We start from the raw sequence: 115,343 nt of genomic DNA, 5'->3' as shown, positions 1-115,343 counted from the left end.
TAAGCGCTACATCCGTAAGCTTACCTTGGCTGCCCCCGTATTTGCTTTTGCTAAGATTGAGAAGGGCGAGACCAAGACCATCCAGTGGCGCATCAGTGAAACCGAGGCTAAGGACTTTGGCGAGCACGTTACAATGATGTGGCAGCGTTGCTTCGACAACCTGAAGCCACAGGCATTGAAGCCACTTTTTACGCCTGAGGAGATGAAGAAGGGACTGACCAACTATTTCCGTCAGTCGTATGTAAGCAACTATCCCTTGAAGTACAACTCGGGGCACACCCTGCTTACCAGCGATTGTAAGCCATTCCCCGAGGCACAGGTTGGTTTCTGTGGTCGTGTACTGCTGAATGCCTTCAATGCTATCGAGTACGGCGAACAGCATGGCGAGCAGGATCTCGTAACCATGGGTGATGAGATTTTGGAGAGCTATCTGCAGCATGGTTTTACCAGTGCCGGCTACTTTTATGATAACGTGAACTTTACCCGCGGCTTCCCAAGCGATGATAAGGTAGTACACTCTATCCGTCAGCAGTCAGAGGGTGTTTATGCCATTCTGCTGTATCTTAAGTACGAGAAAGCACATGGTCGTCGTCATCCCCAGTGGGAGGCACGTATAAAGGGTATCCTGGATGGTTTCCTGAAACTGCAGAAGGCCGATGGCAGCTTTGCCCGTAAGTATCACGACAATGGTATCGACGTGGATGGTACAGGTGGTAGCACACCATCATCTACCTCAGCTTTGGTGATGGGTTATCGCTACTTCGGTAAGAAACAATATCTGGAGGCAGCCCGTCGTACTGTTGATTATCTGGAGCAGAATATCATCTCAAAGAGCGATTACTTCTCATCAACCCTCGATGCTAACTGCGAGGATAAAGAGGCTGCCATTGCTGCCGTTACCGCTACCTATTACCTGGCAGCTGTAACCAAGGGTAAGGAGCGCCAGCGTTATATCGACTTGTGCGAAAAGGCTGCTTACTTTGCCTTGTCGTGGTATTACATGTGGGATGTACCCTTTGCACAGGGTCAGATGCTGGGCGACTTAGGTCTGAAGACCCGTGGCTGGAGTAACGTATCGGTCGAGAACAACCATATCGATGCGTTTGTATTCGAGTTGCCACACATTGTAAAGTGGTTGGGTCAGCAGAAGGGAAACCAGCGTTTCCTGCAGATGCACGATGTGATTTTTAACTCACTCTCACAGCTGATGCCTACACCCGAGCGCCTCTGTGGTATTTCAGTACCCGGATTCTATCCAGAGGTGGTGCAGCACACCACTTGGGATTATGGTATGAATGGTAAGGGATTCTATAATAACCTCTTTGCACCAGGATGGACAATCGCCTCGCTTTGGGAGATGTATTCACCAACACGAACAGATGATTTTCTGAAGAAATAAACAAAAACAATTAAACCTAAACATCAAGAAATGGAAAAAAGATTAATTACCTCGTTGGTAGGCGCAGCTATGCTGATGGCAGCTTCGCCAGCTTTAGCCGAACGAAATCTGGCCTTATCGGTTCATTCCAGTACTGTAGCAGCCACTCAGCAGCAACGTACTGTTACCGGTACGGTGGTAGATGCACAGGGCGAACCCCTGATTGGCGTTACCGTTAAGGAGCAGGGCACGCAGAATGCCGCTGTGACCGATATGGACGGACGTTTTAAACTGCAGCTCAGTAAGAGCGATGCGCAAGTGGTGTTTACCTATATCGGTTACGTAGATGTGACTGCTCGTGCAACCGATAACATGGTAGTAACCATGAAGGAAGACCGCAACGAACTGAACGAGATAGTAGTAGTGGGTTACGGTACCCAGAAAAAGGTGAACCTCACAGGTTCGGTGGTATCGGTAAACCTTGAGAAGGAAGCCAACTCGCGTCCTGTTACCACTGTGGCTCAGGCATTGCAGGGCATGGCTGCCGGTCTTGATATTCTGCAGGGTTCAGGTAAGCCCGGTGCCGAGAACTTCTCGGTAAACATCCGTGGTGTGGGAACCATGAACGATGCCAGTCCGCTGGTATTGGTAGATGGTATGGAGATGAGTCTCTCAGATGTGAATCCTATGGATATCGAGAGCATCTCAATCCTGAAGGATGCTGCATCGTGTGCCATCTATGGTAACCGTGGTGCTAATGGTGTTATCCTGGTTACAACCAAGAGTGGTACCGAGGGTAAGGTGAATGTAACCTATACCGGCAGGTTGTCGATCAACAAACCATCAAAGCTGGTTCGCTTTATGTCGAACTATGCTGATTATATGGAGATGGTGAACGAGGCCAGCGAGAATATCGGTACAGCAGGGAAGTATCCACAAAGTGTGATTGACCAATGGCGCCAGGCTGAGGCTAATCCCAATGGCATTGCCGAGTCGGGCTATCCCAACTACGTGGCTTATCCTAATACCGACTGGTATGATGAGATTTACCAGACCAAGGTGATGCAGGAGCATGCCATCTCTCTGTCGGGTAAGGATACCCGCACACGTTATAACCTTGGATTAACCTACCTTGATAACCCTGGTATGATTGTTCGTTCGGGTGAGCAGAAGTACTCTATCAACCTGAAGTTGATTTCGGATGTAACTAACTGGTTACAGTTAGGTGCTCAGGTATGGGGTACACACAGCGATCGCGACCGTAATAACGTGGATGCCCTGTCGAGCTGGGAGTTCCTGAAGACTGTGCCTGGTATCTATCCCTATTACGATGGTAAGTTTGGTGGAATCGAGACATCGGTTGAGGATGGCGCTGCCCACAACCCCATGCAACTGCTGAATGGCGATGGTGACAGCTACTATAAGACGACCCACGCTTACAGCACTGCCTATGCGCAGGTGAAGTTCCTGAAGGACTTTACCTTCAAGTCAACCTTTGGTTACGACTACTACAATGCCCGTCATAAGTACACCGACGGACAGAACGAGAGCTATAGCTTCAGTCGTAACGAGGTGGTGGCATCGCCTGCTGCGCTCGAGGCCCTCTCAAGCTATATGTACTATCACCACTACTATAACTGGAAGATTACCAACACCCTGAATTGGGCCCACACCTTTGCCCAGAAGCACGATGTAGGTGCACTGGTAGGTTTCGAGGAAGGTAAGAACAGTGATGGTAATACCGACGTGAAGAAGATGGGTATGATTGATGCCACACTGACCGACCTGAATACTCTGACATCTGAGGAGTACACACGTGGTAACTTTACCGGTTATACCTATCGTTCTTGGTTCGGTCGTTTGAACTATGCCTATGATTCACGCTACCTGTTGGAGGCTAACTTCCGTTATGATGGCTCGTCGCGTTTCTCACCCGATAACCGTTGGGGCTTCTTCCCATCTGCATCGGCAGGTTGGCGTATCAGCGAGGAGGCTTTTGCCAAGAACTCATTCCTCAGCGTATTCGATAACCTGAAGTTGCGTGCCTCTTATGGTAAGCTGGGTAACTCATCGGTTGATAACTATGCTTATCAGTCGTGGTACGAAACAGGTTACACCACCATGGGTGGCAAGAAGGTACCTCGTTTCTACCTGAAGAACCTGCCTAACATGAATGTAACTTGGGAGACTACCAAGACTTTCAATGTAGGTCTCGACTTCAGTACCCTCGGTGGTCGTCTGTCGGGTGTTATCGACTACTACGACAAGCAGACCTCTGGTATCCTCTACCGCCCATCAATCGGACTGATCTTTGGTGATAAGGTGGCGCCTCTGCAGAACCTGGCTGGTGTAAGCAACCGCGGTTTGGAGATGACCTTCCGCTGGGAGGATAAGATTGGCGACGTAACCTATGGTGTGGCTGTTAATGGTTCGTTCAATAAGAACAAGGTAACCGACTATAAGGGTGGCATCATCCAGGGATGGGGTGCCGATCCTAACAATCCCGATCCTAACGTATACTACTCTAACCTTGGCGAGGTTTCGTCGGGTGGTACTCAGCGCCTGGTAGAGGGACACATGATGAACGAGTTCTATGTATATCCTATCTATAGCGGTAACGGAACTTATTACGATGCCAACGGTGTGGTTAACCCCAATGGTGGTCCACGCGATGGTATGATCCGCACTCCCGAGGACCTGAAGTGGGTACAGGACATGATTGCTGCCGGCTACTCGTTCGAGCCACAGCACGCTGTTACCCAGAATGCTATCTGGTATGGTGAGTATATCTATGCCGATACCAATGGCGATAAGGTTTATGGTGGCAGTCACGACCAGCAGTTCATGGGCGAGTCGAACGTGCCTAAGTTTACTTTCGGTATGCAGATGCACGCAGAGTGGAAGGGTATCGACCTCTCGATGAACTGGGGTGGAGCCACAGGCTTCTCAACCTACTGGCGTGAGATTGGTCAGAACTCATCAAATGTGGTATCTGGTTTGAGCATCCCACAGTGGATTGCCGACGATCACTACTTCTATGATCCCAATAACCCCAACGATCCTCGTACCAACATCACTTCGAAGAATCCACGTATGTCGCTCGAGAATCCAAGTATGAGTGATGCCCTCGACAATACATTCCATCTCTATAGCTGCGATTACCTGAAGCTGCGTAACCTGACCATCGGTTACACATTGCCAAAGAACATCAGCAGAAAGATCTATGCCGAGAACCTGCGTGTTTACTTCTCGGGTGAGAACCTGTGGACTATCACCAGCTTCCCCGGACTTGATCCCGAGATGCGCTCTGGTGAGGGTTATGCTACTATGCGCCAGCTCTCATTCGGACTGAATGTAACATTTTAACCATCAACAATGAATAACCAATATGGAAAAGAAAATTATTAATAATATGTGTCGCAGTCTTATTCTGGCTGCATCGAGTATCGCTTTCACGGCTTGTAATGCCGACTTCCTGGATACTCAACCTTCCGACCGTGTAGGTACCGACTTGGTATGGAGTACCTATAATATGGCTGATGCTGTGGTGAATGGTGCCTACGAACGTTTCTACTGGGAGCAGCAGGGCGAATGCCCCGACTGGCAGAACTTTGATGCTGCCACCGATGTTTGCGACCTGGATGCTAACTGGGGTGGTTACGATTGGGCACGTGGCCGTTGTAATGCCGGTTACTGGGGATTCAACGACTGGTGGAAGCGCTTGTATGAGGAAATCTATCGTACCAGCAACGTGATTAATAACCTCGACAGGTGCGAGGCTATGTCGGCCAGCGAGCGTGCCCGCGACATTGCCGAATGTAAGTTCCTGCGTGCCTGGGCTTACTATCGCGCTAACGTGCTGTGGCGTGGTGTGCCCATCTACACCGAACCCGTTGAGTATGGCGAAGACACCAGGCCTCGTAATACCGCCGATGAGGTATGGCAGCAGATTATCAAAGATTGCTCTGAGGCTATCAACGAGCCTAGTCTGCCTAACAAGTACGCTACCTCTGATAAGAACTACGGTCGTGTGACTAAGGCTTGTGCCTATTATCTGCGTGGTCAGGTTTACATGTGGCTGAAGGACTGGGATAAGGCTGCTGCCGATTTTACAGCCATCACCACCATGGGCTTCCAGCTGTTCCCCGACTATAAGAATATGTTCAAGGCTGCTAATGAGCGCAACGATGAGTATATCTTCCAGTATCAATACACCGATGAGGAGGGTATGGGTTCGCTGTTAGGTCGAACACACGGTAACCGTAATACTTATACCGCCGATGGTTTTGGTTGCTGGAACAACCTGATTCCTAATCCTTACTTTGTCGACTCATACGAGTATGCAGATGGTAAGCCATTTAATATGGACGAGGTGTTCCCAGGCTACTCAAAGATGGATCCTAAGGCCCGTTCGGTTTACTTCCTGCGCGATGGTCTCGATCCAAATGCTACCAACGACAAACTGAAGGCTGGCTACCAGCAGATGGTAACCTACGGTGCCGATATGAGTCAGTACGACAAGGATGGTAACGAGGCCCGCATCCTGGCTATCTATCAGAATCGCGACCCACGTATGCTGATGAACTTCATTACTCCGTACTCTACTTATAAAGGTGGATCAACTGCCGACTGCTGGGATTATACCCTGCGTTGGCCTTACATTGGATCGGATAATGCTGCTCCTTACGACCTGCGTACCGATACCAACGACCGCTTCTACTACCTGTGGCGTAAGTTTGTGCCCGAGGGTCGTGAAACTAAGAACGGCTTGAACAGTGATATCGATACACCTATCTTCCGTTATGCAGGTGCACTCATCTCTCTGGCTGAGGCTCTGAACGAGCAGGGTAAGACCGATGAGGCCGTGAAATACATCAATATGGTTCGTGCCCGTATTCCAGGATTGGCTCTGCTTAATAGCAACGAGTACACCAAGGTAACTGGTCAGGACAACATGCGTGAGCGTATCCGTAACGAGTATGGCTGGGAGCTTTGTGGCGAGGGCCAGCTCTACTGGAAGCAGCTGCGTTGGGATACATGGCTCGATCGTAAGTTGGGCACCAACCGCGCACTGGTTAGCGATCCTTCACAGCTGAATGGTGCTAATGGTATGACCGAAATCTGGGGTACCAAGCGCTACACCAATAACTATATTGGCGAGCACGTAAAACTGTTTGCTGTGCCACAGGGCGAACTGGAGCGTAATCCTAATCTCACACAAAATCCTGGTTGGTAATATGTTAGTAATGAATAAAAGAAGTTACATGTTTTCTATAGTTAGTATAATTGTTGGTTTTATGCCTATTCTGGGTTGCTCATCGTCGGACGACGGTGGGCACACTCAGGATATCAAACCTATTCCTGTTGTTCAGAAGTATCGTAATCCTATCATTGCAACCTCGTTGCCCGATCCCTCTATAGTAAAGTCGCCCGATGGCGTGTTCTATCTCTTTGCTACCGAGGATATCCGCAACCTGCCCATCTATCGTTCTACCGATTTGCTGAAGTGGCAGTATGTGGGTACGGCTTTTACTGATGCTAGTCGCCCCAAGTGGAATCCTGGTGGTGGTATCTGGGCCCCCGATATCAATTATGTTGATGGTAAATATATGCTCTATTATTCTAAGTCGACTTGGGGTGGTGAGTGGACTTGCGGTTTAGGTGTTGCTTCGGCTACCCAACCGCAAGGGCCTTACACCGATCATGGAGCGCTGTTTATCAGCGAGGATATCGGCATACAGAATTGTATCGATCCCTTCTATATCGAGGATGGTGGTAAAAAGTATCTGTTCTGGGGCTCGTTCCATGGTATCTATGGTGTAGAGCTGAGTGCCGACGGACTCACGCTTAAGCCCGGTGCCAAGCCTGTTCAGATAGCTGGTAACCAGATGGAGGCTACCTACATCCATCATCGTGATGGTTATTACTATCTGTTTGGCTCAAACGGCTCGTGCTGCGAAGGTAACAACAGTACCTATCAGGTTATCTACGGACGCTCTGAGAATCTGTTCGGACCGTATATTACTAAGGATGGTAAGCGTATGTTAGATGGGGCTTTCGATGTGCTTTTGCATGGCAGTAACAACGTGGCAGGCCCTGGCCATAATGCCGAGTTTGTTACCGATGATGCCGGTCAGGACTGGATGATATATCATGGTTACATGAGGAGCGATCCTGATGCTGGCCGACAGGTGTTGATGGATCGTGTTGAATGGGTTAATGGCTGGCCTTTGATAGCAGGCAGCCAGTCGTCGGTAGAAAGTAGTTATCCGACGTTTGATAGTAAGTAATTGGTTGGATGGGAGACTTTAATCGGTCTCCCATTTTTCATGTATATTTGTGCAAAAATTATAAAAAACCTCAAAATAATACCATACACCCAATAAAAATGCTTATCTTTGCCCGAAATATAACGCAAACAATTATACGATAAAGCATCATGATTAACAACGACAAGCTGATGTTGAATGCCAACCCTATTGTAGAGGCACTTCAGAAACCCGCGGCTGAGTTTACTAAAGCCGACATTATTGATTACATTGTGAACAACGATATCCGCATGGTTAACTTTATGTATCCAGGCGGCGATGGCAGATTGAAAACCCTTAACTTTGTAATTAACGATCTGGCTTATCTTGATACCATACTTACTTGTGGCGAGCGTGTGGATGGCAGTAGCTTGTTCTCGTTTATTCAGGCTGGCAGCAGCGATCTGTATGTGTTGCCACGCTACCGTACGGCTTTTGTCGATCCGTTTGCCGAGATTCCAACCGTATCATTGCTCTGCTCGTTCTTCGATAAGGATGGCAATCCGTTGGAGTCATCGCCTGAGCACACACTCCACAAGGCTGCTGAGGCTTTCCGTCAGGTAACAGGTATGGAGTTCCAAGCCATGGGCGAGTTAGAGTATTATGTGATTAGTAACGACGAGGGTATGTTTCCTGCTCAGGACCAGCGCGGCTATCACGAGTCGGCACCTTATGCCAAAGCTAATGAGTTCCGCACCCGTTGTATGAAGTATATTGCCCAGGCTGGTGGTCAGATTAAGTATGGACACTCTGAGGTTGGTAACTTCAGCTTGGATGGTAAGAACTACGAGCAGAACGAGATTGAGTTCCTGCCTGTGGCTGTTGAGCAGGCTGCCGACCAACTGATGATTGCCAAGTGGGTCATCCGCAATCTGGCTTATGAGTTGGGCTATGATGTAACCTTTGCTCCTAAGATTACCACAGGTAAAGCTGGCTCTGGTTTGCATATCCACATGCGTATGCTGAAGGACGGCAAGAACCAGATGCTGGAGAATGGTGTACTGAGCGAGGCTGCCCGTAAGATGATTGCTGGTATGATGGTGCTGGCACCTTCGATTACCGCTTTTGGAAATAAGAATCCTACCAGCTATTTCCGTCTGGTTCCCCATCAGGAGGCGCCCACCAATGTTTGTTGGGGCGACAGAAACCGCAGCGTATTGGTACGTGTGCCATTAGGCTGGGCTGCAGATGTGGATATGTGTCATGCTGCGAATCCGTTGGAGCCACAAACTCACTATGATACCAGCATTAAGCAGACCGTTGAGATGCGTTCACCCGATGGCTCTGCCGATCTCTATCAGTTGTTGGCTGGTTTGTGTGTAGCCTGCCGTTATGGCTTTGAGCTGGATGGCGCGCTTAAACTGGCCGAGAAAACATACGTGAATGTAAATATCCACGATGCTGAGAATGCCGACCGACTTGCTAATCTGGCTCAGCTGCCCGACTCATGTGTAGCTTCTGCCGATTGTCTGAACCGTCAGCGTAGGGCCTACGAGGAGTATGGTGTGTTCTCGCCAGCCATGATAGATGGTATCATCGAACAGCTTCGTGCCTTCGACGATAAGAACCTCCGTCATACGATAGAGAATTATCCAGAGGAAATCCAGAAGTTAGTTACCAAGTACTTCCATTGTGGCTGATGCTATGCCACGGGTATCTCGAAGATAAACCGGCTACCCTCATGGTAGGTGGTGTCGAGTATCAGGTTTCCACCCAATGTTTCTGCATGACGTTTAGTAAGGGGCAGGCCCAGGCCTAAGCCCTCGCTAAAGTCGTCTACCTTGGTAAAGAACTTAAAAATGTGCTCACGGTCGGCCTCGGCAATACCCTTACCCGTATCCTGTACTACGAAACGTACAAACTCCTTGTTACGTGTTACGTGCAGCGAGATGTGCTGCTGGTCGGAATAGCGTACGGCATTGCTGAGTAACTCTTCCAGACTGTATTCCAGGTAACGGTAGTTGGTATGGATGCAGAAGTCGTCGGCCAACTCGGTCTTGAACTCAACAGGTACTTCGGGATTGTACTTGGTTGTGAATTTCAGTGCAACCCGGCACACATCGTTGCATGCCACCATCTCGCGTTTATCGCAATTGGCAGTCTCGGCCTTGCCGTTATCAGAGCTGTCGAACAGCATCATCACCATACGTATAAGCAGTCGGCTGTTGTGCGTCATGGTGCTGGCAATACTCTTAATCTCATCCTGTCCTAACTCTTCGCTCAGCGATGTGTCGTCGGTAGGGCAATTCAGTATCTGTGCAAAGCCCATAATGATATTAAGCGGTGTGCGTATCTGGTGCGTAACGTTCTGGATGAAAACAGTTTTCTGGCGTTGGGCCTCTACTGCCAGTTGGGTGGTATGCTCCAACTCACGGTTGTAACGCTTGGTCTGATCGGTAGCGGTACGCACGCTGTTGATATAATAGTTGAGCGACTCCAACATGGTGGCAAAGCTGTTCTGTAATCCGCCTATCACATCTGTTCGCTTGGTATGGGCTATATCCACATCTAAATGGCCGTTGCTAACAGCTTTGGTTTTTTCAAGCAGTTGCTGTAGCGGACTGAGTGAAACGGTTACCGCCTTGTGACAGTTGATAAAGATAAGCAGCAAACCAACAATCAGTAGTGCCACTACAATATAGGTAAGACGGTAGAATCCTCTCAAGATATCGCTATGCGGACAAACAATAGCCAGGCTCCATGGAGTGCCTTCAACGGGCATATAGCATACCAGCGATTTTTTGCCATTGATTTTTACCGACATGCTACCTTTATTACCCTTTGTCATCTCGTAACCTAAGGCTATCAGGTCGGCCTGATGTTGTGGGTCGGCCACGCTGAAGATCGTTTGGTTGAATAGACGGGTAGAATCGGGATGCCCCACATAGCGCCCTTTCTCGTCAATCATCACATAGTACGAGTGCGGATAGGGTCGTACCTCGGCCATAATATTGGAGATGTGCTGCAATGAGAGCCAGATTGAAATAACGCCAACAAACTTACCTTTCTTGTTGAACAAGGGGTGCGTATAGGCGGCTATCGTAGCATCTTCGTCGGTTTCCTGTTTTCTGTTCTTGTCGTTAAAAACCACCCAGGTTGGTTTGCGCTGTGTACGAGGAATACTGTACCAACGTTCCTGGAAGTAGCTGTGGTCGGGCTCAATAAAGGTATTGATGCTGTCTTTGGTATTGAACGAAACCGACATGAATCCGTCGGGATACTGTGGCAATACACCTGGCTCGGTACTGATGGCACAACCATCGGTATAGGGATTGGTGGTTGCTATGCGGTTGGTTATGGCCTGTATCGAGTCGGGGTATAGTGATTGCTCAACTATCCAGGCATTAGTATGACTTGCCGTCTTGGTCGTTATCAGATAACGGTTAATACGGTGCATGGCACAAGCCAGTACATTGCTGGCTTTATCAACAGCTTCGGCACGTATCAGTTTGTGCGACTGCCAGAACAGTACACCTACCGATGCCAGGAAAACTGGTACAGCTAACAGCAGAACCCACATGATGACCTTAGCCGAGAATGAACGACGAATACTTATCATAGCTTACCTCCTTTCTCCTCCAGGTCTTCTTCTTTTTCCGAGAGGTTGATAAGGTTATTCAGTATCTGCGTGATGGTGTCGCCGTTTTGCTGGATGTCCTCCACTAACTGGCTCACCGTCTGGGTGCTTGTTTCTTTATCAAAATGACTTAATGCCGACACATCCTCGTCGATGGCAAACGATGGGGCCAACATCTGGTCGGTCATGTTATGCAGGAAAGCCGTCTTCATTCGGTCGGCCTTCTGGGCTTGCTCGTACGCAATATGCAACTCTTTACTACGTTCCTGTATGGTTTGGGTTAGTTCGTGCAGCTCGTTGATGTTGGCTGCTACCGAGCGTTGCATCTGCTGGAAGTGGCCTTGTAGCATACCTATCTCGTCCTTGTTCCGATGGCGTGAGGGTAGGGGCTCGTTATATTGTCCGTGGGCAATGCGATCCGTCAGCTCAGTAAGCATCCTGAGTGGCTTTAAGCGGTGACGGATAATCAGACGGGTGTGCAGATACATCAGTACCATGCCCACGATGGCAATGATGATTACAAAGTTGAATAGTGCATTGTACTCGCCAAAGATGTCGTTTTCTGAGAATGCTACGCCGATACTCCAGCCAGGATTTGTTATCAAGGTGCGATAGGGCACTTCGGCCATCCTGAATGGTTGGTAGAACAGATAGAACTTACGTCCGTCGATATCGAATGGCAGGTAACCTTTATTACCCGACATCATCGTTTTTACAGCCTCCTGAACCGAGATGCCTGGCAGGTTGAAAGCCTTGATTTTTGAGAGATAGCCTGCTGTGGGATCAACAATAAACGACCCGTCGTTATCTACCAGCGCGCAATAGGAGTTGGGCGAAGGCTTGGCGGCTGAGATAACGCTTGAAAGCAGTTGTAGTGGCACATGTACGCTGATAACACCTATCGGACTATGATTAGCGTCGAGTATAGGCGCACAGAACGAGGTGAGTGGCTCTATGTCCGACTTCATGCCGAGTAGCGGGTTCATCCACATGGCTCTGTTCTTACCTATCGGACGATTAAACCAAATCTGTTCGGTATAGGGCTTGGTGCCGAAACTGTTGCTGTGAACAATGTTGGCTGTGGAGTGATCCTGGTGTGTACTATCGGTACTGTGTGCATATACCATAAACAGGTCGTGCCCCTTAAAGTATCCGGGCTTAAAGGCGATGACACAGCCCGAGATGTATGGATTGGTTTCTACAATCTTATGGGCATAGGTGTACATCCGTTCCGGATCATCAAACTTCATGTTGAAGTATATATTGCCAGCCGTTTCCTCTACGCTCAGCAGGATATTATCGATGTTGTTGGTGGCGCGATCGAGTGTATAGGTGGCTCGATTCAGCGCATCATCTTTCATCGAATTGCGCGAATAATGAAGCATGACAAGCAGCGTTACAGTTAACAGCAGTGCCATGGCAAGCACTATCATCAGACTGATGCGTAATGACAAATCACTTTTAATCTTTGCAGTTAGTTTCGACATACATGCGGTATTGTTAATAGATTGGTATTGCACTCTGTGCAAAGGTATGAAAAATATTATTTCAAACCAAGTTTCCTGTTTATTTTTTTGTTTATTTAGTAAAAAGCCCTGCCGCAATATCGTAATTGCAGCAGGGCCTGTATCTCATCGCAGTACTACGCCTGTTTGTTTCTTACCATCCATCATGATTCTCAGTGGATGGTCGAAGCGCACGTGACGTACGAACTGGGTCTCTTCAACAGCGGGCATCTGGTCGAGCAGTTCCTTTTGGAATACCCCGTCGCCCGTATAGGTGTTGATGGTGAAGTAACCCACACCGAACGAGGTGAGGTTCTGGAAGAAGTGCGTGCCCTGCGAGGGGTCAACACGGTAGTTCTTCAATCCTACCTCAACAATCACCCTTGCTGCTGATATGTGAGGCCATTTTACGGGAATGCCCAGCCAGTAGTCGCTCGATCCCCAGCGGCCCGGACCAATCAGCACGTAGTTCTTGTCAGCCTGTAGGAACTTGCGGTTTATCTCCTCAATCTCGCAGGCGATGGTAGGATTGTTTACGGCGGTAAAGTCGTCGTCGGTCTTTACATAAACCACATCCACCACGTCCTCGGAAATACCATGACCCAATGAGTTGTACGAGCGCAGCAAGCAGTCGCTGTCAGGTATCTGTTGCAGGTCTTCATCCAGCACCTGCTTGGCATCTACGATAGGACGAATCTGCAGCAGGTAGAACTCGCCAGTGCGGTCGTCGTTCAGGTTGCAGGCAAACTCAATCTCTACAGGGCGCTTCATCTCGTCGGCACCTAACTTCTGCGACATCTGTAGCAGCTCGGGCAATGGGAATACATCGTGCTGTAGCACACCGCAGAACGAGATGACCTTTCGTCCGCCCTCGTAGATACCATCGCGGATGATGTTATCCGTCGGGTCGTAGGTCGAAGCCAGATAGGTGAGGGCTCCGTCTTCGGCAGCCTGCTTTACACGTACCTTCTTGATATTAAAGCCGTCGTCAACCTTAAAGTCATCGCCTACATGAGCCATGTCCAAGGCGTAGAATCGGGTTTGGGTCTCGCTCAGGGCTGTCTCCATCTCCGAAGTCTGCAGTACCTGCTTGGGGTGATAGGGTGATACGCGTAGGGTTTGACCGCCATCTACGATATATTTTCCTAATCCTACTGCCAGCGATGCAATACCCTCTTCGGCAGTCTCGTCGCCGATGGGGTAGTAGTTCAACGAACGCAGCACACCGCTGAAGTTGGGGTAGTATAGGTCGCCATACTGCTTACCCACTACTTCCTGCAGAATCACAGCCATCTTCTCCTGGTCGATCACGTTCTGCGTGGCCAGCATATAGGCCTTCGAGTCCTTATAGTAAACCGAGGCATACACACCCTTGATGGCACAGGCCAGCATGCGTAGCATCTCGTATTTATCATCCAGATAAGGAATCATATAGGTAGAGTAGATACCTGCAAAGGGCTGGTAGTGCGAATCCTCGAGCAACGAACTTGAACGGATGGCGATAGGACTCTTCACCGCATCAAAGAAGGTAAAGAAGTCGGCTATCAGCGAGTCGGGCAACTGGGCACGCATAAAGTGCTGCAGTATCTCCTCGTCGCTGGCATCGCTCAAGGCTATTGTCCACAGGTTGTTCTTCTCCATGAACTCGTCGAAGAAGTCGGTACACAATACCACTGTTTTAGGTATCGATACCTTGGCCTGTTCAAACTGGTTCAGCTCTGGGTGGCGCTTGATGATGTTATCAAGGAATGCCAGACCACGACCTTTACCTCCTAACGAACCTTCACCGATACGGGCAAAGTGGGCATAGCGGTCGAACTTCAGTCGGTCGAACACGGCTACCACACCAATATTCTTCATCCGGCGGTACTGCACAATGGCATCGAAGATAATCTGTCGGTGGGCATCCACATCCTGCAGCTTATGCCAGGTAACATGTTTCAAGAAGGCCGAAACGGGGAAGATGGCACGTGCTGTAAGCCAGCGACTCATGTGGTTACGACTTACGTGGTAGAGCATCGAGTCGTAAGGAATCTTGAAGATGTTGTCCTGCAGTTCCTTCAGCGACGATACACGGAACACCTCTTCCTTGGTTTTCGGATCGCGGAATATAAAGTCGCCAAAACCCATGTGTTCCTCCATCAGGTGGTGCAGGTCCACATTCATCTTGGTAGAGTTCTTATCAATAAAGTGGAAACCCTCGGCCTCGGCTTTTGCTTTGTTGCCAATCTCCGAAGAGTCGAGAATCAGGGGCACATATTCATCGCGGCGACGAATCTCCCTCAGCAGTTTCAAACCTGCCTCAGGATCGCCTTCCTCTACGTGGCTCAACCGGCCCTCGTGTACTTGCATGGGGAATCGGGTGTCACTAATCACGCCTAAGGTGTTCTCGTGATACTTCTCGTACAGCTGCATGGCTTCCTCGTAGGTGGTAGCCAGTACCACTTTGGGGCGTCCGCGTTTACGCTGGGCTGCAGCATGCGGGTTCAGCGCCTCGGTCGAGAAACGTTTACTCTGAGCCAGAATATAGTTATAGAGGTTTGGTAGCACGCTCGAGTAGAAGCGGATGTTATCCTCAACCAGCATAATCATCTGTACGCCGGCCTCCTTGATGTCGTGCTCGATGTTCATCTTGTCCTCAATCAGCTTGATGATGCTCATAATGAGGTTGGTGTTACCCAACCAGCAGAACACGTAGTCGAACACCGACATATCCTCATCCTGAATACGTTTGGTGATACCATGCGAGAAGGGTGTAAGCACCACGCAAGGAATGTTTGGATGCTCGGCCTTGATTTCTCGTGCCACGGTAAAGGCATCGTTGTCCGCATTACCAGGCATACAGATTACCAGGTCGATATCCGTGTTGTGTAGCACTTCGTGTGCCTCCTCGGTGGTCGATACCTGTCGGAACGTGGGTGGGTATCGCATACCCAGCTCCATATACTCGTCGAAGATCTTCTCATCTACACGACCGTCGTCTTCGAGCATAAACGCATCGTAGGGATTGGCCACAATCAGCACATTAAAGATGCGTCGTGTCATCAGGTTCACGAACGACACATCCTTCAAGTAGAATTTATTCCACTCAGATGGTATCTTGCTTACTTCTTCCATATTCGGCGACAAAGATATAAAATTTTCCCCAAAGTTCCCACGTTGGGAAAAAATATTTCCCTAACTGGGGAATAAATTTTCCCTAACTGGGAATATCCTCGAGCTAATAAGTGGCAATCTTACGTACGTCGTCTTCGAAAGTCTCTTTGTTGAGGGCTTTGGCTTTGAGTTTAGAACGGTAGGTGTAGATGGTGGTGATGCTGGAACGGAGAATATCGGCAATCTCTTGATTGTCGGTAATGTCAAGGCGGATAAGAGCCAGAATGCGTAACTCGGTTGTTAAACGCTTGGCTGTAGCCCCGTCGTTGTCGGTAATGAACTGATTCTCAGGTGTAAGTAACTTGTTGACCTCGCTGATAAAGTGGGGGTAGATGTTAAGGAAGGCGGTGTCGAATTGACTATGGAAAGTGCGGATACCTGTGTTTACTGGTTCCATCGTTTTGAGTTCGGCATATAGTTCCTCCAGTTTTCGTTCTCTAGCTAATCGGTTTAACTGTTTCATGCGTTGCTCGGTGTTTGAAAGCAACATACTGCTGAGTTCCAGAAAACGTCCAATGTATTCCTCTTTAATGCGATTGGCTTCTTTCATCTGCGTGTTAACAGTCTCAATCTCTTCGGTATGCTTAGCCAGAATCTTGTTCATCTCGATAATCTGCAAACCAGCTGCGTGTTTTTTGCGATACAGACGTAGGGTATAGACGATGATACCTGCAAGTACCAGCGAGATAAAGGATATGATGGCCAGCAGTAGGTTGGTGCGCTGCTGGGTCTGAGTGCGCTCGGCATCGTATAGTTGCAGAATCTGCGGCGCCATGCGTCCTACTTGCATCATGCGGATGCGACTACCATAGAAACGGGCCTCGCTGATGGCTTGTAACAGATAACGGTAGGCATCGTCGTTATTACCGCGGTTCATTAGTATCTCTGAAAGTATGCGTAGCGAGTTGTTCTCACGGATGGCGCATCGCTCATCGCTGATGGCGCTGAGCAGAAGATAACGTTCCTGCTGTTGGTGCATCTCCTTGGTTTGGTAGAAGAAAGCCAGCGTGCTGGTAACAATACTGTAAGCACGCGTACCCTCTTCAAGCTTCAGCAGGTAGTCTTCAAGCATCTGTATGGCTTTGTTGGTGTCGCCAGCCTCGCAAATGTAGGTAGCCTGATTAAAGATATAATCGTAACTGTCTTTGGGCGCAATCTGTATCACCAGCTGTCGATAGTATTGTGCTCGTTGTATATAGTCGTAGAAGTATTCGGTGTTCTGAGCCATTTCCGAACGGTACAGGTTCAGCTCACTTTGTTGGTTGTAAAAGGCTATCTTCTGTTGGTCGTTAATCGAGTCAACTGCTACTTCATCCAGCAGTCGGCGGGCACGATCAAAGAGTCCTGTAACAGCCAGAATATGTGCCATACGTACGGCGCTGGCTGCAAAACGATTGTGGTTGCCCGATTTGCGCAAGGCTTTCACATTCTTATCTATATAATAGAAAGCAGAGTCGAACTTATAGGCAACATATTCGTCGTAGAGTCGTTGGTTCAGGTCGTATTGCTGCTCAGCAGTTAAAGTAATACCTTTAACTCCCTCCTTGATGGCTGCCACGCGGCGTTCTTTATCGGCTGTTAACTGGTCGTAGTGTTCTATCAAGCTGTCGAGCGTTTGATAGAGCTGTCGGTTACTTGCTTGTTGAGCCCGACTCTCTGTGGTCAGAACCATCAGAATCAAAATGATGCATTGTCGTATCATAAGTTAGAGTTGTTTGTGTTATGTTGTTGGGCACAAAGATACGATATCTTTCTGAAATAACCAAATAATATAAGCCTATTTATGCCAAATTGCGATTGATTTTCTTTAGATTTTTGTGATGAGTCTAAATTATAACCAGTTTATTTCCAGATGTTTGCGATTTTGAGAGTTTAGATATTTGTTTGTGGCGCTTGGAGGCGTAGAATGATATCTCTATCTTTGCCGAAAAATTTCAAAATTATGCGATTACTGAGGTATGTTAGATTTGTTATATTGGTTAGTTTGGTAATGAATGGTGTTACTAAAAGTAATGCCGGAAACGTTAAGGTAACTTCGCCCGACGGTGCCGTGACGGTTACCGTCGGCGTGAAGAATCAACAACCATTTTATATGGTAAACTATGAGGAAAAAGCTGTTGTGGCCCCCTCGCATTTAGGATACCTATTAAATAATGGTGAGTTGGGTGCTAAGACAAAGATGGGCAAGGTAGCTCGCTCGCAGAAGGACGAGATTTGGAATCAGCCTTGGGGCGAAAATGATATCACTCATAATCATTACAATGAACTGATGGTAAATTTCCGCGAACAGTCTGGACAGCCTATGCAAGTGGTGTTCCGTGTGTATAATGATGGCTTCGGTTTCCGTTATATCCTGCCAGATTATAATAAAGGAAAGGAATTTCAGATTATGGACGAGTTGACCGAGATGACTTTGGCACACGATGCCAAAGCCTGGTCGATACCCACTAACCATACCGAGTATTTCGAAGGAATCTACAAGGCTGGAATGCTGAGCCAGAAGGATACTGTATGCACACCACTTACAATAGAGTATGAGAAGGATTTGTATCTGGCCATCCACGAGGCTGCACTCGAGGATTATGCCAGCATCAATCTCACCCCCCGGAGTGCGGATGGTGGCGCTGTTAGATTACTTACCGCCCTTACACCTTGGCGTAGTGGGGTAAAGGTGTATGCCAAGGGGCAGCTTAAGAGTCCCTGGCGTACGATGATTATCAGCAAAACAGCAGGTGGATTGCTCACCTCGAACCTGATGCTGAATCTGAATGAACCATCACAAATTAAAGATACATCGTGGATTGAGCCAGGCCGTTATATCGGCATCTGGTGGAGCATCCACAAAAAACAGAACACTTGGGAGATGGGGCCTGCCCATGGTGCTACTACCGAGAACGTGAAACGCTATATGGACTTTGCTGCCCGTCATGGCTTCAGCGGTGTGTTGGCCGAGGGCTGGAATCCTGGTTGGGGACAGGGCGAGAAGATTAGCTATCTGGAGTCGTACCCCGATTTTGATATGCACGAAGTAACCCGGTATGGCTTGCAAAAAGGTGTACGATTTATCGGTCATACCGAAACCTGGGGTAATGCCTCTCTCCTGGAGAGTCAGATGGAACAGGCTTTCAACTGGTTCGAACGATTGGGCATTCGTGCCGTAAAGACGGGATACGTTGGACATTACTTTGATGGTAAGGAGTTAGCTAAGTCGCAGTATGGTATCCGTCATTATCGTAAGGTGATAGAGTGTGCTGCCAAGCATCATATCATGATAGATAATCACGAGCCAGCTATGCCTACTGGCATACAGCGCACTTGGCCAAACCTGATGACTCAGGAAGGTGTGCGTGGCCAGGAATATAATGCCTGGGATCGTCGTGGTGGTAATCCACCATCTCACACCGTTACGCTGCCGTTTACCCGTGGTTTAGCTGGTCCTACCGATTTTACGCCTGCCATCTTTAATTTCTCGGAGATTGTGCCAGGCACCCATCCGCACTCTACATTGGCCAAGCAGCTGGGTGAGTTTGTCGTTATCTACAGTCCGTTACAGATGGCAGCCGATGCCATCGAGAATTACGAAGGACAGCCTGCACTCAGCTTTATTGAGAGTTGTCCTACCACATGGAGTCGTACTTTAGTGCCCAACGGTGAGATTGGTAAGTATATCACCATCGCCCGTAAGGAGCGTGGCGGCGACAGCTGGTTTATCGGCAGTATTACTAACGAGGAGGCTCGTAGTCTGGAAGTGTCACTCGATTTCCTTGACGAAGGTGCCACTTATCGTGCTATTATTTACGAGGATGGACCTGAAGCCGACTTTGAGCGTAATCCATACGAGATGACGATACGCCAGATTGCTGTTACTAAAGCCGACACCCTGCACCTGCGTCTGGCTCGTAGTGGTGGCGCTGCCGTCAGGATTGAGAAAGCTAAGCAATAAAAGGCAAGATATTTTCAACTAAAACTTTTTTTATAACTCTAATTTTAACAAAAACCAATGAAGATGAAAAGATCAAAGAATCTTTGTTATCGCCTGCTGATAATGTTGGCGGTGATGTTTTTCGCTTTGGATGTTTCGGCACAGACCACGATTAATGGTCGTGTGAAGGACGAATCGGGCATAGCCGTTATTGGCGCCTCGATCATTGTCAAAGGAACATCGAATGGTACAGTGACTGACTTCGACGGAAACTTCAAGCTGTCATGTAAGCCTGGAGCTACGTTGGTGTTCTCTTACATCGGCTACAATCCACAGGAACTGAAAGCCAAGGACGGCATGGAGGTTGTGCTGAAAGAGGATGTGGCACAGCTGAACGAAGTGGTTGTGGTTGGTTATGGCTCGATGGCTAAGAAAGAAATATCGAGCTCAGTGGTTCAGATTAACAAGGACCAGTTTAACCAAGGTGCAGCCAGCGACCCTATGGCGCTGATTGCTGGTAAGGTGGCTGGTCTGAATGTGGCTGCTACTGCCGATGCCAATCCTAATGCCATGACCGATATCCAGGTGCGTGGTGCTGGTTCGTTGACAGCCAGCAACGGCCCGCTGGTTGTTATCGATGGTATAGCCGGTGGCGATCTGCGTAACATTGCTACCCAGGATGTTGAGTCGATTACCGTACTGAAGGATGCCGGCTCGGCTGCCATCTATGGTACCCGTGGTGCTAATGGTGTTATCCTGGTTACAACTAAGAAAGGCTCGGGCTCGGCTGGTGTTACTAACGTAACCTACGACAGCTATATCGCACTCAATATTCAGAAGCCCCGTGTAGATATTCTCTCTACCGACGAGTTCCGTCGTTCACGTCGCGGTCAGGACTACGGTGCCGATACCGATTGGTGGGGCGAGATTACCCGTCCGGTAAGCTATAGTCTCAACCAGTATATCTCTGTTGATTCATCAACTAAGAATGGTTATTTCGGACTCTCTGTTAATTATAAGAAAGGTAATGGTTTGGATATCGTATCGGGTCGTGAGGAATACGGTGGTCGCTTTGTAGGCGAGCAGCGTGTGCTCAACAACCGTTTGCAGTTCAACTCTTCACTCTCTGCCCGTAAGGTACACGAGAAGTGGGGTAACGACGGCTTGTTTGATACTGCCCTCACCATGAACCCAACCATCCCTGTGAAAAATGCTGATGGCACTTATTATCAGCCCAATTCACCTACAGATATCCACAACCCAGTGAACGATCTGAAAGAGAACGTGAGTCAGGGCGATCGCATCTATTTGTTGGGTAATGCAGATGTGAAACTCAATATCCTGCAGTTAGAGCAGCACAACCTGAATACCTCATTGAGCTATGCCTTGCAGTACAACGACCTGAAGGATAACTTCTATACACCATCAACCTCGAGCGAATCGTTCTGGAATGGTTATGATGGTCGTGCTCGCATCAACTATCAGAAGTGGTGGACCAACCGCTTGGAGTACCTCATCAACTACACCATGACGCTGAAGCAGCACCAGCTTAAGGCTGTGCTTGGCTATTCATGGGAGCGTAGCATGTGGGAGCAGAGTGGTAACGAGAATATGGGCTTTGTTTACGATGCCCTTTCGTATCATGGCATTGGCAACGGTAGCTATCTGCGCGATGGCAAAGCCAACATTTGGGCAGGCTCATCAGAATCTACATTGATAGGTTTCTTCGGTCGATTGAATTACAATTTCAATGATATCATCTACGCTTCGGCCTCTATGCGTCGTGAGGGTAGCACTAAGTTTGGTGCTAACAAAAAGTGGGGTAACTTCCCATCTGCTTCGTTGGCATGGGAAATCATTAATACGCCATTTGCTCAGAGCTTGCAACGTACTTTCCAGAGCCTGAAACCTCGCGTAAGCTATGGTGTAACAGGTCGTTCCGACTTTAATGCTTATCAGAGTATAGCCACTTATAGCACGCGTGGTGCTTATCTTATCGATAACCAGTGGATTAATGGTTATGCACCATCATTGAATGCTAACCCTGATTTGGCTTGGGAAAAGTCGACTGCTTTCAACGTAGGTCTGGATTTTGTTGCATTCAAGAGTCGTTTGCGTGGTAGCGTTGAGTATTTCGACCGTCGTTCGCAGGATCTGCTTTACAACTACACAGCTCCCCAGCCACCATTCATCTACAACACCATTCTGGTGAATGTGGGAACCACCAAGAATACTGGTATCGAGGTCTCGTTGGATTATGACGTGATTGCCAAGAAAGGCTTGAAGTGGACCACCGGTATCAACTGGAGTATGGGCGATACCAAGCTTACAAAACTCTCTAGCGATGCTTACCAGATGGCTTATCTGGATCTGTATCAGAAACCAGGTCCTGGCACCAGCGAGTACTTCTTCCGTGTTGAGGAGGGTGGAAAGATAGGTCAGTTCTATGGCTATGAGCATGCTGGTATCGACGAGAATGGACTGTTGCTCATCTACGATAACGATGGCAATAAGGTGCCTGCAGCTCAGGCTGATCCTTCTTACAAGCGCACCATCGGTAATGGCGCACCTAAGCACTTCCTGTCGTGGAGCAACTCTATCAGCTACAAGAATTGGGATCTGAGCATGCTCTTCCGTAGTGCCCTGGGCTACGAGATCTTCAACATGCGTAAGTATGGCATGGGCCTTAAGGGATCAGGTACTGATAACGTACTGCGTAGTGCTTATACTGATTATAGTAATGTGGAGTCGAGTGGTGGTATCATCTCAAGTTATTTTCTTGAGAAAGGCGACTATGTAAAACTCGACAACGTGACTTTGGGGTATACCTATACTCCAAAGAACCGTCAATTGGTTGAGAGTCTGCGTGTTTATCTCACAGCCAAGAATGTGTTTACACTCACAGGTTATGAAGGCAACGATCCTTCAATTGTTACCTCAACAGGTATCACTCCTGGTATCGACTCTAATAGCGCCTATCCACAGGCCACTCAGGTAAGTCTGGGTGTGACTCTGCGCTTTCACTAATTATGATTTAAGAATATAGAATTAAGAGATATGAAAACAATCAAATATAGCATCATTGCGATGGCACTGGGTTTAGGGCTTACGGCATGTACTGATCTCGATGAGAAAGTGTACGATCGTATCGACGCCGGTGTATATTATCAGAATGAAGCCAGTGTGAAAGGTGCTGTGGCTGCCATCTACGGCCAGACATCACAAACCTTGGCTGGTGAGAATTTCTTCCACCTTTCAGAATATCCCTCCGACCAGATTACATGGCGTGTGTGGAATGGTGGACTTTGGGGATGGGACGAGGCTATGAAGACCGTGCTCTCTTGGCACAACTGGACTTCAGAATCTACCATCATTAATAATGCCTGGAACGGCGCTTGGACAGCTATCGGACTCTCGAACCTGTTGCTGAGCGATCTCGAGGGGCTGAGTGCTGCCAGTCTTGGTATGACCGATGCTCAGTTGGCACAGTATGTAGCCGAGGTTCGCACCATACGTGCCTGGAACTATTACTGTATCTTCGAACTTTGGGGTGGCGCGCTGCCATTGAATACCTCGGCTAGTAGTGAGGTGCCTGGTTCGGCCGATCCTGACTGGGATACATCGTGCAAGAAGATATACGATTTTATTGCTACCGAACTCGACGAGACGGTTGGCGCATTGGCAAAGGACGACGACAACCACTCGATGGTGAACCGTGCCAACCAGGCCATGAACCGTTTGCTCAAGGCTCGTTTGTTGCTCAATGCCGAGGCGTTTATCGGCGAGAACCACTACGATGAGTGTGAACAGCTTTCGAAAGATATCATTGGTGGTACTTATGGTAATTATGCGATTGATAGCAACTACCGTAACCTGTACTCGATGGATAATGTAAAGAGTCCCGAGGTAATCTTCGCCCTTGCTGCCGAGGATGGTCAGGGTGCTGCTAACGCCATCTCTAACGTACGTACCATGGTCGGTATGTGGTATGGTTATGCCGATTACTTCGGACAGAGCTACGATGGTATCGGTGCCTGGAACTGCGTATGCTTGGTTCCTTCGTTCGATAACTCGGGTACCGTTCAGCCAACAGGTGGTTCAATCGGTGCCAAGAGTTTCTTGGATTATGGCGATAAATTGGGCGCGCCCTATGAGCGCTTCGACGACCGCGATATCCGTAAGCAGAACTATACCTACGATGCAGCCACCAAGACCCATGGCCCGGGTATGTTCCTGAAAGGTTTGGTACGTGCCAATTTTGGTACCGGCGACGTGCTGAAGGCCGATGCCGACCGCGATGGTCAGGATCTGGTATTTGTCGATCAGTTGGGCACCTTCCTGAATCAGGGTCGCGACCTTGAAACGGTGATGAGTCCTCGTTGGGGCGAAACCAACTCGGGCGTTCGTCTGGTTAAGTATCCTCTCTATCCAAACGATGAGAATGGCGGTTTCAAGAGCATCGATGATGTACAGTTCCGTCTGGCCGAGGCTTATTATAATGTAGCTGAGTGCGAGATGCGTAAGGGTAACAGTGCCGAGGCAAAGAAGTATGTTGATGCTGTGCGCCAGCGTTACTTCAAGGCATCCGATCGTACTGCCGCTCTGAATGTGCCAGGTCCTGGTTTCGATAATTTTGATATGGACTGGATGCTCTCTGAGTGGGGTAAGGAATACCTGGGTGAGGGTAACCGCCGTCGTACCGACCTGCGTCGTTTTGATAAGTTCACTCAGGGACAGTGGTGGTTCTGGGGACGTGCTACCGAGGATGGTATCAGCCTGCCCGCTAAGCGCGACCGCAAGTACGAGTGGTATCCATTGCCACAAACAGCCATCTCTGTAAATCCCGGCTTGGTTCAGAATCCCAACTATTAAACATAAAACATTAAAGAATATGAGCAAGAAAATATATAGTGCGTTTCTGGTCATGATGGCTTTTGTGAGCTTGATGAGCAGCTGCACAAAAAACGAGGATATCGTGTTTGATCACGAGCGCCAGCAGTTCGATACACGTACCGATCGCATCCTGTTGGAGTTTATTGCTCCCTTTGGCACTACTGCCGACGAGGAGATTTATATCACTGGTGCTTTTAATGGCGACGATGAGGCGATAGGTGATCCACAGTATTTGTTGACCAAAGCGCCAAACAGTAATGTAAAGTGGGGCATCTATCTCGATCCCAACAGCTTTGTAGCAGGTAAGTCGCTGGCCGATGGCTTCAGCTTCTACTCAAAGAATCAGGGTAAGGAGTTTACTACTGCTGGCGAGGCCGCTATGCATACCGACAATCCTGGTGTTGGCACCTTTACAAATGTATGGGGACAGCGTTGGGAAAGCTACTACTGGAGTGGCGGCGAGGCACCTGAACCAGAGCACGACGGATTCTGTGTGTATGTCGACGACCAGACTGGTTGGGATGTGCTCACCCTTTATATGTGGGGCGACATCAACAATATGAATGGCGACTGGCCAGGTATGCAGGTTACTGGTACTTGGAATCACGATGGTATCACCTGGAAATACTTTGATATGGGTGCTGCTAACACCGGATTGGTTGAGAACCTGATATTTAATAATGGTGGAAACGGAACACAGTTGGCCGACTTCAACTTTACCATCGATCGTAACATCTATCTGCGTATCACGCCTGATGGTATAGAAGAGATTGGTGCCGAAGCAAAAGTTGAACACGATGGCTTTGCCCTGTTTGTGCTGAACGAGTCGAGTCAGACCGATCTGGCCTTGTATGCCTGGGGCGATGCCGAAGCCTTTGGCGGTTGGCCTGGAATACCCGTTACAGGCACCCAGACCATCGGTGGGGTAGAGTATACCTATTTTGATATGGGTGCAGCCAATACCGGTTTGAATCTTAATCTCATCCCCAATAATAACAATGGTGGTGTGCAGTGGGAAGGTGGCGATCTGAACTTTACGATTGATCACGACATCTATATCCGCATTTTCGATGGTGGTTATGAAGTACTGCAGTAATCTTATCCTCGCCACAGCGCTGATGCTCTCAGCCTGTGGCGGGGCTACCAAAAGTCTTGTTGTTGATAATACCCAGCCTGTAAGCGATGCCAACCGTGTCATCTATCAGATGAACGTGGGCGCCTTTACTGCCGAGGGTACATTCCAGGCTGCAGCACAGCAGTTAGGCAGGCTCGATACATTGGGCATTGATATTATCTGGTTGATGCCCATCTATCCGCGTGGCGCTACTGTGAATAGTCCCTATGCCGCAATGGATTACAAGGCTGTGAACCCCAAATACGGAACGGTTGATGATGTTAAGGCTTTTGTGGCTCGTGCTCATCAGCTGGGCATGAAGGTATGGCTCGACTGGGTCCCTAACCATGTGGCTCAGGAAAATCCTTGGGTACAGTCGCACCCTGATTACTTTACCCGCGACGACAAGGGCCAGATGATTCATCCACATGGCTGGGGCGATGTGTTAGAGTTGAACTATCAGAATCCCGCATTGGTAAACGAGGTAAACTCGGCTTTGAAGTTCTGGATCAACGAGTGCGATGTTGATGGCTATCGTTGCGATTATGTGTCGAGTCCCACCATTCCCGTATCTTACTGGCAGGATATCATTGCCCAGCTCAAAACATTAAAACCTGGTAAGAAAATCGAGATGATGAGCGAGACCGACATTACCGACCGTCATAACCAGCGTATCGATTCGTGCGGTTTCGATTACGATTATGCTTGGAGTTTTCAGGGGGCAATGGCGCGTTTGTGCCGTCGTGGCTTTAATACTGATACGCTGAAGCAGATTTGTCAGCGATTCCTCGATAAGTCGGCTAAAGTAAAGAATCGTCGTATGGTTTATCTCACCAATCACGATCAGAACTACAACGATGGTGGTAACACGTTGCGCAAGTTCTATGGCGAACATCGTTATGGCCTTTCCGTTCTTGAGTTTACCCTGCAGGGCATGCCGCTCATCTATAATGGTCAGGAGATTGGCGATCCCGATACACTGAATTATTTTACCGATGCCAAAGTAAAGTGGCAGCGTGTAGATCATAAGATGCTGAACACCATCCGTACCCTCATCGCCTTGCATCACCAGCAACCCTCATTGGCCGAGACTGCTCCAGTGGAGTTTCTCGATACCAACGATAGTAACGTGTTAGCTTGGAAACGTAACAACGTGGTAGTGATGGTAAACTTTGGTGGCTATGATGTTGAGGTTGTAATCCCAGCGCTTGCAGCAGGCAACTATCAGCAGTGGCTTAACAGTCGGACAATCTTAAACGGTCCCAGTATTTCTGATTGCACTCTCTCTGGATCATCGCCTCTCAAGTTAGAGGCCAACGGTTATGCAGTATACGTTAAACAGTAATCACCTGCTTCATCATAAAACTAAAGGTATTACTGAATTTGAGTACTCATAGGGGCAGGCTGCTCTGTGAAGAACGGTCGCCCCACTTTTTAATTTTGGTTGGTTATGAATAAAATTTTAATTGCACTTCTGTTTACTTTGAATGTTGGTGGCCTGTTTGCTGCCGATTATGTGGATGACATTAACAGATCGGTTGAGATGCGCTCCGATGGGCACCGTGTGGTGTACGAGATGAATGTAGGCTCGTTTACTACCGAGGGAACCTTTTCTGCTGCCCAGGCCCGGTTGTACGAACTCAAAACGTTGGGTGTCGATGTGGTGTGGCTCATGCCCATCTATCCCCGTGGCGGAGGTATCAATAGTCCCTATGCTGCTACCAACTTCCAGCAAACTAATCCTAGTTATGGTTCTATTGCTGACTTGAAGACCTTTGTGGCTCGTGCCCATGAATTAGGAATGGAGGTATGGCTCGATTGGGTGCCTAACCATACGGCCACCAATGCCGACTGGGTAACAACTCATCCTGAATACTACTTAACGAGTGGTGGACAGATGGTTCATCCCAACAACTATGGCGATGTGTGGCAGCTGGATTATGGCAATGCCGACTTAGTTAATGCTATGAACGATTGCCTGAAGTTCTGGATCGATGAGGCTGATATTGATGGCTATCGCTGCGATTATATCAGTAGTCCCCAGATTCCAGCCTCGTATTGGCAAACCACTATCCCGATGATAAAAGCGCTGAAACCAGTAACCTTCCTTGGCGAGGCCGATATCGCATCCGATGCAACCCGGTTAAAGAGTGTTGGCTTTGATTACGATTATGCCTGGCAGTTCCAGTCATCATTGGCCAGCTATGCCAATGGCACGGCAGCGTCGCGATTAAAGGTGTTTGTCAATACGCTGATACAGAAATCTGCTGATATATCGTTTGGTCGCATGCTCTATGTCACTAATCACGATCAGAATTATAATGAAACCAAGAAAACGCTCACTCAGAAGTATGGCGATAACCGTTATCCCCTCACAGTACTTGCTTATACCGTTTATGGAATGCCACTTGTTTACAATGGTCAGGAAGTTGGCGGAAATCAGGCTCTCGACTATTTCAACGATACCAAGATTGATTGGACAGCAAAAGATGATAAGATGCTGAACACCCTGCGCACGCTGTTTGCATTAAAGCATGCAGTGCCAGCTTTGAGTCATGCCAAACAGACCGCTGATAATCCTGCAACCCAGCTGTTTGATGTACAAGGTAGCACAAGCGTTTTTGCTTATACCCGTACTTTGGGTGATAGTCAGGTGCTGGTAGTTCTTAATATGGGTACTACAGATGCATCGGCTACTATCAACGGACTTACTGAGGGTGATTGGAGCCTTTGGCTTGATAGCAGAACCATTGCCCAGGGCACCAGCAGACAGCAGGTTACGCTTCATGCCTCACATACGTTTGATATCGAGGCTAAAGGGTATCGCGTTTATGTACGTGGTGTCTATCCTGAACAGCCCGTATCATCTTCCACAGGTATTCGTTCCGTCTCTGCATCGCAAAGCCATCAATGGTACAGCCTTAGCGGTCGTGCTATCCACACACCCACTAAGGCTGGTATCTATATCCGTGATGGAAAGAAATACGTAGTTAGATAATCTTCTCGTAAGGCAGACCGAATACGTCAGCCACAGCCTTGTAGGTTACCTTTCCTTCTACAATGTTCAGTCCCTTGGCCAGTGCCGGGTCGTCCTTGCATGCCTGCTGCCAGCCCTTATCGGCCAGTGCAATGGCATAACGCAACGTAGCGTTGGTAAGGGCGAGGGTAGAGGTGTTAGGTACAGCACCAGGGATGTTGGCTACGCAGTAGTGTACAATACCCTCCTCGGTATAAACGGGTTCGCTATGTGTGGTGGGGCGCGATGTCTCGAAACAGCCCCCCTGGTCGATAGCCACATCAACCAGCACCGTTCCTGGCTCCATCAGTCTCAGCATCTCGCGTGTAATCAGGTGTGGTGTCTTATCACCTGGTACTAACACGCTACCTACCACAATATCAACCGTTGGCAACATCTGTCGGATGTTATGCTCCGACGAATAGAGCGTATGCACGTTGGCTGGTGTCTCGATATCCAACTGGCGCAAACGGGGCAGCGAGATATCGGCAATAGTCACGTCGGCACCCAGACCTGCGGCCATCAAGGCAGCTGCCTCGCCAACCACACCGCCACCAAGTACCAGCACCTTAGCCGGACTTACTCCAGGTACACCGCTAATCAGTTTACCCTTTCCGCCCTTGGTCTTCTGCAGATAATAGGCACCATTCAGTGTGGCCATGCGCCCTGCCACCTCGCTCATAGGCTGCAATAGTGGGAGCGAACCATTAGGCAGTTGCACTGTTTCGTAAGCCAGACATACTGCCTTGCTCTTCAGCATCGCCTCTGTGAGTTCCTTTTCGCAAGCAAAGTGGAAATAGGTGAACAGCAACTGCCCCTCGCGAACCAGCTCATATTCGGGCTCAATGGGTTCTTTTACCTTCACAATCATGTCGCACTCACGATACACAGCCTCGATGGTAGGCAGAATGCGCGCACCTGCTTTCACATAGTCGTCGTCGCAGAATCCGCTACCTTCGCCAGCCGTATGCTGCACGCTAACCTCGTGACCGCGACGTGTAAGTTCGGCCACACCTGCAGGCGTCATACCTACACGGTTCTCATTGTTCTTAATCTCTTTTGGAATTCCTACTTTCATAAGCTCAAGGTTTTTAGTAATACATGTTTTATGGTGCGAATATACGAAAAAATCTGTTAGGTGATGCAGTCTTTCCAACTTTTTTTGTATTTTTGCAACCGATATCAATCATGGCAACAATTAAAAAAGCTATAAATTATGAATTCATTGAAACCGTATTATCGTTTGCTGGCCTACTGCTTGGGAGGCTTTGTGTTAATTATGATTCTGTTTACCACCTGCTGTACAGTAGTTGATTCAGGTGAGGTGGGTATTCGTTTCCACAAATGGTCGCTCAACGAGCAGGACTATGGTGGCGTTGAGGGCACTTGTAAAGGTTGGGTGTTCTATAACCCCATCACCACCAACGTGTTTACCTATCCTACGTTCACCCAGCGTAAACAGTACGAAACCTTCTCGGTAAATGCCAAGGATGCCTCGCTTTTCGAGATGGATCCTACCATTGCCTACCGCATCAATCCCGATAAGGCCTGCGATATATTCACCAAGTATCGTGTGGGTGTTAAGGAACTCGAAGAGGGCTATATCCGTACCTGTATCTACGAGGCCTATCGTACCTGTGCTAACCAATACACCTCTGATTCACTCATGTCGAATCGTGCCAATTTCGAGCGCGATGTACGTGCCCGTTTGGAGAAGTCGCTCATGAGCGAGGGCTTTTTGGTTGAGGAGTTCACCTCAAAGATTACCCCACCATCATCGCTTCTCTCTATGATTGATGCCAAGAACACCGCCATCCAGAGTGCCCTGAAGGCTGAGAACGAGGTGAAAGAGGCAGAGGCCAATGCCAAGATTGCTGTGGCCAAAGCCGAGGGTAACGCCAAGGCCATGAAGATTAAGGCCGATGCCGAGGCCTACTACAACCGCACCATCGCCGCATCACTCTCACCCATGATTGTACAGGAAGACATGATTGAGAAGTGGGATGGCAAGATGCCCCAGATCATGACTGGCAACGGCGGCATGATGATGGACATCTCGAAAGTCATCGGCGCCGGCGCCAAGAAGTGATAGTATAATACATTCCATACACAAAGAAGCCCTCCCAATCGGAGGGTCTCTTTGTTTCTATTTAAGTATTACCTTCTTGCCATTTACAATGTAGATGCCATTTGGCAATCCATCCAGCGAGGTTGCTTTAGCTTTAACCTTGCGACCTTGCAAGTCATAGATATCCTGTGGTTCATCATTCATTATTATAGCATTGATGCCAGTAGTACCTATAGCAAGGATGTTTTGGAAATCTTTCCAAACAGGTGCCGCCTTATAGAGATCTACGCTACCTTCAGGAACATACAGAATACACGTGGCCTTATCAACACCATCAAATACCGAATTGCCATCGGCTCTGGTCATTGCGCCGCGAGTTCCTGCTACAGCCAGACTGATAGGAGTTGTGATATAAAGGGTTATTGATTTAAGATTACTACATCCCTTAAAGGCTTTGTCACCAATACTGGTTATCGAGCTTGGAATGGTCACCTCCGTCAAGTTGGTATTGTTCTCAAAGGTACCTTCACCAATTTCAGTTACCTTATATGTTACGCCATTATGCACCACTTCTTCTGGAATATCAAACGCATCTGATACGCCAGCGTCATCAGTAATGGCTACCGTAGGCGTAGTATCGCTACCGCCCACTTGACTGGTAATCTGATACGTTGCAGCATCATCTTCGTCCTTATTATCATCACCACCAGCCACGAATTTCTTAGCCAGAATAGTCAATTTGCCATCCACATAAGTTATCTCGTAGTTCTTAGCCTCAGCACCACTCGCCTTTACCTTATACTCGCCTGCAAGCGAACTATTTGTAGCTTCGCAACTGATGGAAGGCTTGGTAGTCAGCACGTCTGCAGTTTCATTATTCACAAAACCTTCATACTTTGCATCAAATGCAGGTATAGCCTCGCCCTCAACGATCTCATAGTTTCCTACTGAGACTTTTAGTGGCGCCTTGGTAATAGTCAGCGTACCATTGGTATAAGTTACCTCACTATTGGTTACACTACCCTTGACGATAGTAATCGTATAGGTACCAACAGGCGATGTTGCTGTGGCTTCGCATGTGATTGATGGTGTACCGTTAAGCGTTCCACCTTCTGTTGTATACTCAAAAGTAGGATTGGCAGCACCATAAACTCTCGTGTAGCTCTTGGCAATCAACTTAATAGGAGTCTGTACCTGTGCTTCAGTAATGGTCAACTTACCGTTCACATACGATATCTCATAGTTAGTTGCCTCAGCGCCACTTATGGTTACAGTATATTCACCAACGGCTGAATTCTTTGTGGCTTCGCAACTAATGATGGGCTTGGTAGTCAGCACATCAGCTGTTTCGTTATTCTTAAAACCCTCGTAAGTAGCAGTAAACGTTGGGTTGTCCTCACCTTGCTTCTTCGTGTAGTCACCTGCCTTGATGGTCAATGGAGCTTTGGTGATAGTCAGCGTACCATTGGTATAAGTTACCTCACTATTGGTTACACTACCCTTGGTGATTGTTATCGTATAGGTTCCAACAGGCGACGTTGCAGTGGCTTCGCAAGTGATTGATGGCGTACCGTTAAGCGTTGCGCCTTCTGTTGTATACTCAAAGGTAGGATTAGCCTCACCATAAACCCTTGTGTAACTCTTAGCTGTTATTGCCACAGCATCAGCAGCTTTTTTCTTAATAGCGAATCTGTCCTCAAAAGTACCAGTATTACAATCAAACGTATAATCGCCATCTGAGAAATCATACTCTGTTTCTAATACCTTATCAACCAGTACTATCGGACAATCCATCTTGGTAGCTGCAATAGAAACACTTCCTGCCTTATTGACGATGATTCCTAATGGTACAGTTCCATTATCCGCAGGGCGTTCGTTGATTGAATACTTCACACCCGATGCATCTAATGTGTAAATCTGATAATCGGCTTCACTAAACATCTTGGCTGCATCACATGCCGTTTCGTATGACAGGCTTGCATTCTCATTAAACACAATTCTTGTCTTATCCACATAAGTACCTGAACAGCCTATCGACAAGTTAATCAGTTTACGCGTTTCATCACCCGTATCTGCTTTCGTTATAGTCAGCTTGCCATTGGTACACGTAATATCATAATTTGCTGCCTCGCCACCTGATACAGTTACTACATACTCACCTTCAGGCGAATCCAAAGTAGCTGTGCATGATACCGTTGGGAGGGTAGTCAATACATCAGCAGTTTCACCATTCTTAAAGCCAACATAGTTCAAATCAAACACAGGCAAGTTATCGCCTTGTTTTATGGTATATTCCTTTCCTTGGATTGTCAATGGAGCCTTTTTTACAGTTAAAGTTCCATCAATAAGCGATAAGCTCTCACCCTCTACCGAACCTCGATCCACTTTAATAGCATAGGTTCCTGCAGGCGACGTTTCATTAGCATCGCATGTTAAAACTGGCGTACCGCTAATATCTGTGTTCGTTGTATATTCAAACGTAGGATTAGCTTCACCATAAATTCGTGTATAATCCTTTGCCTTGATTTTCGGTGTTACAGGCTGGTCAGGTGCCAACTCAGGATCAGCTGGATTCTCTGGGCTATACTCTAAATGAGCCGTTAAAGTTACATCGCCATCAGGCATCTGGAAACCATAGCTTGTTGACTCGCTAATCTTTTCTTCCTGATTATACCATCCAAGAAATTTATATCCTTGATTCACATACACGTAAACAGATACATAATCTCCAACTTTCACCTTGGCCCCACTTGTCCTATTGAACGAGCAACTGCCAGCCACGTTTGAATTCAGATACAAACGATAAGAGGCTGTGCCTTCAGGTTCAGCCGGGCTCACGGGGTCGTATTCATATACAGCCACGAAATTGGTGTTTTCGCTCTCTACTGTATAATAAAAACTGTTCTGTGTAGAATACTCCACGCCATTTTTAGTCCAATACTTAAATTTGTAATTGGTACTGTATGCCGAAGAGTATATCCATACTTGTTGTCCTTGTGAGTACCAGCCAGTCCCCGACGTATATGCAAAGTCAGGCGAGGAGCTAACTGTGATTTTATATTTAGCTGATGGCTCTGGTGGATTGGTGGGGTTCCAATCGCCTTGGGCCATCATCAGGTTGCTCCCCAGAACGAGGAGCAAACCTGTTAATATACATCTTAATTGCTTAATCATAAGCTATGGTTTATTTTACCATCACCTTAGTAGAAATGTTGTTCACCTTAACGATATAGGTTGCCCTTGGCAGACTGACGAATCCATCGCGAACGCCTGTTGCCAACTGTACGCCAGCTAATGAGTAGATATCTACCATTGCATCGCCTACATTACTAATCTGGATACCATCGGCATTACCCATTACGTTTACACCAGTCTGGTTCTTAATCTCTGCCAAACCAGTAGCAGCACCAGTAGGTATCTTCAGTGTAAAACGGTTGTCGAATGTGCCGGCCTCGCTTTCAAAGGTATAGTCGCCATTGGTAAAGTCGAACTCTGTCTTAGTCACATCATCATACAGTGTTACGTTCTTATCCATTCTGATGGCGGCAATCTTATAGGTGCCAGCAGTCTTTACCAGATAACCAACCTTTACTTCGCCAGCAGGGCGCTCGTTAATGGCATACTTAGCGCCTTCGTTATCCAGCGTATAAATCTGTGGCACATCTTCTGTGCTAATAAACTTAGCTGCATCACACAAGGTCTCGTAGCCAGTTGTAGCTTTTTCGTTAAATACGATACGAGTCTTGTCTCTGGCCTCGGTATCGCCAATGGTCAGCTCTATCAGCAGACGTTCCTGGTCGATACCTCTGGTCATGCGGCGCGTCTGTGCAACCTTGTTTTTCTTTTGTGACTGCAGGTAAGAGGTGCGATCGTCTTTATTAAACTTCACCTTATCCTTGTTGTCAGGTTTCTGAACAAAGAATCCCTGGAATGGGTGGAAGAAGTAATCGTCGTCGATAGGACGGATGGCCTCGTACGATGTACCGTTCCAGATGGTGATTGGGGCCGAATACTCTGTATCGTTAATGTCGTAATAGCTGATGTGGGGATTACCAATAAAGTTCCAACCAGCATCCTGTGCCTGGGCTGATTCATGCTCCACAAGTGTCTGCTCTACATTTTCTGCTGTAAAGTCGGGCTTTTCAACCTTCAGAATCAAGTTCGCAGCTTTGTTACACTGGAAGATATAGCCTATACCACGCTCCAAGGCTTCAGCATTAGCAGGCAGATTCTTCCAGCCGCCATTACCATTTTCAGCACGTGCAGCACCATCATAATAGCGGAATACGTAGTTCACGTCTTCTTTATCAAACGCAATGTTCGATAACAGAATGCGGAATGGGAATCCGAAGAAGTACCACTTGTTAGGTACCACCTTAATTTCAAACTTCAACCAGTTGGCATTAATGTTATCATCAGCAATTACAGAACCACTCTGTCCACTGTCGCCATCGCTGATAACAGTCAGGTCGTCAATATCCTGGTTATCCTCACCTTCAACCGTCAGGCTACCTCCAGGATTCAAATCGGCATCTGGCGTTCCATCAATACGCTCGTCTTCATCCAGCGTGTAGTCCTTATTAATGTAGAAGTAAGAATAAGGCTCATCAAACTCCTCCAACTTAGCAAACTGGTTCCACTCAGTATCCCAGTAATAGTTATCGTAACTGGTTTTGGGTACATAAAGTGTAGCTGTGCTATAAGTACTGAATGTATTCTGATCTATTGATGTTGGCTCAATAGTATAAGTATATACCTTATTTAGTTGTTCGCAACGAGAAAAAGCATTTCCATAAATATCTGTAACAGAGCTAGGAATTTTCACTTCTTTAAGATTATTACAATAATGGAATGCATAATCGTGAATTGTTGTCAGACTTGTTGGCAAACTAATTGAACTTAATTTTGAGCAATTGTAGAAAGCCCAAGGACCTATTGAAACCAGTGTATTGGGAAACGCAACTTTTTCCAAACCAAAACAGTTTTGGAAAGCATCAGTTTCAATAGTAATTAAACCATTAGGCAAAATAAACTCTTTTATCCCATAACAATCAAAGAATGCACGATAGCCAATAGACACAATACCTTCATTTATAGTAATATCTTGCAGATTTCTGCATCCATAAAATGCTTCTCTACCAATCTGTGTAACATTTTTGGGCAGCTTTATTGTTAAGAGTTTTAAAAGATCTCTAAACATGTTCCCTCCAATAATGTTATCCTCCGTACGATAACCAGTATAATACTCTTGTGCGCATTCAACAATATTAGCATTTGTCAGATCAAGATAATGCAGATTTGGTGTCTGATTGCGGATAATCATAATGTCGTAACTATTAATGCTACCAGTAACTTTCAACGACACAACTTTTCTCAGATTCTCCTTACCAATAACTTCCTGCAGACTTGAGGTATTATCATTAGCTTCAACTTCAATATCAAAATCGAATGTATCACCAATAGCAAATATGCGACTAGCGAAATCCTTCCAAACATCAGCAGTTTGATAAGCTTCTAGCGATTCTGCTGGCACTTTAATGAGAAGATATTCACCAAATGCATATTCAGAGATAGCAATAGGTGTAATCTGCATAAAAGTTAAAGTACCTGTATGGTTAAATGCACCAGAACCAATAGAAGTTAAGGCTGTTGATTCAATGATGACATCGCCAAGTTTGGTACATCCAGAAAAGGCACCATTACCAATGGTCTCACATAAGGGCAATGTACCTAATGTTGTCAGGCTACTACAACCGGAAAAGGCATTTGCACCAAAAGTCTGGCAATTGCTCAAATTGATAGTTTCAAGTTTGCTACAACCATTGAATGCACTTTCTGCAACACCAGCAAAATGTTCAAAACCATTTACTGTCTTCAAATTCGAGCAATATGAGAAAGCGCCATCCCCAAAAGTCTGACATGATGATAAATCAATACTTGTCAGAGATTCACAATGACCGAATGCTGCACTACCAATTGTTTTACAAGAGGACAGGTTTACCTCTTTTAATGAACGACAATTATAAAAAACTCCATCGTCTAATCCTGTGATTGCAGATAAATCACCAACACTCTCCAAAGATGTACAATTATCGAAAGCCCTAGAACCTATTTTAGTTACAGTTGAAAGATCAACACTCTTCAATGAAGTACAATTGTCAAATGCATTCTCTCCAATAGATGCCTTATCAAGACTACCAACTTTTGTTAAGCTTGTACAATTGTAAAAAGCCAAGCCTTCAATTTTGACATTTGCTGGTAAATCAATTTCTTTTAGAGCCTTACATTCATGGAATGCATCACTCCCTATGTTTTCGATTTTAGCAAGCGAGCCAATACTAACAAGATTCTGACAGTTATTGAAAGCACCCCATTCAAGCGTTTTGCATGAAGACAGATTAACTTGCGTTAAACTGATACAAGCTCTGAAAGCCTCACCATAGATATATTCACAATTTGATATGTCGCCAACGTCTTTCAAACTGCTACAGCCCTTGAAGGCATAATTGCCTATTCTTTTGATGGATGGCGGCAGAATGATTTTAGATACAGATTTGTTGTCCATAAAAACCTCACTTCCAACTGCCTCAACCGGGTATTCCACCTCATTGTAAGTAATTGTAGCAGGCACAGTAATCTCATCACCATAGTCTGTTACAGACTTCACTCCCCAGTAATAATTATTTGTTTGTGTCTGCTCATTCCAATAGCTGTTATAGCTAAATATCCACGTTGCGCCTTTCTCGTCTGTATAAGACACTTGCTGAGCAAAAGCATTAATAAAACTCATGCTTACGAAAAGCAATAATAGGTATAGTTTCTTCATACGCGTAATTATTTAGATTTCTTTATTCTCGGTTAATAAATACTTCTAGGCCGTATATCTGTAGCACCTCTTCATAAAAAGAAAAGCGCAGAACTCTCGCCATACGCCTTCCTGGTCACCACAACCATCAACAATGCATGGGAAAGCCTGCGCCCTATGAGGGCCGACTCCCAATAATTGATGAAAAGTTGTTGCTCTGTCAGCTTCGATGTGGTGTTTGGAAGGCTATTGAGCAATCTGTAATGCGCCCAGCATTCGCCAAGCACGCTGCAAATATAGGAAATATATTCGATACTTCCAAGTTTTATGCAGAAAAAGTGATTTTTAACATTCTAAAGGCGTAATATTTTGGATGATTCTTATACTATTAAGCAGAAAAGTATTATCTTTGCATCAGAATTAAAAAACTATAAACGATATGGATATTCAGAAAATAGAGCAATACAAATCCGCCTTTGATGCAATCGTGGAAGTTGTAAAAGATGAGGATGGTAATGACATCGAAGTTTGGTATGCCCGTGAGCTGCAAAAGGTTCTTGGTTATGCAAGATGGGAGAATTTTATATTGGCTATTGGTCGAGCTATAGAATCGTGTAAGACGCTGGGAGTCAGCGTGGATGATCATTTTCGTGAGGTCACGAAAATGATAGCTTTAGCCAAGGGTGCACAGCGTGATGTACAAGACTTTATGCTCACACGCTATGCTTGTTACCTGATAGCTCAAAATGGCGACCCTAAAAAGGATGAGATTGCTTTTGCGCAAAGCTATTTTGCCATACAAACTCGTAGGGCTGAGTTAATAGAAGAACGTCTAAACCAAATAGCACGTTTAAATACTCGTGAACGTCTGCGTGCATCAGAAAAGCAGCTGAGTAGAAACATCTACCAACGAGGGGTTGACGATAAAGGCTTTGGCAGAATTCGTTCAAAAGGCGATAGTGCTTTGTTTGGAGGACTCACAACAGAGCAGATGAAAAAACGCTTGGGTATTAAAAGTGGTGCTTTGGCCGACTATCTTCCAACACTAACTATTGCAGCAAAGAATCTAGCTACAGAAATGACTAACTATAATGTAGAACAAAAGGATCTTTACGGCGAAACCAACATTGCTGCAGAACATGTGCAAAATAATCGTAGTGTTCGTGGTATGCTTGGACAACGTGGCATAAAGCCTGAGGATTTGCCACCTGCAGAGGACATAAAGAAGGTGGAACGTAAAGTGGCGAAAGATGAAAAGTTAATGCAGAAAAGTACATCGAAATTGCCAAAATAGTTTTTTTAAAATACTCTCAACCTCTCACTTGAATGCGCTGAAAGCCGTATAAACACTGGAGATTTGGAGCGTGAGAGGTTTAGCTAACCTCTCACTGTACCTCTCCCTATACCTCTCACTTTTTATCAGAGATGTGTATATGCTGAATTTAATAATAGGGGGAGGTTGAGTGAGAGGTTGGGTGAGAGGTTGCTCAAACCTCTCATGTGGCTGAAATGCTTTGTACATAAGGGCTTCAAGGGTATTAAGTGAGAGGTTGAGAGGTTTTGATGAAAGATGGATTAATAATGCGTTCAGTACTAGTTACAAAAGACTGGAGTACTACTTAGAGATGACTCCAGTATTTTGGTTAAAGGATTACAGTCCTAGTGTAGAAGGACTGGCTTTATTTGTAAACTAAGGCGCAAAATTTTCCTAAGGACTTTTCAATTGCAAAGTACTTAGAGTGCAAAATTTCTCTAGGTACTTTGCAAATTTTACTTTATCTCTACCACTGTTAATACGTTATCAGCCACCTTGAAGCGGATGTCGAAGGTGAGAAACGGCATGCCGTAGATGCGGTCAGGGTCGTTGTGATAACGGGGACGGGGATCTTGCTGCAGGGTGGCAATCAAGGATGCTACCTGATCAGTTGGGATTTTGTTTTCCAATTCTTTTGGGAGTTCTACTTTCAATGGCTCCCACTCGGTGTTGTCCACAAAGCCACTACGGGCATCGGGGTGGGCATCGGCATAGGCCACATAGGGTTTGATGTCGTAGATAGGCGTTTGGTGCATCAGGTCGGCTCCTTTTACATAGACGACGGGACCCAATTTTGCATCGTGTTCAATGCGATCGATACGCACACACGACAATCCGAGATTATTTGGACGGAATGGCGAACGGGTAGCAAACACACCCATACGCTGGTTGCCGCCCAAACGGGGTGGACGCACAGTGAGACTCTTCTCGGCATCGCGATTGGCCGAGAACTCCCAGATAATCCATAGGTAATCGAATGCTTCAAGTCCGCGAACAGCCTCCATCTGTCGGTATTCTGGCGCAAACACGATACGCCCCGTCAGGTCGGGCACTAACCCGCTCTGACGAGGAATACCAAACTTTGTGGGGAATGGTGATTCAAACCATGCTATGGGTTGTATCTCCATGTATTACTCGGAATATTGAAATGCGAAATCCAACAGGGTGCACAACGACTTCTGCTTGGTATTCGACTTGAATACAAAGTAGATGGCGTGCTTACCTGAAAGCTTGGCCAGCTCTGGCAGGTCGAAAACGGCTTCGGTGGCCTCCTGAGGCATGTCGGCCTTGAGTTCAAAACTGCTAAGAAGTTTGCCCTTCTGCGATGTCCAAGGACGATCGAGCATCAACTGGATGGTACCATCGATACCTGCAGGGATGAGATTCAACGACAGCTTCAGATTATTCTTGCCCTTGCTCTCGTTGAGGTTAAAGTACTTGTAGCCTACGATTGAACCATCGGTATTGTTAACCACACGGTTGGTATTGCAGGCCAAGGCATAAGGATCGTCAAAGTTCTTATCGTTACCATACGATACTTCGACATACGAACCTGAGAACTTGTTGTTAGGCCACTCGTGCACAGCAGGGGTAGGACCTGTGAGCCAGCAAGCGATACCGGCTGAGTGGCGCTCGAATGGATTCAAACCAGCGAGCGCAAATCCCTCGGAGTTATATTCGCCTTCGGTAATCTCAACCTTACCACCTTCGCCTTCCTCGACAGTTACCTTGATAGGAGCCACCATGGCCTGGCGTGCATACTCGTTGGTACCCGTCTGGCGATGATAGAATACATACCACTGACCGTTGATCTCGCAGATACTGCCATGGGTGTTGCCATCTGGAACAGCCGAAGCAATGGTGTCGCCCTTCTCGTTTATCTCGCGACCACGAGCATCGATAATGGTACCGCCATAAGTCCAAGGACCCAATGGCTGGTCGCTATAGGCATAGGCCAGGTTGTAGTTGCTGGTAGGCAAACCAAACTCGCCATCCTTGGTAAAGCGACTGTAGATAAACACATATTTATCCTTGATTTTACGGATGCTCGATGCCTCGAAGAAGCTGAAGATACCCTCTTCGTTGCGGCCTGATACCATACCATCGATAATCTCTGTGCCAGGCTTAACGGTACACATGGTGGCAGGATCAATCTCGGCGGCGTATGAGTGCTCAAAGCCCCAGTAGCCATACACACGACCATCGTCGTCGACAAACACAGCGGGGTCGAAACCATAGATACCCTCAACCTGGTTGGGATTCTTCCTGCTCCAGTTGCATACTTCGAAAGGACCATCCGGACGGTCGCTCTTGGCTATCAGTGCATTGCGGTAGCCTGTCTGGTCGTTGGGGAACAGATAATATGTTTTCTTGCCTGTGGTATCGGTTACCAAAGTGATATCGGGCGCATACAGCACGTCGGCTGTAGCTGCCGAGTCGAAAACCTCGCCTCGGGCATTTCTGTTAACGGTGAGGATAATGCCATCGTAACGCCAGTGACTCAGATCGTCGGTTGGAGCCGACCATACCACCTGGTCGCGACCACAATAGGCATCTTTCAGATTGTCGTGCGAACCATAGATATACACACGCTGCTTGCCTGGATTATCAGGGTCGTCGAACACATAGGGCTCGCCATCGGGGATATGCTCCCACAAGGGCAGATAGGGGTTTCCAACGGTGTTGAGTGTTGTAAGTTCCTGACTTTCTACAACTGCAGCCTTTTGGGTGCACGATGCAGCCAGACCCATGCAACAAACAGCTGCTAAACTGAGTTTAAGAACATTCGTCTTCATCTTGTTCGTATTGTTAGGTTTATTATCAGGCTGCAAATATACAAAAAAAATCCGAAAGCATGATACTTTCGGACTTTTTTTATAATGTGATGCTTGGATTATCCGAGCTTGCCGTCTGAACCGAGTACGTTCACAATCTTGTGGATGTACATCTTCTTCATGTTCTCACGAGCGGGCTTCAGGTACTGGCGAGGATCGAAGTGATCGGGGTGCTCAGCCAGGTACTGACGGATAGCAGCAGTCATAGCCAGACGAGAGTCAGAGTCGATGTTGATCTTGCAAACAGCGCTCTTAGAAGCCTCGCGGAGCTGCTCCTCGGGGATACCTACAGCGTCGGGCAGGTTACCACCGAACTTGTTGATAGTGTCAACCTCGTCCTGAGGAACTGAAGAAGAACCGTGGAGAACGATGGGGAATCCAGGAAGCTTGTTCTCGATCTCGTGCAGAACGTCGAATGCGAGTGGGGGAGGAACGAGCTTACCAGTCTTAGGATCGCGTGTGCACTGCTCGGGCTTGAACTTGTAAGCACCGTGAGAAGTACCGATTGAGATAGCCAGTGAGTCGCAACCTGTGCGAGTAGCGAAGTCGATAACCTCCTCAGGCTTTGTATAGTGGCTCTCCTCAGCTACTACCTCATCCTCAACACCAGCGAGAACGCCGAGCTCAGCCTCTACAGTTACGTCGAACTGATGAGCGTACTCAACAACCTTCTTTGTCAGGGCGATGTTATCCTCGTAAGGCAGTGAAGAACCGTCGATCATAACGCTTGAGAATCCCATATCGATACAGTCCTTACAGAGCTCGAAGCTGTCACCATGGTCGAGGTGGAGAACGATCTCAGGCTTCTCGCAACCCAACTCCTTGGCATAGGCTACTGCACCCTCAGCCATGTAACGCAGGATTGTAGCGTTAGCATAGTTACGAGCACCCTTTGAAACCTGCATGATAACAGGTGACTTGGTCTCAACAGCAGCCTGTACGATAGCCTGCATCTGCTCCATTGTGTTGAAGTTGAAAGCGGGGATAGCATAGCCACCAGCTACTGCCTTCTTGAACATCTCGCGAGTATTCACGAGTCCTAATTCCTTGTAATTAACCATAATATCTTTAAATTTAAATGAATAATTGTCGCTTTAACGCCTGCAAAGGTACAAAAAAAAGTAAAAAGGTAAAGAAGTAAAAAGGTAAAAGTTACTAATGAATTCCTATTTTATCACTTTTTTACTTTTCTACCCTTTTACTTTTTTACCTTTTGTAAAACGCAGTTTGCAATCTTACACCAGCGTATGCTCGTCGAAGTATCGCTGAACCTCCTCCTTATAGTTGTCGGAGATAGGAATCATCACCTCGTCGAACACAATTCGGAATTTATCTACCAGTGGTGTCTCCTTCATATGTACGATGAATGAACGGTGGGTACGAAGGAACTCTGGCTTGGGCAGATATTCCTCCAGTTTCTTCATCGACATCAGCGACATCACCTTATCGCCGTTCTTCAGATAGAAGCGTACATAGTCCTTTAATCCCTCAACATACAGAATATCGTCGAGGTTCACACGCTGCAGCTTGTAGTCGCTCTTTACAAACATAAAGCGGTCGCGGCGGTAAACGTCCTGGCGCAAGGCAACGGTAAACCATTCAATGGCTTTGTCGGTAGCCTTAATGAAGTCGTCATACGAGATGGGCTTCAGCAGATAATCCAAGCCGTTTACTTTAAAGCCCTCGATAGCATACTGAGGGAATGCGGTGGTAAAAATCACCTTTGTGTCTTTTGGTAAAATCTTGGCAAACTCGATGCCTGACAGTTCGGGCATCTGAATGTCTAAGAACAACAGCTGTACGGGGTTTTCGCGAAGATCCTTCATGGCCTGTACGGCACTGTTGTAGGTTCCCTGCAAACTCAGGTAAGGAGTTTTTTTGGCGTAGCTCTCAAGCAGACCTGCTGCCAGAGGCTCATCGTCGATGATAGCACAAGTAATTGTCATAACTGGATATGTATTGTTGATGTGTAAATATTTCCTTCTTTATTAACGCCTTTCTCCCAGGTGTAACGTCCGGGATAGGACAATTCTAAACGTCGCTGCACCTGACTGAGACCGATGCCATGACCGCTGCGATCGTCGTTCGATTTGGGATGGTTCGAGTTCTCAATCTGACAGGTGATGTCGTGTTCTGTGGCGGTAATGCTGATATGCACAAAACTGGGTTCAACAGGACTCACGCCATGTTTAAAGGCATTCTCAATCAGCGAGATGAAGATGAGTGGTGCCACCTTAATACCAGGCAAGGCCACCTGTCGATGGAATGTGACATCGACGTTCTGCGACAAGCGGATCTTCATCAAGGCAATGTAGTTCTCGATAAACTGCATTTCATCTGCCAGTGTAACCTCGCGTTCCTGGTTGTCGTATAGCAGATGTCGTAGCATTTTTGATAGCTGTTGGATGGCATTCTGGGCGCGTGTCTGGTCGATGGCTGTCAGCGCATAGATATTGTTCAGCGTGTTTAGCAGGAAGTGGGGGTTAATCTGCGAGCGCAGGTTTTTCAGTTCGCTTTGAGCGCGAGCAGCCTCCGACTCCTGCAGCTTCTGTTCGGTTGTTACCCATTTGCGTGCCAATGCCAATGCGGTAGAACCACCGGCAAAGATAGCCAGGTTCAGACAGTCGCGCATGATGTTGGTTACGTCGTTAATCGCATCATCAAAGCGTTCATGTACTCCGTACAACTCGTTGGCGTAGTCGTTCCAGTAGTGCAGGAAGAGCCCCAGGGCGGTAATCAGCGCCAGATTGATGAGCAGGTCGTAGCGATGCCTGCCCGCCACGAAGAGTTTGGGAGCCAGATACAGATAGTTCAGATAGAACACTAGCATCAGCATGGCTGGCTGCATGCAGTACATCAGGTACTGCAAAAACTTGATTCCTGTGCCTCTCCAGAATGTAAGAGGCGACAGGAAAAGGAATGCCCAAAGGGCTACGTGGCATAGGCCTGCTAAATGTTTATTCATGTCTTATAGCTTCTATAGGATCCATATTTGCTGCTTTCTGTGCAGGAATGTAACCGAATAGTACACCGATAAACACGCATACCAGGAACGATACGTAGATACTCCAGGCGGGTACGCTTGATGGCATGCCGAACGATGCTAAGAACGTGCTGGCGCCAACGCCCACTATCACGCCTATCAGTCCGCCTGTAAAGGATATCAGCACACTCTCTATCAGGAACTGTAGCGATATAACGGGACCGGTAGCACCTACCGCCATGCGCAGTCCAATCTCCTTGGTGCGCTCGGTTACACTTACTAGCATAATGTTCATAATACCAATACCAGCTACCAACAGCGAGAAGGCTGCTGCCACTACCAGGATGATGGTTACGGTGTCCATCGTACTCGACATGGTTTCCATCATCTCGGCCTGCGAACGGATGGTAAAGTCGTCGTCGGCATCCTCCTTCAGCTTGTGGTTGTCGCGCAGTATCTGTGTGAGCTCCTCGATGGCAGCATCACTCAGCTCCTCGGTTACAGCCGAGCAGACAATACTTGAGAAATAGGTCTGGGCAGCAATACGCTTCATCACTGTGGTGTAGGGAGCGATAATCACGTTGTCCTGGTCCATACCCCACGAGTTGTAGCCCTTAGATTTCAGTACACCCACAATACGCATGGGGATACTCTTGAAGCGGATGGTCTTACCGATACACTCGGCACCTTCGCCAAACAGTTCCTTAACGATGGTAGCACCAACCACGCAAACCTTCGAGGCTTTTTTGATGTCCTCCTCGGTAAAGCACTCGCCCTCTTCGATGGTCCACAGTCGGATGTCCAGATAGTCTATCGATTCGCCATACATCGAGGCGTTGGTGTTCTTGCTGCCATAGATGGCCTGACCGCTGGCTGTTACCTCGGGCGATACCTTGGTAACAAAACGCTTCTCACGAACAATACGCTCGTAGTCGGCCATCTTCAGTGTCTGCATGCTCGACGGATCCTGTCGTACACCACCTCGCATATCGGCACCAGGACGGATTGTCAGCAGGTTGGTACCCATTGTCGAGAGTTCGGCACGGATGCTCTCTTTCGAGCCCTGACCGATGCTCATCATAATAATCACCGCTGCCACGCCGATGATGATACCCAGCATCGACAGGAACGAGCGCATCTTATTATTCGCTACGGCCTTCAGACTTACTTTAAACAGATTCAGTATATTCATTAATACTTAATTTTCAATTATCAATTGTCAATTTTCAATTATCAATCATCCTGCGGAGCAGGCAACTGTGCCAGTGCCTCGGCTGCCGACTTGATATTGGTATTGATGGTATCCTCGCGAATCTTACCGTCGCGCAGGTTGATATTACGACTCGAATACTCAGCAATCTCAGGGTTGTGGGTCACAAAGATAATAGTGTGGCCCTGCTTGTAGAGCTCCTGGAACAGTACCAGCATCTCGAACGATGTACGTGTATCAAGGTTACCTGTTGCCTCGTCGGCCAACAGCACAGCGGGATCGTTAACCAGCGCACGGGCGATGGCTACACGCTGCATCTGACCTCCCGACATCTGGTTCGACTTGTGATACATACGGTCTTCAAGTCCTACTGCCTTCAAGGCTTCCATAGCTTTGCGACGACGCTCCGAGGCCGAAATCTCTGAGTTGTACATCAGGGGCAGTTCCACATTCTCCAGAGCTGTGGTTTTGGCCAGCAGATTGTAATTCTGGAACACAAAGCCAATCTTACGGTTACGCAGCTTGGCGCGCTGGGTCTTCGACATGGTGCGCACGGCAATGCCATCCAGCAGATACTCGCCGCTGGTGGGCGTGTCGAGACAGCCCAACTGGTTAAGCAGTGTACTCTTACCCGAGCCCGATGTGCCTTGGATGGTAACAAACTCACCCTCGTAAATCTTGAACGAGACACCTCGCAAGGCCTTCACCGTTTCACTGCCCACCTGGAAGTAGCGCTTAACGTTCTGCAGTTCAATAACTACTTTCTTCTCTTCTTCCATAACGCTTATCTTTGTGGTGCACCACCGCCAGCTTGTCCGCCTTGTTTGTTATTGTTGTTATTTCTGTTTCCACCTGGACGTGGCATGAATGGGTTGCTTGCCTGCTGCTGTTCTGCCTCGGCAGCACCACCGCTGATGTTAAAGTCGGTCAGAATCTCAGTACCAACTTTTATGCCGCCAGTAATCTCGGTCATGATACCGTTGCTGGTACCAACCTCAACCTTGTGAGCCTTGAATACTGTGCCTTCCTTGGTCCACAGCTTGTGGTCGCCCTCGCAATCCTCGATGGTCTCACCCTTCTGCAGCAAAGCCTCGTTGGGATGGAATCGCAATGCCTTAGAAGGAACGGCCAGTACGTCGTTCTTCTCCAAAGTAAAGATGGTTACGTTGGCTGTCAGGCCTGGTTTCAACTTCAGGTCGTTGTTGGGGGCCGAAATAACCACCTCGTAGGTTACCACATTGCTCTCGGTGGTGGCCTGCTGACGAACCTGTGTTACGCGGCCTTCGAACTGATCATCTGGGAAGGCATCTACGGTAAAGCTTACACGCTGTCCCTCTTTAACGCCACCTATGTCAGCCTCGTCGATATCGGCAATCACACGCATGTCGGTCAGGTCCTGAGCAATCACAAACAGCTCAGGGGTGTTGAACGACGCGGCAACGGTCTGACCCTCTTCAACAGATTTCGACAGGATGACACCATCGATAGGCGATGTGATAGTGGCATAGCCCAGGTTGGTCTGAGCCTTCTGTACGCTCTCCTTCGATGTGTTTACCTGCTCCTTGGCCTGCAGATACTGCAAACGGGCGTTTTCGTACTCATCGGCGCTTACCAGACCTTTGTTGTACAGCTCTTTATACCTATTATAATTACTCAGCTGGTAGTTAAGCGAGCTCTGGGCACTGCTCAGGTTAGCCTTGGCTGTGTTCAGTTCGCTAATCAGGTTGGTGCGGTCCAGTTCGGCAATCACCTGTCCCTTCTTTACTACGCTGTTGTAATCTACATACAGATGACTGACGATACCACTCACCTGGGTACCAACGGTTACGCTGGTCACAGGCTCGATGGTTCCAGTAGCTGTAATGCTGGTTTGGATATTTGTTTTCTCTACCTTTGCGGTATCAAAGCTAATCTTCTCTTCTTTCTTGCCACCTGTGCATTTAACCAGGGCAAAAATTACGATAACGGCCACAACGCCGATACCAATCCATCCTTTCTTACCGATCTTTTTCATATCTCTAAAATTCTCAATTCTCAATTGTAAATTGTCAATTATTACATCTCTCCCGTTTCGTAGAACTTCAGCATCTGCTGGTTGTAGATAGTCTGATACTTCGACTGCAACTGGTTCTGCTGAGCCGAGAGCAGGTTGTCCTTACCAGTCATCAGTTCTACGATGTTCTTCAGTCCCAGGCGGAACTGTTCCTGTAGCAGATCATAACTCTGATGCTCGCTCTCAACGGTAGCGCAGGCAGCCTTGTACTTCTGCTGGTTGGTCTGGGCATTCAGCCAGTACTCCTGAATGGTAGAGTAGAGGGTCTTCTGCTGGTCCAACAAATCGAGCTGTGCCGACAGCTGTTGTATCTTGGCCTTGTTTACCGATGTTTTGGTTGATCTGCCATCAAAGATGGGCACACTTACCGAAACACCTGCCATCGCATCAAAGTTGGTCTTCATCTGCTTGCCCCAGCCGTTCGAACTCAGCGAGTTGGTGCTGGTGCCAAAGCTACCTGTCATACTAACGGTGGGCAGCCAACCGGCTTTTGCTACCGAGAGGTTTACGTCGCTGCTCTTGATGGCTAACTTAGAGCGCTCAATCTCAGGACGGTTCAGCAGTGCCTGTTCGTAAACACCCTGCAGGGTGGGCACCTCTTTTAGTACCATCGTGTCAGTAATCTCAGGGATAGCCACGTCAAACTCTGTCTCGTCGGTAATCTCCAACAACTGCTTCAGCTGCAGTTTGTAGTTCAACAGCTGACTGCGAGTCTCTACAATGTTATACTCGTCGGTGGCTCGCTGGGCACTCAGCTGGGCCAGATCGGCCTTGCTCATCTTACCCACGTTTACCATCTCCTGTCCGCGCTCCTCATTTTTCTTAGCGGTCTCCAGCATCTGCTCGTTCACCTTCACGTTCTCATCCAGATACAGAATCTGGGTGTAGAGTTGGGCAATACGCTCCTGAATGCTGTTGGCCGTTTCCTTACTCTGCAGTTCAGCTTCGTCTTCAGTTATCTTGTTTAACTTGATGGTATTGGTGTTCCGGTTGCCGTTCCAAACCGTCCATTGGGCATTAACGGCATACGAACCATTATAATACGTCTTGTCAACTTTGGTGTTTACCATGCCATTGGTAACAGTAGATACACCCGAATCCTTCCAGGGCTGGTAACCCACGCTCTGGTTGGTGGATGCGTTCAAAGTAGGCAGTAATGCGGCCTTCGAACCCTTCAGGTCTTCGGTTGCACTCTGCTTCTGCAGTTTTGACTTCTGCAGAGTTATGTTGTTGGCCATTGCATAGTCGATACACTCCTGCATGGTCCATTTCTTCTGAGCTGATATTGTCAGCGTCAGCATCAACATACTTAATACAACTAATCTTTTTTTCATCCCAATCATATTTGATTTCGTCGGCAAAGGTAATAAGTTTATCGATAACTTCCAAATAAAATAGACAAAAAATTGGCGGTTAGTAGAATTTAGCCGCCAATTAGTGGATAATTTCAATTTTTTTATAATATTTTGTTAACTGTAAGATGCTATTGTATATTGCCTAACTGCTTGATACGCCGTTCAAAACTCTCGCGATTGTCTAGTGCACCGTTCTTGATACGCGCACGATAATTATATATGGTATTAACGCTATAATGTAGGAATTCGGCAATCTTCGACGAGTCTTCGATTCCCAGTCGTATCAGGGCAAAAATTCTTATTTCTGTGGTCAGTCGGTTCTCCTCCTTGGGGTGTACCTGCATATCGTCCTGTAGCAGGGCATTGAAGTCGTTCACGAAATTGGGGAACAGGTGCAGGAACACCGAGTCGAAGTTCTGATACAGCTCTTCCAGCTCTTTCTCCTTGAGTTCGGTAGATTTCGACAGACGGAACAAATCCTCCAGTTCCTTGTTCTTCATCTTCTTGTTCACCATCTTGCGATAGTCGTCCAATTTGTCGATATACTGCGAACACAGACTCATGAATCGTCCGATGTACTCCTCTTTTACGCGGTTACTCTCGGATAATTGAGAGTTGAGAGATGATAATTGAGAGTTAAGTGTTGACAACTCTTCGGTTTGGGTGGCTAACTGACTGTTGGCTGTGGCCAGTTCGTCGTTCTTGCCTTTCAGTGCCATACGGGCGGTGTCCAACTGCAGGTTGCGGCGACGCAGGAAGAACAGTACGCCTAACAGTAGTAAAAGCAACAAGCTGATGGCTACCAACAGCATGCGAAGCTGGTTGGTGGTATGCTCGCTCTTGGTTTTGTAGTTCTTGGCAATGGTAGTCAGCAGTGGGGCTATCTGCCAGTTGCGTTGGCGCGATCCGTAGCGGTTAGCGCAGTCGCTGGTAAAGCTGATGTAGCTCGATGCCTTGTCGATATCACCGTTCAGCATCAGTTCGTTGGCCAGTTCCCACATCGATCCCTGGTCCATGGCAGCATTACGTATATCGGCCAATACCGATTCTACCAGCCAGTGCATCATCTGGGGTTTGTTGCCCTGCAGCTTGTATTCAATGTAGCGGTATAGTGCCACCAGCGCATAAGGATGACTGCCTGGTTCTACCGTCTTGAGCCATTCGTCATTAATCCTCATGGCCTCTTCGAGTTTTCCTTCCACCTGTGCCTGCTGTTCCAGTCGTAAAAAGCGTGTTTCGTAGGTAGGCGGCAGTATCTCCATCATCAGTTTCTTGTAATGGTCGGCTTTGGCCTGGTAGGTCTGCTTCATGTGCGCCAATCGGGTGTAGTAGGCCAGCTCGCTATATACATTATTATATGCCTCGTAGTAAATACCCAATGATAGCGTGTCGATACCCACGGGATGTATCGAGTCGAGTGTGTTCAGTGCTTCATCATACATACCGATATTCGAGCATCTGATAGCCATCAGCGCACGGCATTTTACAGCCCCCGAAGCATCGCCCAACTGGTCGGCCAGTTTAATACACTCCGTTAGGTGGTACATGGCCGAGTCGCTTACAAAAGCACGGTACAACTCGTAAAGCTGAAAGTTTATCTGATATTTGTTCTTGGGTGTTGTTTCGAATGCCAGTGCCCTTTTGGTCTCGCTGATCTTCTTCTCATGTGCAGCCACATAGTCGGCAGAGTGGGCTATAGCATGGTCAATCTGCTGGCAGTAAGCCTCCAGATCCAGTTTCTCATCGGCCAGCATCGTGTTGGTTATAGCCAGCAATAAGCATAGAAGTAGTTCTTTCCTCATCTTTTAGTTAATTGTTTTGGCTGCAAATATACCTATTTTTATTTTAAAGACCAAGTAATTTGCCAAAAAAGTTTATTCTTACCTCTCCCGGCTCTTAATCCTCGAACGCATGCTTCTTACCGATGTGCGCTTTACATTCAGAGCATTAGCGATGGCTTCGTCGTCGTAGTGTAGGTCGTCTTGCATAATCAGAAAAATGTATTGTGCTGTCGACAGATTGTTGTATTTGCGTTGCCACTCCTGCCAGCGTTTGGGGCGTAGCTGGGTAAAGTAGTCAACCAGACTTTGCTGTTCTTTGGCTGTAGCCTCGGCTATACATTGGCGCTGCTGCAACTGGTTGTACATCTGTGTGCCAATCAGCAGTGTATTGGATATGCGCTCCATGCGGTTCTCAAGTAGTCCCATCTTTGAACGCAGCTCGTTGGTGCTTTGTGCATCTTCGTCCAACTGGTGGCTCAGTCGGCGCACCTTTCGGCGGTGTAGCCACAAGCCGATGCCTATGGCCAGTGCTGCCAGTATGACTATCATGGTTATCACCCCTTGCATCCATGCCGTTTGCCTGTAGAACTCCTGAGTTTGCTGGCGCTCATCAAATGTGTTTTGCCAGTCTATCATTTGCATGCCCAGCTTGACGTATTTCATAGAGTCTTCGTACTCTTTTAGCTGCATTTTGGTCTCTTCTGCCTGCTTCTTGTCGCCTGTCTGTTCGTATAGTTCGGCCAGCAGCTGCATGCTTTTCATGCGTGTCTTCTGGTCTATATCGGTCATACCTACCTTCGCAAGTTCTATGGCGCTATCGTATTGCCCTTGGGCTTTACGGATGTAGGCCATCGTGAGATACCATCTGATACCGTTGGCGTCTACATCGACCAGCTGGAACCAGTCTACATCCTTCTTCAGCTTTATACCTTTCTTTATATAGGCGTATGCGCTGTCCATCCTGTCCATGTCGGCATGGGCGGTGGCGCACATCAGCATGCTTTTCAGCATCATGGTGCTATCGTTAAGGTGGGTGCTGCTGTTCAACAGCTTTCGTGCATACTTAATGACCGAGGTGTTGCTACCGATATAGAAGTTGGCATAAAACAGTCGTTCGTACACCCGGCTTTTCAGCTCTTCGTCGTTGGATTGCTCTGCGATCGTTTCTGCCACTTTGAAGTCGCCCACGGCCTCGGGGATATTACCGAACTTAAACATTCTGACGGCTCCACGATAGAAATAGGCACGACCGCGATGCCAATCGTCGCCATGCTGATTATAATAGGTAATGCTGACCGATATCAGCGAGTCGTTTTCAGGTTTTCTGCTGGTTTCATAGTCAACGATTGCACTCAGCAGTCCGTACTCGGCCTTGTCGCTCTCCGACAAAGAGTTGTAATGCACCTTGGCCAGAATGGTTCTGGCTGCTTCGGGCTTGTCGTCTATCTCCTGCCAAGCCTGCTTGATGAGCGGGTTCTGCCACCCTGTGCAACCTGTCACGACAAGCATGATGGTTAGTATGATTAACGGTTTCTTCATATTGATTAATATTTGTGTGCAAAAATACAGTCTTTTCGCAATATGACCAAGATTTTTCGGCGTTTTTTGCTTATCAGCCCGTCCCTCTCAGCCACTTTTTTGATGTTGCTGTTTTACTTAACTGGCATGTTATCAGATGTTTAGCTGAAAAACGCTTGCAACACCCCCTATTGCAGTTTTCTTGAAAAACACTTGCGTCATTCACCTTTTATTTCATATCTTTGCTGTCGGATTCAACCAAATTTTGTATCATTATGAAAAAGAAAACTATTATTACCGCAATGCTCGCCCTCATCGCAATGATGGGACTGGCGCAAACCCAAACCGCAACAATCACAGGCGAAGTGCCTGCAGTGAAAGATGGCACCGTAATTGGTCTTGCCACGGGTTCTCTTGGACATGACGTAGGGACCGTTCAGAACGGCCGCTTCTCGCTATCCGTTCCTGTAGAAGATGTAACCTTGGTTAGTCTTGACTTTATGGGTGAAGGCTGTCCCAGCCGTACATTTAATATCATACTGAGACCTGGCGCTCATGTTAAGGTTTCTGGCACCGATTGCCTCTACCCGTTATGGAAAGTAGAAAGTGATGTGCCTGAACAGCAGACTCAGAACCGTCTTGTTGACCATTGTCGTGATCTGCTGGAAAAATGTATGAAGCTGGAGTTGGCTGGTGCCTGGAAGGAGACAGAGCCAATACGTTTAGAGATAACCAAACGCGAGCTCGATATCCTACCATTGCTGCCCATAGATGCAGCCTCGATAGAAAAGCTTTACGAGATTTCCATATCGGCAAAGGTTACTAAGGACTTCCCTTATCTGGAGCAGGCAAGAGCTCTCGAGAAGCGTTTTGCAGCCCATGCGCCCCAAGCACTTAAAACCCAAATGGACGAGATTCATGCTAACCTCTATCCACCACGACTCTTGCAGGTAGGCGATCAAGCCGTGGATTACGAACTCTTCGATTTGCAGGGCAATAAGCATCATCTGTCAGACGCTTTTGCTGGTGGTCGCTATGTGTTGCTCGATTTCTGGGGCATTGGTTGTGGCCCATGTAGAATGGCTGAGGCTGAGATGAACGATTTCTACGAGAAGATGAAAGGTAAGCTTGAGATAGTAGGTATCAGCGCAGATGATTTCTCACAATGGAAAGAGCACGAGTTCAGTAAGCGTATCGCTTGGAAAAACTGGAACGATGGTCTGAAGGGTCTTAATATCGTAAGCAGTTACTGCGATGTTCATGCTATGCCTTATTACGTATTGCTTTCGCCCGATAAGCATATTGTTTGGAAGGCCATGGGGTATGTTCCAGGCTATTTCATGGGCATGTATGATGCGCTTAACGGTCTGCCACAAGACAATACTTCTAATCTGGCACTCGTTGTGACGAAGGTGGATGTCGACGCCTACGCAACCAAGGTTAGTTTCCGTTATTACACATTGAAGGAGTATCCTTTCGTTGTGGCTAGGCAATCCTACCTTGCGGCTAATGGCAAGAGATATAAGGTGACAGCTGCAGATGGCATCACGCTCGACGAACGCACCTTTGTCAATGTAAAAGCCCACACAGCCACAGAGGGTACCTTGGCTAACATCTATTATAGCGATTTTACCCTCACTTTCGAGCCGTTTGATACCAAGCCTGCTACCTTTGATTTCAGGGAGGGCGATGGTGAGGATGTGTTCGTGATACGAAGTATTAGTCTGTAAAAAAAGAAGCTTGCTCGAGTTAATCGAGCAAGCCTTTTTCTTCGCGGTGGATGGTGAGGCCGAAGCCGTACAGACCAACCACGATATAACAGAGTAGAGGGATGATGAAGGGTACTATCATGTCGGTAGCATCAGCTATGATGCCTACCAACAGGAAACCGCATCCGCCTACAGGGGTCATCATCAGAATGCTGGAGGCACTCTTGGTGAGTGAGCCTAATCCGCGAACTGCGAGTGAGAAGATGGTGGGGAACATGATAGCCTCGAACAGATAGTTGCCTAACAGACCAATCATCGACAGCTTACCGAAATTCATCAGTACCACCATGGTACACAGTACGCAACCGCAACCACAGATAAGCAACATCTGCTCGGCAGGTACCCAGCGCATGATAAAGCTGCCACCAAAACGGCCTACCATAAAGAAGGCTAAGGCTCCAGTGAGCACCATCGAGGCCGTGCGATCGTCCATCCAGCCCATGCCTGTAACATAGTTGATGAAATAGCTGTTGATAGAAATCTCGGCTACCTCGTATGAGAACAGGGCGATAAGTCCATACACAAAATATTTGTGGCGCCAGATGCGCTTCAGTGGCTCGCGACCGTACTTGGCTTTATCCTCCAGTCCATCGTTATGACGTATCTCAGGCAGATCAACACGAGCAAAGATGCCTGCTATGATTAATACCACGAATCCTAAGATAACGTAGGGTATTTCTACGTTGCCACCACCATCGCTGAACAGAAACTGTCCTACGGCAAAGGTGGCAAACAGGCAACCCAGACCGTTGAACGACTGTGAGAGGTTTAATCTGCTGGAGGCCGTTTCTTTACCGCCGAGTTCTGTCACATAAGGGTTGGCGGCAGTCTCGAGGAATACCAAGCCTACGCTGATGATGAACAGCGCAAACAGGTAGGCATCTAAGGTGCCTGCCTCGGTACAAGGCACAAACAGCCATGAGCCCAGACCAAACAGTAGCAATCCGAATACTACGCCACGACGATAGCCGAAGCGATTAATAAACAAACCTGCGGGGATAGCCATCAGGAAGTAGCCCATATAGGTGGTTACCTGGATGAGGCTCGACTGGGTGATGCTGATGTGCATCTCGTTTTGGAAGTGCTTGTTAAGCACATCCAAAATGGCACGGGCAAATCCCCACAAGAAAAAGAGTGTTGTAATCAATACAAACGGCACCAAATAGTTGGCGCCGTTTGCCCTAAAAAGTCCGTTGTTTTGTTTCACTGTAGTTAATTTCCTTTTTATATATTTATTTATCTGAATCAATCAGTTTCCAGATACCTGCTGCACATGCACCACCAATAAAAGGACCAACGATGAAAATCCAAAGATTAGACAAAGCAGTGCCGCCCTCGAAGATGGCAGGAGCGATAGAACGGGCAGGGTTTACCGATGTGCCTGTATAACGGATGCAAACCAGGTGAACCAGAATAAGCGACAGACCGATAGCCAGTCCGGCAAAGTTGTTGGTGGCACCATTGGTCTTGGCAGTAGCGCCCAGCACTACGAGCACAAATACACAGGTAAAGATAATCTCGGCCAGCAGTCCGCCCAGCACACTTACGTTAGCCTGCAGATCGTTGGCACCAGTACCCTCCAAACCTGGTACATTCTCGGTAAGTATATACAATAGCAGAGAGCCGATGAAAGCGCCAATCACCTGGAACAGCATGTACATGCCGCAGTCCTTGCCACTGATACGGCCACTAAGGAAGCATCCTAAGGTGATGGCAGGATTAATGTGGCAACCACTGATGCCACCGATGGTATAGGCCATTGCCACCACCGATAAGCCAAAGGCAAATGCCGTACCTACCACAGCGGGGATGTTGTTTACTGGGTCGCAACCCAAACTAACTGCTACACCGCAGCCCATCAACACGAGCACCATAGTGCCCACCATTTCTGCTAAATACTTTTTCATAACATAGAAGTTTAAAATGTTGATTGATATGTAGATTTTTGCTTGCAAAGATACAAATTATTTCGTTCCGTGCAAATTTTTTCGCGGTAATTTTGTAATTTTGCACCATGATGGATTTATTTAATGGTAAAAAAGTAATGTATGTGCATGGCTTTGCCTCGTCGGGGCAGAGTGGCACTGTAACTCGTATCCGTGAGGTGTTGACCGAGGCCGAGGTGATTGCCCCCGACCTGCCCATCCACCCCGAGGAGGCGATGGCTCTATTATATAAGATATGTGAAACCGAGAAGCCCGACCTGATTATCGGTACCTCGATGGGGGGTATGTATGCCGAGATGCTGCATGGCTATGACCGCATTCTGGTGAACCCTGCCATGCAGATGGGCGATACAATGAAAGAGCACGGTATGATTGGTGCCCAGCACTTTCAGAACCCACGACAGGATGGCGTGCAGGATTTTATCGTTACCAAGGCCCTGGTAAAGGAGTATAAGGATATCACCGAAAAGTGCTTTGCCGATACCAGCGATGCCGAACAGCAACATGTCTGGGGCTTGTTTGGCGACGAGGATACCACTGTGAACACCTACGACCTGTTCCGTGAGCATTACCAGCAGGCCGTTCGCTTTCATGGCGAGCACCGTATGAACGATGGTTCGTTTATGCACTCGGTGGTGCCTGTCATCCGTTGGGTGAGTGACAAGCAGGAGGGTAGGGAGCGCCCCATTGTGTATATCAGCACCAACACGCTGATTGATCAGTATGGCAAACCACGCAGTTCGTCGCAAAAAGCCATCCGCCAGTTGCTCGAAACCTATCAACTCTACTTTGTGGCTCCTGCTACGGTAGATGCCAAGGATTATGCCGATGTGAACGCCTGGCTGTATGAATACATCAACGTACCAGCCTACGGACATACCATTTTTACCAACCAGAAACAACTGCTGTATGGTGATTATCTGATTGATACACAGAAGGTTGATGGCATGGCTACGCTGATAGAGTTTGGAAGCGATACCTTTAAGACGTGGGACGATGTGATACCCTACTTTGAACGTCTGGGCGGACAATAAATAAGATTTAGCATTATTTAGAGGAAAGAATTTGGCGGTTACATAAAATCTTCATATTTTTGCAGAAAGTTTTAATGACTATACTTTACAGATGAAATATATCGCCTTACCTACTAACGAACCCCGTCGCCTAAGTTTCTATCTGGCGATGGAGGAGTATGTGGCGCGAAATCTGAACGAACCCGACTGCTTTTTTATGTGGCAAGTAGAGCCCAGTGTTATCTATGGTCGCAACCAGGTGGTTGAGAACGAGGTAAACTTGGCCTATTGTCGTGAGCACGGCATCCATGTGTATCACCGTAAGAGTGGTGGTGGATGTGTGTATGCCGATATGGACAACCTGATGCTCTCGATGATTACGGATGGCGATAACGTAGGCTTTACCTTTAACCGTTTTGTAACGATGGTGCAACTGGTGCTGCATAAGATGGGCGTCGAAGCCACCAGCACCACGCATAACGATATTATGATAGGTGATAAAAAAGTGTGCGGCACGGCTTTCTATCAGTTGCCTGGGCGCAGCATCGTTCATAGCACCATGCTCTACGACACCAATATGGAGCACATGCTGAATGCCATCACGCCAGGACCGGAGAAGTTGGAGAAGAAAGGTATACAGAGCGTGCGGCAACGCATCACCTTTTTAAAAGACCACACCACGTTATCGCTCGACGAGATAAAAACACTGATACGGCAAACCCTGTGTGATGGCGAGGTGATGCTCACAAACCGACAAATTAAGGACATAGAACAAATAGAATCATTAAAATACAATAATTAAAAATACAATAATCTATGGCAATAAAACAAGAATTAGAAAAGAAAGAAAAGCGTACTTGCTTGTACGACAAGCATCTACAGCTTGGTGCCACCATGGTAACGTTTGGTGGTTTTGACATGCCCTTGCTTTATCAGATGGCTGGTATTGCCCCCGAGCATACGGCCGTTCGCGAGCATGTGGGCTTGTTTGATGTTTCGCACATGGGCGAGGTAACCGTAAAAGGTCCTGATGCCGAGCGTTATGTGCAGCACATTTTTACCAACGATATCGCTGGTGCTCCTGTGGGCAAGATCTACTATGGTATGATGTGCTACGAGAATGGTGGTACGGTTGACGATCTGTTGGTGTATAAGATGGGCGAGAACGATTTCTTCCTGGTCATCAATGCCGCTAACATCGATAAGGACTGGGCCTGGATGCAACAGAATGCCGAGGGCTTTGATATCGATCTGCAGAACCGTTCCGACTTCTACGGTCAGATAGCTGTTCAGGGACCAGAGAGCGAGCATATCGTTGAAACGGTATTGGGTCTGCCTTGTGCCGAACTGGTATTCTATACCTGTAAGACTATTGGCGACGTTATCATCTCTCGTACAGGTTATACCGGTGAGGATGGCTTTGAGATTTATGCCAACCACGACTATATCCGTGAGTGCTGGGATAAGCTGATTGCAGCAGGTGTTCAGGCATGTGGACTGGGTTGTCGCGATACGCTACGCTTTGAGGTGGGCTTGCCACTTTATGGCGACGAACTCTCTGAGGAGATTACCCCAATCATGGCAGGCTTGGGCATGTTCGTTAAGTTGGATAAGACCGAGTTTATTGGTAAGGAGGCACTGGCCAAGCAAAAGGCCGAAGGTCCTGCTAAGAAACTGGTGGGTATCGAACTGATGGATAAGGCCATCCCCCGTCATGGTTACACCGTGCTGAACATGGCAGGCGAACCTATCGGTGAGGTGACAACTGGCTATCACACCTTATCTACAGATAAGAGCGTGTGCATGGCACTCATCGATGCCGCATACGCCAAACTGGATACCGATGTGCAGATTCAGATTCGCAAAAAGGTATTCCCAGGCAAGGTGGTAAAGAAGCAGTTCTATAATAAGAGCTACAAGAAATAACAAAATAAATTGTAATTCCTAAAATTGTAAAAGATATGGCTAAAGTAATTGAAGGACTCTACTACTCAGAGTCTCATGAATTTGTTAGAGTAGAAGGTGATTTTGGTTTTGTAGGTATTACCGACTACGCTCAGAATGCTCTGGGCAATGTGGTTTATGTAGATATGCCTGATGTTGACGACGAGGTTGAAGCAGGTGAGGAGTTTGGCGCCGTTGAGAGCGTAAAGGCTGCATCAGATCTGATCTCGCCCGTTAGTGGCACTGTTGTTGAGGTTAACGAAGCCCTCGACGACCAGCCCGAACTCATCAACCAGGATGCCTTTGAGAACTGGATTATTAAAGTACAGCTCAGCGATCCTTCTGAGGTTGAGAACCTGATGGATGCCAAGGCCTACGCTGCTTTCTGTGAGAAATAATTATTAGGCACGTGCCAAAAATATACTATCTATGGATTACAAGTATTTTCCGCATACAAGTGACGACTTGCAGGCGATGATGGAGAAGGTGGGGGTGAAGGACCTGGATGGTCTGTATGCCCAGATACCCGATGCCATCCGCTTTAAGGGCGACTACCAGTTGCCCTCGGAGATGAGCGAGTTGGAAGTGCGCCAACTGTTTGATAAGTTGGGTTCGCAGAACCAACAGCTTACCTGCTTTGCTGGCTATGGTGTTTACGATCACTATATGCCATCTGTTATCCCCAGTTTGTTGCAACGTTCAGAGTTCCTTACCTCGTACACTCCGTATCAGGCTGAGATATCACAGGGCACCCTGCACTATATCTTTGAGTATCAGAGCATGATGGCCGAACTGACTGGGATGGACATCTCTAACGCCTCGATGTACGATGGTACTACCGCTACTGCCGAGGCTATGATGATGGCCGTTGCCGCAGGTAAGAAACAGAACAAGGTGCTGGTATCAGCCGGTCTGAATCCCAAGACCCGCGAGGTGCTCGATACCTATGCCCTGCATCAGGGAATCGAACTCGAAACCATCCCCCTGAAGGATGGTGTTACCGATCTCTCAATTCTCAAATCTCAACTCGCAAAAGGTGGTGTGGCTGGTGCTATTGTGCAACAGCCTAACGTGTATGGTATTGTTGAAGACTTTACCGGCTTTGCTGAGGCTTGTCATGAACAGAAGGCCCTCTTTGTGGTGAATAGTGTGATTGCCGACTTGGCTGTGCTGAAGACACCTGGCGAGTGGGGTGCTGATATTGCCGTGGGCGATGGTCAGAGCTTGGGTATCCCCATGCAGTTTGGTGGTCCTTACGTAGGCTATATGTGTTGCACCGAGAAGTTGATTCGTAAGATGCCAGGACGCATTGTGGGTATGACCAAGGATAATCGCGATCAGCGTGCCTTTGTGCTCACCCTGCAGGCTCGCGAACAGCATATCCGTCGTCAGAAAGCCACTTCAAACATCTGTTCAAACCAGAGTCTGATGGCGCTCTTTGTTACCATGTACCTGTCGTTGATGGGTAAGCAGGGTGTGAAAGAGGCCGCAGAGCTCTCGTATGCCGGTGCTCATTATCTTTGTGATGAACTGGTTAAAACAGGTAAGTTCCATCTGGCTTTCGACAAACCGTTCTTTAATGAGTTCTACGTAAAGTATGATGGCAATGTTGATACTCTCTCTAAGCACTTGCTGGAAGCAGGTATACTGGGTGGCGTAAAGCTGGGTGATGGCATTCTGTTTGCCGTTACCGAGAAGCGTACCAAGGAAGAAATTGATAACCTCGTAAACATTGCTGCCCTATGAACAATCGATTATATGGAAATCTGATCTTTGAGCTCTCAAAGGAGGGCCGCAAAGGCTATAGTCTGCCTAAGAATCATTTTGGCAGTTACGAGATACCTGCAGAGATGAAACGTGCCGAAGAGGCTCAGTTGCCTGAGTGCGACGAGCTCACCGTGGTGCGCCATTATACCAACCTCTCCAATAATAACTTTGGTGTTGATACGGGCTTCTATCCTCTGGGTTCATGTACCATGAAGTACAATCCAAAAATCAACGAGGAGATGGCCGCTCTGCCCCAGTTCCAGAATCTGCACCCTGAGCAACCTGGCGAAACGGTACGTGGTGCGCAGGCATTAGTAACGTTGCTTGAGAAATCTCTCTGCGCACTCACAGGTCTGGCTCACTTCACCTTTAAGCCCTATGCAGGTGCCCATGGTGAGTTAACGGGACTGATGACTATCGACAACTATCATCGCAGTCGTGGTGATATGGCGCGCAAAAAGGTGATTGTGCCCGATAGCGCCCATGGTACCAATCCTGCCTCGGCCGCAGTGTGTGGCTTGGAGATTGTTGAGGTGAAATCGTTGGCTAATGGTCAGGTTGATTTCGAGGATCTGCAACGCTTGGTAGCTGAGCAGGGAACTGAGATTGCTGCTATGATGATGACCAATCCTAATACCCTCGGATTGTTTGAAACCCGTATTCCAGAGATTGCCCAGTTGATTCATGCCTGTGGCGGATTGATGTATTACGATGGTGCAAACCTGAACCCGATGCTGGGCGCTTGTCGTCCTGGCGATATGGGCTTTGATGTGATGCATATTAACCTGCATAAGACCTTCTCAACGCCTCATGGCGGTGGTGGTCCTGGTGCTGGTCCTGTAGGTGTTCGCGAGGGATTGCAGGATTGCTTCCCCTTTGTATCGCCCTATCAGGGTAACTATGGTGTGATGATGCGTGCCTATGCTTACATCCTCTCGTTGGGTCGTGAACATGTCAAGGAGGTTGGTCCGTTAGCCACTTTGAACGCCAATTATATCAAGGAGTCGCTCAAGGATGTGTACGAACTGCCTATCGACACCATCTGTTGTCATGAGTTTGTGTTCGACGGACTGAAGGATAAATCGACGGGTGTTACCACGATGGATGTGGCTAAGCGATTGCTCGATTACGGCTATCATGCGCCAACCATCTACTTCCCCTTGTTGTTCCACGAGAGCTTGATGATCGAGCCTACGGAGAACGAGTCGAAGGAAACGCTGGATAGCTTTATTGCCGTGATGCGACAGATTGCCGAGGAGGCTAAGACCGATCCCGAACTGGTGAAGGGTGCTCCACACAATACGCCTATTGGTCGTGTCGACGATGTCCTCGCCGCCAAGCATCCTGTTACGACCTACCGTCAACTCCTGGCTGAGAATGTTCAATGATCAATGGTCAATGTTCAATGGAAAAAGTTGATTTGATTATCATCGGCGCGGGCCCAGGTGGTTACCGCGCCGCTGAATATGCCGCTAAGCAGGGCCTGAAGGTGGTCATCTTCGAAGGTTCTGAGGTAGGTGGTACCTGCTTGAATGTGGGTTGTATCCCCACTAAGACCTATGTGCATAGTGCTACCTTTGCCGAGGCCCGCGAACGCATGGCTTCCGTCGTGCCCCAACTGCGCCAAGGTGTAGAAACCATCCTCTCACATCCCAATATCACATTGGTAAGAGAAAATGCGAGTTTTGCCACAACTCCCCTCCTTTTGGAAAGGCTACGGGTAGGCGAGTCTTGCTCGGGAATGGGGCTGGGGGAGGCTCCCATCATTATTGCTACTGGCTCCGAAACCAAATGGCTCCCTATTAAAGGAAAGGAAGACCCTCGTGTGGTAGATTCTACTGGCTTGTTGAATCTCGAAACCCAGCCCAAGCGCCTGGCTATTATTGGTGCCGGTGTGATAGGTATGGAGTTCGCCTCGGTGTTCAATCGCTTTGGTACCGAGGTAACGGTGATTGAGTATCTGAAGGAGTGCTTGCCAGCCCTTGATAGCGATATCGCCAAGCGCCTGCGCAAGTATCTTGAGAAAGGCGGTATTACCTTTAAGATGAAGACTGCCGTAGAAGATATCGCCGATATCGATGCCGATGTTGTCCTGATGGCTACAGGTAGAAAACCTCGTGTGCAGGCTGACTTTGCCAATGCTGGTATTGAGTTCGATGAGCGCAAGGGCGTTACCGTAGATGATCACTTCAAGACTACCGTTAATGGCATCTTCGCTATTGGCGATGTAAATGGCAAGCAGATGCTGGCTCATGCCGCTGAGATGCAGGCCATCCATGTGGTGAATCAGATTATCGGCAAACCCGACAATATCCGTTTTGATATCATGCCTGCGGCCATCTTTACACAGCCCGAAGCCGCTTGTGTGGGTCCAACCGAAGACCAGCTCAAAGCCGAAGGTCTTGCTTATGAGTGCAGAAAGTCGTTCTGGCGTGCCAATGGTAAGGCTTTGGCGATGGGCGAAACAGAGGGTATGTTGAAGTTGTTCGTGTCACCTGAGGATGGTGCCATCTTAGGTTGTCATGCCTATGGCGCCCATTCGGCTGATATTGTACAGGAGGTGAGCGTGCTGATGTGCAAACATACCACTATCGCCGAACTCGCCGATATGGTACATATCCATCCTACACTGTCAGAAATATTAAAGTCCGCTGTAGAGTAACAACGGACTTTATAACTTTACAGATTGTTTAATACTTCCTCAACAACCTTGGGGAAGTATTTCATTTCCAGTTGGTGCTCTTTCTCGGCGATGTCATCTACAGTGTCATTGGGAGAGATGGCAACCTTGTATTGGGCGATAATCTCACCAGAATCACACACGGGGGTTACCCAGTGTACTGTCATACCCGTCTCGGTCTCGCCAGCCTCTTTCACCGCCTCGTGTACGTGGCGCCCCCACATACCTTTGCCGCCGTACTTGGGCAATAGGGCAGGGTGGATGTTGATGATACGATGTGGATAGGCATCTATCAGAAAACTGGGAACCAATGGCAGAAAGCCTGCCAATACGATAAAATCGATGTCGTACTTCTTCAGCAGAGGTAGCATTATTTTAGGGTCGTTCAGTTCTGCTTTAGGTGTTACAGCTGTTGGCACATTCAAACGCTCGGCACGAACCAATGCGTAGGCATCAAACTTATTGCTGACTACGAGAGCGCAATTCACGTTCTCGGAGCCAGCAAAATATTTAATCAGGTTTTCGCAGTTGGTACCGCCACCTGATACGAAAATCGCAATGTTCATTTATACCAGATGCTCAATAAGGTCGGCACGGTCACCAGGCAGCATATCAATGACTGGAATCTCTACCATTGTGTAGCATCCGGGTTGCAGACGCATAGAGGCACGAGCAACGTTTACCAGAACCTGACCAGTGAGTGCAGGGTTGTTAATGCTCATGTTGAATTCCAGACGCTGGTTCTGAGTCTTACCGCTCACACCCTTGCGTACCAGGTTTACACCATGTCCCATATCGCGAACGTCGTCAACGCTCTCTACCTGGAACACGTGAGTCTCGTCAGAAGCGAAGTAAGGATCGGCCTTGATAGCCTTTGTTACCTCTTCGAGTTTAGCGCCCTCTTCCAGTTCTACATATACCATACGGCGGTGGATACCCTCGCCCAAGGGGATAGTCATGCTCAGTGCATTCTTAACACCCTCCTTAGAACGTACGCATACACTGTGGCCCATCGACATACCAGGACCGAAGTTGGTGTAGCTCAGACCCTTTGGAGCCAAGCTCTGCATCAGGGTACGTACGATTGAATCTGAACCTGGATCCCATCCTGCGGCAATCACACTAACGGTGTTTGTCTCTTTGTTCAGCTTCATCAGACGCTCACGATAGCCACGAATCTGTGTGTGGATATCGAAAGAGTCAACAGTGTTAATGCCCAATGGCAGAATCTGGTTAGCATACTCCTCACAGCTACGTGTAGGGGTAGCGAGGATAGCTACATCTACATCCTTCAGGTCGCGGATATCCTTCACAACCTCATACTGTGCCAGCTCGGCGGGCTTGTTCTCAGCGCCATTACGACGCACGATACCAGCTACTTCAAAGTCGGGAGCGGTCTCGAGAGCCTCAAGCGCATACTTACCGATATTGCCGTAACCTACTACGGCTGCTCTGATTTTCTTCATGTTTTATTTATTCTTTTGATGATTATTTCTATGTTTGCGGTTGCAAAAGTAATGCTTTTATCTCGAATTACGTAACTATCTGACGTGAAAATTATCTAAAAACTTTCAATTTGTGACGAATTGAAACTTTCTTGCCTTAAAATACAATAAATTGTAAGGTTTCTACGTTTATTTAGATGTATATATACAAAATAGTAAGTTTATGATTGAATACATTAAGGGAGAACTGACCGAGTTGACTCCCGCTTTAGCAACTGTCGAGGCGTGTGGTGTAGGCTACGGTCTGAACATATCACTGAATACATTCAGTGCCATCCAGGGGAAAAAAGAAGTTAAGCTCTATGTTTACGAGGCTATTCGCGAGGATGCGCACGTGTTGTTTGGCTTTGTAAACAAGAAGGAGCGCGAGATGTTCCTGTTGTTGATAACCGTGAGTGGTGTGGGGGCCAACACAGCGCGTATGATGCTTTCGGGCATGAGTGTGGCCGAGCTTTGTAATGCCATTTCAACGGGTAATGCCAAGTTGATACAGGGCATTAAGGGCATTGGTAAGATGACGGCCCAGCGTATCATCGTCGATCTGAGGGATAAGATAGTAACGTTGGGTATCTCGGACGAGATTCCTGCAGGTGGACAGATAGCGGCACCGGTCAATAATCAGGTCAAGGACGAGGCTATTGCGGCACTCACCATGCTTGGTTTTGCCCCAGCTCCCACCCAGAAGGTGGTGCTCCAGATTCTCCAGGCTAACCCCAACGCTCCCGTTGAGGAGGTTGTTAAACTCGCCCTTAAGCAAATCAAGTGATAAATATAGGCACGGATTACACGGATTAACACGGATTATTTTTATTCTCCGCGAGGAAAATCTGTGTAATCCGCGTAATCCGTGCCAAAAATAATTGTTATGAAGCGGATTGTAGGATTACTGATGGTGGTTTTGTTCGCGTGCGCGGGGGCGCATGCGCAGACGAAGAACTACCTGAAGACACCCGACAATATCCGCGAAACGGTGGAGTATAACGATTCGCTGAACGTTTATTACATCGGACAGAAGATGGGCGATTCGTACCTGAATGTGCCCACGCTGATGACACCCGAGGAGTATCGTCTGTATGTTGAGAAACGTGCCTTGCACGATTTCTTTCACAAGAAAAACGAAGAGAATACCCAGAACGCAGGTAAGGATAAGTTCGACCTGATGGATATGCACTTCGACTTGGGACCAGCCGAGAAGATTTTCGGTCCTGGTGGTGTGCGTATCAAAACCCAGGGAACGGCCGAATTGAAGATTGGTGGTAACATCAAGAAGATTGATAACCCCTCATTGCCCATCCGTAACCGTAAAACTACCTCGTTTGATTTCGACGAGAAGGTGAACCTGAACCTGAACGGTAAGGTGGGCGACAAGGTGAACATGAACCTGAACTACAATACCGATGCCACGTTTGATTTCGATGCCCAGAATCTGAAGTTGAAGTACGAGGGTAAAGAGGATGAGATTATCAAACTGGTCGAGGCAGGTAACATCACCTTCCCCAGTAACAACTCGTTGGTAAAAGGTGCCAGCAGTTTGTTTGGTGTGCGTACCGATATGCAGTTCGGACGACTGAAACTCCAGACCGTGCTCTCGCAGAAGAAATCATCATCCAAGAGCGTCTCATCGAAAGGTGGCACACAGACCACTGCTTTCGAACTCGATGTGGCCGATTACGAGGAGAACCGCCACTTCTTCCTGTCGCACTATTTCCGTAACCGCTACGATCAGGCCATGAGCTCCCTGCCAAACCTCACTACCGGTATCGAGATAACCCGTGTGGAGATTTGGGTGACCAATAAGACCGGCACCACCTCGAATACCCGTAACATTGTGGCGGTAACCGACTTGGGCGAGGGCTCGCAGCGTGTACCCGATAATGATGCTAACACCCTGTATAGCACCCTGACCACCCAGTATGCCGATGCACGTGATATCGACCAGACCAATAGTGTGCTGGCTGGTATGCCCGATTTTGAGAGTGGGCGCGACTACGAGAAACTGGCCAGTGCCCGTTTGCTCACCTCATCCGAATACACCGTCAACAAGGCCTTGGGTTATATCTCACTGAAGAGCGGACTCCAGACCGATCAGGTGCTGGCCGTGGCTTACGAGTTTACTTTGGGTGGTGTGACCTATAAGGTGGGCGAGTTTGCCGCAGATATTACCGAGACCTCCAAGGCACTCTTTGTGAAGTCGCTGAAGAATACCTCGAATAATCCTTCGCAATCCAACTGGAAACTGATGATGAAAAACGTGTATTATCTGGCTTCGAAGGTCGAGAAAACCAAGTTCCGTCTGGATATCAAGTTCCAGAGCGATACCGCAGGTGTGTATCTCACCTATATCCCCGATCAGCGTGTGAAAAACACTACGCTCCTGAAGATGCTGGGTTGCGATCGCCTGGATAATAACAATAAACTGCATTCTAATGGCTACTTCGATTTTGTTGAGGGCTACACCGTGAGCGATGGTCGTGTGTTCCTGCCATCTGCCGAACCCTTTGGTGACTACCTGCGCCAGCAGTTGAAGAAGAACGGTTTGCCCGCATCCGAGGCCGAGAAATACGTGTTCAGTGAGTTGTACGACTCAACCAAGACGGTGGCCAAACTGATAGCCGAGAAAGACAAATACCTGTTGGTGGGCCAGTACAAAGGCACATCGGCCAATGTCATCTCGTTGGGTTCTATGAATGTACCCCAAGGCTCGGTGGTGGTAACGGCTGGTGGCGTGGTGCTTACCGAGGGCTCCGATTATTCGGTTGATTACTCGGCAGGCGAGGTAACCATCCTGAACCAGAGTATCATCGATGCGGGCACCAACGTGAACGTGTCGCTCGAGTCGGATACCGAATACGGCATGCAGCGCAAAACCATGTTTGGCGTAAACTGGGAGTACGAACTCTCCAAGAGTCTCACTATCGGTGGTACGCTGATGCACCTGAGCGAGCAGGCCCTTACCTCGAAGGTGACCATGGGCGAGGAACCTCTGAGCAACACCATCTGGGGTTTGAGCATCAACTGGAAACAGGAGAGTCAGTGGCTCACCACCATGCTCAACAAGATACCTTTCCTGCATGTAAAAGAACCCTCGCACATTTCGTTTACAGGCGAGTTTGCCCAGTTGATTGCCGGTACAGCCCGTGGTACGCAGGATAACGCCTCGTATGTAGATGATTTCGAGAATACCAAGAGCTATCTGGATATGAGCAACCCCAAGGAGTGGACACTCTCGAGTGTGCCCTCGATGTTCCCCGAGAGTAGCGATAAAACGGGTGTTACCAGTGGTTATAACCGTGCTCTGCTGGCTTGGTATAATGTCGATCCTATCTTTACCCGTCGCAGTTCTACGCTTACTCCTGCCCATATCAAGAGCGACCTTAATCAGCTCTCCAACCACTATGTGCGCGAGGTGTACGTCAAGGAACTGTATCCCAACCGCGACCAGAGCACCTATAACGGCGCCACCTCAACCCTGCCAATTCTTAACCTGGCTTACTACCCCCAGGAGCGTGGTCCTTACAACCTCTCGTTGGGTCTTAACGCCGATGGTACCCTGCAACAGCCCGAAACCAAATGGGGTGGTATGATGCGTAAGATTGATACCAACGACTTTGAGCAGGCCAACATCGAGTATATCGAGTTCTGGTTGCTCGATCCGTTCATCTATACCCGTGAGCAGGGTAGGGCTTCGGATTATGCTGGCGACCTGTATTTTAACCTGGGTGAGATATCCGAGGATATCCTGCGCGATGGCAAGAAATTCTACGAGAGTGGCATGCCCGTGGATGGCAGTAACAATTTTACCACCACTCAGTGGGGAAAGATACCCGTGCAGGCCACCCAGACCTATGCTTTTGCTACCACCACCGGCTCGCGTAAAAAGCAGGATGTGGGTTACAATGGATTAACGGATGAAGAGGAGCAACAGTATGGTGCCTACCACGATTGGTTGAATGCTGTGAGTGGTGTGGTAACCAACGACAGCACCCTACAAGCCTGGCGACAGGACCCTGCAGGCGACGATTATCACTACTATCGTGGCACCGATTTCGACAACGAGCGCAAGAGCATCCTCGAACGCTACAAGCGGATCAACAACCCACAGGACAACTCACCCGAGACCGAGGACCAGACCGAGAGTTACGATACCAGCTATAAGAGCGGTCCCGATGTTGAGGATATCAACCAGGACTACACCCTGAACGAGTACGAGCGCTACTACCAGTACAAGGTGCGCATCAGTCCCGAGATACTGGATGCCTATCGCAATGGCGTCCCCCCTGCCGATTGCTTTATCACCGATATGCGTACCAGCAGTGTGAAGTTGCGTAACGGCGATACCACCAGTGTTAACTGGTACCAGTTCCGCATTCCGCTTACCGAGTACGAACGCAAGGTGGGTAGCATCAGCGATTTTACCAGTGTGCGCTTTATGCGTATGTTTATGACGGGCTTCCAGAAGCCTATCGTATTGCGTTTCGGTTCGCTCGACCTGGTACGTGGCGAGTGGCGTGTGTATAAGCAGAGCTTAGGTACAGGTGCTGAGAGTGGAACCATCGAGGTGAGTGCCGTGAACATCGAGGAGAACAACGATAAAACACCCGTTAACTACGTGTTGCCCCCAGGCATCAGTCGTGTTACCGACCCCTCACAGCCCCAGTTGGTTGAGAACAACGAGCAGTCGCTCGATATGGTGGTGAAGGATTTGCAGCATGGCGAGTCGAAGGCCGTTTATCGTAACATGAACCTCGACCTGCGCCAGTACAAGCACATGCAGATGTTTGTGCATGCCAACCACCTGGTGCCCGATGCCACCCAGTTGCAGAACGGCCAGTTGGCTGTGTTTGTGCGTATGGGTAGCGACTATAAGAATAACTACTACGAGTACGAGATACCCCTTCAGCTCACCCCCGACCGTAGCGATTATAGTAAGTATGCCACGGCCGATCGCCGTATGGTGTGGCCCGAAGAGAACATGCTGGATATCAATCTTGATGTGTTTACCAAACTGAAGAAAGCCCGTAACCAGGCCAAGGCACAGGGTATCGGTAGCTTTAATCAGGTTTATAGCGAGCCCGACCCTCGCAAACCCAACAACACGGTACGTGTGCAGGGTAACCCTACTCTGGGCGAGGTGAAGGTGATGATGATTGGTGTGCGTAACATCTCCGACCAGGTGAAGTCAGGTGAGGTGTGGGTGAACGAGCTCCGATTGATGGATGCCAACAACAATGGCGGTTGGGCGGCATCGGGCACCATGAACGTGCAACTGTCTGATTTCGGTACCGTGAACCTCTCGGGCCGATACATCAGCGATGGCTTTGGTGGACTGGAGGAGAGTGTGATGCAACGCTCTACCGACACCCAGAAGGAATACTCGTTTACCGCCCAGTTAGAGTTGGGTAAGTTCTTCCCCGACAAGGCCAAGGTGAGTGCGCCATTGTACTACTCGGTGAGTCACGAGGAGGTGCGCCCACGTTATAATCCGCTCGATTCGGATATGCGCCTGAGCGATGCCTTGGAGAGTGCCGCCAACCAGCACGAGCGCGACAGCATCGAGAGTATTGCTGTTACCAAAACACGTAACACCAACTTCGCGCTGTCGAACCTGCGCTGGGGATTGAAAACCAAGCGTCATCCTATGCCTTACGATCCCGCCAACTTCTCGTTCTCGTACAGTCATGCCCATCGTAACACCTCGGGTAAGACCACCGTTTACGAGCGCGAGGACCAGTGGCGTGGCGCCCTGAACTATTCTTACTCGCCCGTATATAAAACTTGGGAGCCGTTTAAGAAACTCAAGGGTAAGTCGAAGTGGCTCAACTTCCCCAAGTCGATAGGTCTGAACTACCTGCCCCAGAGCATCTCGTTCAATACCGAGATGACGCGTAACTACTACGAACTTCAGGAGCGCGACCTGGAGAGTCTGGAGAATCAGAACCTGCCACTTACATTCTCCGAGCAGTTCCTATGGAACCGTGATTTCTCCCTGCGATGGGACTTTACCAAGAACTTGCATTTTACCTTCCAGTCGGCCACCCGTGCCGAGATCGAAGAGCCCTATACGCCGATCAACAAGGACCTGTATCCCGATCAGTATGTGGCTTGGAAGGACTCGGTGAAACAGAGCATCCGCAACTGGGGTACACCGCTCGATTACCAGCAACAGGTAACCGCCTCGTACCAGTTTCCGCTCAACAAACTGCCCATCTTCGATTGGGTGAATGCCGACGCGTCGTATAGCGGTCGCTACACCTGGGTGCGTGGTACCGAGTTAGAGGATGGCACCAGTCTGGGTAACACCATCACCAGCAACCGTCAGGTAAACATGAACGTGGCGCTTAATTTCGTCACCCTCTATAACCACATCCCCGCTCTGCAAAAGGCCAACAAGAGCAACAAGGGCCCCCTGCGTGTGCTCATGATGCTGCGTAGTATGAACATCAGCTATCGCACCCAGTATTCGATGTTGTTGCCTGGCTTTATGCCCAATGTGGGCGATATGTTGGGACAGAACCGTACTGATGGATTGCTGACACCAGGATTGGATTTTGCTTTCGGACTGATGGGCGATGGCTATATCGATAAGGCCCTCGGTCGCAACTGGCTGTTGCAGAACGATAGCGTATCCACCCCTGCCAATATCAACACCAGTAAGGATCTGCAGATAAAGGCGGTACTCGAGCCTATCCGCGACCTGAAGATCGATCTCACCGCCTCGCGTACCGATACCCGCGCCAAGAGTGTACAGTATATGTACGATGGCATGCCCACCACCTTGAGTGGTACGTTTAATATCACCACCATTTCTTTGCGAGGTGCGCTGGCAGGTATGGGTAATGCCAACAACGGCTATCGTTCGGCCGCTTTCGACCATTTCCGCGAGCTCATCCCCGAGTTCCAGCAAAGGGTAGGCGAGGAGTATTCACCCCAGGTGCTTATCCCGGCTTTCCTGTCGGCCTATACCTCGGGTGCAGGCAAGTCGCTGGCCATCTTCCCGTCGCTTGCCCGCCTGTTGCCCAACTGGAGTGTGCGTTATGGCGGACTGTCGAAACTGGCCTGGGTAAAGGAACACCTGAAGAGTCTGAACCTGAACCATGCTTATAAGAGCATTTATAGCGTTGGTAGCTACGTCAATACCAGCTATTCTACCGTGAGCATCAACGAGGCCTTCTCGCCCCTGCTGGGTGTGGATGCCACCTTCCAGAACGACCTCACGGCCAAGCTGGAATACCGCACCACCCGTGTGCTCAACCTCTCGATGACCAGCATTCAGCTCAACGAGTCGCTCAGTAAGGACTGGGTGGTTGGTCTGGCTTATAAAATCCGCGATTTTAATCTGTTTGGTGCCAAGGGCAACCGCACCATCAGCAAAGCCCAGAACCCAAGAAATTCTAGAAGTTCCAGTAAGTCTGGCGATGCCAGCAACGCTGGCAACACCAGACAGGCTAGCTTCTCTAGAAAGACCGGTGTTAACCACGATTTGAACCTGCGCCTCGATATCTCGCTGCGCAAGCAGGCGGCCATCACCCGCGATATTGCCACGGGTGTGTCGTCGGCATCCAGTGGTAACTCTGCCTTCAAACTCTCGTTTATGGCCGATTACACACTTTCGCGTTTGCTCACCCTGACGGCTTATTACGATACACAAACAAATACGCCGTTGTTGTCAAGCAATAGCTATCCCACAACGACGCATGATTTTGGTTTATCTATGAAGTTCTCGTTAACCCGATAAACTATTTTCTTACGGTTTCATGAATACAAAGTACACCGCCATGACCAGACAGAGTGCTGCGGCGGCGTGGTTCCAGTGCAGTTGCTCGTGCTGGAAACAGAAGTTGGCAATCACGGCAAACACTACCAGCGATATGCACTCCTGGATCACCTTTAGCTGTACCAGATTGAACGGACCGCCATTGTCGATAAATCCGATGCGGTTGGCGGGAACCTGACAGCAGTACTCGAAAAAGGCAATCATCCATGAGAAGGCGATCACCAGATACAGTGGCCAGTTGCTCGAAATGCCCGACTGTTGCAGGCGCAGATGCCCATACCAGGCGAAGGTCATAAACACATTGCTCAATATGAGCAATACGATGGTGTATATTCCGTTTGTCATAATGTTTTTAGAATGCTTTTAATGTAAATCCAAATACAAAATAAGCGTGCTCGCTGGCTGGGTTGCCTGTAATCTGGGCAAACACGGGCAGACTGAAGTGGTCGGTAATCTTGATGTCACGATCGGCACGCAGTGTCACATTATTTATAATAAAGCCCTCGGCATTGTAGAAAGTGGTGTAGAAGGGCACGGCACCTACTGTGGCCTGCCAGTCGCAACCACCCAGCTTAAAGGGGGCTGTGGCCTCTACATAACAGCTGTAGGCGCGATGATCGCAACAGGTAAAGCCGTCGTTACCCGCAATGTTGGTGTACCACTGTAATGCCAGCGGACCGAAGTCGTAACCTACGTTAGCCTCGAACACATGATTGGTTGAGTGTGCATTGTAACGGAAATAGCGGTTCTGCGGGTCAAGACCCTCGTTAAACCAGTAATCGCCAATGCCGAAATTAAATCCACCGGTGGTGTATTTCAAGGTCACGTCAAACTCGCGTGTGTCGTTACTGTCGGTCAGTCCTACGCTGCCCCATGCTTCGAGTGTTAATCCCTTGTAACTCACGGCCAGTGTGGGCTGTAACGATACATGTCCCAAGTCCATACCACGCCAGATATACTGACTTACCACGTCGGCCTCTACTGTTGTTTCTACCTTGTCCTGCGCCTGGACGGTGGTGGTGCCAAAAAGGCAGGCAAAAGCAATAAATATGTACTTTTTCATCTCAATATTCATTTTTCGGCTGCAAAATTACAACATTTTGGCATAATTAAGCAAACTTTCGTACTTATTTAATTGCACAAATTGCTTGATTTGTGCACATTCGGCGTATTTTTGTGCATTTTATTTGGCTGTATGCTCAAAAAAGTGTATTTTTGCAGCCGATTTTGAAATTTCATTCACATTATTAATAAATATGGCTTTAAAGATTGTTGTGCTGGCCAAGCAAGTGCCAGACACCCGTAACGTGGGTAAGGATGCAATGACTGCCGAAGGCACCGTAAACCGTGCAGCCCTTCCCGCCATCTTCAATCCAGAAGATTTGAATGCCCTGGAGCAGGCCCTTCGCTTGAAGGAGCAGAACCCAGGCTCAACAGTTGGAATCCTCACGATGGGTCCTCCACGTGCAGGTGAGATTATCCGTCAGGGATTATATCGTGGCGCTGATACTGGTTGGTTGCTTACCGACCGTCTCTTCGCTGGTGCTGATACCCTCGCTACTTCTTATGCACTGGCTACTGCCATCAAGAAGATTGGCGATGTCGACATCGTAATCGGTGGTCGTCAGGCTATCGATGGTGATACCGCTCAGGTAGGTCCTCAGGTGGCTCAGAAATTGGGTCTCAACCAGGTAACTTACGCTGAGGAGGTTCTCTCAGTAAAGGATGGTAAGGCTACCATCAAGCGTGTGATCGATGGTGGTGTTGAGACCGTAGAGGCTCCTCTGCCTGTTGTTATCACTGTTAACGGAAGCGCTGCTCCTTGTCGTCCCCAGAATGCTAAGCTGGTGATGAAGTACAAGCGCGCTACCTGTCCTATGGAGCGTCCTGCCGAGGGTACTGCCTACGACTATCTGTACGAGCAGCGTCCTGAGCTCACACTCAACCAGTGGAGCGTGGCTGATGTGGATGGCGATGTAAACCAGTGCGGTCTGAGTGGCTCACCTACCAAGGTAAAGGCCATCAAGAACATCGTGTTCCAGGCTAAGGAGTCGAAGACTTTGACGGCTTCTGATGCTGATATCGAGGGAATGATCAAAGAATTGTTGGACGAAAAAATCATTGGATAACGAGATATGGCTAATAACGTATTTGTATATTGCGAAATTGAAGGTACTCAGGTACAGGAAGTATCTCAGGAGCTGTTGACCAAGGGTCGCAAGCTCGCCAATGAACTCAAGGTTGAGCTCCATGCCATTGTTGCCGGTACTGGCATCAAGGGTAAGGTTGAGGATCAGATTCTGCCTTACGGTGTTGACAAGCTGTTTGTTTTCGACGCTAAGGACTTGTTCCCTTACACCTCAGCTCCCCACACTGATATTCTGGTAAACCTCTTCAAGGAGGAGCAGCCACAGATCTGTTTGATGGGTGCTACCGTTATCGGTCGCGACCTCGGTCCACGTGTATCGTCATCTCTGACCTCTGGTCTGACTGCCGACTGCACAGAGCTGGAGATTGGTCCTTTCGAGGATAAGAAGAACAACAAGACATACGAGAATCTGCTCTATCAGATTCGTCCTGCTTTCGGTGGTAACATCGTAGCTACCATCGTAAACCCCGACCACCGTCCACAGATGGCTACTGTACGCTCTGGCGTGATGCAGAAGGCTCTGTACGAGGGTGAGTGCAAGAAGGAGGTTGTTTACCCGGAGGTAAGCAAGTATGTTAGCCCCGAGGCTTTCGTCGTTAAGGTTCTGGATCACCACGTAGAGGCTGCTAAGCACAACCTGAAGGGTGCTCCTATCGTTGTTGCTGGTGGTTATGGTGTTGGCTCTAAGGAGAACTTCGACATGCTGTTCGAGTTGGCTAAGGTGCTCCATGGTGAGGTTGGTGGTAGCCGTGCTGCTGTCGATGCTGGCTGGCTGGATCACGACCGTCAGATTGGTCAGACTGGTGTTACTGTTCACCCCAAGGTATATATTGCCTGCGGTATCTCTGGACAGATTCAGCACATCGCTGGTATGCAGGATTCTGGTATCATCATCTCTGTTAACAGCGATCCCGATGCTCCTATCAACCGCATCGCCGACTACGTCATCGTAGGTACGGTTGAGGAGGTTGTTCCCAAACTCATCAAGTATTATAAGCAGAACAGTAAGTAAATGAATAATATCTTTTTGCATATTGCTACTATCGTATTGATTCTTGTCATTATGTTCTCCATTGTGGCACTTCTGAGAGGAATCGTTAATCCTGCTATCGCTTATGCCCTTGGTGCTGGCATTGGCTATGTAATAGGCGTTAGTCTTACAAACGCAATAAGATATAGAATAAAGAAATAATTATGGCAAACTATTATAGCGATCATCCTGAGATCGGGTTCTACTTGAACCACCCCCTGATGGCTCGTATCGTTGAGCTGAAAGAAAAGGGTTTCGCTGATGCGAAAGAATATGACTACGCTCCCGTTGACCTGGGCGATGCCATCGAGAACTACAAGCAGATTCTCGACATCACCGGCGACGTGGCTGCTAACATCATCGAGCCAAACTCTGAGAGCGTCGACCTCGAAGGTCCACACCTCGAGAACGGTCGTATGATCTACGCCTCTAAGACTTACGAGAACCTCGACGCCACCCGTAAAGCTGGTCTGTGGGGTGTTTCTATGCCTCGTCGTTACGGCGGTCTGAACCTGCCTAACACCGTGTTCTCTATGCTCTCTGAGATGATTTCTTCTGCCGATGCCGGTTTCCAGAACATCTGGAGCTTGCAGAGCTGTATCGATACTCTTTACGAGTTCGGTTCTGAGGAGCAGCGCCAGAAGTATATCCCCCGCGTTTGCGCTGGTGAGGGTATGTCTATGGACCTGACTGAGCCTGATGCTGGTTCTGACCTGCAGCGCGTGATGCTGAAGGCCACCTTCGACGAGAAGGAGAACTGCTGGCGCCTGAACGGTGTGAAGCGTTTCATCACCAATGGTGATAGCGACATCCACCTCGTGCTGGCTCGTTCTGAGGAGGGCACTAAGGACGGACGTGGTCTGTCAATGTTCATCTACGACAAGCGCCAGGGCGGTGTTGATGTTCGTCACATCGAGCACAAGCTGGGTATCCACGGCTCACCTACCTGTGAGCTCACCTATAAGAACGCTAAGGCCGAGCTCTGCGGTAGCACACGTCTGGGTCTGATCAAGTATGTGATGGCTCTGATGAACGGTGCCCGTCTGGGTATCGCCGCACAGTCTGTAGGTGTTGAACAGGAGGCTTACAACGAGGGTCTGGCTTACGCTAAGGAGCGTCAGCAGTTTGGTGAGGCTATCATCAACTTCCCCGCTGTCTATGATATGCTCTCTCGCATGAAGGCTAAGCTCGATGCTGGTCGTTCACTGCTGTATGAGACAGCCGCTTACGTTGATATCTACAAGTGCTTGGAGGATATCGAGCGCGACCGCAAGCTCACTCCCGAGGAGAAGCAGGAGCTCAAGAAGTACCAGCGCCTGGCCGATGCTTTCACACCACTGGCTAAGGGTATGAACTCTGAGTATGCTAACCAGAACGCTTACGACGCTATCAGCATCCACGGTGGTTCAGGTTTCATCATGGAGTACAAGAGCCAGCGCCTGTTCCGCGACGCCCGTATCTTCTCTATCTACGAGGGTACCACTCAGTTGCAGGTTGTAGCTGCTATCCGCTACATCACCAACGGCACTATGCTCAACAACATCAAGGACATGCTGGCTGCACTGCCTGCTGAGGCTAACGCTGCTCTCAAGGCCCGTGTTGAGAAGCTCATCCCCGTTTACGAGGAGGCTCTCGCTGCTGTTAAGGCTCTCGACAATCAGGATGCTCACGACTTCCTGGCTCGCCGTCTCTACGACATGACAGCCGAGCTCGTGATGTGTCTGCTCATCCTCCGCGATGCTGCTAAGGCACCTGAGCTGTTCGCAAAGAGCGCTAACGTATATGTTCGCATGGCCGAAGAGGATATCCTTGGTAAGGCTGCTTACATCAAGGCCTTTCAGGTTGAGGACCTCGAGAACTTCCGTGCTAACGACGAGGAGACTGCTGAGTAAGCAATCCCGAAACGCTATTATAAATAGAGCATCCTGCATAAGGGTGCTCTTTTTTTATTTGTTAATCTTCATTAACTATCGCAGGCGGCATTTTACTTTTTGCCCTCTCGGGTGTCAAACAAGTAACATAATAAACCTAACAATTGTTATAAATTTATGAAGAAAACTCTTTTATTAATGGCAGCTTTTGTGGCTGTATCGGCAAGCGCCCAAGTAACTGAAGACTTTAAGCCTGCAAGTACTAATCAGGAGGGAAAACAGTATCCCATGGTAAATTCACAGCGCATGGTTCGCGCTCAGATTTCAGCCCCCGAGGCTAACAGCGTAAAGCTCGACATCGGTGGTGTGAAGTACGAGATGAAGAAGGATGCTAATGGTGTGTGGACTGGTGAGTCGGCTCCACAGGACGAGGGTTTCCACTACTATCAGCTTAACATCGATGGTGCCTCGGTACCCGATCCTGGTAGCAAATACTATTACGGTGCCAGCCGTTGGGGTAGCGGTATCGATATCCCTGCCGCCGACGAAGACTTCTATACCGTCAAGAACGTGCCTCAGGGCTCTGTTAACGAGGTTTACTACTATTCATCAGTAACCGAGCAGATGCGCCACGGCTATATCTATCTGCCCGCCGAGTATTATGCAAACCCCACTAAGAAGTTCCCTGTGCTCTACCTGCAGCATGGTATGGGCGAGAACGAGACCGGTTGGGGCGCTCAGGGTAAGACAGGTATCATCATGGATAACCTCATTGCCGCTGGCAAGGCTAAACCTTTCATCATCTTTATGGACAACGGTTTGAATGCCCGCAAGCCAGGCGAGCAGCCTCAGGGCTTTGGTGGTCCACGTCCAGGCGGTCAGCGTCCACAGGGTGGAGCACGTCCAGCAGGTGGTCAGCGCCCCCGCATGAGCGGTGCCGACTTTGCTAAGATGGCCCGCCGCATGGGTGGTGCATTCGAAGAGGTGCTCATTAAGGATATTATCCCCATGGTTGAGAAGAACTATCGTGTGATTGCCGATGCCGATCATCGCGCCATGGCAGGTTTGTCGATGGGTGGCATGCAGACCCACGGCATCACCCTCAACAATCCTAAGACCTTTGCTTACGTAGGTATCTTCAGTGGTGGTACCATCGGTGCCGACGAGCTCACCGACGTACCCGATTTCAAGGCTACCAACAAGGTGCTGTTTATGAGTGCCGGTGGCAAGGAGAAGGGCATGGCCGAAGGCGAGGGTAGCGTCATCAACGCCGCCGAGGGTCTGAAGAAGATAGGCATTAACGCCCACTCATACATCTCACCCGAGACCGCCCATGAGTGGCAAACCTGGCGCCGCAGCCTCTACCAGTTCGCCCAGTTGCTGTTTAAGTAATTTTCAATATATTTGAAATGTGCTGTTGGCAACCTCTCAAAATCCTTGAATTAATTCATAACCCGCATTGAATAAACTCAATGCCCCTTCTGAATTAATTCAACATATAAAACGAGTTAATATAAAAAAGTCGCAACGGATTTCATTCTGTTGCGATTTTTTGTTGTATTGATTTTGCTTCGTAAGTAACTTGTTTTTTGGTAAAAATCAAGTTGATTATTAAGCAAAAACAAGTTACTTTTTGGACGCAATTAAGTTGTTTCTCGCGTGGGGCCGTTTGTTAGGGGGGAGGGTACCACCGGAGATTGGCGTGTACCCCTCTTAGGCCCCTTGTCCGGGGCCATCCCCGGGGGTACTATCTCCGGTGGTACCCTCCCCCCTAACAAACGGCGCTGCTTCGACAACGCAGTTGCAAAATTACGAAACTCAAAAACCAAATTGACTGGTTATGACGGATTAGCTATATGGTATTTATGATATCTTAATATAATTAACCATTATTTACAAAATAAGTTCCTCAAAAAAAGATGTAAAGACTATTTTGTATTTCAGAAAAAGTTGTATCTTTGCAGCGATGTTTGAAGACGAGATCAAAGAATACGAGAGCATCCGAAAGGAGTATCAACAGAAGATTGCCGATAGGATGGGCAAGAAACAGTGGATGGAATATAACGAGATTCTGTTCTCTGCGCATTCTTGTGCTATTGAGGGAAACTCGTTTACGGTTGACGATACCCGCATTCTGCGCGAACAGGGTATGGCCATGATTCCTGTTGGTCGTTCGTTGTTGGAGTGTACCGAAATGGCCGACCATTTCCGTGCATTCGACTATATGGTTGAGAACTTGGAGCATCCCTTTGATGAGGAACTGCTGAAGGAGGTTAACCGTTTGGTGACCGAGCACACCATTGCTTATCGTGCTCAGGGTGCCATTGCTGGCGAATATACTACCGAGGATATGGCGGCAGGCGACACGGTATTTGGCGACCACGAAACGCTGATAGCAAGAGTACCCAGTTTGATGGCATCTACTCAAAAGGCTATCGATGATAATCTGCATCCGATGATAGTTGCAGCGAAGTTCCATGGCTACTACGAATATCTGCATCCTTTCCGTGATGGCAATGGACGTACAGGACGTTTGTTATCGAACTTTATTCTGCTTCGTGCCGGTCATCCCCTGTTGATTGTGAAGCTTGAGGATCGTTCAGCGTATATCTCTGCATTAAAGAAAATCCGTACAGAGGGTACTGACGAGTTTTTGGTATCGTTCTTTTTCCAGACCGCTATCAAGCGTATGAAAGACGAACTTGCCCAAAAACGCAAGAATAGCATCCCAACCATGTTTTTCTAAAAAGAATAAGCTTATGGAACAGAAAAGAGTGACGCCGGAGCGGATAACGGAGCTTGGTGAGAACGAGGTGTTTGTGTTTGGTAGTAACCTGGCTGGGGCGCATGGTGGCGGGGCTGCCTTGTTGGCCTACCGTAAGTTTGGTGCTATCTGGGGGCGGGGCGTTGGTCTGCAAGGACAGAGCTACGGCATTCCCACAATGCATGGGGGCGTAGATGCCATCAAACCCTATGTGGATGAATTCATAGAGTTTGCTAAAACCCGACCTGACCTGACGTTCCTGGTAACTCGTGTGGGTTGCGGTATCGCAGGCTTTACCAACGAGGAAATATCGCCCCTGTTTGCCAAGGCTCACGAAGTGGAGAACATCGTGCTGCCATCAGGGTGGTAGGACGTTAATATAGATAAGGAGGAAAAACTATGGACAGCGTGAAAGGACATATTGTTGACGTAGTGCGACGTGAGATTTTTGATGGCGAAGTGGTTATCAAAAATGGAAAAATAGCTGAAGTGAAACGCTGCACACTGCCTGAACAGGAGAAGCCTTGGGGATATGTGATGCCGGGTTTTATAGATAGTCACGTGCACATAGAGAGCAGCATGATGGTGCCCCATAAGTTTGCGCGCATAGCGGTGAGTCATGGTACGATAGGTGTTGTAGCCGACCCGCATGAGATTGCCTTCCGTACGCTGTGCATACAGGAGATGGTGAAGAAGATAGGATGCCAGATGAAGTCGCCATTTATCACGATGGCATTTATGTGTCTGCCTGTTATCCCCGACATCAAGATGACCGACAAGCACCTGATGGATACAAAGAATTTTAAAGCAATATATTGATGATGACAGATAAGGAATTAGACGAGAGAGTTAATCGTGCAGTAGATAATTTTATGCAAGGGTATGGCTGTTGCCAGAGTGTGGTGGCGGCATTTGCTGACTTGTATGGACTTGATGATACATTGGCCAAGAAGATAGCTGCCGGTTTTGGTGGCGGTGTGGGTCGCTTGAGGATGATGTGCGGCGCTGTGTCGGGCATCGTGATGCTGGTGGGGCTGGACTGCGGACAGACAGAAGGTAGCGACCGCGAGGGCAAATCGGCCTGCTATAAGGTGGTGCAGGATTTGCTGGCCAAATCGAAGGAGGAGAATGGCAGTATCATCTGCGCAGAGATTCTCGGCCTGAAAGGCTACGAGAAAGCACACAACAATTATGTGGCTTCGGAGCGTACTGCGGAATATTACAAGTCGCGTCCCTGTGCTGCGAAAGTGGAGAGTGCAGCGAGGATTTTTGCTGAGTACTTAAAAAATAAAACCGCGTGATTTACGCGGTTTTACTTCTTTATTTCTTATGAGCCTTTTTGTAGGCTTTGATCTCGGCCGGTGTAGCTGTGCCTGTAACAACACGAAACTCCTGGCGGGCTAAACGCATCTGGGTGAGGAAACGCTCGCTGGTATGCAGGCGGGCATAGGCGGCTGAGGCGGCCAAGCGGGCGGCATCAACATCGCTCTGCCAGTGAGCACCTACAATCACACGACTCTCGCCATACATATAACCACGAGCCAGGATGGTATCGGCACGATCGGGGTTAATCTCTGATAGCAGCAGGGCCGAACTCCAGCCTAACAGGGTGTGGCCCGAAGGATAACTGCCATTGGTGCGCAGATGGGGCTCGTCGGCAGGATAGAGTGTTGGCTCGTTGAATCGCATAAACGGACGTTTGCGCATGTAGTAGCGTTTGGGCAGTTGACAGATAATATCGCAGGTGGCGGTACCATCGCGTAACACCTTATAAATCTCAGGGGTTTCTTCCATCGAGATATTCAGACCGAAAGGCTCGCTGAACTCACGGATAATACAGTCCAGTCCGTACACGGCATCACGGACGGCAATGTCGGCACGCTCCTTATTGTTGCGCATCTCCTTGCCCCAGAAGTACTGCATGATGTCGTAGGCAAAATGCGGGCCAACTGTGTCGGGTGGTGCAGGGCACCATTTCAGCATGTCGGGCATCTCCTTGCTGGTGAAATACGGTTCGGCTTTACTCTGTGCGTGTGCACTTACTGCGGCTACCATTAGTACCGCCATCATCATGATTTTTTTCATAACTTTGGGATTTAGATTGTTAATAAATTAGAACTTTACTTGAAAACGGGTCTCGAGGATGCTGACGTTGTTGTCATCGAAACCGCTGCGATTGGTAACCTTGGTGAGTGAGGCGCGAATACGCCAGATCATGTACTTGTTGGGGTAGTAATTGTAGGTAAGCGCCCAATCGTTAAGATAGCCACCGCGGATGCCTGCGCTGGCATCGGATAGCGAGGTGTAGTTGTACTGCAGACAGAGCTCCATATTACCTGGATCGGGGATGGCCAGTCCGCCATCGTTCATGGTGTAACTGTAGTTGCGACCCTTAATCAGTCCACGCAGGGTCACATAGGCACCTGTGCCTGTAAAGCTGTGCAAACCGTTTGAGCGGTTGATGCGGTTCCAGAAGTACTGGGCGGCTACGGCAAAGCGACCACTTGAGTAGAGCACCTCGGGGGTGAACTTATACATTACCTTGGCATCGGTAATCACGGCCTCCTGGGCTGTGACTTTAGCCACACGCATGGGCCAGCGACTGGCGAGTGTGAACTGCTTGTGATTCAATGCAGGGTCGCTACTATAACGGGCGCCTTCGATACCACCACTGATACCTATATGGAACATGTTGCCACGCTCGGTGTGAGGATGGTAAACCAAACGGGTGAGTGCGCCTACGGCCTCGTCGCCCGTCTTATCGGTAGTCTGCTTCATCGCATCGGTCTCTACTACCAAACTGAGTGTGGCCAGGGTCTTGGCATCGGTATGCTCGAACATCACACCTGGCATACGATCGTTGTTGAATACGGCATTGCTTTGAGGCTCCTCCATGGTTTCCTTGAACGACGAGCTGGTACAACTCTGATAGCCGTATTGGTGGATGAAGTAACCACCACGTACAAAGTTCTGCTTGTCGAAGTCGTATTGTATCCATACGTCTTTCATGTTTACCTTGCCATAGGCGTAGCCCATGTCGATTTTTCCTTTCCACTGACCGTAGGTGAAGCCTACACCTACGCGCATGTCGGGGATTCCAACACCGCTACGCAGGTCGTCTCCCTGATGGTCAGCATGTACGTACGTCGCATCCATCAGGATGCGTCCAGAGGGTTTTACAATGAGTTTGGGCTCCTCCTGTGCCCAGACGGCTGTGGATAGTGATAGTCCAACAGCCATCAGCCATGTCAGTTTTTTCATAATAGATTAAATTTTGCTTGTAATATGTTCGATCATTATCTCAATGAGTCGGGGTAGAGCATAGTTGTCGATGTCTGATTCTAGAATCCAGACGTAATCATTAGGTAGTGTAGGTTTTGTTGTCGTTTCTAATAAATAGAAGTCGGCAAAGAGTACGCGATGGGTAAGCACGTGCTTAACGCCTTTTTTAACAAGACGTAGCGAATAGTGATGAGAGAATTGCGAGAGCTGTTGCTCATCGACAAGCAGAGGTTCCCACAGTCCTTGCCAAATGTCGCCAGGACCACGACGATGGATGGCTGTTTCGCCATTACATTTTATATATATGTACGAAAGGTGGCGCTCGGTTACCTTGAGCGTTTTGAGTTTCACGGGGAGTTCTGCCACACGGTTTTCGCGGAAAGCGATGCAGGATTCGATGAGCGGACAGAACATGCAGTTGGGCGAGGCTGGGGTGCATTGGATGGCACCGAAGTCCATGATGGCCTGATTGTATTGCGAGGAAGGAGGAAGGACAACGGAGGATGGAGATTGGCCAGCAGGGAGTAATTCCTGGGCCATGGCGGCGAAGAGTTTTTTGCCCTCGGTGGTGTTGATGGGGGTATCGATGCCGAAGTGGCGGGCGAGCACACGATAAACGTTGCCATCGACCACTGCTGCAGGGATGCCAAAGGCAAAGCTGGCGATGGCCGCGGCGGTGTAATCACCCACGCCTTTCAGCTTCTTGATGTCCTCTAACGTATCAGGGAAATGCCCCATGGCCACAATCTGCTTAGCGGCAAAGTGCAGGTTGCGGGCACGACTGTAGTAACCCAGCCCCTGCCACTCGCGTAGCACCTCATCCTCGGTAGCCGACGCGAGTGCCTCTACGGTGGACCAGCGGTGCATAAAGCGGGTCCAGTAGTCCCAGCCCTGTTTTACTTGCGTTTGCTGTAGGATGATTTCTGAGAGCCATATGGCGTATGGATCGTGAGTTTGCCGCCAGGGCAAATCACGACCATATTCCTGATACCATTTTAGTAGTGTAGTAGAAAAATCCGCGTTCATTTACATCACACCTTGGTCGCCAAGATACGAATCCTTGAATCCTAAGAAATAGAGTACGCCATCAAGTCCGATGGTGTTAATGCTCTGTTCGGCATTGGCCACCACACGGGGCTTGGCGTGGAAAGCGATACCCAAACCAGCCTCAGAGATCATTGGCAGGTCGTTGGCACCATCGCCCACGGCAATGGTCTGTGCCAGGTTCACCTTCTCAACCTGGGCGATCAACTTCAGAAGTTCGGCCTTGCGATGGCCATCTACTATCTCGCCCACATAACGACCTGTGAGCTTCCCGTCGGGGCCAATCTCCAGTTCGTTAGCATATACATAATCGATGCCATAACGGCGCTGCAGGTATTCGCCAAAGTAAGTGAATCCTCCTGAGAGAATGGCAATCTTATATCCATAACGCTTCAGGGTGGTCATCAGGCGATCAACACCCTCGGTGATAGGCAGTTTTTCGGCTATCTCCTGCATCACGCTTACGTCGAGACCCTTAAGCAGACTGACACGACGGGTGAAACTCTCCTTAAAATCGATCTCGCCACGCATGGCACTCTCGGTGATGGCGCGTACCTGTGCACCTACGCCATTGCGCTCGGCCAGCTCGTCGATACACTCGGTCTGAATCAGTGTAGAGTCCATATCGAAACAGATTAGACGGCGCATGCGACGGAACATATCATCGAGCTGGAACGAGAAGTCGATCTCCATCTCGCTCGACAGCTTCATCAGTTTCGACTGCATTTCCTGACGGTCCTTGGGCTCGCCACGCAGCGAGAACTCGATACAGGCACGGGTGTGCTTGGCGGGGTTCTTGATGCTCTTACGTCCGGTGAGACGGATGATGGAGTCGATATTCAATCCCTGCTCGGCAATCACCGAGGTAGCGGCCTCAATCTGACGTGCCTCTAACTGGCGACCCATCACGGTGAGAATGTAACGGTTTTTACCCTGATGACCTACCCAGTCCTCATACTCATTGTCGCTAATAGGCGAGAAACCTATCTGCACACCCAACTCGGTGGCCTTGAAAAGCAACTCCTTCATCACCTGACCCGAGTTGGTCTCGTCCATACGGATGAGGATACCCAACGACAGGGTAGAGTGAATATCGGCCTGGCCGATGTCGAGAATCTGTGCATCGTATTTTGCGAGGATGCCCATCACTGAGGCGGTAAGGCCTGGGCGATCCTGACCTGTAATTCTTACTAGTATCTGCTCTTTCTTCATGATAATCGTTAATCTTTTAATGTTTAATCTTTAATTTTTAATGTTTCATGTTTAATGTCATTTGCACATCGCTGTGCATACTTTATCCTGAAAGTTACGTCCTTGATCGTTCTTCATAACGCCTTGATTGATGATGGCAAATGCCAACACGTGGTTGTTGGTGGCTACGGCATAGCCTGCCAACGATGATATGCCGGTGAGGGTACCCGTTTTGGCACGCACGCTGATTTGTGCGGGGGTATCCTTCATGCGTTTCTTGAGTGTGCCATCCTCGCCAGCTACGGGTAACGATACGTACAGGTAGCGATAGATGCTGGGGTGGCGATAGGCATAAACCAGCAGTTTGGTAAGCAACTCGGCGGTTACGTAGTTGTAAAGCGAGAGTCCACTACCATCGGCTATCTTATAATGCGAACCTGTGATGCCGGCCTTATGCAGGGTGCGCTTGATGGCGTTGCGGGCATGCGACGACTTGGCTGGGCGTGCACCTGTTGCAGCACCAATCTGATAGAATACCGACTCGGCATAAAGGTTGTTGCTATCCTTCATCATCGGTATGAGTACATCCTCTAACGAGTGGCTACGCTGGCACAGCAGAACGGCATCCTTGGGCAGGGCTGCATATTCGGCAGGGCCATCGGGGAAGATGCTGTCCTTGTCGAGCTGTTGTGCGAACTGACTGATGAAATCGTCCTTGTCATTGATGAGCAGTGAGCTGAGCGATGGGTTATCATCATCCCAACACCAGCCTTCGCCAAGCAGGTCCTGATCCTTAAAGGTATTTACATCTACCAGTTTGCCTTTCACCGTGTGGATGCCTAATGCCTTAACACTGGCCGAGAAAGCCTTCATATCGGTAGTGTCGAACAAGGGGTCCATACCGCCTACGCAATACAGATCGCCTACCAATACGCTATCAACCACCTCGCCTGTGTAGTAAAGTGAGGTGCGGAACTTGTGCTTAATGCCTAACTGATCGAGTGCGGTGATGGCTGTGAGCAGCTTCATGGTTGAAGCCGGGCGTAGTATCTGTTTGGCACCATAGGTGTAAAGGGTTGAGTCGGCAGTGATGTCGTACACCATCAGACCCAGTTGGGTATAGTCGAACATGCGGTCGTTGGTAAGCGTGTCTAACCGGGCCTGCAGGTTCTGTGGCCAGGGCAGTTCAACGATGGTATCTGTGGCGCAGGTATCTACTACGAGTGTATCGACCGTTTGCGCCTGCAAACTGCCTACCGTACCTGCCAATAAGAGTGAAAAAATCCAATTCCTTATATTCTGCTTCATTTTAAATTTCTACCTAATCAATTGCGCTGGTAAGTTGATACCAGTTTGCGTATCGCTTTATCCAGCGATTCTGAGGGTTCTATAATGTTGTAGTTGTTCCAGTATTCTGGATCCATAAAATATTCTACCTTGTCGTAATAGGCATCGTGCGAGTCGAACGAGTTGCGACTGACGATGGGCTGTACACCTTCGGACTGGCTATCGGTAACGGCCATCTCGCAGGTGGCGGTAAACGATGTGCTGAACAGACGTTTCTTCCAGTCGCAGTTGAACTTAAAGGTGTTACGCAGATAGCTGATGCGGGTAACACCGTCGGTATAGCGATAATCGACTACACACGACAGCTCGCGTGGCTTGAATTTTACACCGAACGGCTTGCGTACCAGCATGGTGCGGGTGGCTTTCTCCTTGTCGCTCATGTCGAGACTGAGCTCGATACGGGTAAATGCCAGACGCTCGTTGTCGATATACAGTTTGCCGTGATACAGCGCGTACTCCTTTGGGAAGAGAGGCTCCATCAGAACCACCATCTGCAGGCGGTCGTTGATCATCTCGGGGGTGCCCCAGCTGTAGCTGTAGGCATCCATGTCCTCCTGGTTGAGTAGTAACTCGCTGTTCTTAACCACATCGAGCTGTACAGGTAGCACTGGTCCGCCCATGACCTTTAAACCCAAGGTGTCGCCCTGTTTCTGACTGAGCAGTCGGCGACCTTTGATGATAGCCACTCTATCGCGGCCTATACCGCGTGTGTAACTGGTCTTGTACATGTCCTCCACACCCTCGGCCACGTAGATGAAGTGCTTGCGCTTCATGGCTGTTTCGCGATAGAACGCCTTGAGCAGCTCGGGCTGGCGACTGTAGTTCTCGGGAATCTTCTTGATGGCGATGTCTACTATGTCGCGTGGGTTACCAGTACGTATCACCACCTCGCGCAGTAGTATGGCGGTGGGTTGAAGTTTTATCTTCAGATTCTCGGTCTCGCCTGCGCGCAATGCCACTTTCTTGGTTTTGTAACCTAGGTGCGATACCGTGATGTTTGCGGGCTTATCGCCCAGTTTTAGAAGGAAGGCACCATCCTCATTAGTGACCACTGAGATGCGGCCTGCTGAAACACTTACCTGGGGCAATGGGCGCCCAGATTTCTCGTCGATAACGGTTCCACCTACAGTAGTCTGTTGTGCCAGTGCCACCATCGGAACCATCAGCATGATAATAAGCGCTAGTTGTTTCATTGTTGTAATTATTGAGGATTATACTGCGCAAAGATACAAAAAAAATGATAAGATGCAAAGAATATTGGAAATTTTAAGTAATTTTGCAGCAGATTTGTGACAAAATATAACATCAGCACATGGTATACAAATATGATTTCCTGGTGATAGGAGCTGGCGTGGCCGGTATGAGCTACGCACTGAAGGTGGCTCGCGCCAACAAGGGTAGGGTGTGTATGATATGCAAGACTTCGCTCGACGAGGCCAACACATCGTTTGCCCAGGGGGGCGTGGCATCGGTTACCAATCTCGAACTGGATAACTTCGAGAAACACATAGAAGACACGATGATTGCGGGCGACTACATCAGCGACCCCAAAGCCGTAGAACAAGTAGTAAGAATGGCGCCCGAACAGATTAAAGAACTGGTAAACTGGGGCGTGAACTTTGATAAGAACCACGATGGCAAATTTGATTTGCATCGCGAGGGCGGACACTCTGAGTTCCGTATTCTGCACCACAAGGATGACACGGGTGCCGAGATACAGCGCGGACTGATGGAGGCTGTGCGCAACAATCCCAATATCGACATTAAGGAGAACCACTTTGCCGTGGAGATTATTACCCAGCACCACTTGGGTGCCAGAATTACACGTCGTTCGCCATATATTAACTGCTATGGTGCCTACGTGCTGAATCCTGATACCCAGAAGGTGGATACCTATCTGGCTAAGATGACTGTGATGTGTACCGGTGGTTGCGGTGCTGTGTATCTGACCACTTCGAACCCTGTGATTGCTACTGGCGACGGTATCGCTATGGTGTATCGTGCTAAGGGTACGGTGGCTGATATGGAGTTCGTACAATTCCACCCCACCGTACTGCATAACCCTAACGAAACGCATCCCGCCTTCCTGATTACCGAGGCTATGCGTGGTTACGGTGGCATACTGAAGTTGCCTAATGGCGAGACGTTTATGGAGAAGTACGACGAGCGCCTGTCGCTGGCTCCACGTGATATTGTGGCACGTGCCATCGATAAGGAGATGAAGATTCACGGTCTGGATCACGTATGTCTGGATGTAACCCATAAGGATCCTGCTGAGACACGTAAGCATTTCCCCAATATCTACCAGAAGTGCCTGTCGATGGGTATCGATATCACTACCGATTACATCCCCGTTCGTCCTGCCGCCCACTATATGTGTGGTGGCATCAAGGTGGACCTGAACGGACAGACCAGCATTGAACAGCTGTATGCCCTTGGTGAGTGCTCGTGCACTGGTTTGCATGGTGGTAACCGCTTGGCCAGCAACTCGCTGATTGAGGCTGTGGTTTATGCCGAGACTGCCGCAAAGCACTCGCTGGAGCATGTGGATTTCTACGACTTCAACGAGAAGGTGCCTGAGTGGAACGACGAGGGTACGCTGACCAACGAGGAGAAGGTGCTGATTACCCAGAGCGTAAAGGAGGTAAACCTGATTATGTCGAACTACGTAGGTATTGTGCGTAGCGACCTGCGTTTGCACCGTGCCTGGGACCGCTTGGATATGCTTTACGAGGAGACCGAGCGCCTGTTTAAGCGCGTAAAGGCCTCGAAGGATATCTGCGAACTGCGTAACATGATTAACGTGGGCTATCTGATTACACGTTGGGCATTGGAACGCAAGGAGTGTCGCGGTTTGCACTATACGACTGATTATCCTGTGCACGCTTACGATAAGTAGGATGATTGACAGACAAACGATAGACAAGATACTGGACGCCACGAATATCGTTGACGTGGTGGGCGAGTTTGTAACGCTACGAAAATCGGGTGTTAACTATAAAGGCTTGTGCCCGTTCCACGACGATAAAACGCCATCGTTCATGGTGTCGCCTACCAAGCAGATATGCAAGTGCTTCTCGTGTGGTGAGGGCGGAACGGCCATCAACTTCCTGATGAAGCACGAGCAGATTACCTATCCCGAGGCTCTGCGCTGGTTGGCCAAGAAATACAATATCGAGATACAGGAAAAGGAACTGACCGAAGAGGAGAAACGTGAGCAGAGCGACCGCGAGTCGATGTTCATTGTTAACGAGTGGGCCATGAACTACTTTAAGGACGTGCTGAATAACGATCCCGACGGTGTGGCCATCGGTCGCCAGTACTTCCGTAGTCGTGGTATCCGCGATGATATTGTGGAGAAGTTTAACCTGGGTTTCTCACTCTCAAAGCGCGATGCGCTTGATATAGCCGCTAAGAAAGCGGGTTATCAGGAGGAGTTCCTGATTAAGACGGGTTTGTGTATCAAAGGCGAGAAGGGTGTGTACGATCGCTATGCGGGTCGTGTTATCTTCCCCTGGTTCAACGTAAGTGGAAAGGTGGTGGCCTTTGGTGGACGACTGTTGGATGCGCGTACCAAGGGTGTGCAACAGAAATACGTGAACTCGCCCGACTCGGAAATCTACCACAAGGAGCGCGAGCTGTATGGTCTGTACCAAGGTAAGAAAGCTATAGCCAAGGAAGACTGCGTGTATATGGTTGAGGGCTATACCGATGTGATTGCCATGCACCAGTGCGGACTGGAGAATGTAGTGGCCAACTCGGGTACGGCACTTTCGAAACACCAGATAAAACTGCTGCGCCGATTTACGCCTAACATCATCCTGCTGTATGATGGCGACGAGGCCGGTATCCATGCCGCCATGCGAGGAACAGATATGCTGTTGGCCGAGGGCATGAAAGTAAAAGTGCTGTTACTGCCCGATGGCGACGACCCGGATTCGTTCTCACGTAAGCATACCGCTCAGGAGTTCAAGGCGTATATCGAAGAGCATGCCGAGGACTTTATCTCGTTCAAAACCAAACTGACGGTTGAGAACGTGAGCGACCCCGTGAAGCGTTCGGAGGCTATCGGTGGTATTGTGAAGAGTATCTCGGTGGTGGATGATAACCTGTTGCGCGATGAGTATCTGACCCAGTTGTCGCGCCGATTAGGCATCAAGGAGGAAACCCTGCTCCAATCGATGAACGGCATGATTAGTCGCGATCGCGAGGAGAAGGAAAAGGAATACAATCGCGAGCAGGCACAGAACGCCATCCAACAGGAGCGCGAGGCGCAGGGCAAGCCCATGGCTATCGGTCTGCATACCATCAGCGACCAGATTCAGCAAGTAGAGGACCTGTTGATAAAAACCATTGTTCGCGATGGCGAGAAGATTATCTACGAAAACCTTCAGACCGAAGACGGACAAACCATCAACCTCTCGGTAGCACAGTTTATCAGCTACGATATGGGTGAGGACGGACTGAGCTTCAGTAAGCCTGTGTACAACAAGATTCTGCAAGAGGTGGTGGCTCATTGCGGCGAAGAAGGTTTTAAGGCCGAGGAATACCTGATGCGCCATACCGATTACGAAATCAGTTCGATAGCGGCCAGCATGGCTGTGGATTCGTATCAGCTGGGTAAGGGATTCCAACTGAAAGAACGTGAGGGCGGCTTGCGGGCGCACGTTGAGCATATTGTGCTCGACTTCCGTTATTACTGTCTGGGTGCCAAGGTGAAGGAACTGTTGGCCTCGATCAAGAAAGGCGAGGGCGATGTGATGGCAACGATGGCTGAGTATCAACATGTTGACTTGATATATAAGGAAGTGGCAAAGAAATTAGGACGATGAGTTGGCTGAATATCATATTCATAGTGTACCAGATCATTGCTATCATGGCGGTGGTACACGTGATTATGGACAACCGTCAACCTGCTAAGACGATGGCTTGGGCGCTGGTGATTTATTTTGTGCCAGTGGTGGGCATCGTCTTTTATTTGTTTTTTGGCATTAACCATCGCAAAGAACGCTATGTGAGCGAACGTTCGATGAATCAGCTTACCAAGCGCTCAATGCTGGAGTTTGCTGAGCAACAGAACCTGCGACTGCCCGAGCGCCACAAACCATTGATCGACTTGTTTATTAACCAGAACCTGTCGCTGCCTTTTAAGGATAACCTGGTGGATATCTGTACCGACGGCTATCAGTTTATTGCCGAATTGATGGAAGATTTCGGCAAGGCCAAGGACCACATACATTTGGATATGTATATCTTTGCCGACGATGCCTTGGGCATGTTGGTGGCCGATGCCTTGATTGACAAGGCCCGTGAGGGGGTTGAGGTAAAGGTGATTTACGATGATGTGGGTTGTTGGAATGTGCACCATCGCTTTTTTGAGCGGATGCGTGAGGCGGGTATCGAGGTTCGTTCGTTTATGCCTGTGCGATTCCCATCGTTTACCAGTAAGGTGAACTATCGCAACCACCGCAAGATTATTGTGATTGATGGTTTGGTGGGCTATATCGGTGGTATGAATATTGCCCAGCGCTACGTAAAAGGTACTGGCGATATGCCTTGGCGCGACACCATGCTGAGGGTTAGCGGAGGTGGTGTGCATGCCTTACAGCGTGCGTTCCTGGTTGACTGGTATTTTGTGGATCGTACCCTGTTGTCGGATAAAAAGTACTATCCACGATGCGAGGATATCAACAATAACTGTCTGGCACAGGTGGTTACCAGCGGTCCTACCACGCCTTACCCCGAGATTATGCAGGGGTATGTGCGTATTATCCTTGGTGCCAAGCGTTATCTGTATCTCGAAACACCTTATTTTCTTCCTAACGATTCGGTGCTGTTTGCTCTTAAGACAGCCGCTTTGGGTGGTGTGGATGTGCGAGTGATTTGTCCGCGTCGCAGCGATGCCAAGTTTGTGGAGTGGGCCAGCAGGAGCTATCTGCGCGAGGTACTTGAGGCAGGTGTACAGGTAAGTTTGTACGAGGCTGGTTTCCTGCACTCAAAAATGCTGGTGTGCGATGATGCGATCACCACCTGTGGCTCGACCAATCTCGACTTCCGTAGTTTTGAGAATAATTTCGAGGCCAACATCTTCTTCTTCGACGAAGGTGTGGCTATGCGAATGAAAACCATTTTTTTACGTGACCTTGAGCAGAGTGTACTGCTGAAGGACCTGAAGAAACGCATGCGTAACAATTTCCTGGTACGCCTGTGGGAGAGTGTTACAAGGATGCTGTCGCCTCTTTTCTGAAAATCGAAAAGTTTACGCTACCATAGCTGCGATGCTCTACAAAGTGTGGGGCGTTAGAAAAATCGTTCTCCTTACCATGTTCGAACACCAGGATTCCGCCATCCTTCAACATGTTCTTCTCGAAAATCAGTCCAGGGATGGTGGGCAGTTCCTTGAGGGCGTAAGGGGGATCGGCAAAAATAAAGTCGAACTGCTGTTTGCACGATTTGATATAGCGGAACACATCGCCGCGCAAGGGTAGGCAAACGTTGGTATCAAGCTTTTTCAGACATTCGGTAATAAACTTGTGGTGGTCGCGGTCCATCTCAACGCTTACCACATGTTCGCAACCACGCGATACCAGTTCGAGCGAGATACTACCAGTACCCGAAAACAGGTCGAGGGCGTTGATACCTTCGAAATCGATATAGCTGTTCAGCACATTAAAAATGTTCTCCTTGGCAAAATCGGTGGTAGGGCGTGCCTTGAACGAGCGGGGAATATCAAAATGTCGCCCCTTATAGATACCTGTAATAATTCTCATCGTCCGCGTGATATAAAGGTTATTAAATCGTAGGGCATGCCCTTGATGCTGGTGGCTGGCGAATCGGGGAATTCGGCCGTAGCATTAATTAGGTAGGCGTTGTGCAGGAATCGCTTTAACTCCTGTAGCAACCACTCTTCGTCGGGTATGTTGCCTAAGATATGCAGTTCGTCGTGCTCAGGCTCCAGTCGCAGTTGCTTCCACACATACATCAGATAGTAAAGAGCATCGTGTGCATGGGCGGCATCAAACGTGTTGCAGAACTTAAATCGGTTCTGCTGGAAACTGAAGATATGAAGCTTCTTGCTGTTGAAGTAGCCATACAGCTTGTTGCGATGACCGGTAAAGCTACGCTGATGGAGTTGGCGCCAAACAGGTGTAAGGGCATGCACAAAGTTATAGCCACTCTCAAAACGGTCCTTGATAACCGTATCCAGATTCTTGTTGATGGCGAAGACGCAAACGGCCTTCAGGTCGGGCAATACATTGTACAGTATCACACGCTTTTCCTGACCAGGAGGGTACGAATACGAAAAGAGCGCTTCCATGTCGTTCTCGTCGAACTGTTCGATGGGTACCAGCAACGAAGGGGTATCTACCATGATAAAAACCTTGGCAGTATCCTCATCTACATAGTCGCCTGTCTTGAATGCCTCGCGCAGATTGGCCGACATCGAGATACCGCCACGAACCACGTACGGACGATAGTCGATGGGGTGCACGGTGTTGGCAACATCGAGTGCGGTGAATGAGAGCGTGTTGCGCCCTATGCGTATGATTGTTGTCTTCGCGTCCATCTACTTCACGTTCATCACACTGGCCACGCACAGCGCAAGCAAGCACGCAGCTATCACAGCCAGCACAATATTCACTAATTTGTTGTTGATATGCATATCTGGGTGCAAAATTAATAAAAATTCGTGTAATTCGTGTAATTCGTGCCTAAAAAAGTGTAACTTTGTGGCCGAAATGATTAGCGACGAGTTTAAATTCCGCATTCGGGAGGCTATGGGCATGGTGCCTACGGCCGAACAAGAGCACGCCATCGACGTGTTCTCGCTCTTTATGACCGACCGCGACGACCACGTGGCGATGATTCTGCGTGGTTCGGCAGGTACGGGTAAAACAACCTTGGCGGGTGCCATCGTAAGGGCGATGAACGTGTTGAAACAGAAGATGATTCTGCTGGCCCCAACAGGCCGTGCAGCAAAGGTGTTTGCACTCAATGCTGGTCATCCGGCTTACACCATCCATCGTCGCATCTATCGACAGAAGAGTGCAGGTGATATCTCGGCTTTTAATCTGAATTTTAACAATAACCGCGATACCTTGTTTATGATTGATGAGGCCTCGATGATTGCCAACCAAGGCTATGGTGAGAGTGCGTTTGGCAGTGGTTGCTTGCTCGACGACCTGATGCAGTTTGTGTATAATGGTCAGAATTGTCGTATGGTGCTGGTAGGCGATAAGGCCCAGTTGCCACCTGTGGGCGAGGATGAGAGTCCGGCGCTGATGAGCGATGTGCTGCGTGCCTACGGTATGAAGGTGTACGAGTGCGACCTGAATCAGGTGTTGCGCCAAAGTGAAGATTCTGGTATTTTGTGGAATGCTACCCGCATCAGAACGCTGATTGACGATTGGGTTCTGCCCAAAATCCGATTCCAGAGCTTTGCTGATATCGTGCGTGTGCCAGGCGATGAACTGATAGAATCGTTGGCCACGAGCTATAGTCGAGTGGGGATGGACGAGACGATGGTGATTACCCGTAGTAACAAGCGCGCTAACATCTACAATCAGGGTATCCGTAACATGGTGCTGGATCGCGAAGACGAACTGTGTCGTGGCGACCAACTGATGATTGTGAAGAATAATTATTACTGGACTGAACAATCCAAGGAAATATCGTTCCTTGCCAACGGCGATATCGCTGTGGTGCAGCGTGTGCGTAATGTACAAGAACTGTTCGGGTTCCGCTTTGCCGATGTGACGATGACGCTACCCGATTACGATGGCTACGAACTTACGGCTACCGTTATCCTCGATTCGCTGACTACCGAATCGCCAGCTCTCTCGCGTGAACAGCAGGAACAACTGTACAATGCGGTGATGGAGGATTATGCCGATATCCCCCTGAAGGCCGACCGCATCAAGCAACTGAAGAAAGATAAATACTTTAATGCCCTGCAAATCAAGTTTGCCTATGCCGTTACCTGTCATAAGGCGCAGGGCGGACAATGGGCGCATGTGTATATCGACCAAGGTTATATGACGGACGATATGTTGTCGCCCGACTATATCCACTGGCTTTACACCGCTTTTACACGTGCTACCGAAAAACTGTTTTTGGTAAACTGGCCTACCACTCAGATTGAGGAGAGTACAAACGTAACATGACAACCTGGTAGATTCTTTTCTGCCAGATCCAGCATGCCACCTTGTTGTATCATCATTCGTCGGCTTAACGACAAGCCGATACCGCTACCTGTGCGCTTGGTGGTAAAGAAAGGCACAAACAGCGACTGGCGGTTTTCGGCTGGGATAGGACTGCCATCGTTGCCGATAAGAATGGTTTTGGGTGATGGATTTTGGGTGCAGGTGAGTTCAATGATAATCTTGGTGGCTTCGGCTTCGATGGCGTTCTTGATAAGGTTCATCAATATCTGGCGCAGCATGCCCTTATCGGCTTTTAAGATGGTGTTGGCGGGCACATCGATGGTCCAAGCCAATTGCTGATAGGTTTTGCAGAGCTCGTCGAGCATAGGGCGCAGGGGCACTTCGGAAAGGACAGGCTTCTCGAGTTCCGACATCTTACGATAGTTGGTTACAAAATCGCTCAGATGGCGCGAGGTGTCGTAGATGGCCTTGATACCATCTTCTAATAAGGTTCCCTTTACATCGGGACGACTCAGCAACGACTGAGTGATGCTGGTGATAGGTGCAGTGGCGTTCATCATCTCGTGGGTAAGTACGCGGGTTAATCGCTCCCACGATTCTACCTCGTTCTTATTCATCTGTTGACGGATATTCTCGCCCAGCTCGTTGAGCGCCTCCTGCATGGCACGCTCGCCTGGTAACAGATTGTTGGTGGGTAGGCGGAACGAGAAGTCCTGATTACGAATGGCCTCCTTCATGATGTGGGCTCGCAATCGCAACTTATGCTGGTGGTGCACAATACCAACCACCAACACAACCAATACTACACCTATAATAATACACAAGGTAACCATAACTATCAACTGTCAACTAACTAAGTCGCTTCATCTTGTTGTAAAGAGTCTGACGGGTGATACCCAGCAACTGGGCGGCTTGCGTGAGATTACCATGACAGTGGTCGATGGTGCGACGGATATGCTCCTGTTCTACCTCGTCGAGACTAACGATTTCGTTCTGCATGTCGAGCACATCCTTCAGTTTGCGTAGCAGTTCGTCGTTATCCCAAGGCTTGGTGATAAAGTCGGCGGCGCCGTTCTTCAGTCCCTTTACCGCCAGGTTGATGTCGGCATAGGCTGTGAGTAGTACCACAGGTGTCTCGGGGTGCTGTTTGCGGATGGTGCGAAGCCAGAAAAGCCCCTCGTTACCATTGTTCACACCAAGGGTGAAGTTCATGTCGAGTACTACGATGTCGATGGTTTGCTGCGCCATCAGTTTCAGGATGTCATCGGGGTTAGTGGTTGTCAGCACCTGTTCGAAAGTGCCGTCAAGCAGATAACGCATAGCGGTAAGGATGGCCGCGTTATCATCAACGATTAATATGGTTCCGTACTTGTTCATAATGTAATTTTTGTGTGCAAAGATACGAAGAATTGTATAAAAGTCATACAAAAGGGTGTATAAATTTTAGACAATCAGCCTTTGGAGCCCTATTTTTGCTTGGCAGGTAATATTTATTACCCTATCTTTGCAATAAAAATTGCGAGAACAGGCTGCACCTCAGCAAAGAGCAAGCTCTCTGCATTCGGTTTGCACTGTCCTTGCACCAAAATTTAAAAATAACGCGATATGAAAAAGTCGATCATCCTCTGTATCTCTGTATCTCTGTGTTTGAATTCGGTTCAGGCGCAACAGATGACCATGCAGCAATGCATGCAGTATGCGGTGCAGCATAACCACGAGGTGAAACAGGCCGAGTTGGAACTCGACAACTATAAGGCATCGAAGACAGGTGCTATCGGTAATTTCCTGCCTTCTGTGGATGGATACATCGGTGCCCAGTATAACTTTGGTCGTGCCATCGACCCAGAGACCAACGGCTATACCGATGTGAGTACCTTTTATAATGGTTATCAACTCTCGGCGTCGTTGCCAGTATTTGATGGATTCAGTCGTCTGCATGCCCTCAAGGCCGCTAAGGCCAGCGAGTTGATGGGACGCGCCAGTCTGCGCCAGCGTCAGGATCAGACAGCTCTCGACGTACTGCAGGCCTATACCAGCGTGGCTTATTACGATGGATTAGTAAAAATGGCCGAAGAGAAAGTTGAAGAGACGTTGTTGTTGCTCAAGCAGGTAAAAGTGCTTGAAGAGGTGGGGCGAAAGAGTGCTGCTGATGTGGCTCAGGTGGAATCGCAACAGGCTGAGGCCGATTACGAGCTGACACGCCAGCAGAACCTTTATGCCTCGGCTATATTGGAACTGAAAAAGGCCATGAACTATCCTTTGAGTGATAGTCTGAGCCTGGAATATATTCCCAACGTGGGAACATTTGATTCCCAGTGTGGGAACAATTCATTCCCAACGCAAGAAAAAAATCTGGATAACGAGCGCCATCCAGAACTTCAGGTGGCCCGTTATCGCATGCAGGCATCGAAACATGAGTGGCATCAGGCTCGCGCTTCTCTTTATCCATCACTCTCTCTGAGTGCGGGTCTGAGCACCACTTATTACAAAACATTGCATAACGATGCTGCGGAGACATTCCGCAACCAGATGAAGAACAATATGGGTGAGTATCTGGGTGTATCACTCAACATCCCCCTGTTCAACCGTTTGCAAACCCTTACCAGCATCCGCAAGGCCAAGAACAACTACAAGATTGCCCAGGAGGCTTACGACCAGAAGCAGTTGGAACTGACCAAACTGAGCACTGAGGCTTGGAACGACTGGCAGGGCTATCAGAAGCAGACCATACAGATGGAGAAGAAGGTGCAGGCCGACTCGCTGAGCTATCAGCTTACCCGTCGACAGTTCGAAGAGGGACTTGCAACAGCCATCGATCTGCACACCACATCGGCACAGCTACTCAACTCAAAAGCCACCCTGCTGCAATGTCAGCTCATGGCTATGGTGAAGGAACAATTAGTAAGATATTATAAAGGAGAAACAATATGGACAGAGTAATTGAAAAAACTAAGAGTCAGCAACTGAAGAAGTATTGGCCATATGCCGCAGGCGGTAGCTTGTTGTTAGTCATGTTAGCTTGGCTGATTTTCGGCAACCATGCCTCGACGCTCAAGGTGAACAAGGACGAGATGACCATTAGCGAAGCACAGCGCGCCGAGTTTAAGGACTATGTACGTACCAACGGACAGGTGCTGCCCATCCAGATAGTACAGATTTCGCCCGAGGAAGGTGGTATCGTGATGGAGAAGGTGGTTGAAGAAGGTACGATGGTGCACAAGGGCGATGTGATTGTTCGATTGAGCAACTCGAACCTCGACCTACAGATTCTGAATGCCGAGGCCGAACTGGCCGAGAAGCAGAACCTGCTGCGTAACACCCAGGTGGCTATGCAACAGGACCGCCTGAACAACCAAACCGAGCAGGCTCAGTTGGATATGGACACCCATCGCAAACAGCGTACCTACGATCAGAACAAGCGTCTGTATGCCGAGAAACTGATTAGTAAGGAGGATTACATCAAGTCGCAGGAGGATTACCAGCTCTCTGCCAAGAAGCGTTCGCTCATTACCAAGCGCCTGAAGCAGGACTCTATCTATCGCACCGTTCAGATGGACCAGATGGAGGACAATCTCCAGAACATGCGTAAGAACGTGGTGCTGGTGCGCCAGCGTAAGGATAAGCTCGAAATCCGTTCGGCTATCGATGGCGAACTGGGACTGCTGGATGTGGAGTTAGGACAGAGCATTCAGCCTGGACAGAAGATCGGTCAGTTGAACGACCTCTCGGATTATAAGGTGCAGGCCAGCATCGACGAGCATTATATCGACCGCGTTCGTCCAGGTCTTACAGCTACCTTTACCCGTGGCGACAAGCAGTACCAGTTGCAGGTGCGCAAGGTGTATCCTGAGGTGCGCGATGGTAAGTTTCGCTGCGATTTCATCTTCAAAGGTGCGCGTCCGGAGAACATCCGTTCTGGTCAGACCTACTATATCGACCTTGAACTGGGTCAGCCCGAGCAGGCCATCATCATTCCTCGTGGTACATTCTTCCAGACCACAGGAGGCCAGTGGATATTTGTACTCGACAAGAGTGGCTCTAAGGCCTATCGCCGTAACATCCGTGTAGGTCGCCAGAACCCACAGTACTACGAGATTCTCGAAGGTTTGGAACCAGGCGAGCGCGTGGTTACCAGTGGTTACGAAGCATTTAAGGATAACGAAGTGTTGGTAATAAAGTAATGTGTTATGAAAAGCTATTTTAAGTTTCTGAGTCGCCATAGACTCTTTACCATCATTAATATCGTAGGCTTGTGCCTCTCGATGGCCTTCCTGCTTCTGTTGGGCGATTTGATCTACCGTCAGACATCAGTAGAGAACTACCAGACCCGTGGCGAGCGTATCTTCGCATTGGGCAACGAGGAGTTTACCATGTCGCACTTCCGTGTGGGACAGAAATTGCAGGACCGTTTCCCTGAAATCGAAGCCTGGTGCGCTGTCTCTGGTTATGATGCCTCCTTCGATATCCGTGGCATGGAGGCCAAAACCAAAATCCTGGTGGTGGCGCCTAACTTCTTTGAGTTTTTCGACTACCCGTTGCTGACAGGTGACAAGCACAAGGTGCTGCAGGCTCCCAACCAGATGGTGGTGAGCAAGAGCTTTGCCGAGCGCTATTGGCCCGAGGGCGATGCGGTAGGTAAGGAGGTGGTGCTGGGTGATAAGAACGATCCCGACGGGCATGTTACCTATACCATCAGCGGTGTGATGGACGATTTCGACCGCTCTGTCATCCCCAGCAGTCATGAGTGCGTGGTGAACCTCGAAAGCCATAAGCATTTTAACTATTCGGCTTATACCGAGGAGATGACCAATGCCGGCAGTACGGTGCTATTTCTGATGGAGAAAGAGGGTGCCGACCTGCGCAGTAAGGCCGATGCCATGCGCGAGTATATGAAGACCTTCTTCTGGCTCTATCGCATGGAGGCTGTTAAGAAGGTGGTGCTTACATCGCTGACCAATCTGTATTACGACGCCAAGGAATGTTCATTCCAGTCGGGCGACCTGAACCACGGCAATCGCGATATGGCTCACCTCTATGTGGTGATAGCCCTGTTAGTGCTGGTGTTCGCCATCTTTAATTATGTCAACTTGAGTGTGTCGCTCACCACCGAGCGCTCGAAGGAGATGGCTACACGTCGCCTGTTAGGTCTGTCGCGTTTGCAGGTATTCCTGAAGCTGATAGGCGAGAGCATCTTCTTTACAGCCATTGCTTTTGGTGTGGCTTATCTGGTTGCCCTTGCCTTGCAGGATAAGGCTATCGAGATGGCCGCCTGTCCGATGGATCTGTTGAAGGATACAGGCATCGTTACAATCATCGGCTTTGTGCTCATCATCGCTGTGGTAGGCGCGCTGGCAGGTTTTGTGCCCGCCTCGATACTCAGTGGCTATCAGCCTATCGATATCGTTCGTGGTACATTCCGACGTCGTGTTCGTCAGCGTTGGAGCCATGTGCTGATGGTGATTCAGGCTGTGTTTGCCATCGTGATGCTCACCGTTACCCTGCTGTTGAGTGGCAACATCCGTGAAAAAATGCATCAGCCCTTGGGTTATGATTACGAGAATATCCTGGAAACCTGGGGTATCAATAACCTGAGCTTGACGCAGCGCCAGACCTATCGCCAGAAGTTATTGCAGATGCCCGAGGTTGATGGCGTGGGCTATGGCTATGGTACACCGCTCGATTTCCTGGAGAACAACACCACCCAGGCCGACGATGGTACGGTGGTAAGTATGCGCTATTTCATGGGCGACAGTTGTTTCTTCAATATCTTGAACCTGCATCCTGAGAAGACTTATTCGGATAATGGAGTAGGTGTGAACCACCAGTTGCTGCGCCAGTTTGGTAAGAGCGATGATGCCAAAGAGGTTGTGACTAATAGTGGCAATATGAGCTTCCATATCGCAGCGCTTTATCCCGATATCATTTACCAGACCGTGATGAACGAGGAGATGCATCCCACGCCTATCCTGATAGATAAGGTTGATGAGTATCGCGACGATAGCACCAGTTTTGTGCAGCGCATGTACGGCTCGCCACGTATGACGATTGTGAAATATCATGGCGATCGCGAGCGGGTAGAGGCAAAGATGAAAACCTTGTTCCAGGAACTCACTGGTCATGAAGCCCCCGAGGCCCATTCGCTTGAACAGAAACATCAGGAATGGTACGAGGATTACGAGCGATTCCTGAGTGTGCTTACCGTGTTTACGTTTGTAGCTTTGCTGATAGCGATCCTGGGACTGATGGCGATGAACAGTTACTTTGTGGGTCAGCGTAGGCGCGAGATAGCCGTGCGCCGAGTGTTTGGTGCCGAAGTAAGCAGTATCACCCTGCACCTGTTACGAACCGTGTTTGTACAGTCGCTGGTAGCCGCCATCATTGCTATCCCGTTGGCTTACTGGCTGGCACCTACGGCAGGCAGTATATCAGGTTTGCATGTAGAGATGCAGTTCACGCCGTTGGTACTCTCGCTGATCATCGTGCTGGTAGTAAATGTGCTTACTGCCGCCCTGCAGGGATGGCGCGCCGCCACCGAGAATCCTATCAACAACATTAAGAACGAATAAACCATAAAACCGTATGAAAAGTTACTTTCGATTCCTCTCGCGCAACAAGCTCTACACATTAATTAATGTGGTAGGGCTTGTAGTGTCGTTAATGTTTATCATCCTGCTGGGCGACTACACCTGGCGCCAGTACAGCATCGACTCGTGGCACCAGCATGCCGATCGTATCGTGCTGATGGGTGATCAGACGAGTTTCTCCATGTGGCCTCAGGCAGCAGAGAAAATCAAGGATATGTGTCCTGAGATAGAGCAGAAATGCTGTGTGATGAGTGTGAGGGGAAAAATCAAGTATGGTCGGCAGGAGGCGAAGGACGGCGAAAACGAAAATGGCATCATCATGGTGGCAGACTCCACTTTTTTCCAGTTCTTCGACTTTGAGTTGGAGACAGGAAGTCGTCAAACAGCCTTAAACTCCCCAGATAAATGTGTCATCACAGAACGACTGGCTCACCGACTGTTTGGAGATAAGAATCCTATTGGCGAATCAGTACAGATTGTAGGCGAGTATGATGTGGAACCAGGAAATACTGTTTACGACAGCACGTTGGTATATACCGTTAGTGCCGTTGCAAAGGACTTCGACCATACAGTGCTGCCTAACGAGACGCAGATCATTGCTAATATGAAACGCTATCCGCAGATGCTGGGTTCTGAGTTTCCTAGCTACTCCTATGCCTTCAGTAATGCAGGGGCCTGCAAGGTGTTCTTCATGCTCCGTCCAGGGATGACTCTCGATAACAAGAAGAAAACCATTGATAACTATATAGTCAATAACTATTTCATTCCTTTCGGAGAATATAAGGTGAGTGTAACGCCGCTCAAAGAAGTGATGTTTGCACCTCAGAATGATGGAAAGGGACTGCAGAAAGGCGACAAAACACGCCTGCATATTTTGATTACAGCCGTGCTTGCTCTGCTCTTCTTTGCCATCACCAACTATATTAATCTGACTGTAGCAAATACGGGATTCCGTTCCAAGGAAATGGCCACTCGTCGCCTCTTCGGTAGTAGTCAACATATGATCGCGTGGAAACTGATTGGCGAATCAACGTTGATGGTAGCTTTCTCTTTCGCTATAGGATTGGCATTGGCGTTCAGTTTCCAGGATGATGCGATGAATCTGTTTAAGGGTAAGATTGCCATCATAGATGATATCAACATCGTAAGTGTAAGTATCTGTCTTGGAGGCATCTTGTTGGTCGGTATCGTTTCTGGTTTACTGCCCTCATGGCAGATGACACGCTATCAGCCCATTGATATTGTGAAAGGTAATTTCCGTTTCCGTTCCAAGATGGTGCTGGGCAAGGTGTTCATCATTCTGCAGAATGTCATTACCGTTACGATGCTTACTGCCAGTTTGGTTATCTGGCTTCAGTTGCATCATCTTATCCATGCTCCCCTTGGTTTTAACACAGAACATCTCTTCTACATCATCAGTCCTGAAGGGAAGGAGCAGGTTGTCAGAAGTCAGCTGGAGAAGATGCCCTTTGTCGAGAAGATCGGAACTTTTAGTGGTTCCACATTCACCCAGTTTCATACTGGTGTTTATGTCATTGTGCGTGATGACAAGTTCGTATCTTTGTTTGAGACGGATATGGACAAGACCGCTTTCGAACTGTTGGGACTGCAGGTCAGGCATAATCATGGAACTAGTGCTGATGGCATTTATCTGAATGATGAGGCATTACGGCAGTTAGACAATAAATTTGATTCACGTGAAATAGGCTGGTATGATGGGGGAAAAGATCAGATCACGGGAGTACTCGAAGAGTTCCATTCTATCAATGTGCTTTCGCCGATACAACCCTTTGCCATCCGCGTACAGAAGGACAAAGAGTTCCCTTGGTTTCTGGTGAAGACAAGTGGCGATAAAAAAGCGAAGGCTGCCTTCGAGGAGATGATGAAAAAGCTGGATGACTCTGGAGAAGAAAGAGTGCTGAGTATTGAGGAGAGCATTGCTGAGACTTTCAAGGACCAACAGCATACGCTGAAGCTCATCACGCTCTTTACGCTCATCGCCATCGTGGTATCTGTCTTGGGCTTTATCGGCATGTCGCTCTTCTTTATCCGACAGCGACAGAAGGATATAGGTATCCGTAAGATTATGGGATCTACCTCGCACGAGGTGATGATGCTCATGCTGCGTACGTTCTGTGCGCCGTTGTTGGTATCGTTTGTGATCGCCATCCCGCTGTCGTGGTATGTGATGAACGATTGGTTAAGCAACTTCAGCTATCGTATCAGTCTCAGCCCATGGATATTCGCCGTCACCTGTGCATTCGCCCTTCTGGTAGCTGTTCTTTCTGTCAGTATCCAGATAATAAAGGCTGTGCGTACCAACCCGGTTGAGAGTATCAAAACCGAATAATCAGGGTGGTGTAAATAAATCATACGATAGTGTGTATAAAGATTAGACGAACGGCCTCCGGGCACTCAAAAAAGCTTGCATATAATATGAAATGATCGTAACTTTGCAATGTGAAAATTAAAAAACAAAGTATTAACAAAAAAATAAGTACGATTATGAAAAAGTTTATGATTAGCTCGATGATGTGCCTGATGGCTCTGACCTCAAATGCACAAGTAATGACATCTGCAACAGTCGATAAGATTTTCGACACAGTCTCTCAAGCTAACGACGCAGAGTTTGTTTACAATGCTGATCGTGATGCCGATGGTAAGATTGCTACGATGGTGGTATATCAGGAACAGCCCCAGCGCAAGGGTAACTTCACCCTGAAGCCCATCTACCGCTACCAGTACAACTATGCTGCCGATGGCATGCTTACCAGTCGTACTAAGTACGTATGGCGCAAGAACCAGTGGCAGTGCGCAGGTCGCCACAGCTACTCGCTGGATGCCGGATTCTACACCGCCACCTATAGTCGCTGGAACAAGAAGAAGGCCGACTTCGACGAGCCCGTAGGTAAGATTACCTATACCCTGATGCCCGATGAAAGCATCGCCAGCGTGGCTTGTTACACCCGTCAGCGCAGCAAAACCGATTTGCAACTGGAGTGGCAGGCACCTGTTGAGAGTCATACGCTGAACATGGATTATTATCTTACACAGAAATAAAAAAAATAAAGAATAAAAAATGAAGAGTTATTTCCGTTTTCTCTCACGCAACAAGCTCTACACATTAATCAATGTGGTAGGGCTTGTAGTGTCACTCATGTTTATCATCCTGCTGGGCGACTATACCTGGCGCCAGTTTACTATCGACTCGTGGCATAAGCAGGCCGAACGAATCGTTCTGGTAGGTAATCAGGACTATTTCTTTATGTGGCCACAGGCAGGTGGCGATATCAAGGCCATGTGTCCTGAAGTGGAGCAGTCGTGTGCCGTGATGAGCCAGAGTGGTAAGATAAAATATGGCGAAAGGGTGATAGAAGATGGCGACGACAAGAGTAGTATCCTGTTGGTTGATTCTTCTTTCTTCAACATCTTCGACTATGAGTTGACACAGGGTAACAAGCGTTATGCACTTGATAAACCCGATAAGTGCGTGATTACAGAGCGACTGGCCAAGCGCTTGTTTGGCGATAAGAACCCCATTGGCGAGTCGGTGCAGATTACCGGCGAACGCCATGTACGTATCGGGCATGACGACCCTTACGACAGTACACTGGTATATACCGTTAGTGCTGTAGCGAAGAATTTCGACCATACGGTACTGCCTAACGAAACGCAGATTATCGTGAACATGCAGCGCTATCCACAGGTGATGGGCTACAAGCTCGAGAACTATACAATGGCCTACGGCCCCCATGGTTGTAGTAAGGTGTTCTTGATGCTGCGCCCAGGTGCAAACCTCGACAGCAAGAAAGCTATCATCGCCGATTATATGTCAAAGAATTACTATGGTAAGTGGGATGAGAATCCTCTGACTTTTACGCCACTCAAGGACGTGATGTTTGCACCGCAGAACAATGGCACGGGCATGCTGAAAGGCGATAAGACGCGACTTCACATCCTGCTTGCTGCCGTGTTGGCCATCCTGTTCTTTGCCATCAGCAACTATATCAACCTGACTGTTGCCAATACGGGCTTCCGTGCCAAGGAGATGGCCACCCGAAAACTCTTCGGTAGTAGTCAAAAGGATATCTCGCTGAAGCTGATTGCTGAATCGACCCTGATGGTAGCCGTATCGTTTGCCATCGGTCTGGCTTTAGCCTTTGCCTTGCAGGATGAGGCTATCGATTTGTTTAAGGGTAAGATCGACCTTGCTGGCGACATCAGTCTGGGTACCGTTAGTGTTAGCATCGCTTTCATCCTATTGGTGGGTATCATCTCGGGCATCATGCCTTCGTGGCAGATTTCACGTTTCCAGCCTATCGACATCGTGAAAGGTAGTTTCCGTTTCCGTTCCAAGATGGTGCTGGGCAAAATATTTATCATTCTGCAGAATGTAGTTACGGTAGTGATGCTTACCTCGGCGCTTGTGATTTGGTTGCAACTCAACCATCTGATTCATGCACCGCTGGGTTACAATACTGAGAATATGTTTGTTGTCTCAGCGCCCGAAGGTAAGGATCAGACGGTAAGAAACCTCCTGGAGAAGATGCCTTTTGTCGAGAAGATAGGTACGTTCTCGCATACCTCGCTGGCAGGTGGTAGCAGTAGCATGCGCAGTATCAGGCGCGACGAAAAACTCGTCACCATCTACCTGATCGAACTTGACAAAAACGCCTACGACCTTTATGGCTTTAAGAAGAAAAAAGACTATGGATTAACCAGCGACGGTTACTATCTGACGGAGGAAACCATGCGCCAGATGGAATATGCCGACAGCACCAAAGAGATTTCCTGGGGCGGAGAGAATAAGAATCCTATCGCGGGTGTGCTTTACGATGTCCATCGTGTCAACGTGCTGAAAGGTGTTGATCCGTTCGCCATCCGAATTACGGATACATTCAACTATCCTTCGTTCCTGGTGAAGACCAATGGCGACAAGCAGGCCAAGGCCGCCTTTATTGATATGCTGAAGGAACAAGGTGTGCCCGAGGCTGATATGGAGTGGTATGTGCAGTCGCTCGAGGAAAACATTGCCAACACCTTCGAGGACCAGCAGAACACGCTGAAGATTATCTCGCTCTTTACCATTGTGGCTATCGTTATTTCGGTGATGGGCTTCATCGGTATGTCGCTCTTCTTTATCCGTCAGCGACAGAAGGAGATTGGTATCCGCAAGATTATGGGTTCAACCTCGCACGAGGTGATGACGCTCATGTTGCGTACCTTCTGTGCACCATTGCTGGTATCGTTTGTCATCGCCATCCCGCTGTCGTGGTACGTGATGACCGACTGGTTGAGCAACTTCAGCTATCGCATCAGCCTGAGTCCTTGGATATTCGCTGTTACCTGTGCTTTTGCCCTGCTGGTAGCTGTACTCTCGGTTAGCATCCAGATTATCAAAGCCGTGCGTACCAACCCGGTTGAGAGCATTAAAACCGAGTAACTGGTGGCAAGTGTATAAAAATCATACAGTGAACCGTATAATGTTTAGACATACCGCCTACTGGCCTTGCAAAAAGCTTGCAGATATTGGTTAATAGCCGTATCTTTGCAGCGTAAACATCAACAAATAATGAATATGAACGTAATCAAATCTCTCAATCAGCGTGGTCAGCACAATTGGATCAAGATTCTCTGTCTGGCTGTAGGTCTGGCTACGGGTATCGTACTGATTGGCAAGGCTGGCTTCGAGCAGTCGTGGGATAAAGACTTCGATACGAGCGACCGCATCTATGTGCTTTACGAGGATGTGATTCGCGATGGCGAATATCAGCATTACTCACAAACATCGGGTGCTATCGCTCACGGCTTGAAGCGCTACTGCCCCCAGGTCGAGGCTGCCACCCGTTACACAGGCTTTGGTTGGGACCTGCCATTGGTAACCGAAGACGATAAGCGCATACGTACCAATTTCTTCTTTACCGATAGCTGTTTCTTCGATGTGTTTCCCTACCGTATTCTGGCAGGTAATCCTAAGAAGACGCTCAGTCAGCCTAACTACTGCATGATTCCGCAGTCGATAGCCGAGAAACTGGGTGGCGACGTGATTGGTAAAAAGGTGTATTATAATAAGCGCGGCAATCTGGCACTTACTATTGGCGGTATCTACGAGGATATCCCGCTGAACAGCCGCCTGCACGACTTGGAGGTGCTGGTATCTATGCCCACACTGCCCCAGATAACCTGGGATGGTCGCGACAACTGGGTGGGTAACGACCGCTACTTCGGCTATGTGCGCCTGGCCAAGGGAATCACTCCCGACGATTTGAAAGCACAGATTGCGAAGATGCGCCGTGATAACCTGCCTGCCGACGAACTGAAGAAAGCTGGTGTGGATCTCGACTACTCGCTGCGTCCGTTGGCCGACTATCATACACAGGACGATGCGACACGTCGCATGATATGGATTGTATCGTTGCTGGCCATGGTGCTGATTGGCTGTGCGGTGATGAACTATCTGTTGCTGGTGATTGGTGGCATTAGTCGCCGTGCTCGTGAGATGGCTGTGCACCGTTGCTATGGTGCCGAGGTGCGTAATATCTATGGTCGCGTGATGACCGAGAGTGTGCTGCACCTGCTGTTGTCGCTGGCACTGGCCGCAGGCTTGCTGTTCATCTTCCAGGATACCATCCAGGAGCTTACGGGCACGCCACTACCGGTCATCCTTACTACAGGTCATAACATCGGGTTCATCGCCCTTACCTGTCTGGTAGTGCTGGTCATCACTGGGCTGGTGCCCGGTTGGGCCTATACCCATATCCCCATGACTGCCGCCTTTAAGCATTACAACCATTCGCACCGTGCGTGGAAAATGCTGTTGTTGGGTTTGCAGTTCGCTTCGGCCACCTTCCTCTTTGTGCTGTTGCTGGTAGTAGGTCGCCAGTATCAGCTGATGGTGAACGATAATCCAGGTTACGACTATTCCACCCTGGCCGATCTCAATACCGACGAGCTCTCGTTGACAGAGAAACGACTGGTGGTTGATGAGCTCAAAAAACTGTCGGGTGTGAAAGGTGTTACCACATCTTATGCCTACCTGCCTGAGATGCAGAGTGGTGATAACATCTTCCTGCCAGGCGATGACAAGGAGTACATGAATGTGGCCGACCTGTTTGATGTGGGCGACGACTACTTCGAGGTGATGGGCATACCCGTGATTGCTGGTCGAACCTTTACGCAGCAGACCGACACCATGCGCGAGGCAATGGTAAGTCGTAAGTTCGAAGAGAAGATGAAGCAGTTGGCTGGTTGGGATCAGGCTGTAGGCAAGCAGGTCATCTGTACCTCTTACGAAGGTCCTTACACCATCGTGGGTGTGTTCGACGATCCCCGCATCGGCAGTATCACCTATCCCGACACGCGTCCTAGCATCTGTTTCTACGACCAGCATATGAGGTACACCCACCATATCACCGTGCGTTTCCACGATATGGATGCGCTCGATGCCGCTAACAAGCGCTTGCACGAGTTGATTCCCGAGAATCCCGATGTAGCCATGCGCCCCTATACCATGTTGATGACCCAGCTTTATACCGATGCCCATCGCTTCCGCAGTACTGTGATGATTGGTGGCTTGGTAGCACTCATTATCGCCCTGATCGGACTGATTGGTTATTTGGCAGGTGAGTTGGCTCGCCGACAGAAGGAGATTGCCGTGCGCAAGGTGAACGGTGCCCATATCATCGATGTGCTGCAGCTCTTTATCCGCGACATTCTGCGCCTGGCTTTGCCTGCAGTGGTTATCGGTGCCATCGGTGGCTGGTATGTATCGCGCTTGTGGTTAGAGCAGTTCAGCGAAAAGGCTGTCCTGTCGCCAGTACTCTTCGGCCTTTGCGCCCTGGCAGTAGTGGTGGTTATCCTCTCGGTGGTTTGCATTGGCTGCTATCGTGTGGCCAGCAGCAATCCTGTTGATTATCTCAAAAACGAATAGTAAATTTAAAACAATAAAGTATTATGATTAAGTTAGAAAACATTCAGAAGGTGTTCCGTACCGAAGAGGTGGAGACCGTTGCATTGGGCGGTGTATCGCTCGAAGTAAAGAAAGGCGAGTTCGTGGCCATCATGGGTCCATCGGGCTGTGGTAAATCAACCTTACTTAACATTCTGGGATTGCTGGATAATCCTACCAGCGGCCAGTATCTGCTGGATGGTCAGGATGTGGGTTCGCTCAAGGAAAGTCAGCGCACCAAGGTGCGTAAAGGCCAGATTGGCTTTGTGTTCCAGAGCTTTAACCTGATTGATGAATTGAATGTTGAAGAGAATGTAGAGTTGCCTCTCACTTATCTGGGTGTGCCCAAGAAGGAGCGCAAGGCAAGGGTCGAGGAGGTACTGCGCCGCATGGCCATCAGCCATCGTGCCCACCATTTCCCCCAGCAGCTTTCAGGCGGTCAGCAGCAGCGTGTGGCCATCGCCCGTGCCGTGGTGATGAATCCTAAGATTATCCTCGCCGACGAGCCCACTGGTAACCTCGACTCAAAGAACGGACTTGAGGTGATGCAGCTGCTTACCCAACTGAATCAGGAAGGTACCACCGTAGTTATGGTAACCCACTCGGAGCGTGACGCCGGTTATGCCCAGCGCACCATCAACCTGCTCGATGGTCAGGTTGTGCCTGAGGTAACACTCTAAGAAAGAGCCTCTTTTACGCCTTGCATATTACTACGCGATACCGGTATAGCATCGTTAGTATGCTTCATGATAAGTTGCATGGCGTGCGCGTTAGAGATAATCTGCTCTACTTGAGCCAGATTTACTAAGAATGCGCGATGGCAGCGTACAATCATAGGATAGGCTTTCAGGTCGTCCTCCATCTGTTTGGAAGTGGCGCGTAGCATATCAGTGTGTACCTCGCCATCGCGCATATAGCATACCTTTACGTAGTTACCAACAGCCTCGATATATTGCAGGTTGGCAATGTTGAGTTCAATCGTATCGTTAGTATTGCCTGTAAGGGTTACGGTATCAGGGGCTTTTGTTTCGTTGCTGGGTTGTGGTGCCGAAGCTGTAATTTTTTTCAGTTGTTCGTTAAGCTGGCGTGTTTCTTCCAATTCTACAGCCAGGTACTTGCTGCGGAACTTAAAGCGCCAGTACAGTCCGATGGTAAACGAGCAGAAAGCGATAATCAGCAGCGTCTCGATGTAGTTAACCACCGAAAGCTGGTTGCCCGCCACGTATTCGTTAATCACAAAGTGGCGATACAGGCAGATGGCCAGCGACACCAGCGGGGTGTTGATACACTGGAACCATAGGTTTCTACGGATGATATAGCCCACACCTTTCTTAAACGATCGCGGCATGCGAACGATATACTTCAGAATTAAATCAACAATGATGCACACGGCCACGCCGATTGCCCAGATGGCCAGCAAGTGGATATAGGCCTGCCACTGCCAGGTGTCGAGCCCGAAGGGTTTGAAAACAGCCAGTGCCACGGCCACAAAGCTTACACTGGTTATGCGGGTCATCATTGTTTCTTTTCGTCCTTGATTCATCTTCTACCATTACAATAAAACGGTGCGAAGGTACATATATTTGCCGAGACTACCAAATGTTTTGGTAATTTTATAACCAGGTTAGCTTACGCCAGAGACCTTCTAGTGGTCCACGTTGATGTTTGCTGAACCACCAGCGGCAGAACAGGTACTGCACCATCACCATACCCACACCAATCATCACGGCATAGGTAATACCCAGCCATCGATAGCATGCCAGGCCGTAGCCACAGAAGATAAAGCATCCGATAACAGACTGCAGCAGGTAGTTGGTCAAACTCATCCTACCGAAGATGCACAGATGGTGCAGCACCTTACGCACACCCTCGGAAGCATACCATGCCGAAACGATGGCCGACACAATCATCATCAATATAGTCAGATTGTAGATAGGGTTCAGCCACGAGGCTATCTCACTATAATCCACAATACTCATTACAACCACCACCAGGGCCGAGCGCCACAACAGCTGGTGCCATATCTGCAGGTTGCGCCCCTCGTTGTAGAACATGCGCTGGCGCCCTAACTGCATACCTATGATAAACAAACACAGCAACTGCGTCATTCTACCGCTGAACACGTTGAATCGCATATTCACTTCAAAACCATATCGCAGGTTGGTAAGTGTGTTCTGCCAGAACGTGCCATGTTCGTGTGCACTGTTAATCTGTCCATACAGCTCCCACAAGGTGCTGTGGTCGATTGTCTGTCCCGTAAGCAGACAGAATAGCTCAACCGGTTGGATGGCCAGCAGCACGATGATGGCCCATACCCACTTGGATGGCAGATAGCTGATAGGTATCAGCATCAGTCCGTAAAGCGCATAAGGCATCAGTATGTCGCCATCGTAAAATGCTACGTTTACCACACCAAACAAAAACAGCAGACACATGCGCCAGGCGAATCTTCCCGAGAAATTCTTCCCCTTCTGCTGCTGGTTATCGTTCATGATAAAAAAGCTCAGTCCGAACAGCATGGCAAAGATACCATACATCTTACCGCTAAGCAGCCAGGCCAGCACATCGGCTATCCCCTGATCGGTAGGCAACGTATGTACAATGGGCTCCTGGGTAAAGATGTTGAAGTGTTCAACCGAGTGATACAGAATGATGCCAGCCACCGCAATGCCTCTCAAGGCATCGGCCACATCAATACGCGTGTTCGCCAGTTGGCGAGTTTTGTAGAATTCCATTTTTATCTGTTATTAATTAAGTTTTCGACCGCAAAAATATGAAAAAAAATCTGTTCCGCCAAACATTTGGGATATTCGGTACATATTAGTGACGAATGGGATGCATGGTAAACTGTTACATTCGTCACATTTATATGCAGAATATCCCAGAAATTTGGATTGTAGGATAATTCTATGTATTTTTGCACCGTCGAAACCATAAAAGATTTATTTTAAAAGAGTAACAATATGGAGCAGTTTCATGAATTTATGAGTGCGGCATGGCCGTGGATGGCATTTTTGAAGGAATGCTGGCACGCTAACTAGTTTTGTAATTGAATAATTATGAAGAGGATGATTAAATCAAGAATTGATACAATAGAAATACAAAGCCGAACTCTAGGTAAGACTATGGCTGTTACGATTTATGTGCCAACCAATTTTTGCGAGGGATTACCTGTTCTCTATTTTATGCACGGGCGTAGTGGCGACGAGTCTATTATTCATGCTTTGGATATACAAACCGTTGCAGACAGAATGATTGCCGATGGCAGGGTAAAACCAATGCTAATTGTCTGCCCAAGGATGGAAGATGCGCTAGGATTAGGTGCTTTCGAAGATTATTTCTTTAACGAGGTGATGCCAATTGTAGAGAAAAAATACAAAACGAGTGTACGTTGCATTGGAGGGGTTTCGGCTGGAGGCTTCATTGCCTTGAACTACGCTTTCCGCCATCCTTATTTATTTGAGCGAGTAGGCGGTCACATGCCTGCCATCGAAGACGTATTGGATGATGACGACCTGCATTATTTCGGAACCAGTGAGCAATGGAAAGCAAATAATCCGCTTTTCCTGGTTCAGAAGTGTACTTTGCCTTTAACTATGGAGATTTATCTTGATGCAGGAAGTGAGGACGAAGGTGGATTTTATCGAGGATGTGCGCAACTGGCAGAAAGATTGGCAGTCCGTGGCGTTCTGGTTCAGAATCATTTAAACGAAGGACATCATACCATTGATTATATCAAAGCTCATTTGGAGGAATATCTTATGTTTTATGCAAAATAAA

80 protein-coding genes (1 of these 80 running past the window's edge) are annotated in these 115,343 nt (G+C 48.6%); 44 read left to right on the top strand and 36 right to left on the bottom strand.

Annotation, left to right across the window (positions count from 1 at the left end):
• The 5 genes from BLU97_RS12665 to BLU97_RS12645 all read left to right on the top strand — a co-directional run.
• Positions 1-1,399: the 3' portion of a hypothetical protein gene (locus tag BLU97_RS12665; protein ID WP_074761910.1), read on the top strand. The gene continues 611 nt to the left of window position 1, outside the view; 1,399 of the gene's 2,010 nt are visible here — the last part of the coding sequence; its start codon lies off the left edge, out of view; the stop codon is at positions 1,397-1,399.
• A gap of 30 nt (positions 1,400-1,429) precedes the next feature.
• Positions 1,430-4,744 carry a SusC/RagA family TonB-linked outer membrane protein gene (locus tag BLU97_RS12660; protein WP_074761909.1) on the top strand — a complete coding sequence of 1,105 codons (3,315 nt, stop codon included), beginning with the start codon at positions 1,430-1,432 and terminating at the stop codon, positions 4,742-4,744.
• A 22-nt stretch (positions 4,745-4,766) separates the two neighbouring features.
• Positions 4,767-6,614 carry a RagB/SusD family nutrient uptake outer membrane protein gene (locus BLU97_RS12655; protein ID WP_074761908.1) on the top strand — a complete coding sequence of 616 codons (1,848 nt, stop codon included), beginning with the start codon at positions 4,767-4,769 and terminating at the stop codon, positions 6,612-6,614.
• 10 nt (positions 6,615-6,624) lie between these two features.
• Positions 6,625-7,668, top strand: a complete 1,044-nt coding sequence (locus BLU97_RS12650; protein WP_317039906.1) for a family 43 glycosylhydrolase — start codon at positions 6,625-6,627, stop codon at positions 7,666-7,668.
• A gap of 149 nt (positions 7,669-7,817) precedes the next feature.
• On the top strand, positions 7,818-9,326 hold the full coding sequence (locus BLU97_RS12645) for a glutamine synthetase family protein (protein ID WP_074761906.1): 1,509 nt from the start codon (positions 7,818-7,820) through the stop codon (positions 9,324-9,326).
• 2 nt (positions 9,327-9,328) lie between these two features.
• On the opposite strand, the gene BLU97_RS12640 is transcribed toward BLU97_RS12645, so the two are convergent.
• The 4 genes from BLU97_RS12640 to BLU97_RS12625 form a co-directional block, all read right to left on the bottom strand.
• Complete coding sequence (locus BLU97_RS12640; RefSeq protein ID WP_074761905.1) at positions 9,329-11,245, bottom strand: sensor histidine kinase; 1,917 nt, start codon at positions 11,243-11,245, stop codon at positions 9,329-9,331.
• Positions 11,242-12,750 (bottom strand): HAMP domain-containing protein, encoded by a 1,509-nt coding sequence (locus BLU97_RS12635; protein WP_081353025.1) that lies wholly within the window; start codon positions 12,748-12,750, stop codon positions 11,242-11,244. The genes BLU97_RS12640 and BLU97_RS12635 overlap by 4 nt, the downstream gene beginning before the upstream one ends.
• A gap of 144 nt (positions 12,751-12,894) precedes the next feature.
• Entirely contained in the window at positions 12,895-15,885 is a 2,991-nt protein-coding gene (locus BLU97_RS12630) for a PEP/pyruvate-binding domain-containing protein (protein ID WP_074761903.1), read from the bottom strand.
• A gap of 103 nt (positions 15,886-15,988) precedes the next feature.
• Positions 15,989-17,626, bottom strand: a complete 1,638-nt coding sequence (locus tag BLU97_RS12625; RefSeq protein ID WP_139209025.1) for a DUF6377 domain-containing protein — start codon at positions 17,624-17,626, stop codon at positions 15,989-15,991.
• Positions 17,627-17,866: 240 nt separating this feature from the next.
• On the opposite strand from BLU97_RS12625, the gene BLU97_RS12620 reads away from it, so the two are divergent.
• From BLU97_RS12620 to BLU97_RS12595, 6 genes are all read left to right on the top strand, one after another.
• Positions 17,867-19,867, top strand: a complete 2,001-nt coding sequence (locus BLU97_RS12620) for a glycoside hydrolase family 97 protein (protein WP_175456384.1) — start codon at positions 17,867-17,869, stop codon at positions 19,865-19,867.
• Between the two features lie 57 nt (positions 19,868-19,924).
• A complete protein-coding gene (locus tag BLU97_RS12615; RefSeq protein ID WP_074761901.1) occupies positions 19,925-22,873 on the top strand; it encodes a SusC/RagA family TonB-linked outer membrane protein in 2,949 nt (982 codons plus the stop codon).
• Positions 22,874-22,903: 30 nt separating this feature from the next.
• Positions 22,904-24,718: a RagB/SusD family nutrient uptake outer membrane protein gene (locus BLU97_RS12610; protein ID WP_074761900.1), complete on the top strand. Its 1,815-nt coding sequence runs from the start codon at positions 22,904-22,906 to the stop codon at positions 24,716-24,718.
• Between the two features lie 19 nt (positions 24,719-24,737).
• Positions 24,738-25,835, top strand: coding sequence for a starch-binding protein (locus BLU97_RS12605; RefSeq protein ID WP_081353024.1), 1,098 nt, complete (start codon positions 24,738-24,740; stop codon positions 25,833-25,835).
• Complete coding sequence (locus BLU97_RS12600) at positions 25,819-27,198, top strand: alpha-amylase family glycosyl hydrolase (RefSeq protein WP_175456383.1); 1,380 nt, start codon at positions 25,819-25,821, stop codon at positions 27,196-27,198. Before BLU97_RS12605 ends, BLU97_RS12600 begins: the two co-directional genes overlap by 17 nt.
• A gap of 105 nt (positions 27,199-27,303) precedes the next feature.
• On the top strand, positions 27,304-28,851 hold the full coding sequence (locus tag BLU97_RS12595) for an alpha-amylase family glycosyl hydrolase (protein WP_081353023.1): 1,548 nt from the start codon (positions 27,304-27,306) through the stop codon (positions 28,849-28,851).
• Here BLU97_RS12595 and ald read toward each other — a convergent pair.
• Complete coding sequence (gene ald / locus BLU97_RS12590; protein WP_074761896.1) at positions 28,844-29,947, bottom strand: alanine dehydrogenase; 1,104 nt, start codon at positions 29,945-29,947, stop codon at positions 28,844-28,846. The genes BLU97_RS12595 and ald overlap by 8 nt on opposite strands.
• Before the next feature lie 138 nt (positions 29,948-30,085).
• Here ald and BLU97_RS12585 point away from each other — a divergent pair, with 138 nt between their 5' ends.
• Positions 30,086-30,958: a prohibitin family protein gene (locus tag BLU97_RS12585; RefSeq protein WP_254771724.1), complete on the top strand. Its 873-nt coding sequence runs from the start codon at positions 30,086-30,088 to the stop codon at positions 30,956-30,958.
• Between the two features lie 57 nt (positions 30,959-31,015).
• Here the strand turns inward: BLU97_RS12585 and BLU97_RS12580 are convergent, their stop codons facing one another.
• A complete protein-coding gene (locus tag BLU97_RS12580; RefSeq protein ID WP_081353022.1) occupies positions 31,016-34,111 on the bottom strand; it encodes an MBG domain-containing protein in 3,096 nt (1,031 codons plus the stop codon).
• A gap of 10 nt (positions 34,112-34,121) precedes the next feature.
• A complete protein-coding gene (locus BLU97_RS16465) occupies positions 34,122-37,727 on the bottom strand; it encodes a leucine-rich repeat domain-containing protein (protein WP_074761894.1) in 3,606 nt (1,201 codons plus the stop codon).
• A 454-nt stretch (positions 37,728-38,181) separates the two neighbouring features.
• Here BLU97_RS16465 and dinD point away from each other — a divergent pair, with 454 nt between their 5' ends.
• Positions 38,182-39,036, top strand: coding sequence for a DNA damage-inducible protein D (gene dinD, locus BLU97_RS12570; RefSeq protein WP_074761893.1), 855 nt, complete (start codon positions 38,182-38,184; stop codon positions 39,034-39,036).
• Positions 39,037-39,512: 476 nt separating this feature from the next.
• Here dinD and tsaA read toward each other — a convergent pair whose 3' ends face one another.
• The 11 genes from tsaA to BLU97_RS12515 all read right to left on the bottom strand — a co-directional run bounded on the left by tsaA (position 39,513) and on the right by BLU97_RS12515 (position 52,812).
• Positions 39,513-40,184, bottom strand: a complete 672-nt coding sequence (gene tsaA, locus BLU97_RS12565; protein ID WP_074761892.1) for a tRNA (N6-threonylcarbamoyladenosine(37)-N6)-methyltransferase TrmO — start codon at positions 40,182-40,184, stop codon at positions 39,513-39,515.
• A 3-nt stretch (positions 40,185-40,187) separates the two neighbouring features.
• Entirely contained in the window at positions 40,188-41,852 is a 1,665-nt protein-coding gene (locus tag BLU97_RS12560; protein WP_074761891.1) for a family 43 glycosylhydrolase, read from the bottom strand.
• Between the two features lie 98 nt (positions 41,853-41,950).
• Positions 41,951-42,952: a class II fructose-bisphosphate aldolase gene (locus BLU97_RS12555; RefSeq protein WP_074761890.1), complete on the bottom strand. Its 1,002-nt coding sequence runs from the start codon at positions 42,950-42,952 to the stop codon at positions 41,951-41,953.
• A gap of 174 nt (positions 42,953-43,126) precedes the next feature.
• Entirely contained in the window at positions 43,127-43,837 is a 711-nt protein-coding gene (locus BLU97_RS12550; RefSeq protein WP_028906953.1) for a LytR/AlgR family response regulator transcription factor, read from the bottom strand.
• Entirely contained in the window at positions 43,834-44,856 is a 1,023-nt protein-coding gene (locus tag BLU97_RS12545) for a sensor histidine kinase (protein ID WP_074761889.1), read from the bottom strand. The genes BLU97_RS12550 and BLU97_RS12545 overlap by 4 nt, the downstream gene beginning before the upstream one ends.
• Positions 44,849-46,066 carry an ABC transporter permease gene (locus BLU97_RS12540; protein ID WP_013065353.1) on the bottom strand — a complete coding sequence of 406 codons (1,218 nt, stop codon included), beginning with the start codon at positions 46,064-46,066 and terminating at the stop codon, positions 44,849-44,851. The genes BLU97_RS12545 and BLU97_RS12540 overlap by 8 nt, the downstream gene beginning before the upstream one ends.
• A gap of 41 nt (positions 46,067-46,107) precedes the next feature.
• The gene (locus BLU97_RS12535) at positions 46,108-46,863 is read right to left on the bottom strand and encodes an ABC transporter ATP-binding protein (protein WP_013064549.1); all 756 of its coding nucleotides are present in this window, start codon (positions 46,861-46,863) and stop codon (positions 46,108-46,110) included.
• A 5-nt stretch (positions 46,864-46,868) separates the two neighbouring features.
• Positions 46,869-48,098 carry an efflux RND transporter periplasmic adaptor subunit gene (locus BLU97_RS12530; RefSeq protein WP_074761888.1) on the bottom strand — a complete coding sequence of 410 codons (1,230 nt, stop codon included), beginning with the start codon at positions 48,096-48,098 and terminating at the stop codon, positions 46,869-46,871.
• A gap of 41 nt (positions 48,099-48,139) precedes the next feature.
• Positions 48,140-49,471, bottom strand: a complete 1,332-nt coding sequence (locus BLU97_RS12525; RefSeq protein WP_074761887.1) for a TolC family protein — start codon at positions 49,469-49,471, stop codon at positions 48,140-48,142.
• 149 nt (positions 49,472-49,620) lie between these two features.
• Positions 49,621-51,294, bottom strand: a complete 1,674-nt coding sequence (locus BLU97_RS12520) for a DUF6377 domain-containing protein (protein WP_074761886.1) — start codon at positions 51,292-51,294, stop codon at positions 49,621-49,623.
• A 78-nt stretch (positions 51,295-51,372) separates the two neighbouring features.
• Positions 51,373-52,812 (bottom strand): tetratricopeptide repeat protein, encoded by a 1,440-nt coding sequence (locus BLU97_RS12515; protein WP_074761885.1) that lies wholly within the window; start codon positions 52,810-52,812, stop codon positions 51,373-51,375.
• 254 nt (positions 52,813-53,066) lie between these two features.
• Between BLU97_RS12515 and BLU97_RS12510 the strand changes: the two genes are divergently transcribed.
• Positions 53,067-54,521 carry a TlpA family protein disulfide reductase gene (locus BLU97_RS12510; protein WP_074761884.1) on the top strand — a complete coding sequence of 485 codons (1,455 nt, stop codon included), beginning with the start codon at positions 53,067-53,069 and terminating at the stop codon, positions 54,519-54,521.
• Positions 54,522-54,540: 19 nt separating this feature from the next.
• On the opposite strand, the gene BLU97_RS12505 is transcribed toward BLU97_RS12510, so the two are convergent.
• Positions 54,541-55,767, bottom strand: coding sequence for a sugar MFS transporter (locus BLU97_RS12505; protein ID WP_074761883.1), 1,227 nt, complete (start codon positions 55,765-55,767; stop codon positions 54,541-54,543).
• 25 nt (positions 55,768-55,792) lie between these two features.
• Positions 55,793-56,467 (bottom strand): MIP/aquaporin family protein, encoded by a 675-nt coding sequence (locus tag BLU97_RS12500; protein WP_074762069.1) that lies wholly within the window; start codon positions 56,465-56,467, stop codon positions 55,793-55,795.
• 107 nt (positions 56,468-56,574) lie between these two features.
• Between BLU97_RS12500 and BLU97_RS12495 the strand changes: the two genes are divergently transcribed.
• The 7 genes from BLU97_RS12495 (at position 56,575) to BLU97_RS12465 (ending at position 63,892) form a co-directional block, all read left to right on the top strand.
• The gene (locus tag BLU97_RS12495) at positions 56,575-57,540 is read left to right on the top strand and encodes a YqiA/YcfP family alpha/beta fold hydrolase (RefSeq protein ID WP_074761882.1); all 966 of its coding nucleotides are present in this window, start codon (positions 56,575-56,577) and stop codon (positions 57,538-57,540) included.
• A 91-nt stretch (positions 57,541-57,631) separates the two neighbouring features.
• The gene (locus BLU97_RS12490; RefSeq protein ID WP_074761881.1) at positions 57,632-58,321 is read left to right on the top strand and encodes a biotin/lipoate A/B protein ligase family protein; all 690 of its coding nucleotides are present in this window, start codon (positions 57,632-57,634) and stop codon (positions 58,319-58,321) included.
• A gap of 14 nt (positions 58,322-58,335) precedes the next feature.
• Positions 58,336-59,445: a glycine cleavage system aminomethyltransferase GcvT gene (gene gcvT / locus BLU97_RS12485; protein WP_074761880.1), complete on the top strand. Its 1,110-nt coding sequence runs from the start codon at positions 58,336-58,338 to the stop codon at positions 59,443-59,445.
• 35 nt (positions 59,446-59,480) lie between these two features.
• Positions 59,481-59,861, top strand: coding sequence for a glycine cleavage system protein GcvH (gene gcvH, locus BLU97_RS12480; RefSeq protein ID WP_013064567.1), 381 nt, complete (start codon positions 59,481-59,483; stop codon positions 59,859-59,861).
• Between the two features lie 31 nt (positions 59,862-59,892).
• A complete protein-coding gene (gcvPA, locus tag BLU97_RS12475) occupies positions 59,893-61,209 on the top strand; it encodes an aminomethyl-transferring glycine dehydrogenase subunit GcvPA (RefSeq protein WP_074761879.1) in 1,317 nt (438 codons plus the stop codon).
• Positions 61,206-62,618, top strand: coding sequence for an aminomethyl-transferring glycine dehydrogenase subunit GcvPB (gene gcvPB, locus BLU97_RS12470; protein WP_074761878.1), 1,413 nt, complete (start codon positions 61,206-61,208; stop codon positions 62,616-62,618). The genes gcvPA and gcvPB overlap by 4 nt, the downstream gene beginning before the upstream one ends.
• Before the next feature lie 17 nt (positions 62,619-62,635).
• Positions 62,636-63,892: a dihydrolipoyl dehydrogenase family protein gene (locus tag BLU97_RS12465; protein ID WP_074761877.1), complete on the top strand. Its 1,257-nt coding sequence runs from the start codon at positions 62,636-62,638 to the stop codon at positions 63,890-63,892.
• Between the two features lie 17 nt (positions 63,893-63,909).
• Here the strand turns inward: BLU97_RS12465 and BLU97_RS12460 are convergent, their stop codons facing one another.
• Positions 63,910-64,476 carry a phosphoribosylglycinamide formyltransferase gene (locus BLU97_RS12460; protein ID WP_074761876.1) on the bottom strand — a complete coding sequence of 189 codons (567 nt, stop codon included), beginning with the start codon at positions 64,474-64,476 and terminating at the stop codon, positions 63,910-63,912.
• The gene (locus tag BLU97_RS12455; protein WP_013064713.1) at positions 64,477-65,376 is read right to left on the bottom strand and encodes a diaminopimelate dehydrogenase; all 900 of its coding nucleotides are present in this window, start codon (positions 65,374-65,376) and stop codon (positions 64,477-64,479) included.
• Between the two features lie 202 nt (positions 65,377-65,578).
• On the opposite strand from BLU97_RS12455, the gene ruvA reads away from it, so the two are divergent.
• Both ruvA and sprA read left to right on the top strand, forming a co-directional pair.
• On the top strand, positions 65,579-66,181 hold the full coding sequence (gene ruvA, locus BLU97_RS12450) for a Holliday junction branch migration protein RuvA (RefSeq protein ID WP_074683595.1): 603 nt from the start codon (positions 65,579-65,581) through the stop codon (positions 66,179-66,181).
• 123 nt (positions 66,182-66,304) lie between these two features.
• A complete protein-coding gene (sprA, locus tag BLU97_RS12445) occupies positions 66,305-73,150 on the top strand; it encodes a cell surface protein SprA (protein ID WP_074761875.1) in 6,846 nt (2,281 codons plus the stop codon).
• A 9-nt stretch (positions 73,151-73,159) separates the two neighbouring features.
• Here the strand turns inward: sprA and BLU97_RS12440 are convergent, their stop codons facing one another.
• Together BLU97_RS12440 and BLU97_RS12435 are read right to left on the bottom strand one after the other, a co-directional pair.
• Complete coding sequence (locus BLU97_RS12440; protein WP_033149528.1) at positions 73,160-73,534, bottom strand: DMT family protein; 375 nt, start codon at positions 73,532-73,534, stop codon at positions 73,160-73,162.
• A 7-nt stretch (positions 73,535-73,541) separates the two neighbouring features.
• Positions 73,542-74,264, bottom strand: coding sequence for a hypothetical protein (locus BLU97_RS12435; RefSeq protein ID WP_081353020.1), 723 nt, complete (start codon positions 74,262-74,264; stop codon positions 73,542-73,544).
• Positions 74,265-74,445: 181 nt separating this feature from the next.
• Between BLU97_RS12435 and BLU97_RS12430 the strand changes: the two genes are divergently transcribed.
• The 8 genes from BLU97_RS12430 (at position 74,446) to BLU97_RS12395 (ending at position 82,304) form a co-directional block, all read left to right on the top strand.
• Positions 74,446-75,318 (top strand): electron transfer flavoprotein subunit beta/FixA family protein, encoded by an 873-nt coding sequence (locus BLU97_RS12430; RefSeq protein ID WP_013064028.1) that lies wholly within the window; start codon positions 74,446-74,448, stop codon positions 75,316-75,318.
• A 6-nt stretch (positions 75,319-75,324) separates the two neighbouring features.
• A complete protein-coding gene (locus BLU97_RS12425; RefSeq protein WP_074761874.1) occupies positions 75,325-76,350 on the top strand; it encodes an electron transfer flavoprotein subunit alpha/FixB family protein in 1,026 nt (341 codons plus the stop codon).
• A gap of 182 nt (positions 76,351-76,532) precedes the next feature.
• Positions 76,533-78,260, top strand: a complete 1,728-nt coding sequence (locus BLU97_RS12420; RefSeq protein WP_074761873.1) for an acyl-CoA dehydrogenase family protein — start codon at positions 76,533-76,535, stop codon at positions 78,258-78,260.
• 156 nt (positions 78,261-78,416) lie between these two features.
• Positions 78,417-79,631 (top strand): alpha/beta hydrolase, encoded by a 1,215-nt coding sequence (locus BLU97_RS12415; RefSeq protein ID WP_074761872.1) that lies wholly within the window; start codon positions 78,417-78,419, stop codon positions 79,629-79,631.
• Between the two features lie 574 nt (positions 79,632-80,205).
• Positions 80,206-80,985: a Fic family protein gene (locus BLU97_RS12410; RefSeq protein ID WP_074761871.1), complete on the top strand. Its 780-nt coding sequence runs from the start codon at positions 80,206-80,208 to the stop codon at positions 80,983-80,985.
• Between the two features lie 13 nt (positions 80,986-80,998).
• A complete protein-coding gene (locus BLU97_RS12405) occupies positions 80,999-81,373 on the top strand; it encodes a hypothetical protein (RefSeq protein WP_074761870.1) in 375 nt (124 codons plus the stop codon).
• Positions 81,374-81,402: 29 nt separating this feature from the next.
• Complete coding sequence (locus BLU97_RS12400) at positions 81,403-81,822, top strand: adenine deaminase C-terminal domain-containing protein (RefSeq protein WP_074761869.1); 420 nt, start codon at positions 81,403-81,405, stop codon at positions 81,820-81,822.
• 2 nt (positions 81,823-81,824) lie between these two features.
• Positions 81,825-82,304: a C-GCAxxG-C-C family protein gene (locus BLU97_RS12395; protein WP_074762067.1), complete on the top strand. Its 480-nt coding sequence runs from the start codon at positions 81,825-81,827 to the stop codon at positions 82,302-82,304.
• A 19-nt stretch (positions 82,305-82,323) separates the two neighbouring features.
• Here BLU97_RS12395 and BLU97_RS12390 read toward each other — a convergent pair whose 3' ends face one another.
• Genes BLU97_RS12390 through BLU97_RS12365 form a run of 6 tightly spaced genes read right to left on the bottom strand, consistent with a single transcriptional unit; the run spans position 82,324 to position 89,060 of the window.
• The gene (locus tag BLU97_RS12390; RefSeq protein WP_074761868.1) at positions 82,324-83,088 is read right to left on the bottom strand and encodes an acid phosphatase; all 765 of its coding nucleotides are present in this window, start codon (positions 83,086-83,088) and stop codon (positions 82,324-82,326) included.
• Between the two features lie 27 nt (positions 83,089-83,115).
• Positions 83,116-84,264 (bottom strand): porin, encoded by a 1,149-nt coding sequence (locus tag BLU97_RS12385; RefSeq protein ID WP_074761867.1) that lies wholly within the window; start codon positions 84,262-84,264, stop codon positions 83,116-83,118.
• A gap of 6 nt (positions 84,265-84,270) precedes the next feature.
• Positions 84,271-85,311, bottom strand: coding sequence for an A/G-specific adenine glycosylase (gene mutY, locus BLU97_RS12380; protein WP_074761866.1), 1,041 nt, complete (start codon positions 85,309-85,311; stop codon positions 84,271-84,273).
• Positions 85,312-86,541 carry a phosphoserine phosphatase SerB gene (gene serB / locus BLU97_RS12375; protein WP_033149564.1) on the bottom strand — a complete coding sequence of 410 codons (1,230 nt, stop codon included), beginning with the start codon at positions 86,539-86,541 and terminating at the stop codon, positions 85,312-85,314.
• 57 nt (positions 86,542-86,598) lie between these two features.
• Positions 86,599-87,828, bottom strand: coding sequence for a D-alanyl-D-alanine carboxypeptidase/D-alanyl-D-alanine-endopeptidase (gene dacB / locus BLU97_RS12370; RefSeq protein WP_074761865.1), 1,230 nt, complete (start codon positions 87,826-87,828; stop codon positions 86,599-86,601).
• Between the two features lie 17 nt (positions 87,829-87,845).
• The gene (locus BLU97_RS12365) at positions 87,846-89,060 is read right to left on the bottom strand and encodes a carboxypeptidase-like regulatory domain-containing protein (protein WP_074761864.1); all 1,215 of its coding nucleotides are present in this window, start codon (positions 89,058-89,060) and stop codon (positions 87,846-87,848) included.
• A gap of 119 nt (positions 89,061-89,179) precedes the next feature.
• Between BLU97_RS12365 and nadB the strand changes: the two genes are divergently transcribed.
• From nadB to cls, 3 genes are read left to right on the top strand one after another with little or no spacing between them, the layout of a single operon-like run.
• Positions 89,180-90,766, top strand: coding sequence for an L-aspartate oxidase (nadB, locus tag BLU97_RS12360; protein ID WP_013063265.1), 1,587 nt, complete (start codon positions 89,180-89,182; stop codon positions 90,764-90,766).
• A 1-nt stretch (position 90,767) separates the two neighbouring features.
• Entirely contained in the window at positions 90,768-92,699 is a 1,932-nt protein-coding gene (dnaG, locus tag BLU97_RS12355) for a DNA primase (RefSeq protein WP_074761863.1), read from the top strand.
• Entirely contained in the window at positions 92,696-94,114 is a 1,419-nt protein-coding gene (gene cls, locus BLU97_RS12350; RefSeq protein ID WP_074761862.1) for a cardiolipin synthase, read from the top strand. The genes dnaG and cls overlap by 4 nt, the downstream gene beginning before the upstream one ends.
• Here cls and BLU97_RS12345 read toward each other — a convergent pair.
• On the bottom strand, positions 94,086-94,637 hold the full coding sequence (locus BLU97_RS12345) for an RsmD family RNA methyltransferase (protein ID WP_074761861.1): 552 nt from the start codon (positions 94,635-94,637) through the stop codon (positions 94,086-94,088). The genes cls and BLU97_RS12345 overlap by 29 nt on opposite strands.
• Positions 94,634-95,434 carry a DUF3822 family protein gene (locus tag BLU97_RS12340; protein ID WP_074761860.1) on the bottom strand — a complete coding sequence of 267 codons (801 nt, stop codon included), beginning with the start codon at positions 95,432-95,434 and terminating at the stop codon, positions 94,634-94,636. The genes BLU97_RS12345 and BLU97_RS12340 overlap by 4 nt, the downstream gene beginning before the upstream one ends.
• A 172-nt stretch (positions 95,435-95,606) precedes the next feature.
• Between BLU97_RS12340 and BLU97_RS12335 the strand changes: the two genes are divergently transcribed.
• On the top strand, positions 95,607-97,031 hold the full coding sequence (locus BLU97_RS12335) for an ATP-dependent RecD-like DNA helicase (protein ID WP_074761859.1): 1,425 nt from the start codon (positions 95,607-95,609) through the stop codon (positions 97,029-97,031).
• Here the strand turns inward: BLU97_RS12335 and BLU97_RS12330 are convergent.
• Together BLU97_RS12330 and BLU97_RS12325 are read right to left on the bottom strand one after the other, a co-directional pair.
• Positions 97,001-97,864 carry a sensor histidine kinase gene (locus tag BLU97_RS12330; RefSeq protein ID WP_074761858.1) on the bottom strand — a complete coding sequence of 288 codons (864 nt, stop codon included), beginning with the start codon at positions 97,862-97,864 and terminating at the stop codon, positions 97,001-97,003. The genes BLU97_RS12335 and BLU97_RS12330 overlap by 31 nt on opposite strands.
• Positions 97,865-97,880: 16 nt before the next feature.
• Positions 97,881-98,408, bottom strand: a complete 528-nt coding sequence (locus tag BLU97_RS12325) for a response regulator (RefSeq protein WP_074761857.1) — start codon at positions 98,406-98,408, stop codon at positions 97,881-97,883.
• Between the two features lie 228 nt (positions 98,409-98,636).
• Here BLU97_RS12325 and BLU97_RS12320 point away from each other — a divergent pair, with 228 nt between their 5' ends.
• The 8 genes from BLU97_RS12320 to BLU97_RS12285 all read left to right on the top strand — a co-directional run bounded on the left by BLU97_RS12320 (position 98,637) and on the right by BLU97_RS12285 (position 112,243).
• The gene (locus BLU97_RS12320) at positions 98,637-99,971 is read left to right on the top strand and encodes a TolC family protein (protein ID WP_074761856.1); all 1,335 of its coding nucleotides are present in this window, start codon (positions 98,637-98,639) and stop codon (positions 99,969-99,971) included.
• Complete coding sequence (locus BLU97_RS12315) at positions 99,959-101,212, top strand: efflux RND transporter periplasmic adaptor subunit (protein WP_074761855.1); 1,254 nt, start codon at positions 99,959-99,961, stop codon at positions 101,210-101,212. The genes BLU97_RS12320 and BLU97_RS12315 overlap by 13 nt, the downstream gene beginning before the upstream one ends.
• A gap of 6 nt (positions 101,213-101,218) precedes the next feature.
• Entirely contained in the window at positions 101,219-103,597 is a 2,379-nt protein-coding gene (locus BLU97_RS12310) for an ABC transporter permease (RefSeq protein ID WP_074761854.1), read from the top strand.
• Positions 103,598-103,610: 13 nt separating this feature from the next.
• Entirely contained in the window at positions 103,611-105,965 is a 2,355-nt protein-coding gene (locus tag BLU97_RS12305) for an ABC transporter permease (RefSeq protein WP_074761853.1), read from the top strand.
• A gap of 155 nt (positions 105,966-106,120) precedes the next feature.
• Positions 106,121-106,675 (top strand): DUF3836 domain-containing protein, encoded by a 555-nt coding sequence (locus tag BLU97_RS12300; protein WP_033149576.1) that lies wholly within the window; start codon positions 106,121-106,123, stop codon positions 106,673-106,675.
• A 19-nt stretch (positions 106,676-106,694) separates the two neighbouring features.
• Positions 106,695-109,058, top strand: coding sequence for an ABC transporter permease (locus BLU97_RS12295; RefSeq protein ID WP_074761851.1), 2,364 nt, complete (start codon positions 106,695-106,697; stop codon positions 109,056-109,058).
• Between the two features lie 135 nt (positions 109,059-109,193).
• Positions 109,194-111,545, top strand: coding sequence for an ABC transporter permease (locus BLU97_RS12290; protein WP_175456381.1), 2,352 nt, complete (start codon positions 109,194-109,196; stop codon positions 111,543-111,545).
• 23 nt (positions 111,546-111,568) lie between these two features.
• Positions 111,569-112,243 (top strand): ABC transporter ATP-binding protein, encoded by a 675-nt coding sequence (locus BLU97_RS12285; RefSeq protein WP_013064157.1) that lies wholly within the window; start codon positions 111,569-111,571, stop codon positions 112,241-112,243.
• Here BLU97_RS12285 and BLU97_RS12280 read toward each other — a convergent pair.
• Both BLU97_RS12280 and BLU97_RS12275 read right to left on the bottom strand, forming a co-directional pair.
• Positions 112,240-113,082 (bottom strand): LytR/AlgR family response regulator transcription factor, encoded by an 843-nt coding sequence (locus tag BLU97_RS12280; RefSeq protein WP_074761850.1) that lies wholly within the window; start codon positions 113,080-113,082, stop codon positions 112,240-112,242. The genes BLU97_RS12285 and BLU97_RS12280 overlap by 4 nt on opposite strands.
• 94 nt (positions 113,083-113,176) lie before the next feature.
• A complete protein-coding gene (locus BLU97_RS12275; RefSeq protein ID WP_074761849.1) occupies positions 113,177-114,298 on the bottom strand; it encodes a DUF418 domain-containing protein in 1,122 nt (373 codons plus the stop codon).
• Between the two features lie 324 nt (positions 114,299-114,622).
• On the opposite strand from BLU97_RS12275, the gene BLU97_RS12270 reads away from it, so the two are divergent.
• Positions 114,623-115,342, top strand: coding sequence for an alpha/beta hydrolase (locus tag BLU97_RS12270; protein ID WP_081352916.1), 720 nt, complete (start codon positions 114,623-114,625; stop codon positions 115,340-115,342).
• Position 115,343 lies beyond the last annotated feature (1 nt).

It is taken from the genome of Xylanibacter ruminicola (genome assembly GCF_900107775.1).
Taxonomy (GTDB): domain Bacteria; phylum Bacteroidota; class Bacteroidia; order Bacteroidales; family Bacteroidaceae; genus Prevotella; species Prevotella ruminicola_C.
The sequence above is the reverse complement of the archived record's forward strand: the minus strand, read 5'-3'. Positions and strand labels throughout refer to the sequence as shown.

Coding starts and splice junctions, on each gene's coding strand:
- BLU97_RS12660 (WP_074761909.1), top strand. CDS start 1,430: ATGGAAAAAAGATTAATTACCTCGTTGGTAGGCGCAGCTATGCTGATG.
- BLU97_RS12655 (WP_074761908.1), top strand. CDS start 4,767: ATGGAAAAGAAAATTATTAATAATATGTGTCGCAGTCTTATTCTGGCT.
- BLU97_RS12650 (WP_317039906.1), top strand. CDS start 6,625: ATGAATAAAAGAAGTTACATGTTTTCTATAGTTAGTATAATTGTTGGT.
- BLU97_RS12645 (WP_074761906.1), top strand. CDS start 7,818: ATGATTAACAACGACAAGCTGATGTTGAATGCCAACCCTATTGTAGAG.
- BLU97_RS12640 (WP_074761905.1), bottom strand. CDS start 11,245: ATGATAAGTATTCGTCGTTCATTCTCGGCTAAGGTCATCATGTGGGTT.
- BLU97_RS12635 (WP_081353025.1), bottom strand. CDS start 12,750: ATGTCGAAACTAACTGCAAAGATTAAAAGTGATTTGTCATTACGCATC.
- BLU97_RS12630 (WP_074761903.1), bottom strand. CDS start 15,885: ATGGAAGAAGTAAGCAAGATACCATCTGAGTGGAATAAATTCTACTTG.
- BLU97_RS12625 (WP_139209025.1), bottom strand. CDS start 17,626: ATGATACGACAATGCATCATTTTGATTCTGATGGTTCTGACCACAGAG.
- BLU97_RS12620 (WP_175456384.1), top strand. CDS start 17,867: ATGCGATTACTGAGGTATGTTAGATTTGTTATATTGGTTAGTTTGGTA.
- BLU97_RS12615 (WP_074761901.1), top strand. CDS start 19,925: ATGAAGATGAAAAGATCAAAGAATCTTTGTTATCGCCTGCTGATAATG.
- BLU97_RS12610 (WP_074761900.1), top strand. CDS start 22,904: ATGAAAACAATCAAATATAGCATCATTGCGATGGCACTGGGTTTAGGG.
- BLU97_RS12605 (WP_081353024.1), top strand. CDS start 24,738: ATGAGCAAGAAAATATATAGTGCGTTTCTGGTCATGATGGCTTTTGTG.
- BLU97_RS12600 (WP_175456383.1), top strand. CDS start 25,819: ATGAAGTACTGCAGTAATCTTATCCTCGCCACAGCGCTGATGCTCTCA.
- BLU97_RS12595 (WP_081353023.1), top strand. CDS start 27,304: ATGAATAAAATTTTAATTGCACTTCTGTTTACTTTGAATGTTGGTGGC.
- ald (WP_074761896.1), bottom strand. CDS start 29,947: ATGAAAGTAGGAATTCCAAAAGAGATTAAGAACAATGAGAACCGTGTA.
- BLU97_RS12585 (WP_254771724.1), top strand. CDS start 30,086: ATGAATTCATTGAAACCGTATTATCGTTTGCTGGCCTACTGCTTGGGA.
- BLU97_RS12580 (WP_081353022.1), bottom strand. CDS start 34,111: ATGATTAAGCAATTAAGATGTATATTAACAGGTTTGCTCCTCGTTCTG.
- BLU97_RS16465 (WP_074761894.1), bottom strand. CDS start 37,727: ATGAGTTTTATTAATGCTTTTGCTCAGCAAGTGTCTTATACAGACGAG.
- dinD (WP_074761893.1), top strand. CDS start 38,182: ATGGATATTCAGAAAATAGAGCAATACAAATCCGCCTTTGATGCAATC.
- tsaA (WP_074761892.1), bottom strand. CDS start 40,184: ATGGAGATACAACCCATAGCATGGTTTGAATCACCATTCCCCACAAAG.
- BLU97_RS12560 (WP_074761891.1), bottom strand. CDS start 41,852: ATGAAGACGAATGTTCTTAAACTCAGTTTAGCAGCTGTTTGTTGCATG.
- BLU97_RS12555 (WP_074761890.1), bottom strand. CDS start 42,952: ATGGTTAATTACAAGGAATTAGGACTCGTGAATACTCGCGAGATGTTC.
- BLU97_RS12550 (WP_028906953.1), bottom strand. CDS start 43,837: ATGACAATTACTTGTGCTATCATCGACGATGAGCCTCTGGCAGCAGGT.
- BLU97_RS12545 (WP_074761889.1), bottom strand. CDS start 44,856: ATGAATAAACATTTAGCAGGCCTATGCCACGTAGCCCTTTGGGCATTC.
- BLU97_RS12540 (WP_013065353.1), bottom strand. CDS start 46,066: ATGAATATACTGAATCTGTTTAAAGTAAGTCTGAAGGCCGTAGCGAAT.
- BLU97_RS12535 (WP_013064549.1), bottom strand. CDS start 46,863: ATGGAAGAAGAGAAGAAAGTAGTTATTGAACTGCAGAACGTTAAGCGC.
- BLU97_RS12530 (WP_074761888.1), bottom strand. CDS start 48,098: ATGAAAAAGATCGGTAAGAAAGGATGGATTGGTATCGGCGTTGTGGCC.
- BLU97_RS12525 (WP_074761887.1), bottom strand. CDS start 49,471: ATGAAAAAAAGATTAGTTGTATTAAGTATGTTGATGCTGACGCTGACA.
- BLU97_RS12520 (WP_074761886.1), bottom strand. CDS start 51,294: ATGAGGAAAGAACTACTTCTATGCTTATTGCTGGCTATAACCAACACG.
- BLU97_RS12515 (WP_074761885.1), bottom strand. CDS start 52,812: ATGAAGAAACCGTTAATCATACTAACCATCATGCTTGTCGTGACAGGT.
- BLU97_RS12510 (WP_074761884.1), top strand. CDS start 53,067: ATGAAAAAGAAAACTATTATTACCGCAATGCTCGCCCTCATCGCAATG.
- BLU97_RS12500 (WP_074762069.1), bottom strand. CDS start 56,467: ATGAAAAAGTATTTAGCAGAAATGGTGGGCACTATGGTGCTCGTGTTG.
- BLU97_RS12495 (WP_074761882.1), top strand. CDS start 56,575: ATGATGGATTTATTTAATGGTAAAAAAGTAATGTATGTGCATGGCTTT.
- BLU97_RS12490 (WP_074761881.1), top strand. CDS start 57,632: ATGAAATATATCGCCTTACCTACTAACGAACCCCGTCGCCTAAGTTTC.
- gcvT (WP_074761880.1), top strand. CDS start 58,336: ATGGCAATAAAACAAGAATTAGAAAAGAAAGAAAAGCGTACTTGCTTG.
- gcvH (WP_013064567.1), top strand. CDS start 59,481: ATGGCTAAAGTAATTGAAGGACTCTACTACTCAGAGTCTCATGAATTT.
- gcvPA (WP_074761879.1), top strand. CDS start 59,893: ATGGATTACAAGTATTTTCCGCATACAAGTGACGACTTGCAGGCGATG.
- gcvPB (WP_074761878.1), top strand. CDS start 61,206: ATGAACAATCGATTATATGGAAATCTGATCTTTGAGCTCTCAAAGGAG.
- BLU97_RS12465 (WP_074761877.1), top strand. CDS start 62,636: ATGGAAAAAGTTGATTTGATTATCATCGGCGCGGGCCCAGGTGGTTAC.
- BLU97_RS12460 (WP_074761876.1), bottom strand. CDS start 64,476: ATGAACATTGCGATTTTCGTATCAGGTGGCGGTACCAACTGCGAAAAC.
- BLU97_RS12455 (WP_013064713.1), bottom strand. CDS start 65,376: ATGAAGAAAATCAGAGCAGCCGTAGTAGGTTACGGCAATATCGGTAAG.
- ruvA (WP_074683595.1), top strand. CDS start 65,579: ATGATTGAATACATTAAGGGAGAACTGACCGAGTTGACTCCCGCTTTA.
- sprA (WP_074761875.1), top strand. CDS start 66,305: ATGGTGGTTTTGTTCGCGTGCGCGGGGGCGCATGCGCAGACGAAGAAC.
- BLU97_RS12440 (WP_033149528.1), bottom strand. CDS start 73,534: ATGACAAACGGAATATACACCATCGTATTGCTCATATTGAGCAATGTG.
- BLU97_RS12435 (WP_081353020.1), bottom strand. CDS start 74,264: ATGAATATTGAGATGAAAAAGTACATATTTATTGCTTTTGCCTGCCTT.
- BLU97_RS12430 (WP_013064028.1), top strand. CDS start 74,446: ATGGCTTTAAAGATTGTTGTGCTGGCCAAGCAAGTGCCAGACACCCGT.
- BLU97_RS12425 (WP_074761874.1), top strand. CDS start 75,325: ATGGCTAATAACGTATTTGTATATTGCGAAATTGAAGGTACTCAGGTA.
- BLU97_RS12420 (WP_074761873.1), top strand. CDS start 76,533: ATGGCAAACTATTATAGCGATCATCCTGAGATCGGGTTCTACTTGAAC.
- BLU97_RS12415 (WP_074761872.1), top strand. CDS start 78,417: ATGAAGAAAACTCTTTTATTAATGGCAGCTTTTGTGGCTGTATCGGCA.
- BLU97_RS12410 (WP_074761871.1), top strand. CDS start 80,206: ATGTTTGAAGACGAGATCAAAGAATACGAGAGCATCCGAAAGGAGTAT.
- BLU97_RS12405 (WP_074761870.1), top strand. CDS start 80,999: ATGGAACAGAAAAGAGTGACGCCGGAGCGGATAACGGAGCTTGGTGAG.
- BLU97_RS12400 (WP_074761869.1), top strand. CDS start 81,403: ATGGACAGCGTGAAAGGACATATTGTTGACGTAGTGCGACGTGAGATT.
- BLU97_RS12395 (WP_074762067.1), top strand. CDS start 81,825: ATGACAGATAAGGAATTAGACGAGAGAGTTAATCGTGCAGTAGATAAT.
- BLU97_RS12390 (WP_074761868.1), bottom strand. CDS start 83,088: ATGAAAAAAATCATGATGATGGCGGTACTAATGGTAGCCGCAGTAAGT.
- BLU97_RS12385 (WP_074761867.1), bottom strand. CDS start 84,264: ATGAAAAAACTGACATGGCTGATGGCTGTTGGACTATCACTATCCACA.
- mutY (WP_074761866.1), bottom strand. CDS start 85,311: ATGAACGCGGATTTTTCTACTACACTACTAAAATGGTATCAGGAATAT.
- serB (WP_033149564.1), bottom strand. CDS start 86,541: ATGAAGAAAGAGCAGATACTAGTAAGAATTACAGGTCAGGATCGCCCA.
- dacB (WP_074761865.1), bottom strand. CDS start 87,828: ATGAAGCAGAATATAAGGAATTGGATTTTTTCACTCTTATTGGCAGGT.
- BLU97_RS12365 (WP_074761864.1), bottom strand. CDS start 89,060: ATGAAACAACTAGCGCTTATTATCATGCTGATGGTTCCGATGGTGGCA.
- nadB (WP_013063265.1), top strand. CDS start 89,180: ATGGTATACAAATATGATTTCCTGGTGATAGGAGCTGGCGTGGCCGGT.
- dnaG (WP_074761863.1), top strand. CDS start 90,768: ATGATTGACAGACAAACGATAGACAAGATACTGGACGCCACGAATATC.
- cls (WP_074761862.1), top strand. CDS start 92,696: ATGAGTTGGCTGAATATCATATTCATAGTGTACCAGATCATTGCTATC.
- BLU97_RS12345 (WP_074761861.1), bottom strand. CDS start 94,637: ATGAGAATTATTACAGGTATCTATAAGGGGCGACATTTTGATATTCCC.
- BLU97_RS12340 (WP_074761860.1), bottom strand. CDS start 95,434: ATGGACGCGAAGACAACAATCATACGCATAGGGCGCAACACGCTCTCA.
- BLU97_RS12335 (WP_074761859.1), top strand. CDS start 95,607: ATGATTAGCGACGAGTTTAAATTCCGCATTCGGGAGGCTATGGGCATG.
- BLU97_RS12330 (WP_074761858.1), bottom strand. CDS start 97,864: ATGGTTACCTTGTGTATTATTATAGGTGTAGTATTGGTTGTGTTGGTG.
- BLU97_RS12325 (WP_074761857.1), bottom strand. CDS start 98,408: ATGAACAAGTACGGAACCATATTAATCGTTGATGATAACGCGGCCATC.
- BLU97_RS12320 (WP_074761856.1), top strand. CDS start 98,637: ATGAAAAAGTCGATCATCCTCTGTATCTCTGTATCTCTGTGTTTGAAT.
- BLU97_RS12315 (WP_074761855.1), top strand. CDS start 99,959: ATGGACAGAGTAATTGAAAAAACTAAGAGTCAGCAACTGAAGAAGTAT.
- BLU97_RS12310 (WP_074761854.1), top strand. CDS start 101,219: ATGAAAAGCTATTTTAAGTTTCTGAGTCGCCATAGACTCTTTACCATC.
- BLU97_RS12305 (WP_074761853.1), top strand. CDS start 103,611: ATGAAAAGTTACTTTCGATTCCTCTCGCGCAACAAGCTCTACACATTA.
- BLU97_RS12300 (WP_033149576.1), top strand. CDS start 106,121: ATGAAAAAGTTTATGATTAGCTCGATGATGTGCCTGATGGCTCTGACC.
- BLU97_RS12295 (WP_074761851.1), top strand. CDS start 106,695: ATGAAGAGTTATTTCCGTTTTCTCTCACGCAACAAGCTCTACACATTA.
- BLU97_RS12290 (WP_175456381.1), top strand. CDS start 109,194: ATGAACGTAATCAAATCTCTCAATCAGCGTGGTCAGCACAATTGGATC.
- BLU97_RS12285 (WP_013064157.1), top strand. CDS start 111,569: ATGATTAAGTTAGAAAACATTCAGAAGGTGTTCCGTACCGAAGAGGTG.
- BLU97_RS12280 (WP_074761850.1), bottom strand. CDS start 113,082: ATGATGACCCGCATAACCAGTGTAAGCTTTGTGGCCGTGGCACTGGCT.
- BLU97_RS12275 (WP_074761849.1), bottom strand. CDS start 114,298: ATGGAATTCTACAAAACTCGCCAACTGGCGAACACGCGTATTGATGTG.
- BLU97_RS12270 (WP_081352916.1), top strand. CDS start 114,623: ATGAAGAGGATGATTAAATCAAGAATTGATACAATAGAAATACAAAGC.